Annotated in this window: 89 protein-coding genes and 9 pseudogenes (1 of these 98 running past the window's edge); 55 read left to right on the top strand and 43 right to left on the bottom strand. The window is 72.7% G+C overall.

Annotation, left to right across the window (positions count from 1 at the left end; genetic code table 11):
• Positions 1-391, bottom strand: the 5' portion of a protein-coding gene (locus ACZ6A9_RS25705) for a hypothetical protein (RefSeq protein ID WP_468989551.1). It extends 68 nt beyond the left edge of the window; the window shows 391 of its 459 coding nt (coding positions 1-391); the start codon lies at positions 389-391; its stop codon lies beyond the left edge, outside the window.
• A gap of 220 nt (positions 392-611) precedes the next feature.
• Entirely contained in the window at positions 612-1,007 is a 396-nt protein-coding gene (locus ACZ6A9_RS25700) for a DUF302 domain-containing protein (protein WP_468989549.1), read from the bottom strand.
• Positions 1,008-1,198: 191 nt separating this feature from the next.
• Here ACZ6A9_RS25700 and ACZ6A9_RS25695 point away from each other — a divergent pair.
• The 3 genes and pseudogenes from ACZ6A9_RS25695 to ACZ6A9_RS25685 all read left to right on the top strand — a co-directional run.
• Positions 1,199-1,405, top strand: a pseudogene (locus tag ACZ6A9_RS25695) (MBL fold metallo-hydrolase); the annotation flags it as partial.
• Between the two features lie 61 nt (positions 1,406-1,466).
• Positions 1,467-1,826, top strand: a complete 360-nt coding sequence (locus ACZ6A9_RS25690; protein ID WP_468989547.1) for a rhodanese-like domain-containing protein — start codon at positions 1,467-1,469, stop codon at positions 1,824-1,826.
• The gene (locus ACZ6A9_RS25685) at positions 1,823-2,572 is read left to right on the top strand and encodes a sulfite exporter TauE/SafE family protein (protein WP_468989545.1); all 750 of its coding nucleotides are present in this window, start codon (positions 1,823-1,825) and stop codon (positions 2,570-2,572) included. Before ACZ6A9_RS25690 ends, ACZ6A9_RS25685 begins: the two co-directional genes overlap by 4 nt.
• Before the next feature lie 20 nt (positions 2,573-2,592).
• Here ACZ6A9_RS25685 and ACZ6A9_RS25680 read toward each other — a convergent pair whose 3' ends face one another.
• Positions 2,593-2,871, bottom strand: coding sequence for a metal-sensitive transcriptional regulator (locus ACZ6A9_RS25680; protein ID WP_228970295.1), 279 nt, complete (start codon positions 2,869-2,871; stop codon positions 2,593-2,595).
• Positions 2,872-3,155: 284 nt separating this feature from the next.
• Here ACZ6A9_RS25680 and ACZ6A9_RS25675 point away from each other — a divergent pair, with 284 nt between their 5' ends.
• Positions 3,156-4,421, top strand: a complete 1,266-nt coding sequence (locus ACZ6A9_RS25675; RefSeq protein WP_468989541.1) for an MFS transporter — start codon at positions 3,156-3,158, stop codon at positions 4,419-4,421.
• 497 nt (positions 4,422-4,918) lie between these two features.
• Here ACZ6A9_RS25675 and ACZ6A9_RS25670 read toward each other — a convergent pair whose 3' ends face one another.
• The 3 genes from ACZ6A9_RS25670 to ACZ6A9_RS25660 form a co-directional block, all read right to left on the bottom strand.
• Complete coding sequence (locus ACZ6A9_RS25670) at positions 4,919-6,577, bottom strand: TlrC/CarA/OleB/SrmB family ABC-F type ribosomal protection protein (RefSeq protein WP_468989539.1); 1,659 nt, start codon at positions 6,575-6,577, stop codon at positions 4,919-4,921.
• A 358-nt stretch (positions 6,578-6,935) separates the two neighbouring features.
• Positions 6,936-8,537, bottom strand: a complete 1,602-nt coding sequence (locus ACZ6A9_RS25665) for a serine/threonine-protein kinase (protein ID WP_468989536.1) — start codon at positions 8,535-8,537, stop codon at positions 6,936-6,938.
• A 118-nt stretch (positions 8,538-8,655) separates the two neighbouring features.
• Positions 8,656-9,102, bottom strand: coding sequence for an ATP-binding protein (locus ACZ6A9_RS25660; protein ID WP_468989534.1), 447 nt, complete (start codon positions 9,100-9,102; stop codon positions 8,656-8,658).
• A gap of 240 nt (positions 9,103-9,342) precedes the next feature.
• Between ACZ6A9_RS25660 and ACZ6A9_RS25655 the strand changes: the two genes are divergently transcribed.
• The 4 genes from ACZ6A9_RS25655 to ACZ6A9_RS25640 all read left to right on the top strand — a co-directional run bounded on the left by ACZ6A9_RS25655 (position 9,343) and on the right by ACZ6A9_RS25640 (position 14,137).
• Entirely contained in the window at positions 9,343-11,997 is a 2,655-nt protein-coding gene (locus ACZ6A9_RS25655; protein WP_468989530.1) for an ATP/GTP-binding protein, read from the top strand.
• A 5-nt stretch (positions 11,998-12,002) separates the two neighbouring features.
• Complete coding sequence (locus ACZ6A9_RS25650; RefSeq protein ID WP_468989527.1) at positions 12,003-12,962, top strand: phosphotransferase; 960 nt, start codon at positions 12,003-12,005, stop codon at positions 12,960-12,962.
• 135 nt (positions 12,963-13,097) lie between these two features.
• Positions 13,098-13,958: a helix-turn-helix domain-containing protein gene (locus tag ACZ6A9_RS25645; RefSeq protein WP_468989525.1), complete on the top strand. Its 861-nt coding sequence runs from the start codon at positions 13,098-13,100 to the stop codon at positions 13,956-13,958.
• Positions 13,955-14,137, top strand: coding sequence for a DUF397 domain-containing protein (locus ACZ6A9_RS25640; RefSeq protein ID WP_468989523.1), 183 nt, complete (start codon positions 13,955-13,957; stop codon positions 14,135-14,137). Before ACZ6A9_RS25645 ends, ACZ6A9_RS25640 begins: the two co-directional genes overlap by 4 nt.
• A 57-nt stretch (positions 14,138-14,194) precedes the next feature.
• Here ACZ6A9_RS25640 and ACZ6A9_RS25635 read toward each other — a convergent pair.
• Positions 14,195-15,355 (bottom strand): annotated as a pseudogene (locus ACZ6A9_RS25635) (type I restriction enzyme subunit R domain-containing protein); the annotation flags it as partial.
• A gap of 23 nt (positions 15,356-15,378) precedes the next feature.
• Here ACZ6A9_RS25635 and ACZ6A9_RS25630 point away from each other — a divergent pair.
• The 5 genes and pseudogenes from ACZ6A9_RS25630 (at position 15,379) to ACZ6A9_RS25610 (ending at position 19,962) form a co-directional block, all read left to right on the top strand.
• Entirely contained in the window at positions 15,379-15,705 is a 327-nt protein-coding gene (locus ACZ6A9_RS25630; protein ID WP_468989519.1) for a hypothetical protein, read from the top strand.
• A gap of 279 nt (positions 15,706-15,984) precedes the next feature.
• Positions 15,985-16,470, top strand: coding sequence for a hypothetical protein (locus ACZ6A9_RS25625; RefSeq protein WP_468989515.1), 486 nt, complete (start codon positions 15,985-15,987; stop codon positions 16,468-16,470).
• Positions 16,471-17,133: 663 nt separating this feature from the next.
• Entirely contained in the window at positions 17,134-18,789 is a 1,656-nt protein-coding gene (locus ACZ6A9_RS25620) for a multicopper oxidase family protein (RefSeq protein WP_468989513.1), read from the top strand.
• Positions 18,790-18,829: 40 nt separating this feature from the next.
• Positions 18,830-19,156 (top strand): annotated as a pseudogene (locus tag ACZ6A9_RS25615) (threonine--tRNA ligase); the annotation flags it as partial.
• 266 nt (positions 19,157-19,422) lie between these two features.
• Positions 19,423-19,962 carry a hypothetical protein gene (locus ACZ6A9_RS25610; RefSeq protein WP_468989510.1) on the top strand — a complete coding sequence of 180 codons (540 nt, stop codon included), beginning with the start codon at positions 19,423-19,425 and terminating at the stop codon, positions 19,960-19,962.
• A gap of 95 nt (positions 19,963-20,057) precedes the next feature.
• Here the strand turns inward: ACZ6A9_RS25610 and ACZ6A9_RS25605 are convergent, their stop codons facing one another.
• The 3 genes from ACZ6A9_RS25605 to ACZ6A9_RS25595 form a co-directional block, all read right to left on the bottom strand.
• Positions 20,058-20,549: a hypothetical protein gene (locus ACZ6A9_RS25605; RefSeq protein ID WP_468989508.1), complete on the bottom strand. Its 492-nt coding sequence runs from the start codon at positions 20,547-20,549 to the stop codon at positions 20,058-20,060.
• 194 nt (positions 20,550-20,743) lie between these two features.
• Positions 20,744-20,965, bottom strand: a complete 222-nt coding sequence (locus tag ACZ6A9_RS25600; RefSeq protein ID WP_468989507.1) for a hypothetical protein — start codon at positions 20,963-20,965, stop codon at positions 20,744-20,746.
• On the bottom strand, positions 20,962-21,297 hold the full coding sequence (locus ACZ6A9_RS25595) for a hypothetical protein (protein WP_468989505.1): 336 nt from the start codon (positions 21,295-21,297) through the stop codon (positions 20,962-20,964). The genes ACZ6A9_RS25600 and ACZ6A9_RS25595 overlap by 4 nt, the downstream gene beginning before the upstream one ends.
• 79 nt (positions 21,298-21,376) lie before the next feature.
• On the opposite strand from ACZ6A9_RS25595, the gene ACZ6A9_RS25590 reads away from it, so the two are divergent.
• Positions 21,377-21,817 (top strand): hypothetical protein, encoded by a 441-nt coding sequence (locus ACZ6A9_RS25590; RefSeq protein ID WP_468989503.1) that lies wholly within the window; start codon positions 21,377-21,379, stop codon positions 21,815-21,817.
• A 48-nt stretch (positions 21,818-21,865) separates the two neighbouring features.
• On the opposite strand, the gene ACZ6A9_RS25585 is transcribed toward ACZ6A9_RS25590, so the two are convergent.
• Positions 21,866-24,733, bottom strand: a complete 2,868-nt coding sequence (locus ACZ6A9_RS25585; RefSeq protein WP_468989501.1) for a type 1 periplasmic-binding domain-containing protein — start codon at positions 24,731-24,733, stop codon at positions 21,866-21,868.
• A 702-nt stretch (positions 24,734-25,435) separates the two neighbouring features.
• Between ACZ6A9_RS25585 and ACZ6A9_RS25580 the strand changes: the two genes are divergently transcribed.
• The 3 genes from ACZ6A9_RS25580 (at position 25,436) to betT (ending at position 30,774) form a co-directional block, all read left to right on the top strand.
• Positions 25,436-26,902 carry an aldehyde dehydrogenase family protein gene (locus ACZ6A9_RS25580; protein ID WP_468989499.1) on the top strand — a complete coding sequence of 489 codons (1,467 nt, stop codon included), beginning with the start codon at positions 25,436-25,438 and terminating at the stop codon, positions 26,900-26,902.
• 66 nt (positions 26,903-26,968) lie between these two features.
• On the top strand, positions 26,969-28,528 hold the full coding sequence (locus tag ACZ6A9_RS25575; RefSeq protein WP_468989496.1) for a GMC family oxidoreductase: 1,560 nt from the start codon (positions 26,969-26,971) through the stop codon (positions 28,526-28,528).
• A 119-nt stretch (positions 28,529-28,647) separates the two neighbouring features.
• Positions 28,648-30,774 (top strand): choline BCCT transporter BetT, encoded by a 2,127-nt coding sequence (gene betT, locus ACZ6A9_RS25570; RefSeq protein WP_468989493.1) that lies wholly within the window; start codon positions 28,648-28,650, stop codon positions 30,772-30,774.
• A 92-nt stretch (positions 30,775-30,866) separates the two neighbouring features.
• On the opposite strand, the pseudogene ACZ6A9_RS25565 reads toward betT, so the two are convergent.
• Both ACZ6A9_RS25565 and ACZ6A9_RS25560 read right to left on the bottom strand, forming a co-directional pair.
• Positions 30,867-31,046: pseudogene (locus ACZ6A9_RS25565) on the bottom strand (hypothetical protein); the annotation flags it as partial.
• 148 nt (positions 31,047-31,194) lie between these two features.
• Positions 31,195-31,788, bottom strand: coding sequence for an HD domain-containing protein (locus ACZ6A9_RS25560; RefSeq protein ID WP_468989490.1), 594 nt, complete (start codon positions 31,786-31,788; stop codon positions 31,195-31,197).
• 198 nt (positions 31,789-31,986) lie between these two features.
• Between ACZ6A9_RS25560 and ACZ6A9_RS25555 the strand changes: the two genes are divergently transcribed.
• Entirely contained in the window at positions 31,987-32,529 is a 543-nt protein-coding gene (locus ACZ6A9_RS25555; RefSeq protein ID WP_468989488.1) for a hypothetical protein, read from the top strand.
• Positions 32,530-32,585: 56 nt separating this feature from the next.
• Here ACZ6A9_RS25555 and ACZ6A9_RS25550 read toward each other — a convergent pair.
• Positions 32,586-32,723, bottom strand: a pseudogene (locus tag ACZ6A9_RS25550) (ATP-binding protein); the annotation flags it as partial.
• Between the two features lie 69 nt (positions 32,724-32,792).
• Between ACZ6A9_RS25550 and ACZ6A9_RS25545 the strand changes: the two are divergent.
• Complete coding sequence (locus tag ACZ6A9_RS25545) at positions 32,793-33,284, top strand: DUF5959 family protein (protein WP_468989485.1); 492 nt, start codon at positions 32,793-32,795, stop codon at positions 33,282-33,284.
• A 106-nt stretch (positions 33,285-33,390) separates the two neighbouring features.
• On the opposite strand, the gene ACZ6A9_RS25540 is transcribed toward ACZ6A9_RS25545, so the two are convergent.
• A complete protein-coding gene (locus ACZ6A9_RS25540) occupies positions 33,391-34,161 on the bottom strand; it encodes a CDP-alcohol phosphatidyltransferase family protein (RefSeq protein ID WP_468989483.1) in 771 nt (256 codons plus the stop codon).
• Between the two features lie 109 nt (positions 34,162-34,270).
• Between ACZ6A9_RS25540 and ACZ6A9_RS25535 the strand changes: the two genes are divergently transcribed.
• From ACZ6A9_RS25535 to ACZ6A9_RS25515, 5 genes and pseudogenes are all read left to right on the top strand, one after another.
• A complete protein-coding gene (locus tag ACZ6A9_RS25535; RefSeq protein WP_468989481.1) occupies positions 34,271-35,266 on the top strand; it encodes a zinc-dependent alcohol dehydrogenase in 996 nt (331 codons plus the stop codon).
• A gap of 114 nt (positions 35,267-35,380) precedes the next feature.
• Positions 35,381-35,779, top strand: coding sequence for a 6-pyruvoyl trahydropterin synthase family protein (locus ACZ6A9_RS25530; RefSeq protein WP_468989478.1), 399 nt, complete (start codon positions 35,381-35,383; stop codon positions 35,777-35,779).
• The gene (locus ACZ6A9_RS25525) at positions 35,776-36,993 is read left to right on the top strand and encodes a glycosyltransferase family 4 protein (RefSeq protein WP_468989476.1); all 1,218 of its coding nucleotides are present in this window, start codon (positions 35,776-35,778) and stop codon (positions 36,991-36,993) included. Before ACZ6A9_RS25530 ends, ACZ6A9_RS25525 begins: the two co-directional genes overlap by 4 nt.
• Positions 36,990-38,039 (top strand): class I SAM-dependent methyltransferase, encoded by a 1,050-nt coding sequence (locus ACZ6A9_RS25520; protein ID WP_468989474.1) that lies wholly within the window; start codon positions 36,990-36,992, stop codon positions 38,037-38,039. The genes ACZ6A9_RS25525 and ACZ6A9_RS25520 overlap by 4 nt, the downstream gene beginning before the upstream one ends.
• Positions 38,036-38,980: pseudogene (locus tag ACZ6A9_RS25515) on the top strand (lysylphosphatidylglycerol synthase transmembrane domain-containing protein); the annotation flags it as partial. The gene ACZ6A9_RS25520 and the pseudogene ACZ6A9_RS25515, both read left to right, overlap by 4 nt.
• A gap of 299 nt (positions 38,981-39,279) precedes the next feature.
• On the opposite strand, the gene ACZ6A9_RS25510 reads toward ACZ6A9_RS25515, so the two are convergent.
• A complete protein-coding gene (locus tag ACZ6A9_RS25510) occupies positions 39,280-40,047 on the bottom strand; it encodes a creatininase family protein (protein WP_468989471.1) in 768 nt (255 codons plus the stop codon).
• Between the two features lie 41 nt (positions 40,048-40,088).
• On the opposite strand from ACZ6A9_RS25510, the gene ribA reads away from it, so the two are divergent.
• Complete coding sequence (gene ribA / locus ACZ6A9_RS25505) at positions 40,089-40,748, top strand: GTP cyclohydrolase II (RefSeq protein WP_468989469.1); 660 nt, start codon at positions 40,089-40,091, stop codon at positions 40,746-40,748.
• 1 nt (position 40,749) lies between these two features.
• On the opposite strand, the gene ACZ6A9_RS25500 is transcribed toward ribA, so the two are convergent.
• On the bottom strand, positions 40,750-41,979 hold the full coding sequence (locus tag ACZ6A9_RS25500; RefSeq protein ID WP_468989466.1) for a serine hydrolase domain-containing protein: 1,230 nt from the start codon (positions 41,977-41,979) through the stop codon (positions 40,750-40,752).
• Between the two features lie 48 nt (positions 41,980-42,027).
• On the opposite strand from ACZ6A9_RS25500, the gene ACZ6A9_RS25495 reads away from it, so the two are divergent.
• Complete coding sequence (locus tag ACZ6A9_RS25495; protein WP_468989464.1) at positions 42,028-42,474, top strand: PPOX class F420-dependent oxidoreductase; 447 nt, start codon at positions 42,028-42,030, stop codon at positions 42,472-42,474.
• Between the two features lie 28 nt (positions 42,475-42,502).
• Here the strand turns inward: ACZ6A9_RS25495 and ACZ6A9_RS25490 are convergent, their stop codons facing one another.
• From ACZ6A9_RS25490 to ACZ6A9_RS25450, 9 genes and pseudogenes are all read right to left on the bottom strand, one after another.
• On the bottom strand, positions 42,503-44,899 hold the full coding sequence (locus ACZ6A9_RS25490; RefSeq protein ID WP_468989462.1) for an ATP-binding cassette domain-containing protein: 2,397 nt from the start codon (positions 44,897-44,899) through the stop codon (positions 42,503-42,505).
• A 526-nt stretch (positions 44,900-45,425) separates the two neighbouring features.
• Positions 45,426-46,010 carry a histidine phosphatase family protein gene (locus ACZ6A9_RS25485; RefSeq protein ID WP_468989459.1) on the bottom strand — a complete coding sequence of 195 codons (585 nt, stop codon included), beginning with the start codon at positions 46,008-46,010 and terminating at the stop codon, positions 45,426-45,428.
• A 4-nt stretch (positions 46,011-46,014) separates the two neighbouring features.
• On the bottom strand, positions 46,015-46,899 hold the full coding sequence (gene gnd, locus ACZ6A9_RS25480; protein ID WP_468989456.1) for a phosphogluconate dehydrogenase (NAD(+)-dependent, decarboxylating): 885 nt from the start codon (positions 46,897-46,899) through the stop codon (positions 46,015-46,017).
• 121 nt (positions 46,900-47,020) lie between these two features.
• The gene (gene opcA, locus ACZ6A9_RS25475) at positions 47,021-47,956 is read right to left on the bottom strand and encodes a glucose-6-phosphate dehydrogenase assembly protein OpcA (RefSeq protein ID WP_468989454.1); all 936 of its coding nucleotides are present in this window, start codon (positions 47,954-47,956) and stop codon (positions 47,021-47,023) included.
• Entirely contained in the window at positions 47,953-49,650 is a 1,698-nt protein-coding gene (gene zwf / locus ACZ6A9_RS25470; protein WP_468989453.1) for a glucose-6-phosphate dehydrogenase, read from the bottom strand. The genes opcA and zwf overlap by 4 nt, the downstream gene beginning before the upstream one ends.
• Positions 49,647-49,763: pseudogene (locus tag ACZ6A9_RS25465) on the bottom strand (transaldolase); the annotation flags it as partial. The pseudogene ACZ6A9_RS25465 and the gene zwf, both read right to left, overlap by 4 nt.
• A gap of 627 nt (positions 49,764-50,390) precedes the next feature.
• On the bottom strand, positions 50,391-52,499 hold the full coding sequence (locus ACZ6A9_RS25460) for an MMPL family transporter (protein ID WP_468989450.1): 2,109 nt from the start codon (positions 52,497-52,499) through the stop codon (positions 50,391-50,393).
• A 131-nt stretch (positions 52,500-52,630) separates the two neighbouring features.
• Complete coding sequence (locus ACZ6A9_RS25455) at positions 52,631-53,305, bottom strand: response regulator (protein WP_468989448.1); 675 nt, start codon at positions 53,303-53,305, stop codon at positions 52,631-52,633.
• Complete coding sequence (locus tag ACZ6A9_RS25450; RefSeq protein ID WP_468989445.1) at positions 53,302-54,498, bottom strand: sensor histidine kinase; 1,197 nt, start codon at positions 54,496-54,498, stop codon at positions 53,302-53,304. Before ACZ6A9_RS25450 ends, ACZ6A9_RS25455 begins: the two co-directional genes overlap by 4 nt.
• 247 nt (positions 54,499-54,745) lie before the next feature.
• Between ACZ6A9_RS25450 and ACZ6A9_RS25445 the strand changes: the two genes are divergently transcribed.
• Positions 54,746-56,083, top strand: a complete 1,338-nt coding sequence (locus ACZ6A9_RS25445) for a 6-phospho-beta-glucosidase (protein WP_468989443.1) — start codon at positions 54,746-54,748, stop codon at positions 56,081-56,083.
• A 160-nt stretch (positions 56,084-56,243) separates the two neighbouring features.
• On the opposite strand, the gene ACZ6A9_RS25440 is transcribed toward ACZ6A9_RS25445, so the two are convergent.
• Positions 56,244-57,398, bottom strand: a complete 1,155-nt coding sequence (locus tag ACZ6A9_RS25440) for an ATP-grasp domain-containing protein (protein WP_468989442.1) — start codon at positions 57,396-57,398, stop codon at positions 56,244-56,246.
• 237 nt (positions 57,399-57,635) lie between these two features.
• Between ACZ6A9_RS25440 and ACZ6A9_RS25435 the strand changes: the two genes are divergently transcribed.
• Complete coding sequence (locus tag ACZ6A9_RS25435) at positions 57,636-58,502, top strand: metallophosphoesterase family protein (RefSeq protein ID WP_468989439.1); 867 nt, start codon at positions 57,636-57,638, stop codon at positions 58,500-58,502.
• Positions 58,499-59,176, top strand: a complete 678-nt coding sequence (locus ACZ6A9_RS25430) for a 4'-phosphopantetheinyl transferase family protein (protein WP_468989437.1) — start codon at positions 58,499-58,501, stop codon at positions 59,174-59,176. Before ACZ6A9_RS25435 ends, ACZ6A9_RS25430 begins: the two co-directional genes overlap by 4 nt.
• A gap of 214 nt (positions 59,177-59,390) precedes the next feature.
• Here ACZ6A9_RS25430 and ACZ6A9_RS25425 read toward each other — a convergent pair whose 3' ends face one another.
• From ACZ6A9_RS25425 to ACZ6A9_RS25415, 3 genes are all read right to left on the bottom strand, one after another.
• On the bottom strand, positions 59,391-59,627 hold the full coding sequence (locus ACZ6A9_RS25425; RefSeq protein ID WP_468989435.1) for a hypothetical protein: 237 nt from the start codon (positions 59,625-59,627) through the stop codon (positions 59,391-59,393).
• Between the two features lie 153 nt (positions 59,628-59,780).
• Positions 59,781-60,320: a toxin-antitoxin system, toxin component gene (locus ACZ6A9_RS25420; RefSeq protein ID WP_468989977.1), complete on the bottom strand. Its 540-nt coding sequence runs from the start codon at positions 60,318-60,320 to the stop codon at positions 59,781-59,783.
• A gap of 30 nt (positions 60,321-60,350) precedes the next feature.
• Complete coding sequence (locus ACZ6A9_RS25415) at positions 60,351-61,007, bottom strand: helix-turn-helix domain-containing protein (RefSeq protein ID WP_468989432.1); 657 nt, start codon at positions 61,005-61,007, stop codon at positions 60,351-60,353.
• Positions 61,008-61,229: 222 nt separating this feature from the next.
• Here ACZ6A9_RS25415 and ACZ6A9_RS25410 point away from each other — a divergent pair, with 222 nt between their 5' ends.
• From ACZ6A9_RS25410 to ACZ6A9_RS25390, 5 genes are all read left to right on the top strand, one after another.
• Entirely contained in the window at positions 61,230-61,889 is a 660-nt protein-coding gene (locus ACZ6A9_RS25410; RefSeq protein ID WP_468989430.1) for an MmyB family transcriptional regulator, read from the top strand.
• Positions 61,890-62,265: 376 nt separating this feature from the next.
• Positions 62,266-64,926: a class III lanthionine synthetase LanKC gene (gene lanKC, locus ACZ6A9_RS25405; protein WP_468989427.1), complete on the top strand. Its 2,661-nt coding sequence runs from the start codon at positions 62,266-62,268 to the stop codon at positions 64,924-64,926.
• Positions 64,923-65,051, top strand: coding sequence for a mycelium formation morphogenetic lantipeptide SapB (ramS, locus tag ACZ6A9_RS25400; protein WP_040905584.1), 129 nt, complete (start codon positions 64,923-64,925; stop codon positions 65,049-65,051). Before lanKC ends, ramS begins: the two co-directional genes overlap by 4 nt.
• A gap of 163 nt (positions 65,052-65,214) precedes the next feature.
• Positions 65,215-67,005, top strand: coding sequence for an ABC transporter ATP-binding protein (locus ACZ6A9_RS25395; RefSeq protein WP_468989424.1), 1,791 nt, complete (start codon positions 65,215-65,217; stop codon positions 67,003-67,005).
• Entirely contained in the window at positions 67,002-68,972 is a 1,971-nt protein-coding gene (locus ACZ6A9_RS25390) for an ATP-binding cassette domain-containing protein (RefSeq protein ID WP_468989421.1), read from the top strand. Before ACZ6A9_RS25395 ends, ACZ6A9_RS25390 begins: the two co-directional genes overlap by 4 nt.
• A gap of 36 nt (positions 68,973-69,008) precedes the next feature.
• On the opposite strand, the gene ACZ6A9_RS25385 is transcribed toward ACZ6A9_RS25390, so the two are convergent.
• Positions 69,009-69,605 (bottom strand): LuxR C-terminal-related transcriptional regulator, encoded by a 597-nt coding sequence (locus tag ACZ6A9_RS25385; protein WP_468989418.1) that lies wholly within the window; start codon positions 69,603-69,605, stop codon positions 69,009-69,011.
• Between the two features lie 560 nt (positions 69,606-70,165).
• Here ACZ6A9_RS25385 and ACZ6A9_RS25380 point away from each other — a divergent pair.
• The 5 genes from ACZ6A9_RS25380 to ACZ6A9_RS25360 all read left to right on the top strand — a co-directional run bounded on the left by ACZ6A9_RS25380 (position 70,166) and on the right by ACZ6A9_RS25360 (position 82,841).
• Positions 70,166-71,047 (top strand): DUF4132 domain-containing protein, encoded by an 882-nt coding sequence (locus ACZ6A9_RS25380; protein WP_468989416.1) that lies wholly within the window; start codon positions 70,166-70,168, stop codon positions 71,045-71,047.
• Between the two features lie 40 nt (positions 71,048-71,087).
• Positions 71,088-76,097 (top strand): DNA-binding protein, encoded by a 5,010-nt coding sequence (locus ACZ6A9_RS25375; protein ID WP_468989413.1) that lies wholly within the window; start codon positions 71,088-71,090, stop codon positions 76,095-76,097.
• A 119-nt stretch (positions 76,098-76,216) separates the two neighbouring features.
• Positions 76,217-79,801 carry a DUF5682 family protein gene (locus ACZ6A9_RS25370; RefSeq protein ID WP_468989411.1) on the top strand — a complete coding sequence of 1,195 codons (3,585 nt, stop codon included), beginning with the start codon at positions 76,217-76,219 and terminating at the stop codon, positions 79,799-79,801.
• Entirely contained in the window at positions 79,801-81,657 is a 1,857-nt protein-coding gene (locus ACZ6A9_RS25365; protein ID WP_468989409.1) for a hypothetical protein, read from the top strand. Before ACZ6A9_RS25370 ends, ACZ6A9_RS25365 begins: the two co-directional genes overlap by 1 nt.
• A gap of 569 nt (positions 81,658-82,226) precedes the next feature.
• Positions 82,227-82,841: a TetR/AcrR family transcriptional regulator gene (locus ACZ6A9_RS25360; RefSeq protein WP_468989406.1), complete on the top strand. Its 615-nt coding sequence runs from the start codon at positions 82,227-82,229 to the stop codon at positions 82,839-82,841.
• 141 nt (positions 82,842-82,982) lie between these two features.
• Here the strand turns inward: ACZ6A9_RS25360 and ACZ6A9_RS25355 are convergent, their stop codons facing one another.
• A complete protein-coding gene (locus ACZ6A9_RS25355) occupies positions 82,983-83,936 on the bottom strand; it encodes a DUF2510 domain-containing protein (RefSeq protein ID WP_468989403.1) in 954 nt (317 codons plus the stop codon).
• Positions 83,937-84,398: 462 nt separating this feature from the next.
• On the opposite strand from ACZ6A9_RS25355, the gene ACZ6A9_RS25350 reads away from it, so the two are divergent.
• Positions 84,399-87,074, top strand: coding sequence for an ATP-binding protein (locus ACZ6A9_RS25350; protein WP_468989401.1), 2,676 nt, complete (start codon positions 84,399-84,401; stop codon positions 87,072-87,074).
• Between the two features lie 94 nt (positions 87,075-87,168).
• Here ACZ6A9_RS25350 and ACZ6A9_RS25345 read toward each other — a convergent pair whose 3' ends face one another.
• A complete protein-coding gene (locus ACZ6A9_RS25345; protein WP_468989398.1) occupies positions 87,169-87,975 on the bottom strand; it encodes a hypothetical protein in 807 nt (268 codons plus the stop codon).
• A 44-nt stretch (positions 87,976-88,019) separates the two neighbouring features.
• Positions 88,020-88,955 carry a DUF3048 domain-containing protein gene (locus ACZ6A9_RS25340; RefSeq protein ID WP_468989395.1) on the bottom strand — a complete coding sequence of 312 codons (936 nt, stop codon included), beginning with the start codon at positions 88,953-88,955 and terminating at the stop codon, positions 88,020-88,022.
• Between the two features lie 255 nt (positions 88,956-89,210).
• Here ACZ6A9_RS25340 and ACZ6A9_RS25335 point away from each other — a divergent pair, with 255 nt between their 5' ends.
• Positions 89,211-90,401 (top strand): zinc-dependent alcohol dehydrogenase, encoded by a 1,191-nt coding sequence (locus ACZ6A9_RS25335; RefSeq protein WP_468989393.1) that lies wholly within the window; start codon positions 89,211-89,213, stop codon positions 90,399-90,401.
• A gap of 36 nt (positions 90,402-90,437) precedes the next feature.
• Here the strand turns inward: ACZ6A9_RS25335 and ACZ6A9_RS25330 are convergent, their stop codons facing one another.
• A complete protein-coding gene (locus tag ACZ6A9_RS25330) occupies positions 90,438-91,505 on the bottom strand; it encodes an ATP-dependent DNA ligase (protein ID WP_468989390.1) in 1,068 nt (355 codons plus the stop codon).
• A gap of 74 nt (positions 91,506-91,579) precedes the next feature.
• On the opposite strand from ACZ6A9_RS25330, the gene ligD reads away from it, so the two are divergent.
• On the top strand, positions 91,580-92,605 hold the full coding sequence (gene ligD, locus ACZ6A9_RS25325) for a non-homologous end-joining DNA ligase (protein WP_468989388.1): 1,026 nt from the start codon (positions 91,580-91,582) through the stop codon (positions 92,603-92,605).
• Between the two features lie 29 nt (positions 92,606-92,634).
• On the opposite strand, the gene ACZ6A9_RS25320 is transcribed toward ligD, so the two are convergent.
• Complete coding sequence (locus ACZ6A9_RS25320) at positions 92,635-94,854, bottom strand: OmpL47-type beta-barrel domain-containing protein (protein ID WP_468989385.1); 2,220 nt, start codon at positions 94,852-94,854, stop codon at positions 92,635-92,637.
• On the bottom strand, positions 94,851-97,361 hold the full coding sequence (locus ACZ6A9_RS25315) for a ThuA domain-containing protein (protein WP_468989383.1): 2,511 nt from the start codon (positions 97,359-97,361) through the stop codon (positions 94,851-94,853). The genes ACZ6A9_RS25320 and ACZ6A9_RS25315 overlap by 4 nt, the downstream gene beginning before the upstream one ends.
• Before the next feature lie 202 nt (positions 97,362-97,563).
• Here ACZ6A9_RS25315 and ACZ6A9_RS25310 point away from each other — a divergent pair, with 202 nt between their 5' ends.
• The 4 genes from ACZ6A9_RS25310 to ACZ6A9_RS25295 all read left to right on the top strand — a co-directional run bounded on the left by ACZ6A9_RS25310 (position 97,564) and on the right by ACZ6A9_RS25295 (position 101,066).
• A complete protein-coding gene (locus tag ACZ6A9_RS25310; protein ID WP_468989380.1) occupies positions 97,564-98,568 on the top strand; it encodes a multicopper oxidase domain-containing protein in 1,005 nt (334 codons plus the stop codon).
• Between the two features lie 85 nt (positions 98,569-98,653).
• Positions 98,654-99,694: a LacI family DNA-binding transcriptional regulator gene (locus tag ACZ6A9_RS25305; protein WP_468989379.1), complete on the top strand. Its 1,041-nt coding sequence runs from the start codon at positions 98,654-98,656 to the stop codon at positions 99,692-99,694.
• Between the two features lie 190 nt (positions 99,695-99,884).
• Positions 99,885-100,679 carry a VOC family protein gene (locus ACZ6A9_RS25300; RefSeq protein WP_468989374.1) on the top strand — a complete coding sequence of 265 codons (795 nt, stop codon included), beginning with the start codon at positions 99,885-99,887 and terminating at the stop codon, positions 100,677-100,679.
• A gap of 141 nt (positions 100,680-100,820) precedes the next feature.
• A complete protein-coding gene (locus tag ACZ6A9_RS25295) occupies positions 100,821-101,066 on the top strand; it encodes a WhiB family transcriptional regulator (RefSeq protein WP_468989370.1) in 246 nt (81 codons plus the stop codon).
• A gap of 386 nt (positions 101,067-101,452) precedes the next feature.
• Here ACZ6A9_RS25295 and ACZ6A9_RS25290 read toward each other — a convergent pair whose 3' ends face one another.
• The 4 genes from ACZ6A9_RS25290 to ACZ6A9_RS25275 all read right to left on the bottom strand — a co-directional run bounded on the left by ACZ6A9_RS25290 (position 101,453) and on the right by ACZ6A9_RS25275 (position 107,472).
• Positions 101,453-102,427, bottom strand: a complete 975-nt coding sequence (locus tag ACZ6A9_RS25290; protein ID WP_468989368.1) for an acyl-ACP desaturase — start codon at positions 102,425-102,427, stop codon at positions 101,453-101,455.
• Between the two features lie 212 nt (positions 102,428-102,639).
• Positions 102,640-103,416 carry a dimethylargininase gene (gene ddaH, locus ACZ6A9_RS25285; RefSeq protein ID WP_468989365.1) on the bottom strand — a complete coding sequence of 259 codons (777 nt, stop codon included), beginning with the start codon at positions 103,414-103,416 and terminating at the stop codon, positions 102,640-102,642.
• A gap of 155 nt (positions 103,417-103,571) precedes the next feature.
• Positions 103,572-105,836, bottom strand: coding sequence for an ATP-binding cassette domain-containing protein (locus ACZ6A9_RS25280; protein ID WP_468989360.1), 2,265 nt, complete (start codon positions 105,834-105,836; stop codon positions 103,572-103,574).
• 10 nt (positions 105,837-105,846) lie between these two features.
• Entirely contained in the window at positions 105,847-107,472 is a 1,626-nt protein-coding gene (locus ACZ6A9_RS25275; protein ID WP_468989357.1) for an ABC-F family ATP-binding cassette domain-containing protein, read from the bottom strand.
• A 314-nt stretch (positions 107,473-107,786) separates the two neighbouring features.
• Here ACZ6A9_RS25275 and ACZ6A9_RS25270 point away from each other — a divergent pair, with 314 nt between their 5' ends.
• A complete protein-coding gene (locus tag ACZ6A9_RS25270; RefSeq protein ID WP_468989354.1) occupies positions 107,787-108,431 on the top strand; it encodes a GOLPH3/VPS74 family protein in 645 nt (214 codons plus the stop codon).
• Positions 108,432-108,485: 54 nt separating this feature from the next.
• Positions 108,486-108,988 (top strand): annotated as a pseudogene (locus ACZ6A9_RS25265) (isocitrate lyase/phosphoenolpyruvate mutase family protein); the annotation flags it as partial.
• Positions 108,989-108,995: 7 nt separating this feature from the next.
• Here the strand turns inward: ACZ6A9_RS25265 and ssgD are convergent.
• A complete protein-coding gene (gene ssgD, locus ACZ6A9_RS25260) occupies positions 108,996-109,409 on the bottom strand; it encodes a spore wall synthesis regulator SsgD (protein WP_468989351.1) in 414 nt (137 codons plus the stop codon).
• 348 nt (positions 109,410-109,757) lie between these two features.
• Between ssgD and ACZ6A9_RS25255 the strand changes: the two are divergent.
• The 4 genes and pseudogenes from ACZ6A9_RS25255 to mmpA form a co-directional block, all read left to right on the top strand.
• Positions 109,758-109,907, top strand: a pseudogene (locus ACZ6A9_RS25255) (oxidoreductase); the annotation flags it as partial.
• A 71-nt stretch (positions 109,908-109,978) separates the two neighbouring features.
• Positions 109,979-110,302, top strand: coding sequence for a plasmid stabilization protein (locus ACZ6A9_RS25250; protein WP_468989348.1), 324 nt, complete (start codon positions 109,979-109,981; stop codon positions 110,300-110,302).
• 81 nt (positions 110,303-110,383) lie between these two features.
• Positions 110,384-111,157, top strand: coding sequence for an endonuclease V (locus ACZ6A9_RS25245; protein ID WP_468989346.1), 774 nt, complete (start codon positions 110,384-110,386; stop codon positions 111,155-111,157).
• Between the two features lie 48 nt (positions 111,158-111,205).
• A complete protein-coding gene (gene mmpA, locus ACZ6A9_RS25240; protein WP_468989344.1) occupies positions 111,206-111,352 on the top strand; it encodes a morphogenic membrane protein MmpA in 147 nt (48 codons plus the stop codon).
• A gap of 21 nt (positions 111,353-111,373) precedes the next feature.
• On the opposite strand, the gene ACZ6A9_RS25235 is transcribed toward mmpA, so the two are convergent.
• Positions 111,374-112,549: a saccharopine dehydrogenase family protein gene (locus ACZ6A9_RS25235; RefSeq protein WP_468989342.1), complete on the bottom strand. Its 1,176-nt coding sequence runs from the start codon at positions 112,547-112,549 to the stop codon at positions 111,374-111,376.
• Between the two features lie 90 nt (positions 112,550-112,639).
• Between ACZ6A9_RS25235 and ACZ6A9_RS25230 the strand changes: the two genes are divergently transcribed.
• The 3 genes from ACZ6A9_RS25230 to ACZ6A9_RS25220 all read left to right on the top strand — a co-directional run.
• On the top strand, positions 112,640-113,020 hold the full coding sequence (locus ACZ6A9_RS25230) for an MmcQ/YjbR family DNA-binding protein (protein ID WP_468989338.1): 381 nt from the start codon (positions 112,640-112,642) through the stop codon (positions 113,018-113,020).
• A gap of 126 nt (positions 113,021-113,146) precedes the next feature.
• The gene (locus ACZ6A9_RS25225) at positions 113,147-114,328 is read left to right on the top strand and encodes a CaiB/BaiF CoA transferase family protein (protein WP_468989333.1); all 1,182 of its coding nucleotides are present in this window, start codon (positions 113,147-113,149) and stop codon (positions 114,326-114,328) included.
• The coding region (locus ACZ6A9_RS25220; protein WP_468989330.1) for a thiolase family protein at positions 114,325-114,857 on the top strand (533 nt) is incomplete at its 3' end. The genes ACZ6A9_RS25225 and ACZ6A9_RS25220, both read left to right, overlap by 4 nt.

Below are 114,857 nucleotides of genomic sequence, written 5' to 3'. Positions count from 1 at the left end.
CGGGAACCGGGCCTGCCGACGGGGCCGGGGTGCGGTGCTCTTCGCGTTCCGCCGTCGGCAGCGGCGCGGACGGACGGGAGCCGTCGAGGGTGGAGGCGATGTCGGGGCCGGAATGTTTGTCGCAGCGCCCGGTGTCCGACGACGAGGGGCCGGCCACCTCGACGAGGGCAACGGCTTCCCGGACGTCGACGCTGCCCTGCTCCGCAGCGGCTTCGCCGACGAGGGGTCCTGCTGCGGGCCGTACACCGGCTGTGGCGGAGGCCGGTTCACCGCGGACGGATTCCGCCGCGGACTGCCCGGCCGCACACAGGGACGAGACCAGCACGGCGACCAGCACCACAAGGCAGCGCAGCACGGAACCCGCTCTGTGGTGCGAAGAGGGCACTGTCATCGTGTGGGCTCCGTGAGGCGATACCGCATGCGGGAGCCACGATAGGGCATACGGGTAGGGGTATGCACCCATGGGTCGTGAAGACGTCGCCGGCGCCCATGTCGCGGAGGTGAACCGCCGCCATGACCTCCGCGGCACCCCGGTCACCCCCGCCGTCGATCCCCTGGCCCTGTCTGGAGACCGGGACGGTCGCGGCCGGGTGGCGGCCGTCAGGGGTGGGTCAGGTGGCGGACAGGGTCCGCAGGGCGGCGTCCAGGCGGGCGGTGGCCTCCTCGGCGACGGGCTTGAGGGTGTCGAGGCCGGTGAGGGTGACCATGGTGCCCGGGTCGAGGGCCTGGACGAGCGTGTGGTCGCCGTCGCGGCGGACGACGACGTTGCACGGCAGGAGCAGGCCGATGGAGCGGTCGGCCTCCAGGGCCCGGTGGGCCAGGGGCGGGTTGCAGGCGCCCAGGATCAGGTAGTCCTCCATGTCGTGGTCGAGCTTGGCCTTCAGGGTGGCCGTCACGTCGATCTCGGTGAGGACGCCGAATCCCTGGTCGGCGAGGGCCTGGCGGACGGCGGTGACGGCGGCGTCGAAGTCGGTGGTGGCCAGGCGGACGGTGCGGTCGTAGGACACGGTTCGCTGCTCCCTCGGTACGGAATGCCTGATTCCCTTGATACCCCGCCGGGTACCCGACGCGGTGGAAGCGATGCCGGCCGAGTCGTCCGGGCAGGGGGCGGGCGAAATACCCCCCTGGGTATCTTTGTTAGAGTGAGTGGGCCGGATACCCCCCGAGGTACACAGTCTCTTGTGGAGGAGCCGTAGCCGTGTTCTTCGCCGACACCCTGGAACTCGAGGGTGCGGGCAACCGCAGCCATCTGGTGGGCGGCGCCCGACGTGCGGTCGCCGTCGACCCGCCGCGCGACATCGGCCAGGTCGTCGCCGCCGCGGTGAGGTGCGGGGCGCGCATCGCGTACGTGGCGGAGGCTCATGTGCACGAGGCTCTGGTCCTGCGCGCGACGCCGCCGGCGAGGCGGGCCTGACCTGACCCGCCACTGATCACCCCATCCGCTCACCCGACCCAAGGGCACCACCATGTTCCTCTTCCGACGCGGCACGGACCGCCTCACCCCCGAGCAGGCCCGCACCCGCACCGGCGACGGCACCGCCGTGCTGCTCGACGTGCGCGAGGTGCCGGAGTGGAGGGCCGGGCACGCGCCCGACGCCGTCCACCTGCCCCTGACCCGGTTGCTGGCCGGAGCCGCGCTCCCGCCGGAGGTGCGGGACCGGCCGGTGGTGGCGATCTGCCGCTCCGGGCACCGTTCGCAGCAGGCAGCCAAGCTCCTGGTCTCCCGCGGTGTCGACGCCGTCGACGTCACCGGCGGCATGAACGCCTGGGCGAAGGCCGGGCTGCCGGTCGTCGGCGAGCGCGGGCAGGGCGGCCGGATCGCGTGAGCGCCCTGGTCCTGGCCCTGATCGCGGGGGCCGTGGTCGGCCTGGCGCTCGGCGCGCTCGGCGGCGGCGGCAGCGTCCTGGCCGTTCCCGCCCTGATCTACCTGCTCGGCTTCACCCCTGCCGCGGCGACCACCGGCAGCCTCGTCATCGTCACCGTGACCTCCCTGACCGCGCTGTACGCTCACGCCCGCGCGGGAAACGTACGGTGGAGAGCCGGCGCGGCGTTCGCCGCGGCGGGCCTGCTGCCGGCCGCCCTGGCGGGAGCCGCCGCCGCCCGCCTGCCGCAGGCCGTCCTCACCCTCGCCTTCGCGGGGGTCGCGGCCGTCGCCGCGCTGCGGATGCTCCGCCCCGCCGCCCCGGCCGGCGGGGGGACCCGCCCGGTACGGCCGGGCAGGGCCGCCGGTGCGGGGGCGGGACTGGGTGCGCTGACCGGACTGCTGGGCGTGGGCGGCGGCTTCCTCGCCGTCCCCGCCCTGGTCACCGTCCTGGCCTTCGAGATGCAGGCCGCCGTCGGCACCAGCCTGCTGGTCATCACGGCCAACTCCCTGGCCTCGCTCGCCACCCGCTCGGGCGCCGCGGTCTCCCTCGACTGGGCGGTGATCGGCCCTTTCATCGCGGCCGCCGTCCTGGGCGCGTGGGACGGCAAACGCCTCGCCGCGAGGGTCTCAGGACCCCGGCTGCAGCGCGTCTTCGCGGTGGTCCTGCTGGCCGTGGCCGCCTTCATGCTCGCCGACGCGGTGACGTGAGACGAGGTCCGGGCCGGGGCTCAGGCCAGCGACAGGAACAGCTTCTCCAGCCGGGCGCGCATCCGGTCCCGGTCACCGTCCACCTGTCCGCCCTCGGCCATGCAGTGCTGCAGCCCCGTCGCGATGATCGCGAAACCGGCCCGGTCCAGGGCCCGGGAGACCGCGGCGAGCTGCGTGATCACGTCCTCGCAGTCCCGGCCTTCCTCGATCATCCGGATGATCCCCGCGATCTGCCCCTGCGCCCGGCGCAGCCGGTTGAGCACGCTCTTCAGCTCGTCGGCCGCCATGTCCAGTTCCACGCATCCTCCTTCATTGATACCCCTTGGGGTATTCTAGTCCGTTCGGTGCCTCTCCCGGACGAAAAGACGGAAAGCGACCTCACGCCCATGAGCACCCTCCGTGGTCATCGATTCCGTCCAGGCCGCCGAGCGCTTGAAAACCTACGCCGTCCGTGCGCCGTGGCCGCCGCCGGTCTCGGAGAACGGACCGGTCACCCCGCTGTCACGGTCCTCGGCGGCGTGCCGACCGACTACGTGGGCGCCCGCCGACAGCGGCCCACCCGAGACTCGGAGGACACCCCCTCGTGAGCGCCACGCCCACCGCGACCGGGCGGCCCGTCCGGCTCGGGCTGCGGGAGAACCGGCTGCAGTTCACCCTGCTGGTCATCGTCAACGTATGCGTCGGAGGCCTGGTCGGCCTGGAACGCACCACCGTCCCGCTCATCGGCTCCGAGACCTTCGGCCTGACCAGCGACCTGGCCGTCTTCTCCTTCATCATCGCCTTCGGCCTCACCAAGGCGCTCACCAACCTCGCCGCCGGGGCGCTCACCTCCCGTTTCCGCCGCAAGCAGTTGCTGGTGACCGGCTGGCTGCTCGGCATCCCCGTCCCCTTCGCCCTCGCCTGGGCACCCTCGTGGGGCTGGATCGTCGCCGCCAACATCCTGCTCGGCCTGAACCAGGGCCTGACCTGGTCCATGACCGTCAACATGAAGATCGACCTCGTCGGCCCCGCCCGCCGAGGACTTGCCACCGGCCTGAACGAAGCCGCCGGCTACACCGCCGTCGGTGTCACCGCCCTGCTCACCGGCTACCTCGCCACCAGCTACGGCCTGCGCCCCGTCCCCGAACTCATCGGCGTCGTCTTCGTCGCCGCCGGCCTCGCCCTGGCCCTCGCCGTCCGCGACACCGCCGCCCACGTCGCCCTGGAAATGGCCAACCACACCAAGCCATTGCCGACGGATGAGGACACCGGCCTGAAGGCCACCTTCACCCGCACCTCCTGGCACAACCGCTCGCTGCGCGGCGCCAGCCAGGCCGGACTGATCAACAACCTCAACGACGGCCTCACCTGGGGCGTCTTCCCCCTGCTCTTCACCGACCACGGCCTCGGCCTCGCCGCCGTCGGCCTGATCAAAGGGCTCTACCCCATCCTGTGGGGACTGGGGCAGATCCCCACCGGCCACCTCGCCGACCGCATCGGCCGCAAACCCCTCATCGTCCACGGCATGCTCGTCCAGGCCATCGGCTTCGTCCTCGCCCTCGCCCTCCTCGACCAGCCGCTGCTCGCGGGCATCCTGTCCGCGGTCTTCCTCGGCCTGGGCACCGCCATGGTCTACCCGGCCCTCATCGCCTCCATCTCCGACCACGCCCACCCCGCCTGGCGCGCCAACGCCCTGGGCACCTACCGTTTCTGGCGCGACATCGGCTATGCGGCAGGCGCCCTCGTCGCCGGCATCCTCGCCGACACCCTCGGCCTCAACGCCACCGTGATCGCCGCCGCCGTCCTCACCGCCGCCTCCGGACTACTCGCCGCCCGCTGGATCACCGAGCACCGCCCCGCCCCCCGCTGAACGGCCAACCTGCCCCGCCGCTGTCGGGGCAGGCTCCGGGTGCTCTGCGTGCTCTGCCCGCGAAGCGTCCCCCGCGCGGCGGACGGCACCGGCTCGCCCTTCCGCCCGGAACAGTGCGACGACGCGGACAGGCCGGCCGCTCAAGGGGCGTACCGGGTGCGCAAGGAGAGCCTGACTACGGAAGCGGTGGCCACCATGCCTGGCTGGGGGCCACCGATGGCGAGCGCGTCTTCGCCCTGTACGGCGCCGAGCTGCACGCGCTCCCGCAGATCTGCCGAGATGAAGACGAAGTCGATCAGCTTGCCGAGCAGCCCCTGGCCCCGGCGAAGAAGCCGATGTCGAAGGCGAGTCGCGGCATGCCCGGATCCTAGCGGCGATCTCCCGGGGCGGTCCGCGGTCGAAGGTGACCGTCCGGCGTCCCGTTCCGCGTCCGACGCCGGGCGGACAGCGGGCCCGCCCGGCGTCGGGCTGTCCCGCCCGGACAGTGACGCGTCACGTCATGTCACGTCCGCCCGGGCGATGCGCCCGTCGTCCATGGTGAGCCCGGCACCGCTGAACCGGGCTCGCATGCGGCGGTCGTGAGTGACCACGACCACGGCCCCCCGGTAGTCCGCCAGCGCCTGCTCCAGTTCCTCGACCAGCACCGGAGTGAGGTGGTTGGTGGGCTCGTCCAGCAACAGGAGATCCACCGGGTCGCTCACCAGCCGGGCGATCTCGATCCGGCGCCGCTGTCCGTACGAGAGATCCGCCACCCGCCGCCGCAGGTCCGGCGGACTGAACAGGCCCAGGGAGAGCAGCTTCGCCGCATGGTCCTCCAGGTAGCCGTCCCGGCCGTGGGTGAAGGCCCCCAGCACGGTCGTCCCGGGCGGCCAGGGCACTTCGTCCTGCCGCAGGTGACCGACCCGACCGTTGAGGCTCACCGAGCCGCAGCTCGGAGTCAGTTCCCCAGCGAGCACCCGCAACAGGGTGGTCTTCCCCGCACCATTGGGCCCGGTGACCAGCAGCCGTTCACCGCGGCGGACACTCAGTGTGGTGACGGCGAGCCGGCCCGCGATGCGCACGTCGGTCAGCACGGCCACCGGCTTCCCGGCCTCGGTCTCCGGTGTCGTGGTGTCGACGCGGGCGGTGAAGGACAGCGGGTCCGCGGGGGCCGGGGCGGGGTTCTCGGTCAGCTGTGCCACGCGTTGCTTGGCATTGCGGATCCGTACCATGGCGCCGTGGTCGCGTCCCCGCCTGCGGAACGCACCATGACCGAACCCGTCGAGGGGCAGCTTGCGCGGAATGCCCTCCAGGCGCACGGCGGTGGACGCGATCAGGCGGTGATTCCGGTCGAGTTCGGCACGCCACTCCTCGTACTCCCGCAGCCGCCGCTCCCGTTCCACGGCCTTGGCCGTCAGATAGCCCTCGTAGCCGTCGCCGTAGCGGGTGACGCGGCCGGAGTCGATCTCGAGGATCGTGGTGGTGAGCCGGTCGAGGAACACCCGGTCGTGCGTGACCGCGACGACGGTGCCGCGGTGGCTCCGCAGGTGCTCCTCCAGCCACTCCGTCGCCCGGTCGTCGAGGTCGTTGGTCGGCTCGTCGAGCAGCAGCAACTCCGGCGCGGAGGCCAGGGTCGCCGCGAGGGCGAGGCGGGACCGCTCCCCGCCGGACAGCGTCCCGAGCCTGCGGTCACGGTCCAGGTGCGGCAGTCCGAGGCCGTGCAGCGCGACCTCCACGCGCACGTCGGCCTCGTAACCGCCACGGGCCTGGTACCGCTCGACGAGTCCGGCATAGCGGCGCAGGGCGGCTGACAGCGCGGTGTCGCCGCCGTCCGTGTCGTGCTCGCCCAGCTCCGCCTCGGCCCGGCGCATCGCGGCTTCGAGCTCGCGCAGGTCGGACAGGGCCAGGTCGACGGCGTCCTGGACGGTGGCGTCGAGCGGAAGTTCCAGTGTCTGGGCCAGATAGCCGGTGCCGCCCGGGGCGACCACGGTGACCGTCCCGTTGTCGGGCCGTTCCCGCCCGGCGAGGACTTTGAGCAGCGTGGACTTGCCGGACCCGTTGTCTCCGATCACGCCGACCTTCTCGCCCGGCCGGATACTGAAGCCGACCCGGTCAAGCACGAGGCAGTCGTCGTAGTGCTTGGTGATGTCATGCAGGGCGCATAGGGCGATCGACACGCGTGTGTCTCCTGATCTCCGTTAGAGGATGAGGGGATGCGTGAGCGCGCTCGACGAAACAGCCGGTGAAGACGACAGGGGCACCGTCACCGCGGACGGTCCCGGTTCAGTGGCAGATCACGAGCACGCTGCCGGATGCGTCGGCGGAGTCCGACTCAACGCCGCGCATCCTCATCCCTCACAGAGATCCCATACGCAGAACCATAGGGGCCCACTGGGCACACGGCAAAGGCAATTCGACGCCGCCCGGCCCGAAGCGGGCGGGTGAAGGGTGCCGTCCTGCGGGCGTGTGCGCCGCCCCGGCGGTCGGGCCTCCGCCCTGGTACCCGAGGGAGGTGGAAAGGGACCAAGAGGCGCCTCAGGGTGAGCCAGGGGCGTCACCGTCGAGATCGAGGCGGATCACGGCCAGGGTCTCGGCGACCTCGGCGGTCAGCTCGTCGTCCGGGCCCAGCACCACGCACAGGTCCGTGTGCAGCGGCTCCAGGACGTCGTACGCCTCCGCCGCACGCTGCTGCGCCAGCAGCATCATGCCGATGTCGCGGCGCAGCTCCACCGCGTTCTCGCTCACGTCCCCGTCGACCGCCCGCACGGCGTCCAGGACGCCGTTCAGGCCGGCCAGCGCCTCGGTCACCCGGCCGAGCTCACCACGGCAGCGGGCCGCCTGGGCACGGCAGTACAGGGCCTCCTCGCCACCCGGGCCGCTCACCCGGGCGTAGGCGTCGGCGAGCGACTCGAACTCGGGCAGCGCGGCCCGGTGGTCACCGGCCAGCTGGCGGCTGTCCGCGCGGCGCCTGCGCAGTCTGAGCACGGCTTTGTTGTCCGGGCCGAGCACCCGCGCCACCGGCTCGATCATCTCGCCCACCACCTCGGCGGCCTGCGCGTACCGCTCTTCCTCCAGCAGAGCGCGGTAGTGCGCGTCGACTTCACGGAGCTGCTCCCGCAGCGCCTCCTTCTCGGCCGCGGGGAGGGCGGGCGGGGTGTCCGGCGCTGTGGCGGGCAGGGTGCCCGAGGTACCGGCTCGCGTACGGGGCGCGTAGGGGCGGCGGAAGATCCCGGTCGGATCGGGCGCTCCGGAAGGCCCCGCCTCGCCCGGTGCGGACTCCTCGCCGGGCGCCGGCAGGAACGGCCGCAGCCGCTCGTACACCTCCTGCACATCCGCCGGACGCGCCTCGGGCGCCTTGCGGAGCAGGTGCAGGACGAGCGCTTCCAGGGCTTCCGGTACGTCGGCACGCAGCTGCCGCAGCGGCGTCGGAGCCGCGTTGACGTGCTGCATCATCAGCTGCCACTCGCCGTCCCCGGCGAACAGGGGCCGCCCGCAGAGCAGTTCGTGCAGCACACAGCCGAGCGCGTACAGGTCCGTGCGCGGAGTGACCCGGGCGCCGCGCACCTGCTCCGGTGCCATGTACTGGTACGTCCCGACCGGGCTGCCCGTCGCGGTCAGCTTGGTGACGTCGGTGCGCAGGATCGCCGCGATGCCGAAGTCCAGCACCTTCACCGTGCCGTCCCGGGCGATCAGGATGTTGCCCGGCTTCAGGTCACGGTGGACGACGGGCACGTCGTGCGCGTACGACAGCACGGTCGCGACCTGCGCCGCCACGGCCGCCGCCCAGCTGACGGGCAGCGGCGGCTGCTGGTCTCGACCCACGTACGCGGTCAGCGGTACGCCGTCGACCAGCTCCATGACGAGGAACAGCTGCTCGTACGACTCGTCCAGGACCGCGTCGTACACCTGCGGGACGCCCGGGTGCTGGATCCGTGCGGTGACGCGTGCCTCGCGCCGGAAGCGTTTCTCGAACTCCTCCGCCAGGTCCGGAGACGTCACCGCCTGCGGCCGGATCAGCTTCACGGCCACCGGCCGGTCCAGTACGGCGTCGTAGCCGCGCCAGACGTCCCCCATGCCGCCGTGGCCGAACTGGTCCAGCAGTTCGTAGCGTTCCGCGATCCGTCGTACGTCCGGCACCAGGTCCCGCCCCCGCTCGCGTGGAGTGCCCGAAGAGGTCTGCGCTGTGATCGGGGAGCAGTCTTCCGGGCGAGGGCGTGTGCGTCCAACCGGTGCGGGCGGTGGTTACGTGATCAGGTCAGACCGGGTAGGCGGAGCACTCCGCCCAAACGGTCTTGCCCGGCCCGCCCCCGGTACGGGGTGAGCAGCCCCAGCGGTCGGCGAGTGCGGCGACGAGCAGCAGGCCGCGTCCGCTCTCGCCGTCCTCCGGTGGTGGTGCGGTGGGCAGTTGGGGGAGGCGTTCGTCCCGGGTGTCGGTGACCTCGATCCGTACGGTGCGGGTGGCCGGGTCCGCGGTCAGGCGTACGTGGAAGTCCCGGCCGGCGACGTGTCCGTGCCGTACGGCGTTGGCGCACAGCTCCGCCGCCACGAGGGTGACGACGTCGTGCCCGTCGCTGTCGTACGGCACGCCCCACGCGTCCAGACAGTGCTCACACATGCGCCGGGCGAGGCGCGCGCCGCGCGGAGTGGAGCTGAAGCGCATCGAGAACTGGTGTGCCGTAGGGGCTGATTGTGTTGCGGTCATGGACTCACGGTGGCCTTCGATGGCCTGGCGCGACCAGTGGTGACGCGCCGCTTCGACGGTTCCGTACGCAGTGGCCGGGGGTGCTGTACGGAGTGGTACTCGACGACACCGTGACGGTGTGCGCTCCCCGACCCGGCGGGAATCAGCTCCGGAAGCTCCTGCCCCTTCCACAGTGGACTTGACGGTATTTCAGGCCTGCTGCTCTGCTGTCACCGTTGTCGATGACGCAGAGGGGTACTGGTGGGCCAGTCGGACCTGAGGGCGCTGTTCCGTTCGAACGATCGCGATGTCACAGCGGTCGACTACTTCGCGGACAGGCGTGACGAGTGGGACTCGGTGGCGCAGAGCCTCACCCACCTCGTGCGCACCGTCCGTGCCACCGGTTTCGACGTGCAGGACCTCGAGGCCCCCCGTCGAAATGTGCTCACGTTCTACGGTGTCGGCGGTATCGGCAAGTCCACACTGTCCCGGTCGGTGGCCCGGCACTTATCGGGTGGGTTCCCCGCCGATGGCCACTGGCCGTCCCTGGCGGAGGGGGTCGGCCCTGTCGTACCGGTGCGGGTCGATCTGGCGCGCGATTCAGGTGCCGATTTCGAGTCGCTGATCCTGGCCGTGCGACTGGCCGCGGCGGAGATCGGACAGCCGATGCCGACGTTCGATCTGGCCCTGCAGCGGTACTGGGAGCACAACCATCCCGGTGAACCCCTCGACGAGTACGTCCGGCGCCGTACCCGGCTGAGCGCCCTGCCCGGCGCTCGGAACTTGTCCGGACAGGTGCAGTCGGCGCTGGCCGACGTGGCGCAGGCGGTCGCTCTTCCGGGCACCATGGGTCAAGTGGTCGGCCAGGGCCTGCGGACCGTCGTGCGCGCGTTGCGTGAAAGGCATCACCGGGTCAGGGCGCTCGCCGCGTGCAGCCGCTTCGCCGACCTCCTCGAGGCCGCTCCCGACCAGGACGCGCTCAGCTACTACCCGCATCTCCTCGCCTGGGACCTGGCGAACCTTCCCCCCAAGCACCGGGCGACCCTGGTGGTGCTGCTGGACACGTTCGAGGACGTGGGGGACCGGGTGCACCGTGACCTGGAGCGCCTTGTCCAACGGGTGGTGTGGCTGATGCCGAACGTCCTGTTCGTCATCACGGGACGCAATCGTCTCCAGTGGGACGACCCGCAGCTCGAGGGGCAGCTGGACTGGGCCGGCCCGGCATGCTGGCCGCAGCTCGTCGGCGGCGCGACGCAGGAGCCCCGGCAGCACACGGTCGGCTACCTGTCGGCCGGTGACTGCGAGACGTACCTGTCCCAACGTCTGACGCGCGCTGGCCGGCCGATGATGGACGCCGCGACCCGTCATCTCGTCACGGCCAACTCGTACGGACTGCCGTTGTACCTCGACCTCGCGGTGATGCGGTTCCTCGATCTGTACCGCCGGTCGGGCAACGTTCCTTCGGTGCACGACTTCAACTTCGACTTCCCCGCTCTGGTCGCCAGGACCTTCCGTGACCTGCCCCCGGAGGCGCGACGCGTCGTGCGGTCCGTCAGCCTCCTGGCGAGCTTCTCCGTACCTCTCGCCTCCGCCGCCGCGGGCTTCGACCACGACGCTCCGGCTCAGAGCCTGGTGGACCGGCCGTTCGTCGAGCACGACCCCGGGGCTCCGTGGCCCTACCGCCTGCACGCCCTGATCCGGGACGCGGTGCGGGAGGCGGACTCGACCAGCGACGACCGGTGGACGAGAGCCGACTGGCAGCGTGCCGCGCGACGAGCTTTCGACGCTCTCGGCCGCGAGGACACCTCCCAGCGTGCGCGCCTGGTATCGGCCCTTCACCAAGGTCTGTCCCTGTCACACCAGTTCGGCCTGCCGCTCGGGTGGCTCGAGGACGCCGCCTACCAGTACGTGGACGATTTCGTCTGGGAGCCCATCGAGCCGCCTGCGGGAGTATGGGACGAGGCCACTCCCTCTACTCCGGCCCAGGCACTTGCCACGGCCCTCTCGGCTATCGCCCAACGACAGCGTCAACACCGTACTGGTACCGCGCGGCAGCTCCGGCGCGTCTTGGAGGCCGGCGTCCTTCCACCGAGTCTGGAGGAACTGCCGCTCTACTTCCTGGCCGAGTGCGACCGTGACCTGGGGAACTTCCAGGAGTCTCTGAGCGGTATGCGGCGCGTGGCGGATCTGGGAGGCCGTCTCGCTGCGACGGCCCGACGGGGACTGATTCACTTGGCCCGCCGGATCGGCGCTTTCCCACGGGCCAGGGAAGCGGCACTTCATCTGGGAGCGGAGGGCCGTCAGGACCGAGTCCTCGGCGACTTGTGGTGGCCACAGGGGTCCATGGCGCTGGCGTGCTCCGCCTACGCGGCCGGTCGCGACCAGGCTCTGGCCGACGGGAAGGTCGGCGAAGCCGCCCTGTCGCAGGCATGCCTGGCCTTCGCTGCTGCCTTCCAGGACCGGCCACGGGCGGCCGAGCAGATCGCCCGTGCCGAGGAACTCCTGGCGGGCGTCTCGATCCGGTGGGCTGAGACCCAGACGCGTATCGCGACCCTGGTGAGGGACGCAGGCATCGCCCCCGACCTGCCGCAGCGTGCCGAGGCCCTGGCGAGGCAAGCCGTGGAGGCGGGACAGACGTCGTCCGTCGCGTACGTCCGCTTCGCCGAGTGCCTGCACGCTCTCGTCGCGGGCACCCCGGAGGCGCTCGCTCGCGCCCGGGAGCGCCTGATGGAGGACTGCGTCAACGGGATGGAGTTCGCGTACCTCGCCGAACTCACCTACCTGATGGCCGACGAGGAGCCTCCCGCCGGTCTCGCTCGCGCCGAATGGCTGGACGACGTGCCTCAGGTACGGGCACGCTGGGCCGGTCTCGTCGAGGACCGCCGGCGGGAGTCGGCAGCACACCAAGGAGCATGAAGCACGTGGCGCACTACACCACAGCCGAACAGATCGACCTTGCGGCCGTTGCCGAGAGGTACGGGCTCACAGGCGAGGCCGTCAGCCCGCTCTCGGGTGGTGCCGCGAACTCCAGTTTCCGGCTCAGCTCCGACCAGGGTGAGTATGTGCTGACCTCGCTCGACAATCATGACGAGGACACCGCGGCCACGCTGGCCCGTCACACGCGAGCCCTCCGCCGGCTCGGCCTGCCCACCAGCGAGATCGTTCCGGCCGTGGACGGCTCACTCATCTCCCCGATCGGGTGTCGCCTCTTCCTGCTGAAGAAGTGGATCGCCGGCGCCGTTCAGCAGTCGTTGCCGCTCGCTCTGCTCACGGACGCCGGTGGCCTCCTCGCCCGTTTGCACAGTCTCGAGCCCGGCGCTGAAGGCCTTGAGGACGTCCCTGTGGGCACCCGCCGTCTTTCACCGGAGCATCTCGCCGCGATTCCCGGCTTCGCCGATCGGGAGTTCGCCCAGTGGCTGGCCGCCCGCCTCGACCGCGTCCGCGCCGCCGAGGTGGGCAGCCTCCGCGCTCCCTGCCTGATTCACGGCGACCTCTTCGACGACAATGTCATCGTCCGCGACGACGGCGGACTCTCCGTCCTGGACTGGGAGACGATCTCCCTCGACGACCCTCTGCTCGACCTCGGGATGGCAGCCGTCGGCCTTGCCCAGGACGAAGCCGGCCTTCTCTCCGCTGACCGCCTTGACGCTCTCCTCGCCGGCTACGAGAAAAGCCGCCCCCTCACCACGGCGGATCGCGCGCTGCTCCCTCTCGAGATCGAGCACGCCGCGCTGATCATCGCCTTCCACCGCTTCTACCGTCACAACGTCCGCTTCCCGAACCCGGAGAGGGCGACATACCACCGGGGGATGGTTCGGTTCACGGAGTCGGTCGCCGCCGCGTGTGACAGTGACGAGCAGGGTCAGCTCCCGCAGGGGTGATTGTTCGGGGAGTGTGTACGCACGGTGGCGTTCTGTGGCCTAGCGTGACCAGTGGTGACGCGCCGTTTACGGGTCTTGGTACGGGAGCGGGCGCGGGCACCGTACGGAGCGGCAGGCGGGGAGAGGCGGCAGGCGGTGACCGAGGTGCGGGACGAGGAGACGACGGTACGGCAGCAGCAGCGGCGGCCGGAGGACGAGCCCGGGACGGGTGTGGTGACCGCGTTCGGGCGGCAGTTGAAGCTGCTGCGGACGCGGGCGGGGATGGAGCGGGTCGAGTTCGGGAAGCGGGTGGGGTACTCGGCGGACTCGGTGGCTTCGATCGAGCAGGGGAGGCGGATTCCGCAGCCTCAGTTCATCGAACAGGCGGATGAGGTGTTGGGGGCGGGTGGGGTTCTTACGGCGCTGAAGGAGGAGGTGGGGAAAGCTCAGTACCCATCCTTCTTCCGGGATGCGGCGCGGCTGGAAGCAGACGCCCAGGAACTCTTCCTTTACGCCGTCCAGGCGGTACCAGGGCTCCTCCAGACCGAGGAATACACGCGAGCCCTGCTCGCGATGCGGCGACCGTTGCTCGATGAGGACACGATCGAGCAGCGCGTCTCGGCACGACTGACGCGTCAGGAGACCTTCGCTCGCTGGCCCGCACCGCTGGTGAGCTTCGTCATCGAAGAGGCCGTACTGCGCAAGCCGTTCGGCGGCAGGGACGTGCTGCGAGGAGTGCTTGAGAACATCCTGTCCATCGGGCGCCGACGCAACGTCGAGATCCAGGTCATGTCGAACGATCAGGAGGACAACGCCGGAGTCGATGGCCCGTTCACGCTGATCACACCCAAGAAGGGAGATCAGATCGCGTACTTGGAGGTACAAGGTCGCAGCATCCTGGTCACTGACCGGAACGAGGTGCGGTCCATCTCAGCGCGCTATGGGATCATCCGAAGCCAGGCTCTCACTCCGCGAGAGTCCCTGAGATTCGTAGAGAAGGTGCTGAGAGAGCTATGAACACGGGCGAGGCGTGGCGCAAGAGTAGCTACAGCGGTGCGGAGGGTGGCGAGTGCATCGAGGTGGCCGAGACCAGCGATGCCGTATGGGTGCGTGACTCCAAGAGGCCCTCAGAGGCCAGGTTGTCCTTCGGGACGGAGGCGTGGGCTGGCTTTGTTCGGATGGCCGCAGGCCGCTGAACGAGCGCGTACGACGAGCGGGGTCCGGTACGCACGTGGTACCGGACCCCGAACGCATCAGAAGTCGTCCAGCCCTTCCTCCCGGCGGATCATCCGCCAGGCCGCGCGGCGGGCGCTGCGGTCCAGGTTGGACTTGAAGTCCCGGTCGGTGCCGAAGTACCGCTTGCCGAGGGTGTCGATCGTGGAGACATGATCCATCATGTTCTCCTCGAACTTCTTGTCGAAGACGATCCCGAAGTTCTCCTCGTCGTTGACGACGGCCGCGGCCCGGACCTTGGGATCCTTCTTCGTCGCATTGAAGGCCGGGAGGACATCCTCCTCGGTGAACTCCGTGCCGAACTTGGAGTTGAACTTCTCGATCAGCTCGGACAGCAGTGACTTGTCCGCGTCCTTCGCACCGCCCGCGCCGTCACCGAAGCCCTGGAGCTCGGCGGGGCCCTCGGGGGTGAGGGACACGTCGTACTCGCCGGTCTTCTCGACGCGCAGGTGACTCAGATCGACCTCGCCTATGTCGACTCCACCGTCCGCGAGGCGGGGGAGGCGGTTGAGCAGGTGGCGCCCGTAGAGGTGCAGGCGCTCCAACTCGGCATCGCTGTACGGAACGATCTGCGCGAGGAAGCCGTACTTGCGGACGTAGTCGCTGAGGTCGGCGCGGAACTCCTCCGCCGTCTCGACGTCGTCCTCCTCCTCGCTCTCCAGCAGGGCGGTGAAGCGGGCCACGGCGGGGGAGAGGAGCCGGTACAACTCGGCGTGCAGCTTCTCCCACTTGGACTGGACGCCGCCCGCCTTCTTCTCCGCTTCCAGATACGCGGCGACGAACTCGTCCATGTCCTGCTCCGAGATGATCGGCGCGGACATGACGCGACTCTGGGCCGTGTAGAGGAGGTTCGGGTCGGAGGGCAGGGTGTGCGCCTCCTCGAAGTACGGGCGGAAGGCTTCTTGGATGTCCTCGGCCTCGTTGACGAAGTCCAGGACGGCGAGGTCGGCCTGCGACTTGCGTTCGGCGGTGCGGTTGAGGCGCGAGAGGGTCTGCACGGCGGCGATGCCGGTCAGGGTCTTGTTGACGTACATGGTGGTGAGGAGCGGCTGGTCGAAGCCCGTCTGGTACTTCTCCGCGACGACCAGGATCCGGTACTCCTGCTGCCCCTTGCCGCCGGCCTTCGCGGCCTTGTCGTCGGCGCGGGTGTAGCCGAAGGCCTTCGGCAGCGCGGCTTCGGAGCTCGATCTCCGGGGGGAGACCCATGCGTCTGACCATGCCGACCGGCGTCGTCGAAGGCACCCAGCTCACGGTGATGCCGTTCCGCGCCGACGCCGTCGTCGGAACGATGTCCGTACCGACGCTCGTCCAGCTCGTACCGTCGCCCCGCGCCGAGGAGGACCCGCGCAAGCTGAAGGCGGCGTCCGGCCTGGTGCGGCGGCACGCCGAACTGCGGGCCACCGTGCAGCGCACGCTGAAGTCGTCCCAGAAGGGCAAGAAGGTCGCCCCGTACGCCGAGTACATCGCCGCCGGGCTGAAGGGCGAGCTCGGCGCCTGCATCGCACGGCATGACGCCACCGGTCCCGAGTAGTGCTGCCACCGTCAACGAGGGCCTGAACCCCGACTGTCGACCTGGTGCGCACACTGCTGTCGCCTCTCTTCGCGGCGCGCCGGGGGCTGACGGGTCTGCTGCACCGTGCGTGCCGCCGGGGCGAGGACGATGTCTGTGCGTGCCCCCAGGTGGAGGCCCGGGCCGGCGCTTCACCAGCAGCGACGCCCGTACGGGAGGGGCCTGTGCACGAGGCCGGGCCGAGCGCGTGCGGAGGACGCGGTCAGCGGCCGGGCCGGTCCAGCGTGGCAGCATGCGGCGATGGTCTATCAACACCCCGACGGCGACTACGTGATCACTGCGATGTATTCCGTGCCCGATGACGCCTGGCATCTGGAACTGGATCTCGGGGCCGGGCAACGGACCCTCGTGACCGCGATCGTCCCCGACGAGGATCCGGCACGGGAGCCGACGGTGCGCTTCAACCCGCACGCAGGGCACGCCGGCGTCCCGTACGAGGTCATGCGCTGGTTCATGCACCAGGTCGATGAGCAGATCCGTACCTCCCGTGCCTGGATGCGGCTGCGACCGGAGCTCGTCGGGACCATCCACCGACTTCGCCAGGAGCACATGGGCGTCATCGACGATGACGACTTTCCCCAGGTTCTGGCGGGCGTGCGCACCACGGTCCCCGAGGAAGACCTGCCCGCCGTTCTGGAGGCCGCCTTCGGGCGGAATCCTGACGGCACCACCATGGACCACCCGCAGACGCACCCGCCTGTGGACGGTCCGGGAGGCAGGGCCTAGCCGGAGCCATCCGCGTCCTCGCCGGTCCGGCACGCTGGCTGTGGGGGACCCGTCGTCGATGCCCGGGCATGGTCCGTGATCCGTGCGCGGCGGTAACCCACGCCGGCATCGACGACTGCGACTGTGGCCGCGCTCCGCCGCCGGGCGGGGACGGCGAGACGTCCGGGTGCTTCCCGGACATCGGCTGTCGGGGCGCCGACCGTCCCTCTGGGCCTGGTGGGCGCCCTCTAGGCGGCGCCGAGGCGCACGGCGCCGCCGCCGCATTCCGGCCCGGCCTGCCGCCCTGTTCCCAGGGGCGGGCTGATCGCATGACCGTGTCGATGCCGCTCATATGTCCCGAATGTATACCCGGCGGGGGTAGTGTGCTCATATGGCGACTGATCCGAAGGTCGGATGCGGGCGCGGCCTGCGCGGACGGCGGGTGCCGTCCGGTGCTCTGCCGCGCGGGATATCCGCACGGCCGCACTGAGCTGCGTTCCGGACACCGGCGAGGGGCGCTCGCCGATCTCCGCAACAGTCGGTTCCGCCGCCCACCGGATGCGCTCACCGCCCCGTCGGTGCCCCTTGAGGAAGAGCGACTCCGGCCGTCTGGTCCCGTCCGGGCGGTGGTGGCAGACCCATGCCTTCACCTGCCTTCTTCCGACCAGCGAGGAACACCCAGTCATGCGCACGGACCGCACCAGTCAGACCTCCCCCACACGTCGCGCCGTGCTCGGCGCCGGTATCGCGGCCGCGGGTTCCGGGCTGCTCGCCGCCTGCTCCCCTGCCGGCTCGCGCGACGGCGGCCACCCGGGCGCGCCCGCGCCGGCCGGATCCGCTCCGAACGGCAGAGAAGCCGGCGGGGCGCATCCGACCCCCGCCGAACCGCTCCGTAAGCACACCTTGAAGGCCACCCCGTCGCCGGTCGAGTTGGGCGCCGGACGTACCTTCAGCTCGTGGACGTACGAGGGGTTGCTGCCGGGCCGGGAGGTGCGGGTCACCGCAGGTGACACCGTGGCGCTGACGCTGGCCAACCACCTGCCGGAGGCGACGACCGTGCACTGGCACGGTATTGCGCTGCGCAACGACATGGACGGTGTGCCCGGTGTGACGCAGCAGCCGGTCGAACCCGGTGAGACGTTCGACTACCGCTTCACCGCGACGCATCCCGGCACCTACTGGTTCCACCCTCACATGGGGGTGCAGGTCGACCGAGGCCTGTACGCGCCGCTCATCGTCGACGACCCGAAGGAACCACTCGCGTACGACCACGAGTGGATCGTCGTGCTGGACGACTGGATCGACGGAGTGGACGGGTCGACCCCCGACGACGTTCTCTACCAGCTCCGCAAGGGCAAGCCCCCGGTGGGCCACGGCAACAGGCCGGCGGGACCCGTGGGGGCCGGGGGCGGGGCGTTGGCGGACGCCGCGTCCGGGGGAGCGGACGACGGGAAGGGCTCCGGACCGGCGCCCTCGCCGTCGCCGTACCGGCGAAGAGGGCCCAAGCGACTGATGGCGGGAGCCACCAGCAAGCTGCTCGGCGGTCACGCGGGCCACATCGCCTACCCCTACTACCTGATCAACGGGCGCACGGCGGACGACCCCACGCAGTTCACGGCCAAGCCCGGCGACCGGATCAGGCTGCGCATCATCAACGCCGGCGGGGAGTCGCCCTTCCGGGTGGCGCTCGGGGGACACCGGATGACCATTACCCACAGCGACGGCTTTCCCGTGCAGCCGTACACGACGGACGCGCTGGTCATCGGTATGGCCGAGCGGTACGACGTGCTGATCACCGCGCAGTCGGGGGTCTTCCCGCTGGTCGCGCTCGCCGAGGGGAAGGGGGGCCGGGCCATGGCCGTCCTGCGTACGGGCGCCGGAGCGCTCCCCAAGCCGTCCGCGCACCCCGCGGAGCTGGACCGTGAGGTGCTGGTGTCCGCCCGCCGGCTCGGGCCGGACGAGTCGGTGGCGATGCCCCGCCGTGGGTGCGACCGGCTGATCCGGGTCAAGCTGACCGGTGGCATGAAGGAGTACGACTGGGGAATCGACCACGAGCCCTACAACCCGGACACGCTCCACAAGGTCGAACGGGGCGAGCGGGTGCGGCTGGAGGTCATCAACGCCACCCACATGTGGCACCCCGTGCATCTGCACGGCCACACGTTCTCCCTCGCCGGCGTGGACTCCAGCGGTGCCCGCAAGGACACGTCGATCGTGCTCCCGCACAGCAAACTGGTGGCGGACTTCGACGCGGACAACCCCGGACTGTGGATGCTGCATTGCCACAACATCTACCACTCGGAGTCCGGGATGATGACGACCCTTGCCTACCACGGGTAAGGCACGTCCCTGCTCGAGCGAGGAGACCGCGATGACCCCCGTGCGGGACCACCGCAAGCTCGGCCGTGAACCGGGCCTGTTCGACACCGATCCGCTGATCGGCGCCGGCCTGCCGTACTGGCTGCTCGACGGCGCGACCGTGAGGCACACCCTGGAGGAGTACATCCGCGCCGCCGAGCGGAAGGAGGGCCATCAGCACGTGTACTCACCGGTCCTCGGCGAGCGGGAGCTGTACGACATCTCGGGGCACTGGGCGCACTACAGCGACGACATGTTCCCCCCGATGGACCTCGGCGGTGAGCAGGTCGTCCTGCGGCCGAGCCTGTGCCCGCACCACGCGGTGGTCTACCGCTCCCGCTCTCGCTCCCAGGCCCTGGGCGGGATGCCTGGGCGTCACCCGGTGGCGGCGTGCAGGGCGTCCGCGTCGGCTGCGGTGCGTGCGGCCGAGGAGCCGAGTGCCCGGTGTCAACTGAGCCGGGCGGGAACGTCCCACCCCTGACCAACGGGCGCGGGGCAGCCCTTGGGTTCTGTCCGGCGGATCATGGCGGCGTCGCGGGATTAGAGTCATCGGCGCCGTATCGACGTGATCGCCGGAAGGGACCGCTTGACGTGTGGCCGGACTCATGGGCTGTGGTGGCCGAATCCGACCGAGAGCAATGGGACTGCGCGCCGCTGGAGCGCGTCGGCCCACTGCGGTTCGGTATGAGCGTGGAGGAGGCAGCCGGCGCGATGCTGACGCGCGGCTTCACGTCCGACGCCGTTGAAGAGTGCGGCACGTTCGGCTCGTTCAAGCAGTTGCGCACGAGATTCCGCGCGGCGGATGCCCCGTTCCACCGCGCGGACGTGGTGACCTACTACGTCGGCCCGATGGGATTGACCTGCATCGCGGTCGATGCCCTGACCGGTCCCCAGGTCACGTTGGAGGGGATACAACTGGTCGGCCGGCCGCCGTCCGAGCTCTCGGATGAGCTCACCGCTTACCTGGCGAGCACTGACAGGACCGTCGAGATCACACCCGGCGGCGACATCGGCTCACAGGACCTGGGCATCATGCCGCGCGCCCAGCGAGCCGGAGATGTGCTGCTGACACGGCTGGTCTTCGGCAGGCCCAACGACTGGGCCAACACCATGAGCGATTGCGTTCCGGCCGACGAAATGCTCGGGCACTACTGAGTACTCAGGGCCTGTGCCCACCGTCCGCATCGGCCGGAACGGCCCTCGTCGACGAGAGCGCCCGTCTCTCTCTCGCAACCGGCCAGACAGCCACATCACGGGGTCGGTGTCGTGGCCGGGGGACGTGCCGTGCAGGTCTCGTCGGGGAGCTGCCGCACGGAAACGCGCGGGGCCCCGCGGGCGGGAGAGGGGAGGTGGAAGGCGTAACAGCCCTTCACCGTCGTCGCGTGGACGAAGACGAACGTCCTCGACGGTCCCTGTCCGAGCAGCTCCGCGACGACGGTGGTCGAGCCCGCGTGCCAGCGGACATCGATCAATCCGTCGGCCGGTTTCGCGGCAGGGAACAGCCGGGCGATCTCCGCGTCCCGCGGCACCCCGTCGGCCGCGGCCCGGCTGAGGCGCTGCTGGTGCGCCTCCACGGTGGCCCGCAGGTCCGCGCGGGCCTCGGCCTCGTCGCGCTCCGGTCGTGACGACACCCACATCCAGGCACTGGTGAAGATCACGAGGAAGAGCACCGACAGGGTGATGCACCCGTTGAGCAGACAACCGCCGGTGGTGCCCGACTCGACCTGTGGTCTTCTCGCCATGGGAAGAGCCTCCGGCACGAGCCCATCCCCGTGGGGCGCGCTGCCGAATCGTGACGGCAACGAGCCGTCGGCTACACGCCACCACCGTCGAGCACACGGTGCGAGGGGCCGGCGCGCGACCGGACCACCCCGCCACCCGGTCGCAGTGGTGGCGGTGAGATTGACTCCGACACCGTCCAGCTCACCGACGACGGTCAGTCCGCCGGCTCCGCTCTGTAGCGGACCGGCCGGTCCTCCACCTTCACCAGCAGGCCCGCGCTCGCGAGATCGCGGAGGATCTGGCGGGTGTGCTTGTCCTGCGGGTCGTGCCCCGCGTCGCGCAGCGCGCGCAGGCCTCGTTCGGTGTCCCACAGACCGCCGTACGTGCGCACGGCCCGCTCGAGGTCGGCGCGCTGGCTTCCAGCCGGTTCGGTCAACGCTCCGCCCCCTGAGCCTGTTCACCGGTCACGGGGGCGTGCGCCTTCTTCGTGTGGTGGGCGATGCTCGCCGGAGCGCCGACGTAGTCGCAGGCGGGGCACGTCAGCCACACGCCCTCGGACACGGCACGCGTGCTCACCGAGTGGCCGGGCCCGTACCCGTGTCCATGGAGCAACTGGGCGACGGAGGAGCCGTATTCGACCGCGAGCAGTGCCGCCTCCGCCACCTTGTCGTGACCGGGGGCGAAGAACGATCCGGTGCCGACCTTCTTCGCGCAGCCGCACCAGCAGGTACCGGTCGGAGTGAGACTGGGGAGAGACTTCTTCGTCATGCCGTCACCGTAGGCCAACGAGCCCGGCGCCACGCGGGCTTTGCGCTGTCCGGTGCCCCTCGCCCGTAGCATGCCGACCGTGGCCGACATCTACGAACTCCAGCTCGCACTCCACCTTCCGGGCTCCCTGGCCCCCGACGACCTCGCCCTGCTGCGATGGCACTTGGGGCTGGACGGCGGCCGGCAGAGCGACGGTCACGAGTATCCCCTGTGGGAGGCTCGGGGAGCGGCGCTGCGGATCGGGGGCGCACTGGTCGGGGAGTTGCACTCCACAGATGCGCAATGGGCGCTGACCGTGCGGCAGGAGACGCATCCCGACGAGTTCGACGACCTGCGCGGGATCGTGCAGTGGCTCGGTGCCCGCACGACGACCATCGGCACGGTCGGATACCTGCGCTTCTGCGAAGCGGTGCTCCCCGACGTGCTGGTCGCGGAGGGCGGAGCCGTACGCCGCGAGGTCCTGCGTGCCGACACGACCGTCCGGGCGGCGGACCAGGTGATTCCCGGTCTCCACGCCTGAGCGGCGGTCGTCGCCGCGTCTCCTCCCGCTCCGGGGCCCGGCACCCCCTTACGTGATCGAGCACTCCTTGATGCCGAGCGGTTCGGTGACGCCCGCCGGTCTGCTGCACAGGACCTCCGCCTTCGACACGCCCTCCGGGGTTCTGCGGACCCGTGCGAGGACGATGCTGTGGCCGTGCCGTTCGCCGTACAGGGGGGCGTCGGTGAAGTCGATCGTGCCGGTGGCCATGCCGTCGAGCTTGACGCCCCTGAGGTTGATCCAGGTCGCGGCGCGGCTCTGGCGTACGTCTCCGAGGCTGGCCGCCCAGTACAGCGCGCGCGTGGCGTCGTGGGAGAGGGCCGTCTGGCCGCTGGCGAAGTCGGGGGCGTCGTACGTGGCCTCGCCCTCGTCGAGCCAGGGGAGGTGTTCGGCGGCGTCCTGGTAGAAGGCGGTCTGGGCCGCCGCTTCCCGCAGCTCGGCCAGGGCCGCGTGATACAGCGTGATCCGCGGGGCGACACCGTCGCGGCCGCCCGTGCCGGAGAACTTGGCCTTGCTCAGGTCGTCACCGGTGAGGATGGAGATCTCCCGGTTCGCGCAGCCGGGTTCGACGCCCAGCTGGGTCATCAGCGGCCCGATGTCCTCGACCCGTCCGGCGAAGTAGATCACCGAGGGGACGTTCTCCCCGCGGCAGATGCTCTCCGCGTGCAACCGCAGTTCGGGCTTGCCGTTCGCCACCCGGTAGGTCCGCGCGGGCAGCAGCCGGAAACCCTCACGGCTCAGCATCTCCCCGCCGTAGAGGGCCTGCTCGCTGGTGTAACGGTCCTGCGAATCCACCGTGTCGCGGGCCAGGACCAGGGCGTGCGGGGCCCGGTTCCGGCCGCGCAGCTGCCGGGCGACGAGACCGAGCGCCTCCGCCTGGTGCTCGTCGGGAGCGGCGAGGCTGAACCAGTTGGAGAACTCCTTCGGCAGGTAGGTCGCCGAGTTGGTGCCGGAGACGATGGGAAGCCCCGCCGAGTGGAGCCGCCGCGTCACGTCCGGGCTGCTCTGCAGGTCACGGCCGAAGCCGACGACGCCGACGACGGTCGGGTCGCGGTCGGCGTACTCGGCGATCGCGTCGGCGGTGACGCGCTGGTGCCCCATGTCCGCGCCGCCGTTGGCGAGCAGCACCCGCATCTTCACCCGGTAGTTCTCGTTGACGACGCGCTGGGCGAGGTAGACGCCGGCCAGCTCCTCGGCACCCTTGACCAGCGACGGGTCCACCGCGGCCGAGCTCAGCGGTCCCGCGTACACCACCGTGACGTAGGCGCGGGGATGGTCGCGCAGCACCGTGTCGTTCTCGGCGTGCACCAGCTTCTCCAGCTCGCGCAGCTTCCCGCCCTCCTCGTCGGCCCCGCCGGAGAGGTGAGCGCCGAACCGCACGTCTGCGGCCGCTATGCCGACGCACTCCGTGCCGCCCCCGGGCGCGGGACGCAGCTCGGTGTCGCGGTCGGCGGTCAGCAGACCCGCCGAGCAGTACGTTCGGTGCAGTTCGCGGGCGTGTACGACGCCGGCGGTGGCGGCGAGGGCGAGGACCAGGGCCAGGCTGTACGCCGACCACACGACCCGGGCCACGGGCGGCCGCTGCCGGGCCTTCACGCACCGCCAGTCCGTCTGGCGCAGCTGGACGAGCTCGTCACGGGGCAGCGGGATCCGCAGCACCCAGGGCAGGGCGTTGGTCCGGCTCGGTGACTGGTCGGCCCGCAGGTTTCCGGCCCATTCGTCGTACCAGTGCCGCAGCCGTTGCTGCAGGCGCGAGGGTCCGCGCAGGAGCTGACGCTCGGGCGGCTCCGGTCGGTTGGCCGGCGCGCTCGCGTCCGTGCCCCGGTCGAGCAGGACCGCGTCGTCCGCCGCCACACCGGCCACGATCAGCAGCGGGTCCAGTTCACTGCGCCGGCTGCGGACGTCACTGACCGCCCTGATCAGCTCGATGCCCCCGTTCTCCCGGCCCACCCTGCGCAGGAACAGCACCGGCGGCCGGGTCCGCTTCAGGCCTCGCAGGTCCCAGCTGACGCGCCGGTGGTTGTCCCGCAAATCCTCGAAGAGCGCCAGTACGTACAGCTGGAGGGGGAACGGGCCGCCCTCGCGCATTGTCTCGGCCACGTCGTAGGCGCGGGCCGCGATGGCCCGCCACGAGCGGACGGGCCGCAGGAGCCGCACGCTGGTCGACTGCCGGCGGGCGGCGGACTGGAGGAACGTCGTGGTCAGGAACCACCGGCTCTCCCTGCGCAGCCACAGGAAGAGGGGCGCGCGTCCGGGGACGTGGTTCAGAGCGGCGAGCAGGATCATCAGCCCGATGCCCGCCAGGACGGCGACGTACCACTCGGGACGGGTGAGGAGCGAGGTGAACGCCCCCAGGACACCCATGGGGAGGAACTGCTGCACGTCGTTGAGCAGCACCTGACGGTTGCGGCGGGAAGGCCTGCGGGGGCGCCAGCGCTGCCGGGCCAGGGTGCGCAGGAGCTGCGTCTGGGCCTGCTCCCGCTGGGCGTTGCCGTCCGGGGTCCCCGGCGGGGCGGTCGGCCAGTGCTCGCGCATCTCCGGATCGTCGGTGGCGTCCTGAAGAGCCCGTACGAGGCCCAGGCGGGGAAAGGAGTAGGGCCGGTAGGCGGCGGAACGGTCGCCCCACTTCCGGCTGTCGCCGAGGTCGCGCAGGAGTCGTACGGCCTGGGCGGTGGGGTCGAGGCCCCCCGGCTGGGGCTCGGTCGGGGCGACGGCCAGGCGCGTACCGTGGCGCTGCTGCCCTTCGCGCAGCTCGTCGACGAGCTCCGTGACGCGGTCGTCGTCGGCGGCGTCCTCCGCGTGCAGCACGATCACCGGCATCGGGGGGTCACCGGCCCGGAAGTCCTGGATCAGCGACTCCAGTTGTCGCTGGACGTCGATCCCCGCCCCGGTCGACATGCCCGGGTGACCTCCCGGGCAGTCCTGAGGGAAGAACTGGTCGCGGCCGTGCATGGACACCCCCCGTGGTCGTAAGACACATGTGTCACAAGCGCCTTGTGAGGATAACGCTTGCCCCTGACAACTGCTGGCGGTCCGCGGGCTGTTCAGCGCGGTGGTGGCGGCCCCGGGGGGCGGGCGTCGCGCTGATCGGCCCCGGTCCGGGGCGGGCCGGTGAGTGCGGGCGCGCCGCGGTGAGCCCGACAGCGGGCACACGGCGGCCCTCAGCGGAAGCGGTGCGTGCCCGTGAGCGGAGGTGCCGTGGGGCACCGGGCGGCCCGCGGGAGGTGCCGTGCGGCGGGAGCGGCGAGGTACGGGCGAGGTTCCCCCCCCGCGGGGTGCCCGTCGGGCGGTGCGCGCGGCGTACGTGCCGCGCCGGAAGCGCGGCCGGGAGGGCGGCTCGGCGGCGCAGGCCGTCTCGTGCGGTAGGGCGACCGGGCCGGCCACCGCGTCCCGGCACACGGTGCGGCGCCGACCGGGGGAGTCGGGCGAGGGCGGGTCCCGGCTTCCCCTCCCCGTCCGGGTCACGCGTTAACCCGCCCGGACCACCCCGCCACCCGGTCGCGACGGTGGCCGTGCGCCCCACCGCCACCACCCGCACGATGGGCCGTGATGCCGACCGGCAGGCCGATCGGTACCGGTCGGATGCGAAGGAGTCCCGGGATGGGCGAGCTGTACATCGACGGTGAATGGACGAGCGCGGCGGCCGGCGGGCGCCGGGACGTGATCAACCCGTACGACGCCTCCGTCGTCACCACCGTCGACGAGGCCGACGCCACCGACGTGGACCGCGCGGTGCGCGCCGCCCGGCGCGCCTTCGTCGAGGAGGACTGGGCGAACGCCCCCACCCGCCGCCGCGCCGACGTGCTGCTGCGCGTCCGCGACCTGCTGCTGCGCGACATCGACGAGATCGCCCGCACCGAGACCCTCGACACCGGCAAGACACTGGCCGAGTCCCGCTTCGACGTGGAGGACGTGGCCAACGCCTTCCGCTACTTCGGGGAACTCGCCGGCAAGGACGGCGGCCGCGTCGTGGACGTCGGCCCCGACGTCCTCAGCCGCGTCGTCTACCAGCCCGTCGGCGTGTGCGCCCTCATCGCCCCCTGGAACTACCCGCTGCTCCAGGCCTCGTGGAAGGTCGCGCCCGCGCTGGCCGCGGGCAACACCTTCGTCCTCAAACCGAGCGAGACCACCCCGCTCACCACGATCGCCATGATCCGCCTCATCGAGGAGGCCGGCGCCCCGCGCGGCGTCGCCAACCTGGTGCTCGGCTCCGGAGCGACCGTCGGCGCGGCCATGACCTCCCACCCCGAGGTCGACCTGGTGTCCTTCACCGGCGGCCTCGCCACCGGACGCGCCATCATGGCCGCCGCCGCCGAAGGACCCAAGAACATCGCCCTGGAACTGGGCGGCAAGAACCCCAACATCGTCTTCGAGGACGCCGACTTCGACGCCGCCGTCGACTACGGACTCGACGCCGCCTTCCTGCACGCCGGGCAGGTCTGCTCCGCCGGCTCGCGCCTGCTCGTCCAGGACTCCCTGCACGACCGGTTCGTCGACGCCCTCGCCGAACGGGCCAGGGCGATCCGCCTCGGCAACGGCATGGACGAGGGCACCGAGAGCGGCCCGCTCAGCTCCGCCGAACACCGCGACAAGGTCGAACGCCACATCGCCGCCGCCCGCGAGGAGGGCGCCCGGCTCGTCACCGGCGGCACCCGCCCCGACGACCCCGCGCTCGGCCGCGGCTTCTTCCTGCTGCCGACGATCTTCGCCGACTGCGACAAGTCCATGAGCATCGTGCAGGAGGAGGTCTTCGGCCCCGTGGTCACCGTCGAGCGGTTCCGCACCGAGGACGAGGCCGTGGAACTGGCCAACGACACCCGCTACGGCCTGGCCGGCGGCGTGTGGACGTCCGACGCGAGCCGCGCCCAGCGCGTCGCCCAGCGGCTGCGGCACGGCACCGTGTGGATCAACGACTTCCACCCTTACGTACCGCAGGCCGAATGGGGCGGCTTCGGCCGCTCCGGCGTCGGACGCGAACTCGGCCCCACCGGCCTGCGCGAGTACCAGGAAGCCAAGCACATCTACCAGAACCTCACCCCGGGGCCGTCCGGCTGGTTCAAGGGCTGAGCACGAGCGCGCGCCCCCGACGGACCGACGGACCGACGGATCGACGGCTTCGAAGAAGGGCACCCCATGGCCTCCACCACCCCGCACGGCGCCGAGTCCTCCTACGACTACGTCATCGTCGGTGGCGGCACCGCCGGCTGCGTCCTCGCCGCACGGCTGAGCGAGGACCCCGACGTCCGGGTCTGCGTCGTCGAGGGCGGGCCCAGCGACGTCGGCGACGAACGCATCCTGCGCCTGCGCAACTGGATCAACCTGCTCGGCACCGAGTTCGACTACGGATACACCACCGTCGAACAGCCGCGCGGCAACTCCCACATCCTGCACTCACGGGCCCGCGTGCTCGGCGGCTGCTCCTCCCACAACACGCTCATCAGCTTCCTGCCGCTGCCCCAGGACCTCGACGACTGGGTGGCCCACGGCTGTCAGGGCTGGGACCCGGCGACGATCCTGCCCTACCGCGACCGGCTGCAGACCAAGATCGTCCCGGTGGCGGAGGCCGACCGCAACCCCATCGCCAAGGACTTCGTCACCGCTGCCTCCCGCGCCACCGGCGTCCCCGTCGTCGACGACTTCAACGCCGAACCCTTCGCCGACGGCACCGGCTTCTTCTCCCTGGCCTACGAACCGGAGGGCAATTTGCGCTCCTCCGCCTCCGTCGCCTACCTCCACCCCGTCCTGGACCGCCCCAACCTCACGCTCCTCCTGGAGACCTGGGCCCACCGGCTGCTCACCGACGAGTCGGGCAGGCTGACCCGCGTCGCCGTTTGGGGCGCCGACGGCGAGCCGGCCACCGTACGCGCCGAACGCGAACTCCTGCTGTGCGCCGGGGCGATCGACACCCCGCGCCTGCTGCTGCTCTCCGGCATCGGCCCGGCCGACGACCTGCGCCGCGTCGGCATCGACGTCCACCTCGACCTGCCCGGCGTGGGGGAGAACCTGCTGGACCACCCCGAGTCCGTGATGGTCTGGGAGACCGACGGCCCGCTGCCGCCCAACTCCGCGATGGACTCCGACGCCGGCCTGTTCCTGCGCAGGGAGAAGGGACAGCCGCGCCCCGACCTGATGTTCCACTTCTACCAGGTGCCGTTCACCGTCAACACCGAACGTCTCGGCTACCCCGTTCCCGAGCACGGGGTGTGCATGACGCCGAACGTGCCCCGGGCCCGCTCCACCGGCCGCATGTGGCTGCGCAGTTCCAACCCGGCCGAGCATCCCGCCCTGGACTTCCGGTACTTCACCGACCCCGAGGGTCACGACGAGCGCACCATCGTCGAAGGGCTCAAGGTGGCCCGGGAGATCGCCGCCACCGACCCGCTGAAGGGCTGGCTGCGGCGCGAGGTCGCGCCCGGCCCTGACGTCACCTCCGACGCCGACCTCTCCGAGTACGGGCGCCGCGTCGCCCACACCGTCTACCACCCGGCGGGCACCTGCCGCATGGGCGCGGCGGACGACCCGATGGCCGTCTGCGACCCCGAGCTCGGACTGCGGGGCGCGGAGGGCGTGCGCATCGTCGACGCCTCGATCTTCCCGACCATGCCCACCATCAACCCCATGGTGACCGTCCTGCTCGCCGCCGAACGCGCCGCCGACCTGCTCACCGGCCGTTCCGGACCCGCCGGCCGATAGCCGCACGGCGACCGGCTCCGCCGTCCCCGCACCGCGGACCGCGGCGCCGACCGGGCGCCCCAAGTGCACCGGGAGCTCCGGCAGACGGCAGCCGGCCTCGGCGAGAGAGGAACACGACTGTGTCGACCGCTGGAGAGAAGGACCCCGGCATGGCGCCGGAGGACATGACCGCGCACGAGGAGGTGACCGGCCCGGTCCGGCTCAAACCCGTCGTCTTCTTCGGGGCCGCCCTGCTCGTCCTCGCCGTCTCGCTCTGGGCGATCGTCACCCCGGACGGGGCGGAGGACGTCATCGGAGTGGCGGTCGGCAAGATCTCCGGCTGGTTCGGCTGGTACTACTTCGTCGCCGCCACCCTGTACCTGCTGTTCGTCGTGTTCATCGCCCTGTCCAAGTACGGCACCGTCAAGCTGGGCCCCAAACACTCCAAACCCGACTACGGGGTCTTCACCTGGGGGGCGATGCTGTTCGCGGCGGGCATCGGCATCGACCTGATGTTCTTCTCGGTCTCCGGGCCCGTCAGCCACTACCTCGCCCCGCCCCAGGGCGACCCGGAGACCCTCGAAGCAGCCCGTCAGGCCGTCGTGTGGACCCTGTTCCACTACGGCATCACCGGCTGGGGCATGTACGCCCTGATGGGCATGGCCCTCGGCTACTTCTCCTTCCGTTACCGGCTGCCCCTGGCGATCCGCTCCGCGCTCTACCCGATCATCGGCCGCCGCATCCACGGACGGATCGGCGACACCGTCGACCTGGCGGCCATCATCGGCACGGTGTTCGGCATCGGCGTGACGCTCGGCATCGGCGTGGTGCAGCTGAACTACGGACTGAAGGTCCTCTTCGACGTGCCGGAAGGGCTCGCCGCGCAGATCGCCCTGATCGTCGTCGCGGTGGCGATGGCCACCTTCTCCGCCGCGTCCGGCGTCGACAAGGGCATCCGCAGGCTGTCCCAGCTGAACATCCTCCTCGCCGCCCTGCTGATGTTCTACATCCTGGTCGTCGGCGAACCGTTCCGCGTGCTCAACGCCGTGGTGCAGAACGTCGGGGACTACGTCAGCCGCTTCCCCTCGATGACCCTGAACACCTTCGCCTACGACCAGCCCACCGAATGGCTGGACGCGTGGACGCTCTTCTTCTGGGCCTGGTGGATCGCCTGGGCGCCTTTCGTCGGGCTCTTCCTGGCCCGCATCTCCCGCGGCCGCACCCTGCGCGAGTTCATCGCGGCGACACTGATCATCCCGTTCCTCTTCACCGGTCTCTTCCTGGCGATCTTCGGCAACAGCGCCCTGCTCCTGGTGCGGGACGGCAACACCGAATTCGGCGAAACCGCCATGAACGTCCCCGAACAGGGCTTCTACAGCCTGCTGGAGCAATACCCGGGATTCCTCTTCAGCGCCGGACTCGCCACCTTCGTCGGGCTGTTGCTGTACGTCACCTCCGCCGACTCCGGGGCCCTGGTCATGGGCAACCTCAGCGCCGACCTGCCCACCCCGGTGACCGACGCTCCCACCTGGCTGCGCATCTTCTGGGCCCTGGCGACGGGACTGCTCACCCTCGCCATGCTGATCGTGGGCGGCGTGGAGGCGCTCACCAACGCCACCATCATCATGGGGCTCCCCTTCTCCTTCGTGATGTTCCTGATCATGGCCGGCCTCTATCTGGCCCTGCGCACCGAGCGCATGAAGGCCGAGGCCAAGATCACCACCCTGCCCGGCTCGCTGTCCGGACGCATCGCCCACCACGGTCTGCCGGGAGCACCGACCTGGCAGCACCGGCTGGCCCGGGCGATGGCGTTCCCGGGCAGGCGGGCCGCCGCGAGGTTCGTCGACCAGGTGTGCCGTCCCGCCTTCCTCGAGGTCGCGGGAGAACTGCGGGAGGCCGGCGCGGACGCGGAGGTCCTGGAAGGCACCGTGGAGGAGAACGGCCTCCCTCATGTCGGCCTGCGCGTGCCGATCGGCACCAGCGACGAATTCCTCTACGAGGTCTGGCCCGTCGAGATGCCGACCCCCGGCTTCGCCACCCGGTCGGTCAGCCGGCACGACTCCTACGTGCGCTTCGAGGTCCGGCTCGCCGAGGGCAACCAGGACTACGACGTCATGGGCTACAGCAAGGACCAGCTCATCGCCGACAGCCTCGACCAGTACGAGCGGCACCTGGAGTACCTCCGGGTCCGCGACGAGGCGACCTCCCGCTCCAGCCTCCCCGTCCACCGCCCGGACGAACCGGACGCACACCTGCCGGAGGGGTAGGCCGCGTGCGCGCCCCGCACTGCCGAGGACACTGTGACCTGCGGCCACCGACCGATCTTCTGTCTTCACACACTGACGATCACCGGTGGCCGTGTGATCTCCGCGCGGTGAGGGTCTCCCTCTGGAGCCGGATGCACCTGACCCGTGAAGTCACCATCGATGATCGCGTGAGCGACCGCCTCAGCGCGCAGGAGCGCCGGAACCTCCCACCCCACCGTCGTCTTGCCGACACCGGCTCGCCCTCCGATGAGCAGTACTTCCGCGTGATCCATGGAGGCAGCGTGCCGGCGGGCGACCACCTCACGCGATCCGATATCGATCCGGTCCCCTGATCCCGGGAACGAGGCCACGGCCGGCCGTGTCGTGACCTGCCCGCACCGCATGGGGCCCGCCACCGCTCCGGCGCTGCCGCACCTGCGCTCACACCTCGGCGTACGGCACCGGGCGGGTGAGGTCCGGGTCACCGAACTCCGCGCGCAGGGCCTCGAAGGCGGTCACCTTGTCGTCGCCGAAGCGGCGGACGTGGGTGGCGTACTCGTCGGGGGTGAGGAACGCCGACGGCCTGGACTTGGTGTGGAACTTGTCCGCGTACATCACCAGACGCTCCTCCCGCGTCACCGCGAGGTAGTCGGCGGGCGGGAGGGGCAGGGCCTGGTCGATGACGTCGCGACGGGTGAGGCCCACCCCGGTGTGGTGGGAGCAGAAGCGGCGCAGGGGCTCGGGGAAGCCCTCCGCTTCGAGGATCTCGTGGCCGAGGAGTCCGTGGCGGATGTAGTTCCGGTGGTCGAGGCGTCCGTCGTCGTCGTAGAGGCGGTAGACGCCTATGTCGTGGAGCAGGCAGCCCGCACGGACCAGGTCGGTGTCGAGTGGGGTGAGGCCCGGGGTGGAGGAGAGGAGCTGTTCGGCGACGCTCCAGACGATCTCGCAGTGCGTGTGGACGAGGGTGAACGCCTCGGGGGTGGGCGCGTACTTCTCGTGCAGCGCACGGATCTCTTCGGGGGCCGGAATCCTCATCGGGGGAGCCTAACAACCGCCGGTCGACGTCGGGTGGGGTCGGGTGGAGCCGGGCGGGGAGTTCCCGCCGAGGCGTGAGTTCACGCGATGAGGTGATGCTGCGCGGCGGGGGCACGTGGGGGCCTCGCGGGCCGTTCGAGCTGGTGACGGGACACTCCGTCCCCTTCACAGTTCACATCTCGGTACCGGGGGCACACCATGGGGCTGCACTTCCACCGCAACGCCGACGGCACGACGACCGGGCGCAACGACGCCAACGGCTTCACCGTGACCCATGCCGACGCCGAGGAGGTGAAGCGGCAGCTGTACGAGGACGCCGGGTGGGAGTACACGCCCCCACCGCCTCCGGTGCCGCCGGGGTTCCACCGGTTCTCGTTGGCGCACGAGGAGTGCCGGGCCTCCGGGTTCGGGGACGAGCGGTACGCGGGAGTGCGGGCGCGGCCGCCGGAGGGCTGCGTGCCCGTCGACCGGGGCCGCTTCACCCTGGAGTGCGAACGGCCGGGGAGGACGCTGATGGACGCGGTCGCCGGTACGGTCGCGGAGATCCGGCGCGAGCACGGACTCGTGATGAACAGTCTGGGTGTCGAAGAGCCCCAGGAGTGGTTCGACGCCGACACCCCGACCGGGCACGGGGACGTGGCCGTCGCGCATCTCGTGCTGATGGCCGCGCACCGTGCCCGGCTGCTCGGGTACGGGCGCAAGGACATGGCCCGGCTGCTCGACGCCGCGGGGGTCGAGTAGCCGGGCTGGGCGAAGCGGGTCAGCAGTCCGGCGGGAGGTCGAGGGGGTGGTGCGGGTCAGGCGAGGGCGGCCGGGCCGGGGACGAAGCCGGGGTCGACCTGGGCGGCCAGGGACTCGCCCGTGCGTGAGTCCGCCCACGCGCGGGCGTTGCGCAGGGGGAACTCGACGGCGTGACGGTGGAGGCGGTCCCATTCCCCGGCCGTGTCCGTCCGGTGCTCACCCGATCGACGGGCCGACGCCAGGGGAACCGCTGGTGATAAGCAGTGGCGGACGGCCTCCGGGCGGACGAGGATCTCCCGGCACCCACCGACGAAAGGGCAGCCATGGGCGACGGTCCGCCGAGGGAACTCATCTCCTTCGCCGACGACGAGGGGAACAGCGTCACGGTCACCGTTCTGGGGTGTGACCCCCGATGGACGGCCGGGCTCGAGGCCGAGATCGTCGTCAGGACGCCCTTCGTGTCCGGCCGGGTCGACCTGGCTTTGTGGGCCTCCAGACTGGAGAGCTGGGCCGATGCGCTGGACCGGCTGGACGCCGGGGAGGACATCGCCTGGATGGAGATGAGCAGCGGGCCGTCGGTCTTCGTCCACCTCACCGGTGACCGTGACTGCCCGGAGGTGGTCGTCGAGGACGAGTCCGGGTCCATGGTCACGGTGCGGGTGCCGTTCGTCCCGCCGGACGACTGGATCGCCGACCACCGGCAGCGCCTGCGCCAGGTGCGGGACCACTGGGTTCCGATGCTGTCCGCGTCGTGAGGCGGATCACCCGTGGCCGAGTCCCCGACCGTCGGTGCGGACGGGGCCGCGGCCGCCCCTCGCCGGGCGGGCGGGCCGGAGCCGGCCCCTGGGTACCGGGTGGGTGTCAGCTCGCGACCAGTTCACGCCGTACCTCGTGCGCGGACGGGGCCGCGGTCGCCGCCGGCCGCGACGTCCGCCACAGCCACAGCACATCGCGGCCGAACGACCACACCAGGAGACCCAGCGCGAGTGCCACCGCCGCGACGTTGACCGCGTGCGGCAGCAGGGCCGAGCCCGCCACCAGCAGCAGCACACCCTGGAGCGCGGCCACCGTCTTGCGGGCGGTGCTCGGCGGGAGCGGGGCGGTCAGCCAGGGCCAGAGACGTGCGGCGGCCACGAAGACGTACCGCATGCCGCCGATCAGCAGCACCCACGGACCTACCGCCATCGACACGTACACGCTCAGCACCAGGATCAGGAAGGCGTCCACCTCCATGTCGAAGCGGGCACCCAGCGGGGTCGACGTACCGGTCCTGCGGGCCACCTTGCCGTCGACCCCGTCGAGGATCAGCGCCACGGCGGTCAGACCGACGAACAGGGAGACGGGCGGTGAGTCCTGGAAGGAGTCGGCGACCAGCGCGGTGACCCCGCCGACCAGCGTGGCCCGGCCGAGGGTGACCCGGTTCGCCGCGCCGAAGGAGCGCAGCCGCGACCGGTACAGGGCCCGGGAGAGCACCGCCCAGGTGGCGATCGCGAACGCGAGGCCGGTCAGCCAGCCCGCGGGGCCCATGCCGATCGCCGTACCGATCAGGGCCAGCAACAGGATCTGTACGCCCGCCCCCACGGCGGTCTCCTGCTGCACGAACCTCGCGTCGTAACTGTTGTTCAGGGCCACCGAGCATTCCTCCGGCCGTGTGACAGAGTCGATCAAGGCCGCTACCTTGTGCGCGGCCTGCGCACCACTCGGTACGCGTGCAGCTTCCCGATCGTTCAGGAGGACTTCGATGAACCGCACCGCCCGTGCGTTCTGGCTCGACTCACCTGGCCGAGGGGAGATCCGAGAGTTCACCCTGCCGGAGCCGGGCGAGGACCAGGTGCTGGTGCGCTCCCTCTACTCGGGCGTGAGCCGCGGCACCGAGACGCTCGTCTTCCGCGGGGGGGTGCCCGGGAGTCAGCACTCCGCGATGCGGGCACCGTTCCAGGAGGGCGACTTCCCGGGGCCGGTGAAGTACGGCTACCTCAACGTCGGCGTGGTGGAGGAGGGCCCCGCGGCCCTCACCGGGCGCACCGTCTTCTGCCTCTACCCGCACCAGACGCGGTACGTCGTGCCCGCGCACGCCGTCACGCCCGTGCCCGACGGCGTGCCCGCCGGGCGGGCCGTGCTGGCCGGCACCGTGGAGACCGCCGTCAACGCCCTGTGGGACGCGGCGCCGCTGGTCGGTGACCGTATCGCCGTGGTCGGCGCAGGGATGGTCGGCTGCTCGGTGGCCGCCCTGCTGGCACGCTTCCCCGGCGTGCGCGTCCAGCTCGTCGACGCCGACCCCGCGCGGGCCAGGACCGCCGACGCCCTCGGTGCCGGGTTCGCGCTCCCCGCGGACGCCCTCGGCGACTGCGACCTGGTCGTCCACGCCAGCGCCACCGAACAGGGCCTCGGCAGGGCACTCGAGCTGCTCCGCCCCGAGGGCACCGTCGTCGAGCTGAGCTGGTACGGCGACCGGAAGGTGAGCCTCCCGCTGGGCGAGGCGTTCCACTCCCGTCGCCTCACCGTCCGCGGCAGTCAGGTGGGTACCGTCTCCCCGGCCCGCGCGCACCGCGGCTACGCCGACCGGCTCGCCCTCGCCCTCGACCTGCTCGCCGACCCCGCTCTCGACGCCCTGATCACCGGCGAATCCGCCTTCGAGGACCTGCCCGACGTCATGACCCGCCTCGCCTCCGGCGACCTCCCCGCCCTGTGCCACCGCGTGCGCTACGCCGACCCGGACCGCACCACACACGCCTGACCTCAGAAAAGAGGTAGCCAACGCTGAACAGGGGAAGGCAGTCAGCCGTACTACACGGCATCCCCGCCGGAGATCGGCCGGGGAACAGACGCGCCGCACCTGGAGGGTCGTCCGTTGTTCAGCATCACCGTCCGCGATCACATCATGATCGCCCACAGCTTCCGCGGCGAGGTCTTCGGACCGGCCCAGCGCCTCCACGGGGCCACGTTCCTCGTGGACGCCACGTTCCGGCGCGAACAGCTGGACGAGGACAACATCGTCGTCGACATCGGCCTCGCCACAAGGGAACTCGGCTCAGTCGTCGGCGAGTTGAACTACCGCAATCTCGACAACGAACCGGACTTCGCGGGAATCAACACCTCCACGGAGTACCTGGCCAAGGTCATCGCCGACCGGCTCGCCGAGCGCATCCACAAGGGTGCCCTGGGTGAGGGCGCCAAGGGCATCGCCAAGGTCGCCGTCACCCTGCACGAGTCGCACATCGCCTGGGCGAGTTACGAGCGTGCGCTGTGACCGACACGACCATCCACAGGGCCGACGCGCCGGCCGACCGGGCCGGGACCGCCCGCCTGGACTACGTTCCCCAGCAGGCGTCCTTCCCGAGGAACGGTGGAATCATCCCCATGTCCCTGCGCTCCGTGCACTTCGTGATGCCGGCCGGCGTCGACGACCCGGCCGCGCCGAGCGGCGGCAACGCCTACGACCGCCGCGCCTGCCTGGACCTGCCCGGCTTCGGCTGGCAGGTGCACCGGCACGCGGTGCCCGGTGACTGGCCCGGCCCCGACGCCGCCGCCCGGGCGGAACTGGCCCGCACCCTGCGGGGACTGCCGGACGGCAGCGTCGTCCTGCTCGATGGGATCGTCGCGTGCGCCGTACCCGAGATCATGGTCCCGGAGGCGCAGGCAGGCCGGCTGCGCATGGCCGTACTCGTCCATCTCCCGCTCGGTGACGAAACCGGGCTCGACCCGGCCGCCGCCGCCGAACTGGACAGGCGTGAACGCGCGGTACTGCGGGCGGTCCCCGCCGTCATCGCCACCAGCGACTGGGCCGTCCGCCGTCTCGTCGCCCACCACGGTCTCGCTCCCGACCGCGTCCACGTCGCCGCCCCCGGCGCCGACATCGGGCCCCTCGCACCCGGCACCGACGGCGTGTCACGGCTGCTGTGCGTGGCCTCCGTGACACCCCGCAAGGGCCAGCACCGGCTGGTGGAGGCCCTTGCGGCCGTGGCCGACCTGCCGTGGAGCTGCTCCCTCGTGGGAGGGCTCGGATACGACCCCGCCTACGTCACGCACGTGCGCGGCCTCATCCGCGAACACGGCCTGGAGGACCGGCTCGAACTGACCGGGCCGCGCACCGGGGCCGCACGCGACGCGAGCTACGCCGCCGCCGACCTGATGGTGCTCACCTCGCACGCGGAGACGTACGGCATGGCCGTCACCGAGGCTCTGGCGCGCGGCATCCCGGTGCTGGCGACCGACGTCGGCGGAGTGTCCGAGGCGGTCGGCCGCGCGCCCGACGGGGAAGTGCCCGGCATCCTCGTCCCGCCGGAGAACCCCGCCGCCGTCGCGGCCGAGCTGCGCCGCTGGTTCGGCGAGGCGGACGTACGACGCCGGCTGAAGGCGGCCGCCCGCAGCCGGCGGGCCGCACTCGGCGGTTGGGCGAGCACCGCGCAGAGCCTGGCCGCCGTACTGCGCCGGCTCCCGACCGAACCCCGGAGGGCGGCATGACCGAACCGGCGACCACCACCCAGGACGGCGGTACGATCCCGGCCCGGCCCGGCCCCCGGGACGTCACGGACGCGCTGCCCGGCCGGCCAGGAGGCACCGTGGAACCCGAGAGCACCGTCGTCACGGCAACGTCCGTCATCCCCGGCGCCGGCCCGTCCGCGTCCCGCCCGGGGGACGGGGCCACCCTGCGGCTGAGGGACGGCGACGACGGCGAACCCGCCCGCTTCGCGCCCGAGTGGCTCCAGTTGCGCGAACCGGCCGACGCCGCCGCCCGCTCGTACGACCTGCTCGACCCGCTGCGCATCCGGCTCGCCAACCTGCCGGGCCGGGCGGACGGTCTCGTCATCCACGACATCGGCTGCGGCACCGGTTCGATGGGCCGCTGGCTCGCCCCCCACCTCGACGGCGCCCAGCACTGGGTCCTGCACGACCGTGACCCCTACCTGCTGCACTTCGCCGCCGTCGCCTCGCCGCGCTCCGCCGCCGACGGCAGCCACGTCACCGTCGAGACCCGGCGCGGCGACGTCGCCCGGCTCACCCCGGACGCGCTGGCCGGTGCCTCCCTCGTGACGGCGTCGGCGCTGCTCGACGTCCTCACCCGGGAGGAGATCGGTGCCCTCGCCGCCGCCTGCGCCGGGGCCGGCTGCCCGGCCCTGCTGACGCTGTCGGTGGCGGGACGGGTGGAGCTGACCGCGCCGCACCCGATGGACCAGGAGATCACCGAGGCGTTCAACGCCCACCAGCGGCGCGACGCTCTGCTCGGGCCGGACGCGGTCACGGCCGCCGCCGAGGCGTTCGCCGAGCACGGGGCGACCGTGAAGCTGAACCCGAGCCCCTGGCGTCTCGGGCCGGGGCAGGCCGCGCTGACCGAGCAGTGGCTGCGGGGATGGGTCGGCGCGGCGGTGGAGGAGCGGCCGGAGCTCGCCTCGCGAGCCGAAACGTATCTGGCCGAGCGGCTGGAGGCGTGTGCGGCGGGGGAGTTGCGGGTGATCGTCCAGCACACCGACCTGCTCGCTCTGTGCCGGCCGGTGGGCGGGGCCGGATGAGTTCGCAGACGGCGGGAGCCACGGCGGCTGCCGGCGGGGGTGGCTTCCGTGGTCTGCTCGCGCGGGCCGGCGCCCCTGCCGTGCGCACGCGTCTGTGCACCCTCGCCGGTGTGGCGATCCTGGCGGTGCTGTTCTGGCGGCTGGGCACCGGGGCCTTCGTGGACGGCGTCCGGCGCATCGACGGGACCACGTTGCTCGCGGCGCTCGCGATCGGACTGGTGACGACCGTGTTCAGCGCCTGGCGCTGGGCGCTGGTGGCGCGCGGGATCGGGATCCGGCTGCCGCTGGGGGCGGCCGTCGCGGACTACTACCGTTCGCTGTTCCTCAACGCCGCTCTTCCCGGGGGAGTCCTGGGGGATGTGCACCGGGCCGTGCAGCACGGGAAGGACGCCGGCGACCTGGGGCGGGGAGTGCGGGCGGTGGTGCTGGAACGGACGGCCGGTCAGCTCGCGCTGTTCGTCGCCGGAGGTGTGGTGCTGGTGACCATGCCGTCGCCGGTGTCGGCAGAGGTGCGGCAGGCGCTCCCCGTCGTGGGGCTCGGGGTGTTGGGGGCCGGGGCGGTGGTGCTCGCGCTGCGGATGAACCGGGCGCCGGGGGCCCGGCCGGGGCGAGGGCGCGGGTGGGGGGTGCGGATGCTGGGCGAGGCCCGGGTGGGGCTGTGCTCCCGGCGGAGCGCGCCCGGTGTCCTCGTCTCCTCCGTGGTGGTGCTGGCCGGGTACGCGGGCATGTTCGTGCTGGCCGCCGAGGTCGCCGGAGTGGCGGCGTCGGTGGGGGAGTTGTTGCCGCTTGCTGTGTTGGCGCTGCTGGCGATGGGGCTGCCGCTGAACGTGGGAGGGTGGGGGCCGCGTGAGGGGGTCACCGCCTGGGCGTTCGGGGCGGCGGGGCTCGGGGCGGGGGCGGGGTTGACCGTCGCGGTGGTGTACGGGGTGTTCAGTCTGGTGGCGAGTCTTCCAGGGGCGGTGGTGTTGGTGGTGCGGTGGTACGGCGGTGTGCGGCGCGGTGGTGACCGTCGTTCCTTCGCCCCCGCCGCCCCTTCCCTCCCCCACTCTCGGCTCCGCTCGAGCGGGGGGACCCCCATCGTCCCCCGGGGCGCCACCCCCGGACCCCCGGTCGGCCTACGGCCTCGTCCTCGAACGCCGGACGGGCTGGGAGCCGGGCATCAGCCGGGTTCTCAGGCGTCGGAGGGGTCGGGGGTCGGGGGTCGGGCTGCGGACGCCGGGGGTTTTCCCCGGCCCCGTTCTCAGGCGTCGGAGGTCAGCAGTGAGAAATACGTGCCGAAGGAATCCGTCAGGCTTGCCAGGAGGCGCTCGCCCTTTTCCGCCGAGGCCAGGGAAGGGCGGCCGATGACGCCGGAATCGGTGTAAGCGGGCATGCCGAGGGTCAGCAGATGACGGCGGTCGTCGGCCACGTGGTCGGTGGTCTCATAACCGGGGCGGAGCAATTCGGGATGAGTGTGCAGAAGGATGGATGCCTCGATTTCTCCCGCGTGCATGTCGGTGAGCAACGAGGTGACCACGCCGGCGTGTTCGCGTGCCGTCTCCCAGTCCTCAGGGGCCGGGTACAGCGCCATCCGTTCGCCGCGGGCGGAGGCCTCCTGGACGGCGTTGCCCAGTACGTAGTTCCCGCCGTGGCCGTTGACCAGGACCAGGGTGTCCACGCCCGAGCGGCGGAGCGAGTCGGCGATGTCCCTGATCACCGCGTGCAGCGTCGTGGAGGACAGGGAGACGGTCCCCGGCCAGGCCGCGTGCTCGTGCGAGCAGGAGATCGTCACCGGAGGGAGGAGGTGCACCGGGTAGGTGTCGGCGATCCGCCCCGCGACGGCGCAGGCGACCAGCGTGTCGGTCGCCAGCGGAAGATACGGACCGTGCTGCTCGAAACTCCCCACCGGAAGTACCGCTATCTGCTGTGAGACGCCGGCTCCCCGCATCCGTACATCCTCTGTAGTGTCCGCCGGCAACAGGCCGTGCACCGGGCCGTATGCCGCCGACCGCTTGTGTGAACCACTCATATCGTCACGGCCTTTCGTCTCTGCTTAGGAACTCGAGAATCATGACAGAAAAAGTAGGCGTCCTCGGCAAGAAGCCCCTGCGGCGGACCGGCGTGGAACGCGTCGTGAATGCGCCGCTGCCCACCGTGTACGGCAAGTTCCAGGCGGTCGGATATCTCGACCACGACCGCGGCGACGAACAAGTCGCCCTGGTGTACGGCGATCTCGGCCGGGACCGGGTCCTGACCCGGCTGCACTCGGAGTGCCTGACCGGTGACGCCTTCGGCTCCCAGCACTGCGAGTGCGGTGACCAGCTGGCGGCGGCACTGCGCGCGGTCGTCGCCGAAGGGGCGGGCGTGGTCGTCTACTTGAGGGGCCACGAGGGACGCGGTATCGGCCTGCTCGCGAAGCTGCGGGCGATGGCGCTCCAGGCGGAGGGACTCGACACCGTCGAGGCGAACCTCGCGCTCGGCCTGCCGGTGGACGCCCGCGACTACGCCGTCGCCGCCGGCATGCTCCAGGACCTCGGCGTACGGTCGGTGCGGCTGATGTCCAACAACCCGCGCAAACGCGAGGCGTTGGTGCGGCACGGCGTCCAGGTCGCCGAGCAGGTGCCGCTGCTGATACCGCCGTGCGAGAGCAACATCACCTATCTGCGCACCAAGCGGGAGCGCCTCGACCACCACCTGCCCCACCTGGACGCGGTCGCCCACCTGTCCTGAGTCAGCCGCTCACCGCCTCGTGCACCAGCCGCTTGAGGTCCCCGAAGACGGTGTGGGAGGACCTGGGCCGCACCTGCGTGAAGAACTGCACGGTCAGGTCGCGGCCCGGGTCGACCCAGAAGGTGGTGGTGGCCACCCCGCTCCAGCCGTAGCTGCCGGGACCCGACGGGGACTGCGTGCGCGACGGGTCGATGACCACGCTGACGCCGAGGCCGAACCCGACACCGTCGTTGCCGGGTACGTCGTGCGCGGGCCGGCTGCCGAAGGCACGCAGATCGGCGTCGCCCGGCAGGTGGTTGCGGGTCATCAGGTCCACGGTGTCCTGGGCGAGCAGCCGCACACCGTCCAGTTCGCCGCGTCGGCGCAGCAGTTCCATGAACCGGTGCACGTCGTGGGCGGAGGCCACCATGCCGCCGCTGCCGGACAGGAAACGGGGCCGGCCGCGCAGCGGCAGGCCCGGGACCGGCTCGATGCCGCCGTCCTCCGACTCCCCGTACAGCTCCGCCAGGCGCGCCACCCTGTTGTCAGTGACCTGGAAGCCGGCGTCGCTCATGCCCAGCGGGCGGAAGACCCGCTCGGCGAGGTACTCGTCCAGCGGGCGGCCGGACACCACCTCGATGATCCGGCCCAGTACGTTCGACGCCACCGAGTAGTTCCACTGGGTCCCCGGGTCGAACTGCAGCGGCAGGCTCGCGTACACGTCGGTCGTCCCCGCCAGGTCCTCGCCCGGTGCCACCGACGACTGCAGACCGGCCTCCCGGTACAGCGCGTCGACGGGGTGGGTGCGGTAGAACGCGAACGTCAGCCCGGCCGTGTGCGTCATCAGATGGCGTACCAGGAGGGGGCCGGCGGCCGGGCGGGTGCGCACCCGGTCACCGGAGCCGCTCTCGTACACACGCGGTTCCGCGAAGGCGGGAAGGTGGCGGCCGACCGGGTCGTCCAGCGACAGCAGCCCCTCCTCCACCAGCATCAGCGCGCCCACCGTGGTCACCGGCTTGGTCATGGAGTAGATCCGCCACAGCGTGTCGCTCGCCACGGGCAGCCCGGCCGCCACGTCCCGCGCCCCGTACACCGTCAGGTGGGCGACGCGTCCTCCCCGGGCGACGGCGACGAGGAACCCGGGCAGTCTCCCCTCGTCGACCAGGCGGGCGAAGTGCCCGTCCAGACGCTCCAGCGCCCGCGCGTCCAGCCCGGCCTCCTCGGGGCCGGCCTCCTGCCGCAGTACTCCCATCGCACTCCTCAGGGGAACGCCGGCCCGGCGCGGACCGTTGATCGAGTCATGACCCAGGACGCCGAACAGAACGCATTGCTCGCCCTGCTCTCCGAGGGGAGCGGCGGAGTACTCGTCACACTGAAACGCGACGGGCGGCCCCAGCTGTCCAACGTCACGCATGCTTACTACCCCGATGAGGGAGTCATCCGCGTGTCGCTCACGGACGACCGGGCGAAGACCCGCAACCTGCGGCGCGACCCCCGGGCCTCCTACCACGTCACCACCCCCGACCGGTGGGCCTACACGGTGGTCGAGGGCACCGCCGACCTGTCACCCGTCGCCGGTGATCCGTACGACGAGACGGTGGAGGAACTCGTCCGGCTGTACCGCGACGTGAGCGGCGAGCACCCCGACTGGGAGGACTACCGTGCGGCGATGGTCCGCGACCGGCGGCTGGTGCTGCGCCTGCGGGTGGAACGGGCGTACGGCATCCCGCGCGCCGCCGGGACGTAGCCGGTCCCGGCGGCGCGCGGGAGGCGCCTCAGGCGCCGACGTACTCCGCGAGGTGTTCACCCGTGAGGGTGGAGCGGGCGGCGACCAGGTCGGCGGGCGTGCCCTCGAAGACGATCCGGCCGCCGTCGTGACCGGCGCCGGGACCGAGGTCGATGATCCAGTCGGCGTGCGCCATGACCGCCTGGTGGTGCTCGATCACGATGACCGACTTGCCGGAGTCGACCAGCCGGTCCAGCAGACCGAGCAACTGCTCCACATCGGCCAGGTGCAGGCCGGTGGTCGGCTCGTCGAGGACGTAGACACCGCCCTTGTCGCCCATGTGCGTGGCCAGCTTCAGCCGCTGCCGCTCGCCGCCGGACAGCGTGGTGAGCGGCTGGCCCAGGGTGAGGTAGCCGAGACCGACGTCCGCCATCCGCTCGACGATTCTGTGCGCGGCGGGGATGCGCGCCTCGCCCTCGCGGAAGAACTCCTCCGCCTCGGCCACCGACATCGCGAGCACCTCGCTGATGTCACGGCCGCCGAAGCGGTACTCGAGGACCGACGCGTCGAACCGCTTGCCGCCGCAGTCCTCGCAGGTGGTGGAGACTCCGGCCATCATCCCCAGGTCGGTGTAGATGACACCGGCGCCGTTGCAGGTGGGGCAGGCGCCCTCGGAGTTGGCGCTGAACAACGCCGGCTTCACCCCGTTGGCCTTGGCGAACGCCTTGCGGATCGGGTCGAGCAGTCCGGTGTAGGTGGCCGGGTTGCTGCGCCGGGAACCGCGGATCGGCGTCTGGTCGACCGCGATCACGCCCTCTTCGGCGGGGATCGAGCCGTGTACCAGGGAGCTCTTGCCGGAGCCGGCCACGCCGGTGACGACGGTGAGCACGCCGAGCGGGATGTCGACGTCGACCTTCCGCAGGTTGTTCGCCTTCGCGCCCCGGATCTCGAGGGTGCCGGTGGCCTTGCGCACCGTGTCCTTCACGCGGGCCCGGTCGTCGAGGTGGCGGCCGGTGACCGTGTCGCTGGCGCGCAGGCCCTCCACGGTGCCCTCGAAGCAGACGGTGCCGCCCGCCGTGCCGGCGCCGGGACCGAGGTCGACCACATGGTCGGCGATGGCGATCGCCTCCGGCTTGTGCTCCACCACCAGCACCGTGTTGCCCTTGTCCCGCAGGCGCAGCAGCAGGTTGTTCATCCGCTGGATGTCGTGCGGGTGCAGGCCGGTGGTGGGCTCGTCGAAGACGTACGTGACGTCGGTGAGGGAGGAGCCCAGGTGCCGGATCATCTTCACGCGCTGCGCCTCGCCGCCCGACAGGGTGCCCGACGCCCGGTCCAGCGAGAGGTAGCCCAGACCGATCTCGACGAACGAGTCGAGGGTGTGCTGGAGCGCGGTCAGCAGCGGCGCCACCGACCGCTCGTCGATGTCGCGGACCCACTCGGCCAGGTCCCTGATCTCCATCGCGCAGGCGTCGGCGATGTTGATCTTGTTGATCTTCGACGACCTGGCCCCCTCCGTGAGCCGGGTGCCGTCGCACGCGGGGCAGGTGGCGAAGGTGACCGCCCGGTCGACGAACGCCCGGATGTGCGGCTGCATCGACTCCCGGTCCTTGCTGAGGATCGACTTCTGCAGCTTGGGGATCAGCCCTTCATAGGTGAGGTTGATCCCGTTGATCTTGACCTTGGTCGGCTCCCGGTACAGGAAGTCGTGCCGCTCCTTCTCGGTGTACTCGCGGATCGGCTTGGCCGGGTCGAAGAAGCCCGACTCGGCGATGACCCGCACCACCCAGCCGCCCCCGGTGTACGTGGGGATCATGAAGGGGTCCTGCGAGAGCGACTTGGAGTCGTCGTAGAGCTGGGCGATGTCGATGTCGGAGACCGTGCCCCGCCCCTCGCAGTGCGTGCACATGCCGCCGGTGCGGCTGAAGGACACCTTCTCGGTCTTGGTCTTCTCGGCACCGCGGTCGACCGTGAAGCCGCCACTCGCCTGGACCGAGGCGACGTTGAAGGAGAACGCGCCGGGCGGGCCGAAGTACGGCTCGCCGAGCCGGCTGAAGAGGATGCGCAGCATGGCGTTGGCGTCGGTGGCCGTGCCGACCGTGGAGCGGGGGTCGGAGCCCATCCGCTGCTGGTCGACGGTGATCGCGGTGGTCAACCCCTCGAGCACGTCGACCTCGGGCCGCGCCAGCGTCGGCATGAACCCCTGGAGGAAGGCGCTGTACGTCTCGTTGATCATCCGCTGGGACTCGGCGGCGATCGTGTCGAAGACGAGTGAGCTCTTGCCGGATCCGGACACGCCGGTGAACACGGTCAGACGGCGCTTGGGAAGTTCGACGCTGACGTCCTTGAGGTTGTTCTCGCGCGCGCCGTGCACGCGGATCAGATCGTGGCTGTCGGCGGCGTGCGGTGCGGCCGGCTGCCGGTCCGTCCTCGTCGTGGCCTTGCTCATCGTCCTCCATCCGTCGGGCGGGGCCGTCGTCGCGGGCTCCGCCGCCGTTTCCCGGTTCGGTCCGGCCGGCGGGGGGCGGGTGCGTCCGGTCGCTGTTCGCCGACGCGGTCACGGCTGCGCTCCGCCGTCCGTGCGACGGCTGTCCCCCGGCCGGGCCTCGGTGCCAAGGCTAGGCTAGGCGCGCCGCGATCACCTGCGCTTCTCCATTCCTGACCGACCCGGGCCCCGTCGCGTCACCGGAGTCCGTCGCTCCCCTTTTCGCCCCGGCCGGCGTGCGCGGACGCGCCGGGGGCGAGGGTGCGCACGCGAGGCCAGGGATGCGGGCAGTCCTTGCCCGCCGGGTCAGGGGCGCCGGTGCCAGGACGGTCCGCGGCTCGCGGGGGCACCGGGACGCCCGGCGCTCGCGGGCGATCGGCGGGAGCGGACGAGGCGGCTGCCGTACCCGCGGACGGCCGGGGAAAGCGGAACACGACCGGGCACCTGGCATGCCGATGGAGCGGGATGCCGGCGCGTGCCGGGCGGTGCGCTACGGGCGGGTGTTCCACTCCGCGACGACGGGACCGCCGTGTTCCAGGGACAGGCGGCACAGGGTGCCCGTCTCCGGGCGGAACAGGCGTCCGCCGGCCGGGGGCAGGCCCAGCCGGCGGGCCGTGAGGACGCGCAGCAGATGGCCGTGGGCCACCAGCAGGACGTCCGCGTCGTCCAGTGCCCCGGCCACCCGGGACAGCACCCGGTCCGCGCGCTCGCCGACCTGCTCCGGCGTCTCGCCGGGGAACTCCCGGCCGGGCGGTACCCCGTCCGTCCACAGGTCCCAGCCGGGCCGGGTGCGGCGGATGTCCGCCGTGGTGACGCCCTCGTAGCCGCCGTAGTCCCACTCCCGTAGGTCGGGCTCCGGCACGGCGCCGGTCAGGCCCGCCAGCTCCGCGGTGCGCCGGGCGCGGACCAGCGGACTGGTGAGCACCAGCCCGAAGGTCCGGCCCGCCAGCAGCGGGGCGAGCGACCCGGCCTGCGCCTCACCTTCGACAGTCATCGGCAGATCGGTGCGGCCGGTGTGCCGGCCCGCTCTGCTCCACTCCGTCTCGCCGTGCCGTGCCAGCAGCAGATCGCCCACGCCGTCAGGGCTTCTTCACCGACTCGACGGCGTGCCCGCCGAACTGCGCGCGCAGCGCCGCGACCATCTTCATCTGCGGCGAGTCCTCCTGCCGGGAGGCGAACCGGGAGAACAGGGAGGCGGTGATCGCGGGCAGCGGCACCGCGTGGTCGATCGCCGCCTCCACCGTCCAGCGGCCCTCGCCCGAGTCGTCGGCGTAGCCCCGCAGCCGCTCCAGGTGCTCGTCGTCGTCGAGGGCGTGCACCGCGAGGTCCAGCAGCCAGGAGCGGATGACGGTGCCCTCCTGCCAGGAGCGGAACACCTCCCGCACGTTGTCCACCGAGTCGACCTTCTCGAGCAGCTCCCAGCCCTCGGCGTAGGCCTGCATCATGGCGTACTCGATGCCGTTGTGGACCATCTTCGCGAAGTGCCCGGCGCCGACCTTGCCGGCGTGGACGTAACCGTAGGGACCGTCCGGCTTGAGCGCGTGGAAGATCGGCTTCAGCCGCTCCACGTGCTCCTCGTCGCCGCCGACCATCAGGGCGTAGCCGTTCTTCAGGCCCCACACGCCGCCCGAGACACCCGCGTCGACGAAGCCGATGCCCCGCGCGCCCAGCTCCCTGGCGTGCTTCTCGTCGTCCGTCCAGCGGGAGTTGCCGCCGTCCACGACGACGTCGCCGGGTTTGAGCAGGCTCGCCAGCTGGTCGATGACGTTCTGGGTGACGGTGCCCGCCGGGACCATCACCCACACCGCGCGCGGACCGTCGAGCCGGTCCACGAGGTCGGACAGGTGGGCGACGTCGGAGCGGTCGGGATCGGTGTCGTACCCGATGACGGTGTGGCCGGCGTTGCGGAGGCGCTCGCGCATGTTGCCGCCCATTTTGCCGAGACCAACAAGACCGATCTGCATGTCAGTTCACTCCCAATCTTCGCGGTGGGCGGCCGCCGGCGCGGCCGTGGACGGGTCGGGGACGCGGACGGAGCCGCCGGCCGGGGCGGCCCGCCCGGGGCACCGGGCCGGCCCGGGGGAGTCAGGCATGAGCGGGCACCTCCTCGGTGGCCTCGCCGCGCAGCGCCACGGCGTACATCTCGTCCGCGTCGAGGCGCCGCAGTTCCTCGGCGATGAGTTCGGAGGTGGGGCGGACCTTCAGCGCCAGCCGGCGCGCCGGCTGCCCGGGCAGGGTCAGGGTGGCCAGCGGGCCCTCGGGGCGGTCGATGACGACCTCACCGTCCGCGGTGCCCAGCCGGACCGCCGTGACGACCGGTCCCGCGGTCACCACCCGGTCGACGGTGACCCGCAGCCGTGCCTCCAGCCAGCGCGCCAGCAGCTCGGCGGCCGGGTTGTCGGCCTCGGCCTCCACGGCCGCCGACGTCACCGTCGCCCGCGCCTGGTCCAGGGCCGCGGCCAGCATGGACCGCCACAGCGTCAGCCTGGTCCAGGCGAGGTCGGTGTCGCCGGGCGCGTAGCTGCGCCGCCGGGCCCGGAGCACCTCCATGGGGTTCTCGACCGCGTACAGGTCGGTGATCCTGCGCTGGCCCAGCGCGCCCAGCGGGTCCCGCGCCGGGTTCTCCGGCGCGTCCCCCGGCCACCACACCACCACCGGCGCGTCCGGCAGCAGCAGCGGCAGCACCACCGAGTCGGCGTGGTCGGACACCTCGCCGTAGGTCCGCAGCACCACCGTCTCCCCGGTGCCGGCCTCGGAGCCGACCCGGACCTCGGCGTCCAGCCGGGAGTGCGTGCGCTCGCGCGGGTTGCGTGCGTGCCGCTTGATGACGACCAGGGTGCGGGACGGGTGCTCGTGCGAGGCCTCCTCCGCCGCCTTGATCGAGTCGTAGGCGTTCTCCTCGTCCGTGACGATCACCATCGTCAGGACCATGCCCACGGCCGGTGTGCCGATGGCGCGGCGGCCCTGCACCAGCGCCTTGTTGACCTTGCTTGCCGTGGTGTCGGTCAGGTCGATCTTCATGGCCTGCGCCAGCTCCGTCCGTCTCGTGCGAGCATCTCGTCGGCTTCCGCGGGCCCCCAGCTGCCCGACGCGTACCGGGCCGGCCCGCCGTGCGACGCCCAGTACTCCTCGACCGGGTCGAGGATCCTCCAGGACTCCTCCACCTCCTGATGCCGGGGGAAGAGGTTGGCGTCCCCCAGCAGCACGTCCAGGATGAGCCGCTCGTACGCCTCCGGGCTGGACTCGGTGAACGACTCACCGTAGGCGAAGTCCATGGTCACGTCCCGCAGCTCCATCGAGGTGCCCGGCACCTTGGAGCCGAACCGGACCGTCATGCCCTCGTCCGGCTGGACCCGGATCACCACGGCGTTCTCGCCCAGTTCCTCGGTGGCGCCGGCGTCGAAGGGGGAGTGCGGGGCCCGCTGGAAGACGACGGCGATCTCGGTGACCCTGCGGCCCAGCCGCTTGCCGGTGCGCAGGTAGAAGGGGACGCCCGCCCAGCGGCGGTTGTCGATGCCGAGGCGGATCGCCGCGTAGGTGTCGGTGGTGGAGCCCGGGTCGATGCCCTCCTCCTCCAGGTAGCCCCGCACCTTGGCGCCGCCCTGCCAGGCGCCCGCGTACTGTCCGCGCACCGTGTGCCGGCCGAGGTCGTCCGGGAGCCGCACGGCCCGGAACACCTTCAGCTTCTCCGTCAGCAGCGATGCGGCGTCGAAGGAGGCCGGTTCCTCCATCGCGGTGAGCGCCATCAGCTGCAGGAGGTGGTTCTGGATGACGTCGCGGGCGGCGCCGATGCCGTCGTAGTAGCCGGCCCGGCCGCCGATGCCGATGTCCTCGGCCATGGTGATCTGCACGTGGTCCACGAAGGACCGGTTCCAGGTCGGTTCGAACATCGTGTTGGCGAAGCGCAGCGCCAGGATGTTCTGGACGGTCTCCTTGCCCAGGTAGTGGTCGATCCGGAACACCTGCTCGGGGTCGAACACCTCGTGCACGATCGCGTTCAGCTCCTGGGCGGACTTCAGGTCGTGCTCGAACGGCTTCTCGATCACCGCGCGCCGCCAGGAGCCCTCCGGGGCGTCGGTCAGCCCGTGCTTCTTCAGCTGCTGCACCACCTTGGGGAAGAACTTCGGCGGTACGGAGAGGTAGAAGGCGTGGTTGCCGCTGGTGCCCCGGGAGGCGTCGAGCTCGTCGACGGCCTTGCGCAGCTGTTCGAACGCCTGGTCGTCGTCGAAGTCGCCCGGGACGAACCGCATGCCCTCGGAGAGCTGTTGCCACACCTCCTCGCGGAACGGGGTCCGCGCGTGCTCCTTGACCGCGTCGTGCACCACCTCGGCGAAGTCCTGGTTCTCCCAGTCGCGGCGGGCGAACCCGACCAGCGAGAAACCCGGCGGCAGCAGCCCCCGGTTCGCGAGGTCGTACACGGCCGGCATCAGTTTGCGGCGGGACAGGTCGCCCGTCACCCCGAAGATGACCAGGCCGGAGGATCCGGCCACCCGGGGCAGCCGGCGGTCCCGCGGATCGCGCAGCGGGTTGGGCCAGTCGGCCGGGGGCGCGGGCAGGGCGGTACGGGTCTGCGCCGGATCCTCGGCCCGGCCCTCCGCTCCGTCCTGGGCCGGCTGCTCCTCCGGCGTGGCCGCCGCGGTGGCCGCGTCCTCCGCCGCGGCCCCGGCCGCCCCCTGCGGGGTGTCGGTACCCGGCTCGGTCGTCCCGTCGGTCATTCCGCGTCAACTCCCTTGCTGTCGAGCGACTTCGTCACCACGTCCAGCAGCTCCTGCCAGGCGTCGTCGCATTCCGCCACACCCTCGTCCTGCGGCTGCCGCACCACCTCGTCTCCTCGGCGTGGCCCCGGACACCGTGATGCCGGTGCCGGGCGGGACCAGCCCTTCCCCTACAGGGTGTCCCGGTATGCGCGGTCCTTCACCCGGTGAGTTCCCCCAAGGGGTGTCGCGTGCCGCTCCGGGGCCGCGGCCGCTCCGCTCCGCTCGGTGATCATCTTCTTCCCGCGAGGGCGTCAACCGCGGACGACGGCAGGTGATTCCCGGCGTGGCCGCACCGGCGGGCGCAGGGAGCACTCGCGTGAGCCGGTACCGCGTCAGCCCTCCGGACGTGCGACGGGCAGGGCGCTCGGGCCGGCCGGCCGCGACGGGGGAGCGGTGCCCCGTTCGAGGCCGGACGGACCGGCTGCACCGTTCGAAGCGGCGTACACCTCCAAAGAGAACCGGCGCCCCCTCCCAAAAGTATGACCTTTCTGCCCGGGTGGGCCCGGTCCTGCGCCCCTTCGCACCTCGACGGGTACCGCGGAACCACCCCGGCCATGCGGTCGTCTCCCCCAGGGCACGGTGCCGGACGTGCGGCAGAGGGCCCCACAGGCGCGTGGAGCCCTCTGCCGCTGCCGCAGGCCGGGGCGGCGGGTGAAAGTAGCGGCCGGACGAAGGCGAACCGGCCGACGCCTGGTCCCTCACACGCCCGTCGGAACCCGGGGCCGGGGCTCCTCCTCCGCCTCCTCGCGGAGCCCGAAGCGGTCGTGCACCCGGCGCAGCGGGGCCGGAGCCCACCAGGCCCGGCGGCCGAGCACGGCCATGGTGGCCGGGACCAGGAGCATCCGCACGACGGTCGCGTCGATGAGGACGGCCAGCGTCAGCCCGAGGCCGATCTGCAGGATGGGCGAGAACCCTCCCGTCATGAAGGCGGCGAACACCACCGCGAGCAGCAGCGCCGCGCAGGTCACCACCCGGCCGGAGCGGCGCAGCCCGGTCACCACGGCCTCCCGGTCGTCGCCGGTGCGCTGCCGTGCCTCGCGCATCCGGGCCAGGATGAACAGCTCGTAGTCCATGGCGAGCCCGAAGGCGACCGCCACGATCAGCGGTGGCGCGGTCAGGCTGAGCGCGCCCAGGCCCTCCGCGCCCAGCAGCCCGGCCAGATGCCCGTCCTGGAAGACCCACACCACCACACCCAGCGCGGCACCCAGACTGAGCAGGGTGGTGGCGATGGTGCGCAGCGGCAGCAGCACGGAACCGGTGAACGCGAACAGCAGCAGGAAGGTGCCGGCCAGCACGGTCAGCGCCGCCCACGGCCCCCGTTCCGCGAGCATCTCGCGGAAGTCGACCAGTTGGGCCGCCGTGCCGGTGACCTCGACCGGTTCGTCGCCGCGCGCCTCCCGTACCCGCTCGACCAGCGCGGTCGCCTCCTCACCGTCGGACGCGCCCGGCGGCGGGATCTCGATCACCGCGGCGCCGCCCGGCAGTTCACGCGTCTCGGCGTTCGGGGACAGGGCCCGGATCCGGTCGGCGGTCGCCGGGTCGGTGCCGGGCCGGACGACGACGGTGACCGGCGAGACGCCGGTGCCCGGGGGGAAGTGCGCGCTGACGGTGTCGTGCAACTGCCGGGCCTCGGTGTCCGCGGGGAGCTGCCGCGCGTCCCCCACGGCGATGCTCATGCCGGCCACCGGCACGGCCAGGACCAGCAACGCGGGGACGACCACGGCCAGTACGGCGGCCTTCCGCCGGTCCGCGAAGCGGGCGACGCGGGCGAAGAACCGGCCCTCCTCGCCGCTCTTCGGTGTCTTCGCCGGCGGGATCCGTGCGCCGAACCGCGCGAGCAGCGCGGGCAGCAGGGTGAGCGCGGCCAGCATGTCGATGACGACCACGGCGGCGACCGCGAGACCCATGCTGCGCAGGAACACGCTGGGGAACACCAGCAGCCCGGTCAGACTGACGGCGACCGTGAGCCCGGAGAACAGCACCGTCCGCCCGGCCGCCGCGACCGTACGGTGCACCGCCTCGACCACGTCCCCGGTGTGCCGGCGCTCCTCCCGGAACCGCACCAGCAGCAACAGGGCGTAGTCCACGGCGAGTCCCAGCCCCAGCATGGTCGTCAACTGGATCGCGTACACGGAGATGTCGGTGACCCCGCTGAACGCGAACAGCGCCAGGAAGGCTCCCGCGATGCCGCTGACCGCGACGATCAGTGGCAGCAGCGCCGTGCGCAGCCCCCCGAACACCACCAGCAGCAGGACCAGGACCACCGGCAGGGAGATCAACTCCGCGTTCTGCACGTCCTCCTGGGCCCGCTCGGCGATCTGCAGTCCCAGCAGTGGGCCTCCGCTCACCTGGACGTCGGGCGCGTCGATCTCCCGGATGCGGTCGGCCGCCGCGTCGAGGGTGCGCTTCTCGGCGTCGTCGTCCAGTCCGCTCTCGAGCCGGACGGGGACGATCAGTGCCCGTCCGTCCTCGGCGGTCAGACCGGGTGTGGTGTACGGGTCGGGGACGGCGGCGACCCCGGCGACCTCACGGACGTCGGCCACGGCCCGTTCGACCTCGGCGCGCAGTACGGGGTCCGAGACGGCGGTGCCGGAGACCACGCCGGTGATCGACTCGCCCGCCGGGTCGACCCGGTTCAGGTACTGGGCGGCCGACTCCGACTCGGTTCCGGGCACGTCGGGCACGTTGTCGGAGAGCCGCGCGAAGACGCCCGTGCCGAGTCCGAAGCCCAGCAGCAGAAAGAGCCCCCACAGGAGCATCACGGTCAAGGGGCGGCGGGTGGCCGCCCGGGCGAGTGTGGAAAGCACGGTCCCTCCCGGCGAGTGATGGTTCGTCGACACGCCCTCAGACTCCCGCCGTGGAGGGGGTCGGCGGATCGCCGGTGGGAGCGGGATACGGGCCTCGCCCGTACGGGGGAGAAGGCCCTCTCCCTCACTCCTCAGGGGGAGCCGGGAGTGATCAGTCCCGTCTCGTACGCGCAGATCACCGCCTGCACCCGGTCCCGGAGAGCCAGTTTGCCCAGCACGTTGCTCACATGGGTCTTGACGGTGTGTTCACTGACGAACAGGGTCGTGGCGATCTCCGCGTTGGACAATCCCCTGGCCAGCAGCCGCAGGGTCTCCACCTCGCGTGCGGTGAGTGCGTCCAGGCGCTGCGGTGCCGCCTCGGTGTCCGTGGCGGCCTCCTCCCGGCGGCGCCGCACGACGTCCGCGACCAGCCGCCGTGTCACCGCCGGGGCGAGCAGCGAGTCACCGGCCGCCACCACCCGCACCGCGTGCACGAGGTCGTCCCGGCGGACGTCCTTGAGCAGGAAGCCGCTGGCGCCCGCGTACAGCGCCTCGTACACGTACTCGTCCAGGTCGAAGGTGGTCAGCATGACCACCTTGCAGCCCGACTCCGCGCACACCCGGCGGGCCGCCTCCAGGCCGTCCATCACCGGCATGCGGATGTCGAGCAGCACCACGTCCGCGGTGTGCCGGCGCACCGCCTCGACGGCCTCCGCGCCGTCACCGGCCTCGGCGACCACCTCGATGTCGTCCTGGGCGTCGAGGATCATGCCGAAGCCGGCCCTGACCAGCTCCTGGTCGTCGGCGACGACCACGCGGATGCTCACCCGAGGGCCCCCTCGCGGTCGGCGGCCACGGGCAGCCGCACGACGACCCGGAAGCCGCCGTCCGGACCGGCGCCGGTCTCCGCGCTGCCCCCGCAGGCCGCGGCCCGCTCCCGGATACCGATCAGCCCGTGTCCGCCCGACGGCGCGGACGGTCCCCGCCCGTCGTCCGTCACGGTCACGGTCACCCGCTCCCGCGCCCAGTCCAGCTCGACCACCGCGAAGGAGGCACGGGCGTGCTTCACGGTGTTGGTGAGCGCCTCCTGGACCACACGGTAGGCCGCGACCTCGGTGTCCGAGGACAGCGGGCGGGGCACGCCCGTGGTGCGCAGCTCGGCGCGCAACCCCGTGGACTCCCGCACCCGGTCCACCAGGGCGGGCAGGGCCGTCACGCTCGGCTGCGGCAGCCGTGGCACGTCCTCGCCTTCGGGCCGTTCCTCCTTCAACACACCCAGGATCTTACGCAGTTGGGTCATCGCGTCGCGGCCCGTCGCCGCGATGGTGTCGAACGTGGCCTCGGCACGCTCGGGGTCCTTGCGCACCACCACCGGGCCGGCCTCCGCCTGCACCACCATCAGGCTCACGGCGTGCGCCAGGATGTCGTGCATGTCCCGGGCGATGCGGGAGCGTTCCTCGGCCCTCGCCCGGGCGGTGTCCGCGGCCCGCTCCCGCTCCAGCCGGCGGGCCCGGTCCTCGAGTGCGGTGGTGTAGGCGCGCTGGACGCGGGAGACCACGCCCAGGGCGTAGCCGCAGACGAGACCCATCAGGTGGAAGGCGTACTCGAACGGCTCCTTCTCCGCTTGGTGCTGCATCGTCGCGACGACCCCGATCACCCACCCCGCGAGCATCATCCGGCGCTGCCAGGGCCTGCCCACGGCGGCCAGGGTGTACAGGACGACCATCCCGCCGTACATCACGTCGGGCGGGGGAGCGTGGTACAGCGCCTGCGCGGGGGTGGCGACCGACACGGCCCACGCGGTCGTGCAGGGCGCCCGCCGCCGCCAGATCAGTGGCACTGCGGTGGCCGCTCCCAGCAGCCATCCCTGCCACGTCAGCGGGTCGTCCCCCTCGTCGGGGAAGATCCACTGCAGCGAGACGGCGAACAGCACGAGCGCGGCGAGCGCGGAGTCGAGGGCGTACGGATTCGCCGTGCGCCAGCGGGCGACGACCGGCGTGAGGGCGGAGCGGAGTAACATGGCGGGCTCCTCGGGGCGGGGCGTCCCAGTATCACGAGGGACCGGAAGCCTGTCCTCACCGGTGAGAGGGATTTCCGTACCGGCTGCCGCCCGCCGGTGTCCGTACGGGCCGCGAGGGAAAGGCCGTGCGCGGCGGCAGTTCTCCCGAAAGGCCGTGCAGGCCGTGGTGCCGCGTGGCGCGGCCCGCCGTGCCGCTCGCGCCGCGAGTAGGGTCGTTCCCGTTCGTCGTGGTGGGAAGGGTGCGGACGTGAGGCTGACGATTCTGGGCGGCGGAGGCTTCCGCGTGCCGCTGGTGTACGGCGCGCTGCTCGGGGACCATGCCGAGGGGCGGGTGACCCGGGTCGTGCTGCACGACGTGGACGCCGCCCGGCTGCGCGCGATCGCCCGGGTGCTGGCCGAACAGGCCGCCGGTGCGCCCGACGCCCCCGAGGTGACCTGGACGACCGACCTCGACGAGGCGGTGCGCGGCGCCGACTTCGTCTTCTCCGCGATCCGCGTCGGCGGCCTGGAGGGCAGGGCCGACGACGAACGGGTCGCCCTCGCCGAGGGCGTGCTCGGCCAGGAGACCGTCGGCGCGGGCGGCATCGCCTACGGCCTGCGCACCGTTCCCGTCGCCGTGGACATCGCCCGCCGGGTCGCGCGCCTCGCCCCCGACGCCTGGGTCATCAACTTCACCAACCCGGCAGGACTGGTCACCGAGGCCATGGCGCGGCACCTCGGCGACCGCGTCATCGGAATCTGCGACTCACCGGTCGGCCTCGGCCGCCGTATCGCCCGGGTGCTCGGCGCGGACCCGCGCGAGGCGTGGATCGACTACGTCGGCCTCAACCACCTCGGCTGGGTGCGCGGTCTGCGCATCGCAGGGCGGGACCACCTCCCGCGCCTGCTCGAGGACCCCGCGCTGCTGGGCTCCTTCGAAGAGGGCAGGCTCTTCGGCGCCGACTGGCTGCGATCCCTCGGCGCGGTCCCCAACGAGTACCTGCACTACTACTACTTCAACCGGGAGGCGGTGGACGCCTACCGGCAGGCCGAACGGACCCGGGGCGCGTTCCTGCACGACCAGCAGGCCCGCTTCTACGCCGGGACCCGCGACCCCGAGGTGTCCGCCCTCACCCTGTGGGACCACACCCGCGCCGAACGCGAGGCCACCTACATGGCCGAGAACAGGGAGGCCGCCGGCGCGGGCGAACGCGAGGCCGACGACCTGTCCGGCGGCTACGAGAAGGTGGCGCTCGCCCTGATGCGGGCGATCGCCCGCGACGAACGCACCACCCTGATCCTCAACGTCCCCAACCGCGGCACCCTGTCACCGCTGGACGCGGAGGCGGTGATCGAAGTGCCCTGCCTGGTGGACGCCAACGGCGCGCACCCCGTCGCCGTCGACCCGCTGCCCCATCACGCCACCGGTCTGGTCTGTGCCGTCAAGGCCGTGGAACGCGAGGTGCTGGCCGCCGCCCGGTCGGGCTCCCGCGCCGGTGCGGTCAAGGCCTTCGCCCTGCATCCGCTCGTCGACTCCGTGAGCGTCGCCCGTCGTCTCGTCGACGGATACACCGCCGTCCACCCCGGCCTCGCCTACCTCGGATAGCTTCGGGCCGGCCGGTCGCCCCCCGTGACAGCGACCGCCCGACCCGAGCCCCCCGTTCCCCCGTGCTTCCCCCCGGCGGCTTCCCCAAGTCGCCGACACCATCAAGAGCACGCAACCCGGCCCCTGATACACCCCCGGCGGGAATTTCCCGGAAAAAGTTCTACGGGCGCGCCCCGGTCGCCGTCCTCGCCGCCACGGGCACCGCCGGAGCGGGGACGGCACCGAGCGCCGACCGTGCGGGTTCGGCACCGAGCGCCGACGCGGGTACCTCGCCCCGCTGCTGCGGCAGCACCACCGGCAGCAGCGGGCGCGGACCGGACACCACGGAGTAGTCCGGCCCCAGGAACGGCGGCGTCATCCCGCCCGGGTCGTCGCCCAGCGCCAGCCGTACCGCGGCCCACGGGGCGTTCACCCCGCACAGGGACAGCTGGTGCAGCCCGCCCGCCGGGCGGGTGTTGACGTCCATGAGGACGGGCCGGTCACCGAACATCCGGAACTGGATGTTCGACAGGTGGTGCAGACCGAAACCCTCCGCGATCCGCCGGGCAGGCTCCAGCCACTGCTCGTGCAGGGTGAAACCCCGGCGCCGTCCGTTCTTGGTGCGTCCCACGGCCAGCCGGATCCGGTTGTCGGGCCCGGTCAGACAGTCCACGGACACCTCGGGCTGCTCCAGGCGCGGCATCACCAGCCAGTCGACCGGCTCCCCGGCCTCCCGTACCGCGTCCAGCGCCAGGCCGAGCGGCACGTACGGGCTGGGGAAGCCGCTCAGCTGTGCGAGGGAGAAGGGATCACGCGTGAGCACACGGAAGCCCACCCCGCCCGCACCGGACGCGGGCTTGAAGCACGCACGGTGTCCGTTGCCTTCCAACTCCTCGACCGCAGCCAGGAGTTCGTCCGCGCTCCGCACCCGCCACCACGGCGGCACGGGCACCCCGATCGCCTGGACCGCCTCATAGGCGACCACCTTGTCCAGGAACACCGCCACCGCCTCCGGCGGCGGCGCCAGCAGCGCCGTACCCACGGCCTCGAAGTCGGCGCGGTGCCTCACGATCGCCGACTGGTGCAGCCGGGGCACGAAGACGTCGATGCCGCGCCGCTCGCACTGGGTGAGCGCGTACTCGACGTACGCCGCCGGGGTCAGCCCCTCGGGCTCCGGCTCGGCGGTGTCGGCGGCGGCCAGCACCGGGGAGTCGGGGTCACCGTGCGTGGCGTGGATCTCGACGGGACGGCCGGCGGGATTCCGCCTCAGCTGATCCATGAAGAACACGTTCTCCGCGTACGTGCGGTTGAGCCAGACGCGTACGCGAGAGACCATGCGGGCCGCCTTTCACGGTTCGCGGGCAGGGCGCAGCGGCCCGTTGCCCGGGCAAGACGTTGGAAGGGTCACCAAACCGCCCTGTGCGAAGGGCGCTTCACAGCGGTGGTGTCGGGGCGATCATAGGGCTTCGGCGGATGCACCCGATACCGGGCCCGGCAGCGGGGTGTTGCTTGTCCGGGCGCCACGGATGTGATCTCGTGGGGACGTTCGGTGACGGCTGAAGGGACGGCGGGGATGTCGGGGACGCACGGCGGCGGACAGCTCTGGGCCATCAGCGACCTGCACATCGGCTATGCCGAGAACCGTGCCCTGGTCGAAGCGATGCGGCCCGCGTCGGACGAGGACTGGCTGCTGGTCGCCGGTGACGTGGCGGAGACCGTCGAGGACATCCGCTGGGCGCTCAAGACCCTCGCCGGCCGGTTCGCGAAGGTCGTCTGGGTACCCGGCAACCACGAACTGTGGACCCACCCGAGCGACGCGGTCACGCTGCGTGGCGTCGCCCGCTACGACCACCTGGTCGAGCAGTGCCGCGACCTCGGAGTGGTCACGCCCGAGGACCCCTACCCGGTCTGGGAGGGACCCGGCGGCCCGGCGGCCGTGGCGCCCCTCTTCCTGCTGTACGACTACTCGTTCCTGCCGTCCGGCTGCGCCACCAAGGACGAAGGGCTGGCGTACGCGCACGGCACCGGCATCGTCTGCACCGACGAGCACCTGCTGCACCCCGACCCGTACCCGACCCGTGAGGACTGGTGCCGGGCCCGGGTCGCCGAGACGGAGCGCCGGCTCGCCGAGGTGCCGGACGGCCTGCCGCTGGTCCTCGTCAACCACTACCCGCTGCACCGCCATCCCACGGACGTGCTCTGGCACCCCGAGTTCGCCATGTGGTGCGGCACCGTACTCACCGACGACTGGCACCGCAGGTTCCCCGTCCGCACCATGGTCTACGGCCATCTGCACATCCCCAGGACCACCTGGCAGGACGGGGTCCGCTTCGAGGAGGTGTCGGTGGGCTACCCGCGCGAGTGGCGCAAGCGGGACCGGCCGCCGGGACAGCTCCGGCGGATCCTGCCCGCGGAGCCCGGAGGGGAGGACGGGCGGTGATCGGGGAGCTGCTGCCGCAGACGGTCGTCACCGTGGAGGCCTACGGCGACGAGGGCGCCGACGCCCCGCTGTATCCCGAGGAGGAGACGCTGATCCGGCGGGCCGTCCTCAAACGCCGCCGGGAGTTCACCGCCGTACGGTCCTGCGCCCGCCTCGCGATGGAGAAACTCGGTGTGCCGCCGCGGGCCGTGCTGCCCGGTGAGCGCGGAGCCCCGGTCTGGCCGGAGGGCCTGGCCGGCAGCATGACCCACTGCCAGGGCTACTGCGCCGCCGCCCTGGTACGCGCCGGGGACCTCGCCTCCGTAGGTATCGACGCCGAGCTGCACGGGCCGCTGCCCGAGGGCGTGCTGCCCGCCGTGGCACTGCCCCAGGAGGCCGCGCGGATCGCCGCGCTGGCCGGCGAACTGCCCGCGGTGCACTGGGACCGGTTGCTGTTCAGCGCCAAGGAGGCGGTCTACAAGGCGTGGTTCCCGCTCACCGGGAAGTGGCTGGACTTCGAGGAGGCCGACATCGACCTCTTCCCCGACGACGCCGAACACACCCGGGGCGGCTTCCGCGCCACCCTCCTCGTCCCCGGCCCGCTGGTGGGCGGGCGCCGCATCGGCCACTTCACCGGCCGCTGGACCGCCGGGGACGGTCTGATCGCGACGGCGATCGCGGTGCCGCACGGGTGAAACGCGGCTCCGCCGGCCGCGAAGGGGTGAGCGGCGCAAGCGCCGCCGGCGCCCTCAGCGCCGCTGGGGTGGCGGGGCGGCTGCGGCTGGGTGGGGGCCGAGCGCGCGGTTCCCCGCGCGCCCGGGGGTGTTCGGGGTGGCGTCGGTTCCGGGCTTGGCGTGCGGGACGGCCGTGTCACGCCCTCCCGCACGCCTGTCGCCCGGTCCGGCAGGGTTACGGCTCGGGGTGCCAGTCCCGGACCATGCGGAAGAACTGCTCCTCGTTGCCCGTCAGACCTGCCCGGGCCAGAGCGGCCTCCGCCTCGGCGAGGACGGAGGGCGGAACGAGCGGCGGTCCGGGTGGGCCGGCCGGGCCGGACCGCGTGTCGAAGGCGGCGCGCACGGTGTGCAGCAGCCGTAGATAGGCCTGGACGGCGGTGCGCTCGCGGTCGGTCAGTACGGCGGTGGGCATCGCTCGGCTCTCCCCGTGTCGAGGTCGTCGGTACCACGCCCCCGCACACGGAGGGGGCGCACGCCTCCAGCTTGCCGCCCACCACTGACAATCGGGTTGCCCCCGGGGCCGGTTCGCCCGGCCGGCGGGGCTCGCACGCCGGGGCGCGCCCGTTCAGCTGCGGGGACCCAGGTACCCCAGCGACGCTCCGATCCGGCCCGCCAGATGATCCCGCTGCACCGGCCCTCGCAGCGCCGAACCGGCCAGCAATGTCCGGCACTTGCTGGCCAGCAGCAGGCCGAACGCCTCGGCCTCCTTCTCCTCTGCGAGGTCGAAACGGGTGCGTGCGGCGACCCTCAGGACGGTCGCCCGCAACGCCTCCTCGTCCGGCACCGCACCCAGTAACCGCGTGGCGACCTCGGCTCCCGCGACGTGACTGCCGCAGTGGCCCGCCTTCATGTGCCACAGCTCATGGCCCAGGATCACCAACTGGTGGTCCGGCGCCGTGCGTTCCTCGATCACCACGAGGTCCTGCTCCGCCATGTCGAGCCACAGCCCGCTCGCCGTCTCCGGCGGGAAGGCGGCCGTGCGGAACAGCACGGGACGGCCCCGGCGCCGGCTCATCCCCTCGCACAGGGCGGCGTACAGGTCGGCGGGCCGCGCCGGGACGGGAAGCGTCAGCTCCGCGACCAGCTCGCCGCACAGGCGGCGCATTTCCCTACCGATGCCCACAGTTCTCCCCGCTCACGACTTGGGCCGCTGGACGCTCTCCAGGAGCATGTCCAGCCACTCCGCGACCTTGTCGCGGTGCTGGTCGGTGGGCAGCTGCGCGGCCCGCCAGGCGATCCCGCGCACCCCGTGGTCCTGCAGCAGCCGCTCCAGCGGGTCGTCGGCCACCGCCGCCGCCTCCCGCTCACGGTCGGCGAGCTTCTGCAACAGTTCCTGCTCCGTGTGCTGCAGGGCGCTCGTGAGGGCTTCGGGGTCCTCGGCGGTGAGGAAACCGGCGTGCACCCGGAAGAACCGCTGGATGGCGTCGCAGTGCTCCATGGTGGGCCGCCGGTCGCCGTTGATCAGTGCGCCGGCCTGCTGGCGGGACATGCCCGCACCGTCGGCGATCTCCTGTTGCGTGTACTTGCGGCCGTTCGGCTTCAGCCGGGTGCGGCGCAGCAGGTCCAGCCGCTGCAGGAACCTCGCCTGCACATCGGGCTCACCCGCGCTCCGGCCGCCCAGCAGCGCCTTGACCACGGGCTCCGGGACTCCGGAGGCGACGGACAGCCGACCGACGTCGAACACCTCGGCGTGCGCCACGTCGAGCCGGTCGGCGAGTGCGGTGACGCGGGCGACGACAGCCGGCAGCGCGGCCGTCGGCGCGGTGTCCGGACCCTCGAAGCCACCCGTCACCGAAAGATCTCCTACGTCTCTCACAGGCTTCTCACAAGCGATTGCCGTGAACTTCACGGAGACTAGCCGGTGGTTCGAACTCACATCCAGGTCTCGCCACAACTGTGGCCAATTTCGGCCGTCAACCGTCGTGGAATGCCACGATAGTTGACATGCCGCACGTCCGGGCACCAGGATCGGGACCCGCGTCAGTGCCGCACAGGCAAGAGGGGTGACCTCCCGATGGCATTTCAGGCAGAAGGGCAGCGGCCGGCACCGCAGCCCGGCCCCGGGACCCCCGAGGCCCAGGCCTACCTGCGGGACTACGCCGCTCTGCTGGAGGCGTCCCCCTTCCCCTCCCTGGTGCTGGACCGCCGCTGGGACGTGCTGCTCACCAACGGTGCTTTCCGGACGCTTTTCCAGGGCGTGGAGCCGCACCCCACGGCGTTGCCCGCGGACAACTTCCTCCGGTTCGTCCTCTTCCACCCGGACGCCGCCACGGTCCTCGGCGACCACGAGTCGAGCTGGTGCCTGCCGATGCTGGCCCACTTCGCCGACACGGTCGAGCGCCACGGCCACGACCACGGCCTGCAGGCCATCCGCCGCGACATCGCCCAGGACCCGATCATGGAGGCCGCCTACCGGCACGGACTGCCGCACTGGCGGCGCAGCGTCGGCGCACGGGCCGCCGAACACGACGGCTCCGTACGCCCCCTGCTGCACCCCGACCCCCGCTGGGGCGCCACGGACTGCCGCATCGTCGTCGAGACGACCGGCACCCTCCAGGACATGGGCTGCACCCGGCTGACCCTGGTCCTGCGCGAGACACACCGTGCCCCGGCCCGGCGCCGCGGGGCCCACCGCGCCGCCTCCCACCTGCGCGTGGTCCACGCCGCCGACTGAACGGCCCTCCGCCGGCCCCGTGCGCAGCGACCGGGTCACCGACGGCACTCGCGTCGTGGTGGAGTTCGCCCAGGCCATCAAGTACCCCACGGACCTCGCCGGCCGCCACGGCGGCCCACTCGGCGCCCGGGCTCGCCGCCCCCTTCGGCTCCGACCGGCAGCTCGACGAGTACACCCACGTCCGGTCGACAGTGCGGCAGGGGCCGGGAGCGCCCACTGGAGCGCCACCGCCCCGGAGTCGACCTTCTTCGAATGCAACGCCCATGAGTTACCCGTGAGTTCCGCACATCCAGGTGATGACAGCGGTGACTGTGCGGGACGGTACGGCCCGTGACAGCGTCATTCCCGTCAGCGACCGGGCGGGGAGGGAGACGGCGTGAACAAGGGCTATGCCGTGTACTGCGACGCGGACCCGTACTTCTACGACGCTCCGCACCGCACCGCCTCCCCGGCGGGCGCCGGCCGTACCCGGTACGCCGCAGCCTCGTGGCCCGTCCCGGAGGGATGGCAGCGCAACGAGAGCGGGGACTGGCTCGCCCTGCGTCCCATCGACGCCGAACTGCCCGACCAGGGATGGAAGATCCACGTCTCGGCGTGTCTCGACAACGCCGAGTCCGTGCTCGAGCGGGTGTGGCGCCACTGCGTCGCCGGCGGCACGGCCTTCAAGTTCGTGCCCAGCCGCTACCTGCTGCACCAGCGCAACGCCAAGTACGCGGACCGCGCCGGCAGCGGCAAGTTCATCACCGTCTACCCGGCGGACGAGGAGCGGTTCGAACGGCTCACCGGCGAACTGGAGCGGCTGCTGGCCGGCGAACCCGGACCGCACATCCTGAGCGACCTGCGGCTCGGAGAGGGGCCCGTCCACGTCCGGTACGGCGGATTCACCCGGCGCAACTGCTACGACGCGCAAGGAGAGCTGCGGCCGGCCGTGACCGGTCCCGACGGAGTGCTGGTGCCCGACCTGCGCGGCCCCGTCTTCCGCGTACCGGACTGGGTGGAACCGCCGGCCTTCCTGCGTCCGCACCTTCAGGCGCGCGACGCGCTGACCGTGGCCGGTCTGCCCTACGCCATCGAGTCCGCGCTGCACTTCTCCAACGGCGGCGGCGTCTACCTCGCCCGCGACTCCCGTACCGGACGGAAGGTCGTCCTCAAGGAGGCCCGTCCGCACGCCGGCCTGGCGGCCGACGGCGCGGACGCCGTCACCCGGCTGCACCGCGAACGCCGGGCGCTGGAGCGTCTGTCCGGTCTCGACTGCACACCCGAGGTGCTCGACCACCTGACCGTCGGAGAGCACCACTTCCTGGTGCTGGAGCACATCGACGGCAAGCCCCTCAACACCTTCTTCGCGCGCCGCCACCCGCTCATCGAGGCAGACCCCGGCAAGGAGCGGCTGGCCGAGTACACGGCCTGGGCCCTCGACGTGTACGCCCGGGTGGAACGCGCCGTCGAGAGCGTCCACGCCCGGGGCGTGGTCTTCAACGACCTGCACCTGTTCAACATCATGATCCGTGAGGACGACAGCGTCGCCCTGCTGGACTTCGAGGCGGCGCACCAGGTCGGCGAAGCCGGCCGGCAGACCGTCGCCAACCCGGGGTTCGTGGCACCGTCCGACCGCAGGGGCGTCTCGGTGGACCGGTACGCGCTGGCCTGTCTGCGCCTCGCGCTGTTCCTCCCGCTCACGAGTCTGCTGGCGCTGGACCGGCGCAAGGCGGCCCACCTCGCCGACGTGGTGGCCGGACAGTTCCCCGTGGACCGGGCGTTCCTGGACGCGGCGGTCGCCGAGATCACCCGCGGCGCCACCGAGCCCGCAGGCACCCCGGCGGCATCAGGGGCGGACGGACCGGTGGTCCCGGTCCGACCCGGCGACTGGCCCCGCAGCCGGGACTCGATGGCCGAGGCCGTCCGCGCCTCGGCGACACCGTCCCGCACCGACCGCCTCTTCCCCGGCGACATCGCCCAGTTCGGCACGGCCGGCGGCGGACTGGCCTTCGGCCACGGCGCGGCGGGAGTGCTGTACGCGCTGGCCGAGAGCGGGGCGGGCCGGTACGAGGACGGCGAACAGTGGCTCCTGGAGCGGACCAAGCAGCCGCCGTCGGGCATGCCGCCGGGATTCCACGACGGCCTCGCCGGTGTCGCCTGGACGCTGGAGTACCTCGGCCACCGTGACCGCGCCCTCGACCTCGCCGAGGTGCTCCTCGACCAGCCCTTCGACGACCTGGCCCCGGACCTGCACAGCGGCACCGCCGGACTGGGCCTGGCCCTGGACTCGCTGGCCGCGGCCACCGGGGAGAACGCCCTGCGGACGGCCGCGCGGCGCTGCGCCGAGCTGACCGCCCGGGGCGGGCCCGCCGGGGACGTGAGCGCCGGCCGGGTCCGTGCGGGACTGCTGCACGGCGCCGCCGGGCGCGCCCTGCTCTTCCTGCGGCTGTACGAAGCCGACCGGGACCCCGCTCTGCTCGACCTCGCACGGGACGAACTGCGCCGGGACCTCGCCCGGTGCGTCCGCGGCGCGGGCGGCGCGCTCCAGGTCGACGAGGGCTGGCGCACCATGCCCTACCTGGGCGCGGGCAGCGTGGGCATCGGCATGGTGCTCGACGACTACCTGGCCCACCGGGAGGACGAGGAGTTCGAGCGGGCGCGAGGCGAGATCGTGGCGGCCGCGCAGGCCATGTTCTACGCCCAGCCCGGCCTGTACCGAGGGGTGTCCGGGATGGTGCTGTACCTCGGCCGCACCACGGCCGGCACACCCGGCACCGGCCCCGAGGCCGTCCGGCGGCAGCTCGACGCGCTGTCCTGGCACGCGATGTCCTACCGCGGCCGGCTCGCCTTCCCCGGCGAGCAGATGATGCGCCTGTCCATGGACCTGTCCACGGGCACGGCCGGATGCCTGCTGGCCGTCGCCTCCGTCCGCGGCACCCCGCCCGCCGCCCTGCCGTTCCTCCCGCCGCCGCACACCCGGCGGCCCCAGAACTCGGCCCCTCACGGGGTCGTGATGAAAGAACACAACCTGTTGCCGTACGAAGGGAAGACGTCATGAACCTGTTCGACCTGCAGTCGATGGAGACCCCCAAGGAAGAGGCCATGGGGGACGTCGAGTCCGGCAGCCGCGCGAGCCTGCTGCTCTGCGGCGACAGCAGCCTGAGCATCACGACCTGTAACTGACGCACGGGCCGGCCGCCGCGGTGACGCGGTGAGCCTCAGCCGCCCGGTACCGGCGCCCCGGGTTCCCGCCCGGGGCGCCGGTACCGGCATGCGCGGACACCTCGGCCGGCCGGTCGTGCGGCCGGTGTCCCGACACGGTGGACGGACGGAAGGAGGCCGGCGGGTGCCGACGAGCGGGTTCCGGGCGCGAAGGACGGGCGGGGCACGCGGCGCGGCCGGCGGCGCGACACCGGGCCGCGGGCCCGAAGCGCTGGTGCTGCTGTGCTCGGCCGGATCCGCCGCGGTGACCGTGGCCCAGCCCTACGCCCTCGGCCGCACACTCGACCTGCTCCTGCGCGACGGCGGTGCCGACGGGGCCGCGGGACGCTGGCTGCTGCTGAGCGCCGCGCTCCTCGTGGGCGAACTGCTGCTCGACAGCCTCACCTCCCTGTTCACCGGCCGCTGCAACGCCGCCTGGACGGCGTCCGTCCGGTCCCGTGCCTTCGACGGCCTCCTGAGCGCCGTACCGGAACGCGCACGGCCCTTCACACCCGGGGACGTCGGGACGCGGCTGACCCTGAACGCCGCCGACGCCGGAGGAGCCCCGGCGGCCCGGGCGGCGCTCGCGGCCTCCGTGGTCACGCCCCTGGGCGCGCTCGCGGCCCTGGCCGTCGTCGACCTGTGGGTGGCCGCCTGCGTGCTGGCCGGGCTGCCCGCCCTCGCGCTGGTGCTGCGGACCTTCGCCCGGGACACCGGTGCCTCCGTCGCCGCCTACCAGAAGACGCAGTCGGAGATCGCCTCCCGGCTGCTGGAGGCCATGGAGGGCGCGGCGACGATCACCGCGGCGGGAACCGGAGCCCGCGAACGGGCCCGCGTGCTCGCGCCGCTGGACCGGCTCACCGCCCAGGGACGGCACATGTGGGAGCTGCACGGACGCGCCCTGGCCCGCAGCGGTGTCCTGGTCCCCCTGCTCACCCTCGCCGCCACGGCCGTCGGCGGCCTGCGCCTCTCCTCCGGCGCCCTGAGCGTCGGTGAACTGCTCGCCGTGATCCGCTACGCGCAGCTGACCGCCGGCATCGGTGGCGCCGCGTCCCTGCTGGGCGCGGTGGTGCGCGGCCGGGAGGCACGGAAGCGGACCCTGGCACTCGCCGGCATCCCCGCGCTCACCCACGGGACCCACCGGCTGCCGCCGGCCGGGCGGGGAGATCTCGCACTGCGCGGTGTGCGGGTGGTGCGTGACGGCAGGCAGGTGCTGCACGCGGACGGCGTGCGGGTACCGGGCGGCGCCACGGCCGCGGTGGTCGGCCGCAGCGGAGCGGGGAAGTCCGTCCTGGCCGCCGTGGCGGGACGGCTGGTCGACCCCGACGAGGGGCAGGTGCTGCTGGACGGCGTCCGCCTCGACCGGCTGACCCGGGACGCCCTGCGCACCGAGGTCGGCTACGCCTTCGAGCGCCCCGCCCCGGCCACGGGCACGGTCGCCGAGATGGTCGCCACCGGACCCCGGCAGGTGACGCCCGAGCAGGTGCGGGAAGCCTGCCGGGCCGCGGGAGCCGACGGGTTCGTGCGCCGGCTGCCCCACGGCTACGACACCCCGCTGCCCGCGGCGCCCCTCTCCGGCGGCGAGCAGCAACGCCTCGGCCTGGCGCGGGCGTTCGCGCACGCCGGACGGCTGCTGATCCTGGACGACGCGACGTCCGGCCTGGACACCGCCACCGAACACGAGGTGGACCGGGCGCTGCGCCGCTCGGTGCGTCCGGGGACCAGGCTGGTCGTCGCGCACCGCCCGTCGGTGGCGGCCCGCGCGGACCTGGTGATCTGGCTGGAGGACGGGGAGGTGCGGGCCGTCGCGCCCCACGGCGAGCTGTGGGAACTGCCCGGCTACCGGGCGGTCTTCGCCGCCGACACGGCCGAGGAGCGGGAAGCACCGGACCGGAGCGCCACCCACCGGCCCGCACCCGAGGGGGCACGCTCGTGACCCGCGCCGCGGACGCGCGGGGAACGGGCGACGGGTCGGTGCGGCGCCTCGCGCCGCACGCCCGCCGGTTCCTCGCCCGCCGCACCGGGGTCCTGGTGCGGCTCGCCCTCTGGTCGCTGGCCGAGACCGGGCAGGCGTTCCTCGTGGGCTACGGCGTCGCCCGCGCCGTCGACCAGGGGTTCCTCGCCGGTGACACGCGCCTGGGGCTGGTGTGGCTCACGGTCGCGCTGGTGGCCGTGCTGCTCGGCGCCCCCGTCATCCGGGGCGTGTTCGCCCAGCTGGCCGGCCTGACGGAGCCGCTGCGCGACGGTCTGGTGCGGCACGCGGTCGACCGGTCCCTGGCCCGCGCCGCCATGGGCGGGTCCGGCGGGACGGACCGGGCGGCCGTCTCGCGGCTGACGAACCAGGTCGAGATCGCCCGGGACAGCTTCGCCGGTCTCGTGCTGACCCTGCGCTCGTTCGTCTTCACCGCCGCCGGAGCGCTGCTGGGGCTGCTGTCGCTGCATCCCTCCCTCCTCGTGGTCGTGCTGCCTCCGCTGTCGGCGGGTCTGGGGCTGTTCCTGGTGACGCTGCGACCGATGGCGGCGGCGCAGCGACGCGCCCTGGCGGCGGACGAGGCACTGGGCGACCACGCGGCCCGGTCGCGGGCGGCGCTGCGGGACCTGACCGCCTGCGGAACCGGGCCCGGGGCGGCACGGCGCGGCGCCGAACTGATCGAGGGCGCCGCGGCGGCGGCCCGGGTCCTGGCCGGCTGGGCGGCGGTGCGCACGGCGGCGCTCGGGGTCGCGGGTCACCTGCCGCTCCTGGCGCTGCTGCTGGCCGTACCGTGGCTCCGCGGGAAAGGGGTGACGGCGGGCGCGCTGCTCGGTGCCTTCACCTATCTCGTCCAGTCGCTGCTGCCCGCCCTGCACACGCTGATGACCGCGCTCGGTGCGGCCGGGTCCAGGCTGCTGGTCGTCCTCGACCGTATCGTCGGCCCGCGGCAGCCGGAGCCGGACCCGGAACGGGAGCTGCCCCGGACGGCGGAGCCGGCACGGGCCGGGGGGCCGGACGGCTCGCGGGCGCCGGTGTCGGCGGTCCCCCGTCCGGCGCGGCCGGAGCCCGCGCGCCCGGCGGCGCACCGTCCGGCCCCCGGCGACGCGGGCCGCTGGGCCGTCACCGCCCGGACGGCCGCCGGCCTCCCCGGCACCGGCGACGACGCACCGGACCCGTGCGGACGCCCTGCGGAGGGCGGCCGGACCGCGGCCGTGGAGCTGCGGTCCGTGACCCTGTCCTACGGCGTCCGCGCCGAACCGGTCCTCGACTCGCTCGACCTGCGCGTCGCCCCGGGCGAGCACCTCGCCGTCGTCGGCCCCAGCGGCATCGGCAAGTCGACGCTCACCCGACTGGTCGCGGGCACGCTCGCGCCCAGTGGCGGCGAGGTCAGGGTGGCCGGCCGGGAGGTGACGGGCCGTCCACCCGCCGAACTCGCCGCGCTGCGCGTCCTGGTGCCCCAGGAGGCGTACGTCTTCTCCGGCACCCTCGCCGACAACCTCACCTATCTCCGGCCGGACGCGGGCCGCGCGGACCTCGACGCCGTCGTCGGCGCCCTCGGCCTGCGGCCCCTGGCGGAACGCCTGGGCGGCGTCGACGCGCCGGTGCGGCCCGCCGAACTCTCCCACGGCGAGCGGCAGCTCGTCGCGCTGGCCCGCGCCTGTCTGTCCCCCGCCCCCCTGCTGCTGCTCGACGAGGCCACCTGCCATCTCGACCCCGCTTCCGAGGCGCGCGCGGAGGAGGCCCTCGCACGGCGGCCGGGGACGCTGCTGACGGTGGCGCACCGCCTGTCGTCCGCCGTCCGCGCCGACCGGGTGCTGGTCCTGGACGGGAGGGACGCCGTGTGCGGCACGCACGACGAGGTGCTGGACCGCTCGCCGCTGTACCGGGACCTGACGGGCCACTGGCACGGCGGACCGGCCCGCCGGCGCTGACCGGGGCGGGCCGTCCGCAGCGCGGACCACCGCCCCCTACGTCCAGCCGGCGCTCTGCAGTATGCGTATCGCGTCGACCCGGTTGCGGGCGCCCACCTTCCGTATCGCCGTCGCCATGTAGTTGCGGACGGTCCCCCGGGAGAGATGCAGACGGGCCGCGATCTCGGTCAGGGGCGCCCCTTGTGAGGCGAGGGACAGCACGCTCAGTTCCCGGGTCGTCAGCGGCATCTCGGCGCCCTCCAGCAGGGCGACGGTGAGCGTCTCGTCGAGGAAGCGTTCACCCTTCGCGACCGTGTGCACCGCCGTGATCAGCCGTCGGGCCGGAGCGTTCTTGTCGACCAGCCCGAGAGCACCGCCGTCGAACGCCCGGCGGAGTATGCCCGGACGTCTGGCCGTCGCCAGGACGACGAGCCGGTCCCCCTGCCGCGCCTGGAAGGGCGCGTCGTGCGTCTGCCCGGGGCCCCGCAGGCAGTCGCCGTCCACGACCCACACATCGGTCGGCAGTACGTCACGATCCGGCAGATCGGCGCCGGGTGACATGGACGAGACCTCCAGCGCGGCATCGGACCGCAGCAGTTGCACCAATGCCGATCGCAGCAGTTCCTCGTCGTGCACCACGACAGTACGAACCATGTCCCCCACCTCTGGTCAGCGGCTGCGCCCGGGGCAGCCGTCATCACACGCTCCTCCCGGGCCAGGGGCCATGTGCCCTGATCCGCCCGGGGAGAACACTGCGCGTACGCACGAGCGAACCGCACCGGACGCAATCCGCCGCACCCCGAGCCCCTGGAGATGCCCGGCGAATGTGCCCGCCCGGCCGAAAACGATGGAGGCACGCGCCCTCCCGCGGGCCGTGCCGGCCCGCTTGACACGCGGCAGCCGGTCCTCACCCCCCGCGGCGGCGGGCCCCGGCCCCTGGCCACAGCGGTGCGTCGCCGTCCGGGGCCCCGGTTCTGCGTGGAAGCGGGCGGCCGGCGCGACGCGCGCACTCCGCTCGCCGCACGGCTGGAAACAGCGGCCCCGCAATCTGGCGCGAATCCCACGGCCCGTACCCGCCGCGGGCACGGGACGGCCACGGGCCCGGGTTGTCGGTGGCACCCCCTAGTCTTCCGATCAACGACACCGCGGGGCGGGCCAGTTGGGTCCGCCGGACGCGCCGTGCCGGCATCCGGTGGTGGAGAGGTGAAGAACGCATGGGTTGGCTGGCAGTGGGCGACACACACGAAGTCGCTCTGGTGGACGGCCGGGTGGTGGCCCGGCCCGCGTCGGGGGAGTCCCCGCCCGGACGGGAGCGCGCACAGGAGGGAACGCTGCCCGCGGGGATACGGGACCGTCCGGAAGTGCTCGAACTCCAGCGGTTCGCCGAGTGGCTGGACCGGCACGCCGCCGAGTGCGCGGCACAGGTGACCACCTGGATGGTGTCCTCCCTGCCGGTGCCGACCGGTCTGCTGGCCCGGGTCTGGCCCGACGAGGCGTGGCAGGCGGCGCTGCGGGACGTCGTCGTGGCCGGTGACAGCCCCGACGAGACCGGCTTCCTGCGTGACGCCGACGAGTCGGGCGCTCTGCGGGTGGTGAACCTGGACGGCGAGACCGTCCGCCTGACTCCCCGCACGGTGACCCTGCCCCACCCGGTCCTCCTGCCCGACCTGGACGAACTGCGAACGTTCGCAGCGGAGTCGGGAATGGTCCAGGGTGTCGAGCAGATCCATCGCGCCACCTGGCACAAACCCGCCGGCCTTGAAGGGACCGCCGACGCGGTCCGGGAATTCGCCGGCGCCGAGTACCGCTCCTGGTTCCACCTTGCCGCCCGTGCCACGTCCCTCGGCTACACGGTCTCCGGCATCAGCGTCATGGACCGGATCCGGGACGCCGGACGCATTTTCACCGCCTCGGTCGGCATGAGCGACCCCTACGCCGAGGAGAAGGCCTGGACCGGCGGCCTCACCTGGAGCGACGAGGACGGATACCGGACCCTTCCGCTGACCGAGGTCGGCCCCGTCGCCTGGTCCGAAGGCATGCGCATGGCCGCGGCCCTGCACGCCGGCCGCACCGTCCCCGCGGACGGCGACCGGTGAACGGCACGGCGGAACGTACATCCACGAAAGGCACGCGATCATGAGCGACGGGACGACGCGGGACCGGGCGACGGCAGACGTGGAGGAACTGCTGCGCGCCGGTGCGGTACTGCCTCCGGGCACCACCGGCGGCGGCGAGCGGGCCGTGCCCATGTATGCCCAGGCCTACCGCCATCCGGGCCTGGACGGCCGGATCGTCGTCCGCCTGACCGCGGAGGAGGGGACAGGTGACCCGGGCTCCGGCTTCCTCGGACTGCGCCCCGACGGCGAACCGGTGGAGATCGGGGTCGGGCAGCACCGGGCCCTGGGCTTCCCCGATTGGGTGCTCGCCCGCCACCCCTCGGACGGGCACCTGGCGATGTCCCTGGTCGAGGAGATGGACAAGGTCGCCCGGACGGTGAGATCCCGGCCGAAGAGGGCCCGCGCCACCTACGAGTCGATCGGCGAACGGCTCGCCGGCTCCGTACCGCACTTCCTGCCGACCTTCTACGAGCAGGCGGGCCGCGTCTTCCTGGCGGCCGGCGAGCGGGCCTACGCCTCCATGATGTTCGTCAACGCGCGCAAGGCGGAGACCGCGCACGCGCTGCCGTTCGACGAGGCCCGCATGGACGCGGTCTTCCTGGAGTTCGCGCTGGCCGACGCCGTACCGACGAAGGTCCTCTCCAGCTACGCCAAGGGACTGTCCTCCCGGGTCCCCGCGGCGACGGCGTTCCGGCATCTGCGCGCGCTCTTCGTCCGGCTGGCCACTCACGGACTGCCCCCGTCGAGCCCGGGGGCGGGCGAGCTGCGCAAACTGGCGAAGGCGGCCGCGGGCAAGAACGCGCAGGCGGAGGAGATGGCCTACCTGCGCGAGATGCTGGCACTGCCCGGCACGGTCAAGGCGCCGCCCGGCTGGTGGAAGGCGCACCGTCAGGCCCTGGTCGAGCTGGCCCGAAGGGAACCCGCCGTCCGCGGCACCCTGCTGGGACTGCTGCCCGCGGAGTGGGAACGGGAGGAACTGACCCAGTGGCTGGACCTGTTGGAGAAGTCCGGGGCCACCGCCGGGCTGTGTGACCGTGACCTGCCCGCCGACGTGCGTTCCCCCGACGGAGCCACCGGATGGCTGCGCAGATTCGTCAAGCTGAGCGGAGCCGACGGCCGCCACACGGCACCGCGGGAGCTGTACCCCCTCGTGGACCGTATGGCCGGTGTGCTGCGGGCCGAACTCGAAGCGGCCGCCGGCATGCTGCCGCCCCCGGTCGGCGACGTGGACCTGCTCGACCAGCTCCTGGCACTGGGCATACCGGTCGCGGAACCGCAGGGCCGTGCGGCGCTCGCCCTCAATGCCTGGGCGGCCCGCGAGCAGCGGCGTGACCTGCTGGCACTCGCCGCCGACAGCCGCTTCCACGCGGCGTTCCGGCGCGGCTGCCCCGACGACGACTGGGGGACCGCCGAGCAGACCGTCCTCACCCTCGCCGAGTCCTCCGGTGGACGGCCCATGCTCGCCGTATGGGTGGGCTCGGTCTGCCGGCGGTACGTCACCAGTGAACTCCCCGGACTTCCCGGCTCCTCCGGCGCCCTCAGGACACCTTCCTGGCTGCCGGGCAAGGTGCTGGCCGTCGCCGAGGAGGAGGTACGCCAGGCACTGGCCACCGGCGTCGCACCCGCCCTCGCCCGCACCCTGCGCACCGGCATCCTCGACGAACTGGGCTGGCCGGCCTGGGAGAAGGCCGTCGAGGCCGTCGCGCCGCGGGAGGCCGCCAAAAGCGTCCGTGTCGCCGACGCCTGGCCCCATCTCGTCGTCCTGGCCGCCGGACAGGCCCGGGTGATCGGCGCGGAGGGCACGGTCCTCACCCACGAACTGCGCCTTCCGGACGAGGTGGAGAGCAGTCTCCGGCAGGTCGACTGCCATTATGTGGACGGCGAGTTGCTCATCGGCTGGGACACGTACCAGACCGGGTCCCAGGGCTACTGGCACCACACCGCGGACGCACCGCCGCTCGCCCTCGCTCTCCACGGTTCCTACCTCACCACGGTGGACGGGAGCGGGACGCACGACAACGACATGGCCCCCGTCACCCTCCCGCTGCCGGGCGGCGGCCGTACCACCGGTGGCGGCGTGCTACGCCGGGGGGACGCCCGCGTTCCGGGGCGGGGGAAGATCGCGAGCGACGGGACGTCGTACTGGGTGCACGTCTGGGACAGCGACACCCGGGCTGTGACGTGGTGCCCCTACGACCCGGGCAGTGACACGACCGGCGCACCCGGAGCACCGGAATGGCTCGCCACGGCGCTGTCGGACGCGCCGGAGGGCAGCGAGTTGAGCGCCGCCTGGATGCGGCACGCCCCGTCCGCGGCGGACGGTCCGGTGTGCGCCCCGGTGGACGGGGTGCTCGGCTGGCGCGTGGTGAAACGGCCCGACGGCTCCTACCGGGGCGAGGACCTGGCCGGGCGCTCGGTCGTCGTGCCGTCCGGCGTGGACAGGGTTCCGCGCCACGCGCTGCGGTTCCCCGGCGGCGACCGGCTCCTCGCGGTCGTCCGGGCGTGGGACGGCGTCGAGTTGCTCGACCCGGACGGCAGGACGGTCGCCCGGATCCCGAAGGAGCACGGCTCCGGCCCCTTCACCGCGGGCACCGCGCTGCTGCCGCCCCTGCGCTACTGGCATCAGCTCCAGCCCCGCGACCCCCAGGGCTCACAGGCGCTCCGCCGGATCGACGACGACACCGCGGCGGCACTTCTGGCCGCGGCGACGGAAGAGGGACCGCCGAACACCGGGGACGGGGACGAGCAGGCGGAACACGGCGCGGACCTGGTGCCGGCACTGCTCCGCACCCTGCTGCCGCAGGTCGGGCACGAGGCACTGCGCGCGGGTGTCACCGGGGTGGTCCGGTTCGCCGCCGAACAGCAGCGCACTCTGGACGCGGCGCTCGCCCGGCTCGACGAGGCGATCATCGGAGTCGTCCGGCGGACGCCACGGCCCAGGCCGGGCGACGACTTGCTCGCGGCGGCGCTGAACGGCGTCGGCCTGACCGGTCATGGCTGGCGCACCGCGTACTACGACTTCTACCACCACCTCTTTGACCTGCCCGGCCTGCTCGGCCGTTCGATGCGCGGCCTGGCCGAGCCGGTCCCCGCCGGCCGGACCCACCTCGATCTCGAAAAGTCGGAGTCGCTGGACACCCTGGACGCCGTGGCGCTGCCCCTCCTGCCGGCCGCACTGGCGCTGCGGGCCGGTTCGCAGGCCACGGTGGCGGAACACCGGGAGGCGCTGGGCGCGTTCCTGGAGGAGTTCGACGAGCAGAACCTCACCGACCTCGACCCCGGCCACTGGCGTTGTGTCCGGCTGCGGCTGGACCCGAGCCTGTTCGAAGGGCCTGACGGGATCAAGGGATACGGGGACGTCACCGTGCTCGACCTCGGCGGCGGCGCGTTCCTGCTCTTTCCCCGCCGACACCGCTTCCTCGACGACTGGGACGTGGACGAGCCCACGGGCAGGCACTACGGAGCCATCTTCCACGACCCGTCCGGCCGGTTCGAGGCCCCCGCGCCCTACACCCTGCTGGCCACGCGGCCGTTCGTGCCGGAACCGGCCCGGCCGGCCGGCTGGGCCGCGGCGTTCCGCGCCGAGCTCGCCGAGCGCGGCCCGGCACCCTGGTTCCCGGCGGCCGCGGAGGATTTCGCGCGGCTCACCGGCGTCACCCCGACCATGGCCCGGCTGGTCGTCGCGGGTCTGCCCAGGATCGACGACAAGCGGGAGCCGGTCCCCTCCGCGACGCTGAAGACGATCGGGGTGAAGGCGGCCGACGCACGCGTGGCCAAGGACCAGCTGAAGTCCCTCGACGCGGGCGCCCGGCAGGCCGTCGTGGCGGCGCTGCTCCCCGACGACACGTCCCGGCTGTGGACCCACGGTCCCGACGCCGCCCGCGCCGCCGGGGTCTGGAACGAGCGGCTGGGCCGCCGCACCCCCGTCCCCGAGGAGGTGCTCCACGAAGCGGTCCGCACCGTGGTCTCGCCGGGATGGGCACCGGACGCGGCGCTGCAGGGCTTCGTCGACAGGGCCACCGAGCCCCGGCTGAACGCGGACCTGACCTGGGGTTTCGGCCCCTACTCCCTCGAGACCGCCGAGAGGACACGCGGGTTCGACAACGAGGTCCTCAAGGGATCGGTGACCCTGGCCGCATGGCTGGCCCACCGGCTCCCGTCGGGTGACCCGGTCCGTGCCGCGCTGCCCGGCGTACTGACCGCGCTGCGCGACCGGCTGGCCCACCCCGGCCTGCTGATCCGTCTCGACAGACGGAACGACTGGGAGGCGTACCGGCGGGCCGCAGGTGACCCCACGGAGACCGGCGACGGCTTCGTGCGCTACGGCGCGGTCGTCCTGAGCACCGGGGGGCGGTGCGACCCCGCCATCCGGCCCGCGCTGCTGGACGCCTCAGGGAGGGACCCCCATCTGACGGCGCTGTTCACCGGTGAACGGCCCAACGCCCAGGAGACCGCGCTGCGTCTGGTGCACGACCGGCCGTTCGCCGAACTCCTCGCCGACCCGGGCAACCCGGTGGCGGGCGAGCGCGACGCGGACGGCCTGTGGTGGCCGCAGGACCCCGCCCGGTCCGTACCCGACCTGGTCACGGAAGCGGCCAGGCAGTACGGCATCAGTGAGGACGCCGCCGCCCTCTACCTGATGCTCCTCGCCATGCCGGACCCCACCGACCACCACACCGCCCGCTGGACCGGCTGGGGCGCCCAGCGCGGCGGAACGGCCAGACTGCGGGCCGCCCGCGCCGAACTCGCCGCCACCGACCTCGTCATCGAGGGCAACCGCTCCAAGGCCGGACGCTCCATGTTCCTGCCCGGCGGCTGGACCCAACTCACCAACCCGCACCTCCCACTGGAGCGGTGGAAGCTGCCGATGTACGAGCTGGTCGAGGGCGAGGAGCCCGTGCTGGGCGTCGTCGTGCCGCTCCGGCCCGTCGCTGGTCTCTACCGTCAGGCCTGGCAGCGGGTCCAGGACGGGGACGGACCGCAGCTGGAGGAACTGGAGGTACCGCGGCCGCGGAAGGGCCGCCGCTGAGCTCCGCCGGAAAGGCCGGGCTCCGCCGGCGGACCGGGGACCCGGTCCGCCGGCCCGACCGGGAAGAAGGGGACGGCCGTCGCGTACGGCCGTCCCCGCCGAACCGCCTGCTGGGACCCATGAGCGCACCTGACGAGACGACCGCACCCGCGGCCCGCACCCGGCCGTACCTCATCGGCGTACGGCACCACAGCCCCGCCCTGGCCCTCGCCGTACCCCGGCTGCTGGACGCCGCGGACGCCGAGGTCGTCTGCGTTGAACTGCCGGCCGACTTCCAGCCGTGGCTGCCGTACCTCTCCGATCCGCGCACCACCGCGCCGGTGGCGCTGACGGGCGCCGCCGACGACGGGCAGTTGCGTTTCTACCCCCTCGCCGACTTCTCACCGGAACTCGCGGCGATCCGCTGGGCCCGGGAGCGAGGTGCGGAGGTGATCTGCTGCGATCTGCCCCTTACGGACCCGGGGTGGACGGCGGGCCCGGTGACGGACGCGGCGTCGGGTGCGGCAACCGGTGCGGACGGGGCGGGAGTCGACGTGGAAGCGCTGTGGGAGCGCACGGTGGAGGCGCTGGCCCCCGGCAGCACCCCGGAGGCCGTGCGCCGGGCCGCTCTCGGCTTCGGCCGGCTCCTGCGCGAGGACGTACGGGACCGGGGCGGGCTCACGGCCGTCGACCTCGCCCGCGAGGCACACATGCGCCGGGTCGTCGCCTCCTTCGGGAAACTCCGGGTGGCCGCGGTGACCGGCGCCTTCCACACGCCCGCCCTGGCCGACGAGGGGGAGCGGGACATCACCGCCGCGCCCGCCGGGGCCCGCGGGCCGGGGCCGGCGGTCGTCACCTCGCTCGTGCCGTACGCCGTCGCCCTGCTGGACCCACGCTCCGGCTACCCGGCCGGCGTCCGTGACCCCCGCTGGCAGCAGGCGGTGCTCGAGGCCGGGGGCGACCCCGCCCGGATACGCGACACCGCCGCCCGTCTCGTCACCGAGGTCTGCCGGGAGATCCGCGCGTCCGGCCACACCGCGGGAACCGGTGAGGCGATCGAGACCCTGCGGCTCGCCTGCGACCTGGGCAGTCTGCGCGGCCTCCCCGCACCGGGCCGCAGTGAACTGCGCGAAGCGGTGACATCCGTACTGGGCCGGGGCGCACCCCTCGACCACGCCCTGGAACCGGTGCTGGTCGGCACCGGGCGGGGCCGGCTTGCCCCCGGCACACCACGGTCCGGACTCGGACCGTGGGTGGAGGCGGAACTCGCCTCCCTGCGGCTGCCCGGGCCGCACAGCCCCGCCCGCCGGGAGCTCCGGCTCTCGCCGCTGCGCTCCTCCCTCGACGCCCGGCGCGAGATCCTGCTTCAGCGGCTCAGGGCGTGCGGAGTGGGCTACGCGGAACCGGCCCCGGTGTCCGCCGCGGGGGACGGGAGCGCGCTCACCACACGCTGGCAGGCCGCCTGGACCCCGGCGGTCGCCGCCCGGCTCGACCTGGTGGGCCTCAGAGGCGTCACCGCCGCTCAGGTGGCCGACGGCACCCTCCGCGAGAACCACCGCCGGGCGTGCGACGCGGGCGGAACCACCGCCGCCCGGGTCATCGGCCTCCTGGGCGCCGCGGCCCGGTGCGCGCTGCCCGCCCTGACCGGCAAGGCCCTCACGGAGGCCGCCCGGGTCCTGCCCGGCGCGGCCACCCTTCCCGAGCTCCTCGAAACCCTCGACCTGTCGGAGTCGATACGCCGGGAACACCTGCCCGGCACCACCCCGCGGACACGCGTCAGGGCGGCCGCGCTCTCCGACACCGTGCTGGAAGCCGCCGTCCGTGCCCTGCCCGGGCTGGCCGGCAGTGACGAGAAGGAGGACGCGGTCGCCGTCGTGACCCTGGCCGTCAGAAGCGGGGAGGACCGTCTCGGCCTGCGCCTGGACAGTGAGCTGTCCGCGCTGTCCCGCACCGGTTCGCCACTCGTGCAGGGAGCGGCCCTCGCCGCCCGGGTGCTGCTCGACCTCGACAGCTCGGACCTGCTGGGCAGCAGGTCGGCCGGCTGGGTCGACTCGGCGACGACACCGGACGGCCGGCACCGGCTGGAGCGCCGGCTGACCGGTCTGCTCGTCGCCGCCGGGCCGCTGGTCGAGTCCGTACCCACGGCCCTCGACCCGCTGCTGGAGCGGATCGAGACGATGAGCGACCGGCACTTCCTGGACCGGCTCCCCGCCCTGCGCGGAGGCTTCCGGGCGCTGACCCCCGAAGGCCGGGGCCGGTTGCTGACGGCGGTGACCGGCCGCCTCGGTGACCGGCCCGACCTCCGGCTCGGCGCGCCCGCCGAACTGGTCGGCCGGTGGGCCGCGGCCGACCACACGGGGTTCGCGCTGCTGAGCGAGACGGGACTGGCGGAGCTGGTGGGTCCCGCGCTCACGGATGCCGTGGGTCCCGGGCGCACGGGTACGGCGGGTTCCGGGCGCATGGCAGCCGCGAGTCCCGGCACATCCGTCGCGGCACCGCCCACGGCGAAGGGGCCGGTGTCCGGCAGCGGCGGCACGGAACGCGGGCCACGGCTCGGCCCCACCGACCGCTGGCGACTGCTGCTCGGCCGTGAGCGGGCCGAACTCGCACCGGAGTTGCTGTCCTACGCCCAGGCGCTCGACGAGCTGTTCGGGCAGGACGGGACGGACGGGCGGGCGGGCGAGGGGGAGTCGGCGGACGGCCGCGCGGAAGAGGCGGGGGAGGGGAGCGGGACCGGCGGCAACGACACGGACGAGCTCACCGGCGGCCAGGGCGGCCCCGGTTACCCGAGCGTCCGGCACTGGGCCGAGCAGCTCGAAGCCCTCTTCGGCCCGGACATCCGGGAGGAGGTCCTGGGACGCGCCGTCGCGAACGGCCGTACGGACGTGATCGCCCACCTCGATCCGGCGTCGGTCCGTCCGTCCGTGGAACTGCTCTCCGCCGTGCTCACCCTCGCCCAGGGCATGCCCGAGCAGCGGATCGCGCATCTCCGTCCGCTGGTCCGACGGCTCATCGAGGAACTCACCCGCGAACTCGCCACCCGGCTGCGCCCCACGCTGACCGGACTCAGCACGCCGCGCCCCACCCGGCGTCCCGGCGGCCGGCTCGATCTGGCCCGTACCCTGCGGGAGAACCTCGTCCACAGTCGCCGGCGGGCGGACGGCAGGGTCGACGTCCTGCCCGTACGACCGGTGTTCAGGACACTCACCGCCCGGCAGAACGACTGGCGGCTGATCCTTGTCGTCGATGTGTCGGGGTCGATGGAGGCCGCGGTGATCTGGTCGGCGCTGACCGCCGCCGTACTGGGCGGCGCGCCCATGCTCTCCACGCACTTCCTCACCTTCAGCACACAGGTCGTCGACCTCACCGACCGGGTGGACGACCCGCTCTCCCTGCTGCTGGAGGTCAAGGTCGGCGGCGGCACCCACATCGCGGCGGGCCTCGCGCACGCCCGCACGCTGGTGAAGGTGCCGAACCGCACGCTGATGGTGGTCGTCAGCGACTTCGAGGAAGGATTCGGGGTCGACGGCCTGCTGACCGAGGTCGAGTCCCTGGTCGGCTCCGGCGTCCAGCTGCTGGGCTGCGCCGCCCTGGACGACGAAGGGGTTCCCCGCTACTCGGTGCCGGTCGCCCGGCAACTCGTCGCCGCCGGGATGCCGGTGGCCGCCCTCAGCCCTCTCTCGCTCGCCCGCTGGGTGGGCGAACGCGTCCGCGGAGCAGCCTGATGAACCCTTCCCTCCCTCTCCCGCCGGCCGCACCGGAGGTGGTCGCCCTCGCGGTGGAGGCCCTGACCACCCGCCTGCGGGGCCGGCTGGACGCGGCCGTCGGGGCCCTGGCCGGCGCGGCGGTCACCGCCGGAGCCGGAACCCTGCGCGTGCGCTGCGGCGAGGACACCTGGGTCACCCTCACCCCCGGCCCGTCCGGCACGCTCACGGAGGCCGGACAGGTCGGCTGCACCTGCCTGTTGGCCCCGCGCTGCCTGCACCGCGCGGCCGTGCTGACGTCCTGCCCGGTCGCCGACGCGGACCACCGCGCCCCGGTACCGGCCCGGCCCACCGATCAGGCGCCGGCCACCGCCCCGGCCGCCGTACCCACCGCCCCGGCCGTCGTACCCACCGGCCCTTCCGCCGAGCAGGTCCGGGCCGCCACCGGGCTGTGGTCGGCGGCCGCGAGCGTACTGTCCGCCGGAACCGGCGGCGCGGGAGCGGTCCTGCGGGCCGAACTGCTCCGCGCCGCCCACACGGCTCGCCTCGCGGGACTCCACCGGGCGGAGGCCGCGGCGCTGGAGGTGGTGCGGCACGTGCGGGACGAGCGCGACCCGCACCGACCGCGCAGCCTCGCCGCGTCGGTCACCGCACTCCGTGAACTCCTCCTCGTCACATACCGGTTGAAGGCATCCGACACCGACCCGGCACTGATCGGCACCGTCCGCCGGCGCCTCCGCCCCGAGAGACCGCTGCGGCTGTACGGCGTCTGCCGTGAACCGGTGATCGGTCCCGACGGCCTCGGCGGGGTGGTCACCCACCTCGTCGACGACGATGGCCACTGGTACACGCTCCCCGACGTCAAGCACGGCGGGCCGGCCCGTGCCCGCCGCGCCGGGAGCGCCCACGTCGCCATCCGGACCTTCCTGAGCGACCACTTCCGGCTCTCCCGCGGCGGCCTCGTCCTCACCGGCGCGGCCGTCGCCCCGGGCGGCCGGCTGCTGCCGGAACCCGGCGTGCGTGCCACCTTCGCCGCCGGACGGCCCTGGACGGTGACCCCGCCGGTGACGCCGGCCGACGGCGAGGGGTTCCCGGCACCCCCCGCGGCCGACTCCGACGGTGCCGGGCACACCGGACCCCTCACCGTCTGCGACATCGAGGTCGTCGGCACGGACGGCGAGGACCTGCTGGCCCGGGTCCTCCCGGAGCGTGACGCCGTGGCCCTCTCCGAGCGTGACGGCGCACTCGTCCGGCTCACCCCCGCCCACCGTCATCCCGGCCTCGCCCACACGGCCAACCTCCGGCGGCTCGGCGCCCGTCCCGGGCTGCGGGTCCGGGTCGCCGGCCGGCTCGAGACGGGCCACCTGTCGACCCTCCGCCCGCTCGCTGTCGCCCCGGTGCCGGGCACGGGGGCGACCCTGCGCCTCCCGCACGACTGGCAGGGACGCGCCGATCTCGGCTACGACCCCCTCCACGACGACCACTTCCCGCCGGACCTGCCCGTTCCGTGCGGTCCCGCCGCCGGTACCGGCGCTCCCGCGGGCGACCCACCGCTCTGGCGCGTGCGCCGGCTGGTCGAACTGGCCGTCGCTGGCGGACGCCGGGCCGCCGCCGAACCCGCACGCGACGACGATCGCCGCGAGCACGTCGCCGCGCTGCACCGCGGCGGTTTCGTCAACGGCGCGCGCCTGGTCGACGCCCTCGGCGCGGTGGCCGCGCACCGTACCCGTGACGCCTTCGGCCGCCTCGACGACGGCGGACCCGACCGGTACGCGGCCCAGTGGCTCGCCACCGCCGTCTACCTCGCCGGTACCGAGGCCGCGCTGCGCCGGGCGAGTTGGCACGGGCACACGGCGCCGGAACCCGACGCCTACTAGGCTGCGCAGGAGCTCGTACGCCTGGCCAGCCGCCCGGGGAAGGAAGCGCCGGACGGGTTCGTTCCGCTCGCGTTGCGTCCCTGTTCGCTGCTGCTCCCGTGTGGGCCGTCGCCATCGCCGTCGTCAGACCGCTGTCCGTGGTCACGCCGGGACGGCACCCCCACCGGGTGTGCGGCTGCCGCGCCGGGGCACGGGCACGGCGGCGGCCGCCGCGGTCATGCTCGCGGTGACGGCGCTCGGCGCCGTCGGGCTGTCCGGCCACGAGTCCCGGTCGGAAACGAGCTCCTCCCCGGCGCCCGCCTGCCGCGACGCTGCGCCCCACCTCGTGGAGCACCTTGTCGGTCACCGCGTCACGTATCCGCATCCCGCATTCGACCGCGTCCTCGACGACGGGACGACGTATCCCGCGACCGGGGGCTGCGTCGGCCGGGCCGGCCCGGGCGGGGGCGGGATGCCGATCGTCATCGATACACCAGCGCACCGATACGCCGGTGTATCGATACGCTCGCGTACCGGTAAGCTGGCGGACCGGCAGACGCCGGACCCACCCCGGAAAAGGAGGAGAGCCGATGACGTCGCAGGACGTGGACCGACCCGCACCGGTCGGCACCGCGCGGCGCTCCAAGATCACGCCGGAGCGCGAGCGGGAGTTCTTCGACGCCGTGCTGGACCAGATCCGGGAACGCGGCTACGACGCCGTGACCATGGAGGGCGTCGCCGCCAGCACGCGGTGCAGCAAGTCGACGCTCTACCGGCAGTGGCGGACCAAACCCCGGTTCGTCGCCGCGGCCCTGCGATCCAGCCGGCAGGCGCGGACCGCCCGTATCGACACCGGCACCCTCGCCGGGGACCTGCGGGAGGCTGCCCGGTGTGCGGCGGAGTGGTCGCCGAAGGACACCGCACTGCTCCAGGCGCTCGGACACGCGGTCACCCGGGACAGGGAACTGGCGCGGGCACTGCGTGAGGCACTGGTCGACCCGGAGCTCGCCGCGCTGGACCGGATCCTGCGGCGCGGGGTCGAACGCGGCGAGGCCGACGCGGAGAACCCGGCGCTGGAGTACGTCCCGGCACAGATTTTCGGCGTGCTGCGGGTCCGGCCCCTGCTGGAGGAGCGCAACGCCGACCCGGACTATCTGGTCCGCTTCGTGGAGGCCGCCGTACTGCCGGCACTCGGCCTCGAATGAGACTCGGGCCGCCGCTCCCGGCACGACCGGACGGCGGCCCGGCCGCGCCGCACCGTGGGGACGGGGGCGGCGCGCAGCCCGGCCGGGTGGGGCACCCTCTTGAGCGGAGGGGTGCTCCACCCGGTCGTGAGACGCCGGGCGTCAGACGTCCTGCCCGTTGCCCCCGCGACCCGAGGCCACCTCGATCCCCTCGGTGATCTCGTCGAGGACGGCCTGCGTCTGGTCGGTGTCGACCCCGAAGCGCACCACGACGATCTGCTTCGCCTGCGCGGGGGAGGGGAAGGCGAGCGACTGGACGAACCCGTCGGAGCCCTTGCTGGTGACCGCCTTCCAGCGGACCAGATAGCCCTTCTGCCCGGCCACGGTCACCGCCTTGGACGCCAGCACGTCGTGCGAGGTGATCTTCCCGTAGGCGTCCCCGCCGTAGCTCTCCTCGGCGTTCTCGGCGATGTCCGCCTTGGCGACCTCCTCGGCGGTGGAGCCGCGGCTGCCCAGCGCCGGCGCGGGCGCCGAGTACGCACCGCCCTTGGTGCAGCTCTTGGAGGTGTTGCCGGGGCAGTCGTAGGAGTCCTTCGACGTGACCGCGGCGCCCACCTGGAGCTCCTGGCCGTACCAGCCGTCGGGGACGGGCAGACTGATGCCGCTCAGCGCGTCCGTCACCGACCCGCTCTCCACCCGCGGCGGCTCGGACGTGTCCGGCCCGGACTCCCCGCCCCCGCCGCCGCCCGGGCCGCCGTCCGGCCCACCGTCCCGGCCGCCGGACGACTGCGAGGTCGCGGCGTCCCCGCCGCCGTCGTCCGTCAGCGCGTACACCCCCGCACCGATGCTCGCCAGGACGGCGACGGCCACCGCGACGGCTATGCCGTTGCGCACCTTGTGGCCCCGTCCGGGCGGCGGCGCGGCGGGATACACCGGGTAGGCGGGATACGCCGGCCCCGCCGCCGTGTCCGGCGCGGGCGGACCCCACGCGGCGGCCGACCCCGTCGGCCGGACCTGCTCCGTCCAGGCCGCGCCGTCCCACCAGCGCTCGGTGGCCGGTCCGTCATTCGTCTGCCCGGGGTCGGGGTACCACCCGGGAGGAGTCACCTGCGTCATGCCCCCACCGTATGAGGCGACGGTGAAAGCCGTATGAGAGAGCCCCACCCCGACGGCCCCGGCACCCGGGGCGCGCCCGAACGGGAGCGCGAGGCCGCACCGGGGGCTGCGCGCCCCGCCAGGCACGGGGAGCCGCGTGCCGCCGCCTGCGGAACCGGGGCTCAGGGTGACCGGTGCCCGGGCCCGGTGGTGCGGTGGCGCGTCGGTGTCCGCCCCCCGGTGGCGCCTGCGCCCCGTCACTTCCCCTGGCCGGGCGCGACCCCCGTCCCGGGGGCCTCATCCCCCCATCCCTTGACGGCTGTTGACCATGAGGACCTGCTGATGGGACATGAGGGGCGTCGACCCGTCGTGATCCTTGTCACCCGTCACGGCAACACCTGTGCCGAGCGGGCACCGCTCGGGCGGACGGAGGACTACGCTCGAGACCTGTACGTCATTCGGGCGACTCGGGGAGGTAGCGGGATGACGGAGGTACGGCCCCCGGCCGCTTCCTCGGCTTCCCTCTGGGAACGTGACGAGGAAGTCGCCGCCCTCACGGAGGCCGTCGACATCCTGTGCGCCGACCGTTCCTCGCCGGGCGGTCTGCTGGTGCTCCGGGGCGAGGCGGGGCTCGGCAAGACCGCGCTGCTGGCGGAGACCCGGCGCATCGCCGAACGGCGCGGCTGCACCGTCTGGTCCGCCCGCGGCGGCGAGACCCTGCGCTCGGTCCCCTTCAACGTCCTGCGCCAACTCCTCCAGCCCGCCCTGGTGTCCATGCTGCCGGAGGAGGCCCGCGAGTACCTCGGCGACTGGTACGACATCGCCGGCCCCGCCCTCGGCATAGCCGACCCCGGCGACCGGCACGCCGACCCGCAGGGAGTGTGCGAGGGACTCGTGGCCGCCGTGCGCCGACTGGCCCGCCGGGACTGGCCGCTGGTGCTGCTGATCGACGACGCCCACTGGGCCGACCAGGAAACCCTGTACTGGCTCGCCGCGTTCGCGCAACGCCTCACCGACCTGTCCGTCCTCGTCGTCGTGGCCCGCCGGCCCGGCGAGATCTCCGGCACCGGCGCCCGGTACCTGGACGCCGTCGCCGCGGCGGCCGGCCGCCCCGTCACCACCCTCAGCGCCCTCACCCCCGACGCCGCGGCCGGACTGACCCGGGCCACCCTCGGCGAGAGTGCCGACGCCGCGTTCTGCCGCGAGGTGTGGGCCGTCACCGCCGGCAACCCTTACGAGACCGTGGAGCTCCTCGCCAAGGTCCAGGACAGCGAACTCGAACCCGTCGAGGCACACGCCGGCGCACTGCGCGACCTCAACCGCTCGGCCCGCGGCGGCGGCCTCGTCGCCCGTCTGGAAGAACTCGGCATCGACGCCACCCGGTTCGCCTGGGCCGCCGCCATCCTCGGTACCGGCATCACCGTCGACCTGGTCGCCGAACTCGCCACCCTCGGCCCCGACGACGCCGCCCGCTGCGCCGAACGCCTGCGCACCGCCCGCATACTCACCGCCCCCGACCCGGCCGCCACGCACAGCACCGGACCCGGCGACCTCGAGTTCGTCCACCCCCTCATCGCCACCGCCGTCTACAACTCCATCCCCGACGCCCTGCGCCGCGCCATGCACGGCATCGCCGCCCGGATCGTCACCGACTCCGGACGCGGCGCCGCGGCGGCCGCCCGCCACCTCCTCGAAGTGCACCCGGACGACGACGAGGAACTCGTCTGGCAACTGCGCGAGGCCGCCCGCGAACACCTCGCCGTCGGCGCCCCGGACGCCGCCCGCCGCTGCCTGGAACGCGCGCTGGAGGAACCACCCCGCCCCGAGGTCCACGCGCACGTCCTGTACGAACTGGGCAGCGCCACCTTCCTCACCGCGCCCGCCCGCACCATCGGCCATCTGCGCACCGCGCTCGGCATGCCCGGCCTCGACGGCAGCCGCCGCGTCGACGCCGTCATCCGCCTCTCCCAGGCCCTGCTGCACAACGACCAGATGGAGGAGGCCGTCCGCACGGTCGAGGCGGAAGCCGCCCGGCTCGAACCCGGTCCCGCCCGCATGCGGCTCCAGGCGGTGCGGTTCATGTGGGAGGGCATCCACGCCGGCGAGACCCCCACCCCCGGCCGCTCCGAGCGCCTCGCCCGGCTCGCCGCCACCTGCACGGGCCGCGACAACTCCGAACGGGCGCTGCTGATCCTGCGTGGCTTCGACGCGATGATGCGCGGCGAGAACGCCGAGGAGGTCGTCGAGGTCTGCGACCGAGCCCTCGTCAACGGCCGCCTCGCGCCAGGGCTCGGCTGGACCGACACCGAGTGGGGTGTCGAACTCCTGCTGATGCTGGCGACCTCCTACGCCTACACCGACCGTCTCGACCGCGCCGAGAGCCTCTACAGCGAGGCCCTGCACGCCTACGACACGGCAGGCTGGAGCGGCGGCCACCTGGTCCTGGCGCACGCCTACGTCGGTCTCGCGCACCGCAGGCGGGGCCGGCTGGAAGAGGCGGAGGCCTCCCTGCGGGAATCCCTGCGCCACGCCGAGCGCGTCGGCCGCGGACTCCCCCTCTACTGGACGGCCACCTGCAACCTCGTCGACACCCTGCTCGCCCGCGGTCACGTCGACGAGGCCTGGGCGATGGCCGAACGGCACGGCTTCACCCCGCCCTACCCGTCCACCATCGTGCTGCCCGACCCGCGCTCGGTACGCGGGCGGCTGCTGCTCGCCGCCGGACACACCAAGGAAGGCATCAACGAACTGGAGGCGGCGGAGAAGGCGGCGGCCGTCCGCGGACACCACCACCCCGTGCACGTCTTCGCCGCATCCGACCTCGCCCGCGCCCTCGCCACCGAGGATCCCGCCCGCGCCGCCCGGCTCGCCGTCGACGTCCGCCGGCACGCCGAACGCCTCGGCACGGACACCGCCATAGGCGAGGCGCTGCGACTCGCCGCCGCACTCGAGACCGGCCAGCGCGCGGTCCGCCTCGCCGCTCAGGCGGTCACCTACCTGGAGGCCTCGCCCTGCCAGTACGAACACGCCGTGGCCCGCGTCGAGTACGGCATCCTCGCCCGCTCCGTGCCCGACCTCGAACGCGGCCTGGCCCTGGCCCGCTCCTGCGGTGCGGACGGCCTGGCGGAGCGGGCCAGGACCGAACTGGCGGCGGAGTGACCTGAGTCGAGCCCGGGCGTGGGTGGATGTCCTGCGAGAGCACCGCCCGGACGGGTAGGAGGCTCTTCTGGCCCGGAGCGTTCCGGACCTTGGGTCAGAACGGTGGGTCTTCGCTGTAGCCGCGGCCTGTCCGGTTGCCGTCCCGGGAAGCGCGTGCGGCTCTCAGGCGGGCATAGTGCTCGCGGGCTGCGATGTCGGACGCGTTCTCCCATCCGCAGGTGCCGTGACCCCATGCCTTCAGCGCGTCCAGGACGCGGTCGCGATGGCGCCGGTGAGTACTGGTGGCCAGGAGACGCCGTGCGTGGCCGGCCAGATCAGCCTGGTGCTGGGCGAGAAGGGGGTGCTCTGTGAGGGGAATGGCAGCGATCAGAGCGGCATGGCGCACGTCCGCGTCGTCATGGCCGAGGAGTGCTTCAACAGCGGAGAAGATCGCCGGCCGTGCGTCCCTGAACGCACGCATCGCCGTGGACTCCTCGGGACATCCCTTCCCGTACTGGCGTTCGTCCATGGCAACGCACTCGTCGTCGGCGTCGTAGGCGGTGTCGCCGAGCCAGCCGAGGAGCCGCACGAGGGTCGGGTGGGTCGGGGGTGCCGTGGCGTCGTGGCTGGAGTCGCCTGCCGTGATGGCCGGGTGGTCGAGGATCGCCGCGACGAAGAGCGCCACGGGCACGGTGGCCTCGTAGATGCTGTTCTGGTGAGTTACGGGGCCCAGCGCGTCCTGGAGTGCGGACTCCCTGATGTCCGGGTCCGAGCTGGTCAGGAGTGACAGCGCCGCCGGCAGGGATTCACCCGTGCCGCAGGCTGTGGCGAGCGATGCCCAGTCCGTGCTGTCCAGCAGTGTCTGGCAGGGAGTGAGTTCGGCGGGGCGAGGCTGCTCGGCCTGTCTGCGGCTGCGGGTCACAGGCTGAGGCTAGCCGGTTGCGGACCCGTGCGCCGTGGCGTGACTCAGGGCGCCTGCGCGTACACCACCCACACCTGGCCGCGCGCGAAGTTCAGCGGCTCGCCGGATTCGGTGGTGAACGACGTGCCGTCCTCGGCGGCCGGCCGCTTCCAGTCCGCCTCCCAGGCGCGCCCGTCGCGCAGCACGGTGGCCTCCCCGGAGCCCACCGTCTCGGTGTACGGGGTGTTGTTGCCGAGGAAGTCGCGGAAGCCGGACGGGCGCACGGTCACGTACTGCACGACGACCGTCGCGGGTGCCAGCCGTTCGCCCTCCGCGGTGAGTGCCGGGGAGCCGTCCATCGACACCAGCCAGCGGTCCTGGGCGCCGGACCAGGTGAAGGTGAAGCGGGCCGCCGGATAGCGCACCGTGAGGTCGTCGCGGGGCTCGCCGTCCGCGGGGGCGGGGCCGAAGCGGAAGCCGGTGGTCAGGGCGGTGTCGCCGGGTGGGTCGTCCATGAGCCGCTGCGGACGCAGATACAGGTTGTGGGGCGCGGTCCTGCCGGGGTCCCGGGTGTAGGCCTCGGGTTCCGACTCGGGTGTCACCGTCTCCAGTGGCGCCTGCTCGATCAGCGGCTCCAGTTTGCTCTGCGCACCGGAGAAGGCCAGCAGCGGCCGGTCGAACTGGCGCAGCAGCTCCAGGTCCGACTCCCGGGCACTGCGCACCGGTCCGACGGACTCCGGCAGTTCGGTGGCGTACACGGCGATCAGCCTGCTGCTGCCGCCCTCGACCTGCTCGGTGTACACCACGTCGGCGCTGTCCAGGCCGGTCTGCGGCCGGGCGGCGGGGGCGTTGTCGATCTTCACCGCGAGCGGTGGCGGGCTGTCCTGCTCCCCGGGCTGTGCGGTCGATTCGCGGGTCGTTCCCCGTCCGTCGTCGCGTGGGTTGTCCGACGTCGTGCAGCTCGCGGCCAGGCCGGCCGTCAGCACGGCGGTGAGCAGCATCCCCGCCGCCGTACCGCGTCGTCGGCGTGCTCCTCGTACCGTGCCCACCGTCGTCACCGCGCCCGCCTCATGTCATCCGCTGTCTCGATTGTGCGCTTTACCGATTGTCTCTGGCCAGCGCGGAGCGGACGCGGACCCGCGCGGCGGCCTCCGCCGATCGGCCCAGCACACCCCGGGTTCGGCGGAGGTCAGTCGGGTACCCGGACGCCCACCGCACGAGCGACGGACCGGCCACGACGGAGGGAGCGGGCGGCCATGAGGGCACTGACCTGGCAGGGAAAGCGGGACGTACGGGTGGAGACCGTGCCCGACCCACGGATCGAGGAGCCGACGGACGCGATCATCCGCGTCACCTCCAGCGGACTGTGCGGATCCGATCTGCACCTGTACGAGGTACTGACCCCGTTCATGACACCGGGAGACATCCTCGGGCACGAACCGATGGGAATCGTGGAGGAGGTCGGCGCGGCCGTACCGGACCTCCAGGCCGGAGACCGGGTCGTGGTCCCCTTCCAGATCGCCTGCGGCAACTGCTGGATGTGCCTGACCGGACTCCCCACCCAGTGCGAGACCACTCAGGTCAGCGCCGAGGGCATGGGCGCTGCGCTGTTCGGCTACACCCGGCTGTACGGCGCGGTCCCGGGCGCCCAGGCCGAGTACCTGCGCGTCCCGCAGGCCCAGTACGGACCGATCAAGGTCCCCGAGGGGCCCTCCGACGACCGGTTCCTCTACCTCTCCGACGTCCTGCCCACCGCCTGGCAGGCGGTCGCCTACGCCGGTGTCCCGAAGGGCGGCAGCGTCGCCGTGCTCGGGCTCGGCCCCATCGGCGACATGGCCTGCCGGATCGCCCGGGTCCAGGGTGCCGGACGGGTGTTCGGCGTGGACCTGGTCCCGGAGCGGCTGCGCCGGGCCAAGGAGCGGGGCGTGGAGACCTTCGACCTGCGCTCCTTCGACGACGAGAAGGAACTCGTCGCCGCGATCCGCGACCAGACCGACGGCCGCGGACCCGACGCCGTGATCGACGCGGTGGGCACCGAGGCGCACGGCAGCGCGGCGGCCCGCATGGTGCAGAACGCCTCGGCCCTGCTGCCCCGCAAACTGAGCGGGCCGATGGCGGAACGCTTCAGCGTCGACCGGCTCGCCGCGCTCTACACGGCCATCGATCTGGTGCGCCGCGGCGGCACCATCTCGATCAGCGGCGTCTACGGCGGCATGGCCGACCCGATGCCCCTGCTCACCCTGTTCGACAAGCAGATCCAGATGCGCATGGGCCAGGCGAACGTACGCCGCTGGAGCGACGAGATCATCCCCTACCTCACCGACGAGGATCCCCTCGGCGTCGACGACTTCGCCACCCACCACCTTCCGCTGAGCGAGGCACCGCACGCCTACGAGATGTTCCAGAAGAAGCAGGACGGCGCGGTCAAGGTGGTGCTGAAGCCCTGACCCGGCCGCGGCCCCCGACCCGGCCGCGGCCCTGACTCAGGGGCCGCCGAGGATCTCGGCGAGGTCGTAGCGGACCGGCTCCTCCAGCTGCGCGAAGGTGCAGCTCTCGGGAGTCCGGTCCGGGCGCCAGCGACGGAAGCGGGCGGTGTGCCGGAAGCGCCGCCCGTTCTCCATGTGGTCGTAGGCCACCTCGGCCACCAGCTCGGGCCTCAGCGGCACCCAGGACAGGTCCTTCTTCCCCGTCCAGCGGCTCGGCGCGCCGGGCAGCCGCGCCGTCTCGTGCGCCGCCTCCTCCGCCCAGGCCGCCCACGGATGGCCCGCCACCTCGTCCATCCTGAGCGGTGCCAGCTCCTCGATCAGCTCCGCGCGCCGCTTCATGGAGAAGGCGGCGGACACGCCCACGTGCTGGAGCGCACCCCTCTCGTCGTACAGGCCCAGCAGCAGCGAACCCACCACCGGGCCGCTCTTGTGGAGCCGGTACCCGGCGACCACCGCGTCCGCCGTGCGCTCGTGCTTGATCTTGAACATGGCTCGCTCGTCCTGCCGGTAACGCGAGTCCAGCGGTTTGGCGATCACCCCGTCCAGACCTGCCCCCTCGTACTGCTCGAACCACCCGCGCGCCACTTCGACGTCCCGCGTCGCCGGGGCCACGTGCACGGGCGGGGTGACCCCCTCCAGCGCCCGCACCAGCAGCTCCCGCCGGTCCGACAGCGGCACGTCCAGCAGCGACTCGTCCCCCAGCGCCAGCACGTCGAAGGCCACGAGGGAGGCCGGGGTCCGCTCGGCGAGCGTCCGCACCCGCGAGTCCGCCGGATGGATCCGCTCGGTGAGCGCGTCGAAGTCCAGATGCCCCTCCCGCGCGACGACGATCTCCCCGTCCATCACGCACCGCTTCGGCAACCGCTCCCGCACCGCCGCCACCACCTCGGGAAAGTACCTGGTCAGCGGCTTGCCGGTACGGCTGCCGAGCTCGACCTCGTCCCCGTCGCGGAACACGATGGCCCGGAACCCGTCCCACTTGGCCTCGTACTGCATGTCCGGCGGGATCCTCGCCACCGACTTGGCGAGCATCGGCTTCACGGGCGGCATGACGGGAAGATCCATGCTCCGATTCTGCGCGCACACGCCCGCAGTCGCCCGGTGTGCGAGGCAGGTGCGCTACGCCTACCGTGGCTCGCATGGGTGACGCGGTGGAACTCGAGGTGGCCGGCCGGACCGTACGCCTGTCCAGTCCGGACAAGGTCTTCTTCCCGGAGCGCGGCTACACCAAGCTGGACGTCGCCCGCTACTACCAGGCCGTCGCCCCCGCCATCCTGCGTGCCCTGCGCGACAGACCCACCACCCTGCAGCGCTACCCGGACGGGATCACCGGCGAGTGGTTCTACCAGAAGCGGGCGCCCAAGGGCATGCCCGACTGGATCCCCACCGCGCACATCACCTTCCCCAGCGGCCGCAGTGCCGACGAGATGTGCCCCACCGAGGAGGCGGCCGTCGTGTGGGCGGCCCAGTACGGCACGCTGGTCTTCCACCCCTGGCCGGTGCGCCGCGCCGACGTCGACCACCCCGACGAACTCCGCATCGACCTCGACCCCCAGCCCGGCACCGACTACGACGACGCCGCCCGCGCCGCCCACGAACTACGGTCCGTGCTGGAGGAGTTCGGCGGACTGCGCGGCTGGCCCAAGACCTCCGGCGGACGCGGCATCCACGTCTTCGTGCCCATCGAAGCGCGTTGGACGTTCACCCAGGTCCGCCGCGCGGCCATCGCCGTGGGCCGGGAACTGGAACGCCGGATGCCGGAGCGGGTGACCATCAAGTGGTGGAAGGAGGAGCGCGGCGAACGCATCTTCGTCGACTACAACCAGACCGCCCGCGACCGCACCATCGCCTCCGCCTACTCCGTGCGCCCCCGGCCGCACGCGCCCGTCTCGGCGCCCCTGCGCTGGGAGGAGGTCGGCGTCGCCCACCCGCAGGACTTCGACCTCACGACCATGCCCGCGCGCTTCGCCGAACTCGGCGACGTGCACGCGGACATGGACGATCACGCGTTCTCCCTGGAGCCCCTGCTCGAACTCGCCCGCCGCGACGAACACGATCACGGCCTCGGCGACCTGCCGTACCCGCCCGAGTATCCGAAGATGCCGGGGGAGCCCAGCCGGGTGCAGCCGAGCCGGGCCAGGAAGCCGAAACCGTCGGCCTCCTGACCCGGTGCCTCACCCGGAGCGGCGCGGGACTACAGGTCCTTGATCCGCACGTCCCGGTAGGAGACGACGTCCGACGTGCCGTGCACCTGCAGTCCGATGTAGCCGGCGGCGTACCGCCTGCCGTCCGTGCCCGGGTCGTCCGAGCGCGGCGGGGAGAAGTCCTGACCGCCGGTGTTGTCGAACTCGTTGATCAGCACTCCGTTGCGGTAGACCGCGTAGTGCTGGTCCACCACCCGGATCTCGTAGTCGTTCCAGGTGCCCTTCTGCGTCACGCCGGCACCGGCCAGGCCCACCCGGTCGAAGCCGTACACCGAGCCCGTCTTGTACATGTCGCCGGTGGGCGAGTCGAACACCTGCACCTCGTGCCCGTACGTGATGGCGACCCACTCCGGCCGCGACTCCTCCGGGTGGTCGTGGACCTGGGGGAACCGCACGAACACACCGGAGTTGGCGTTGCCGGTGCCCGGGGCGTCGTCGCGCCACTGGAGCTTCAGGGAGAAGTCGCCGTACGTGCGCTCGGGGAACCACAGCATGCCGAGGCCGCCCCTGGTGGTGCCGGAGGTGATGGACCCGTCCGGGTTGAGCGCGAACGAACCCCCGCCCACATGGCTCCACTCGGCGAACGACGCCGGGCTGCCGTCGAGGATCGTGCGGTAGCCGTCGGTCTGGCCGGGCGTGCCGATGCCGGACTGCCTGGCCGCCTGGTTGATGGCCTTGCGCTCCCGCTGGTCGATGACCCCTTCCTTCTTCAGCGCGTCCAGGACGCCGGTGACGTGCTTCAGGAACAGTGCCTGCGAGGTCCACTGCTTCTCGTCCTCGACCAGCTCGCCGATCCGGCACCGGTTGTTGGTGACCCGGTTCGGCACACCCGAGTCGACCGTGCCGACGATCACCGTCAACCGCTCGTCGTGCTCCGGGCAGTCGGGCGCGGGCACCCCGCCGCCGGCCACCACCGTGAAGCTCGCCGTGAGCGCCGCGGAGGTGTTGCCGGCCCGGTCGCTCGCCCGGTAGGCCACGGTGTGCCGGCCCGCCCGGTCGACGACCACGGGCACGGTGTACGCCAGGTACGGCCCGCCGTCGAGCGAGTACTCGATGCCGGCCACGCCGGAACCGTCGTGTCCGTCGGAGGCGCTGACGGTCACCGTGGCGTCCCCGACGTACGCGCCGTCGGAGTTCCTGACGCCGGTGACGGTCACGCCCGTCACCGGCGGGGTGGTGTCCTGCGGGGGAGCGGCGACGACGGTGAACTCCACGCTCTTCGCCGTCGCCGCGTTGCCCGCCTTGTCGGTCGCGCGGTAGCGCACGGTGTGCGTTCCGGCTTGGTGCACCATCACCGGACCGGTGTACGCCTGCCAGGCGCCGTCCGCCCCGATCGCGTACTCGATGGTGTTGACGCCGGATCCGGTGTCCGACGCGGTGACGGTGACCGTCGCCATGTCGATGTAGTGGCCGTCGGCGTTCCTCTCGCCGTCCACCGTCGCCGAGGTCTCCGGCGGGGTGGTGTCGTCCGTGGGCGGCGCGACGACGGCGAACCGCACGCTCTTGTCCGCCGAGACGTTGCCCGCCTTGTCCAGGGCGCGGTAGCGCACCGTGTGGGTGCCGACCTGGTCGATCACCACCGGGGCGGTGTACGGCTGCCAGGCGCCGTCGGCCCCGACGGCGTACTCGATCCGGTCCACGCCCGAGCCGGAGTCGGTGGCCTCGACGCTCACGCTCGCCGAACCCACGTAGGCCCCTTCGGAGTTCCGCGTGCCGGTCACCTTCGCCGAGGCCTCGGGCGCGGTGGTGTCCTCACCGCCTCCCCCGGTCACCGTCAGGATGCCCTGCATCTCGCCGTGGCCGGGGATGGTGCAGTGGTAGAAGTACCGGCCCGGGGTGAGGGTCACCTCCGCGGTGTGCCGGCCGCCCTGGGCGTCACCGGGGTTGGCCAGGATGTTCAGCTGGACGTCGTTGTTGAACTCCGGGTCGGAGGTGACGAACGTCAGCGTGTGCGGCATGCCGGTGGTGTTGCCGGTGGCCGCGCTGTTCTCGAAGACGATGGTCGCCGGTCCGGCCACCGCGGTCGCCGGCGCGGACGTGTACGCGCTGATGCTGTCGCCGGCGGTCCAGGTCAGCACCTGCTCCGCGGCCCCGGCGGCCGCGGTGGACCCGGAGTCTCCGGCCGCGGACGTCGCCTGCAGACCGAGCGTCATCAGCAGGGCGGCCAGCAGGCCGGCCCAGACTCTTCGCTGCCGTGTCACTGGTTTCATCCGGCCTTCCTCGCCAACTGACCGGCGGCCGGGGTGGGACCGCCGCCCGTGTAGGTGACCCGCCACAGCGCGGACTTGCTGTCGGAGGTGAAGAAGCCGCGGCCGTAGTCGAGGACGTACAGCGCGCCGTCCGGGCCGAACTCCCAGCCCATCAGGTTCTTGATGCCGTCGTTGCCGACCGGCACGATCTTCTTCAGGGACTCCGAGTGCACCGGGAGACCGCCGTCCCCTTGCGTCTTCGGGTCCATCAGCACCGCGTTGCGCGGCTGGTCGGCGTCGTAGAAGTCACCGACGAACCACTTGCCGTCCCAGTACCGCGGCCACTTGACCGTACTGGCGCTGTCGCCGTCGTAGCGGTAGACCGGCCCGTTCATCGCGGCCTGGCCGCCGCCCTTCAGCCAGGGCAGCCGGTAGGTCGCCTCGTCCTGCACGTACGACGGAACGCCGTTCGCGTCGCGCGGGTAGTCCGGGGCGCCGCCCTGCGGCGAGTACCAGATGTTGTTGGCGGTGACCGGCGGCAGGTTGACCAGACCGTCGTTGTTCGGCGACTCGTTCTTCGGGGCGTCGCAGTCGTACCAGCCCAGCGGCTCGGACGGGTCGGGCAGGTTGCGGTCCCGGTAGGGCTGGTTGTTGCCCATGCAGTACGGCCAGCCACGGTTGGACGCCTTCGTGATCACGGCGAAGGTGTCGTACTTCGCCGGTCCCCAGGTGGTCGACGGGGAGCCCGCGTCCGGGCCGACCCAGCCCGCGTGGAGCACGTCGGTCTTCGGGTCGACGGAGATCCGCGCGGGATTGCGCACACCCATCACGTAGATCTCGCCACGCGTCTTCCCGCCGCCCTCGGCGGTCTCCTCACCGGTGAACAGGTTGCCCTCGGGAAGGGTGTAGGTGCCGTCCGGTTCCGGGTGGATGCGCAGGATCTTGCCGTTGAGGTTGTTGGTGTTGCCGGCGGTGCGGCGCGCGTCCGCGAAGGACACGCCCTTGTAGTGGGGCTCCGGGTTGTTGCCCGAGTAACCGCCGCTGAAGCCACTGGAGTTGTTGTCACCGGTGGCGATGTAGAGGTTGCCCTTGGAGTCCCAGGCCATCCCGCCGCCCGCGTGGCAGCAACTGTGGATCTGTACGGGCCACTCCAGCAGCACCTTCTCGCTGGAGAGGTCCAGCTTGTCGGTGGCGTGGTCGAGCGTGAAGCGGGAGACCCGGCGGTCGGCCATGCGGGTGTCCCGGTCGATCTCCGAGTGCGGCGTGTAGTGCAGGTAGACCCATCCGTTCCGCTCGAACCCCGGGTCGAGCTCGATGCCGAGCAGCCCCTCCTCCACCTTCCGCAGTTCGTCGCCGCCGCCCTTGTTGCCGAAGACGGTGAGTGCCCCCGCGAGGGTGACCTTCCCGGTCTCCGGGTCGTAGACGTGGATCTCGCCCTCGCCCTTGCCGATGTCCGGGTCGTTCCAGTCGGTGACGACCGGCTGGGACGCGTCCGCTCCGCCCCGGCCGATGAAGAACACGCGTCCGTCGGGTGCCGTGACCAGCCCGTGAGGTTCGCCGATCTGGTCGTTCTGCCCTGGCTGGTTCGGCTGCGTGAGCCGCTCCGCCTCGTAGTTCCCGGTGATCGTCGCCTTGCAGTCGGCCCGCACGAGACGGTTGGTCCACAGCAGGGCGCCGCGCAGGTGTTCGCGGAAGTCGGTCTCGTCGTACGACGACACCGTGCCGCCCATCCCGGTGTAGAAGGAGCGGCCGCCGTCGTAGTCGCGGCACCAGCTGACGGGGTGGTCCCAGCCGTTGGCGCCCGAGCCGGGTGCGTACGTCGACTCGCGCACCCTGGCGACCGTGTGCACGTCGCCGGAGGGGTTCTTCACCCAGTTAAGCCACTTGTCGGGCCGCTTCCACTGCGTGGGCAGGCCCTTGGTCGCCGGGTGGGCGCGGTCGCCGACCTCGACGGTCGCCCGCTGCACCGTGCCGGGGCTCGAGGCGGCGGGCCGGGCGCCGATCAGACCGGTGAACCAGTCCGAGTACGGCTCCGCGCGGGCCGCGTCGTGCAGCCCGACGAAGCCGCCGCCGGCCTCCATGTACGCCTCCAGGCCCGCCTCCTGGTCCGGGTCGAGGACGTCCCCGCCGCCGGTCAGGAAGACGACGGTGTTGAAGCGGCCCAGTCTCTCGGCGTTGGTGAAGACGGACGCGTTGCCGGTGGCGGTGACCGAGAACCGCTGGTTCTCCGGGCCGGTCAGGCCGATCCTCTCGATCGCCGCGATACCGGAGTTCACCAGCGGTGACTCCTCACCGCCGGCGGCCGACCCGTGGAACAGCAGCACGCGTACGTCGGCGCCGCCCGGGGGCGACTTGATGGACATCGTTGTCGGGGATGGATCCGGGGCCGGACGCGCGCTGGCGGCGGGACCCGACAGCAGTCCGGCGGTGACGGCACCGGCGGTCACGGTGGCCGCCCACAGGCGCCGCCTGGTTCTCGTCCTTCGCGCGCTCGCGGCGCCTGACGTGCTCAACCCGCGTAAGCGCATGGGTTCTTGATGCGATGTGGACCGCACGTGGCCACCCACCCCTCCTCGGTCGCAGCGACAGCGTCAAGGAAGCTAGACCCCTTTGCGTCACACGCCAATACCTATGGCCGCAATGAACAGAACTTTGTCCTGAGTGTGGATAAACAGGAGGAGGGCCGCTACGGTTTCACAGGTTCATGACAGCCACCTTGGGGAGTCCGGCATGGACAGACGCGGTTTCAACCGGCGGGTACTGCTGGGCGGCGTGGCCGCCGCGACATCGTTGTCCGTCGCGCCGGAGGCCGTGAGCGCGCCCGGATCCGCGAGCGCCGCAGCGCCGGCGAGGACGGCGCCCGCCGGGGGAGAGGTGCGGCGCGTCACGCTGTACGCCGAGCGGCTGGCCGGCGGGCAGATGGGCTACGGCCTGGAGAAGGGCAAGGCGTCGATCCCCGGCCCGCTGATCGAGCTCAACGAGGGCGACACGCTGCATGTCGAGTTCGAGAACACCATGGACGTACCGGTGAGCCTGCACGTCCACGGCCTGGACTACGAGATCTCCAGCGACGGCACCGAACAGAACAAGAGCCATGTCGAACCCGGCGGCACCCGCACCTACACCTGGCGCACCCACAGACCCGGCCGGCGCGCCGACGGCACCTGGCGGGCGGGCAGCGCGGGCTACTGGCACTACCACGACCACGTCGTCGGCACGGAGCACGGCACCGGCGGCATCCGCAACGGCCTGTACGGGCCGGTGATCGTGCGCCGTAAGGGCGACGTCCTGCCCGACGCCACCCACACCATCGTCTTCAACGACATGACGATCAACAACAGGCCCGCCCACACCGGCCCGAACTTCGAGGCCACCGTGGGCGACCGCGTGGAGATCGTCATGATCACGCACGGCGAGTACTACCACACCTTCCACATGCACGGGCACCGCTGGGCCGACAACCGCACCGGCATGCTCACCGGCCCCGACGACCCCAGCCAGGTCGTCGACAACAAGATCTGCGGACCGGCCGACTCCTTCGGCTTCCAGATCATCGCGGGGGAGGGGGTCGGCGCCGGTGCCTGGATGTACCACTGCCACGTCCAGAGCCACTCCGACATGGGCATGGTCGGTCTGTTCCTGGTGAAGAAGCCGGACGGCACGATCCCCGGGTACGACCCGCACGAGCACGCCCACGGGCAGACCCCGGAGCAGCGGCCGGAGCACGGGCACTGACGCGCCGGACCTGATCCGAGAGCGCTCTCCCGCCCGGGCGGGCCGGGGCTATCCTTTCCCGCAGCCGCAGGTGAGGAGCGCCCAAGTGACCGAGACAGTGCCGCGTCCCACGCTGGAGGCCGTGGCCGCGCGCGCCGGGGTCTCCCGGGCCACGGTCTCCCGCGTGGTCAACGGCTCCGACGGGGTACGCGAACCCCTGGCCGAACGGGTGAGGCGGGCGGTGGACGAACTCGGGTACGTGCCGAACCAGGCGGCCCGCAGCCTGGTGACCAGGCGGCACGACGCCATCGCCGTCATCGTCGCCGAACCGGAGACCCGGGTCTTCGCCGACCCGTTCTTCGCCCGGCAACTGCGCGGCATCAGCAAGGAACTGACCGCGCACGACAACCAGCTCGTCCTGCTGCTCACCGAGGACCGCGACGACCACGCCCGCGTCGGCCGCTACCTGGCCGGCGGACACGTGGACGGCGCGCTGGTCTTCTCGCTCCACATCGACGATCCACTGCCCGAACTGATCCGGAAGGCGGGACTGCCGACGGTGTTCGGCGGCCGGCCCGACTCCGGCGGCGGCCCGGACGGCGTCGCCTACGTCGACAGCGACAACCGGGGCGGCGCCCGCGACGCCGTCCGGCACCTGCTCGGCCTCGGGCGCGGCCGCATCGCCCACATCACCGGCGCGCTCGACCAGACCTCGGCGGTGGACCGGCTCGACGGCTTCCGGGACGTCCGGGTGGACACCGATCCCGGGCTGGTCGTGGAGGGCGACTTCACCGCGGCCAGCGGTGAGCGGGCGATGCGGGAACTCCTCGGCCGCCGTCCCGACCTGGACGCGGTGTTCGCCGCCAACGACCTGACGGCGGCGGGCGCCCTGCGCGTGCTGCGCGAGCACGGGCGGCGGGTGCCGGACGACGTGGCCGTGGTCGGCTTCGACGACATGCAGCCGATCGCCGAACAGACCGAGCCGCCGCTCACCACGGTCCGCCAGGACATCGAGGGGATGGGCCGCCTCATGGCCCGTCTCCTGCTCCGCGACCTCGACCACCCCGCCACCACGGACGAGGACGCCGGCGTCGTCCCCTCCAGCGTGGTCCTCCCGACGACCCTGGTCCGCCGCGCCTCGGCCTGAGCGGGCGCCCCGGCCCGTGGCTCGCGAGCGCCGGACCTCGCGCTCCGTGCCGCGACAGGCGGGGGGTGTGGCCTTCCGCGGCACCGGGCCCGGGTCCGGGACACACCCGTCCGGGTGCTCTCGCGGTGACGGCCGGCGGGCGGTGGAAGACTCGGCACGGCAGGCGACGGGAACTCCCGGAGGAGGCACCATGCTCACCACCCGCTTCGTCGACGGCGCCCCGAGCTGGATCGACGTCGGCACCACCGACATCGAGGGCGCCGCGTCCTTCTACGGCGGCCTGTTCGGCTGGACGTTCCGCTCGGCGGGACCCGACGCCGGCGGCTACGGCTTCTTCGAGCTGGCCGGGCGGATCGTCGCCGGAGGCATGCGCGTCACACCGGAGCAGGGATCGCCCGCGTGGACCGTCTACTTCCAGAGCCCCGACGCGGACGCCACCGCGAGGGCGGCGGCGCACGCCGGGGGCAGCGTGCCCATGCCTCCGGCGGACGTGAGCGAGCAGGGCAGAGCGGCGGTCCTCGCCGACCACGCGGGCGCCCCCTTCGGCATCTGGCAGCCGGCGGGGCGCAAGGGCATCGAAGCGGCCGGTGAAGCCGGCGCCCTGTGCTGGGTCGAGCTGCACACCCCGGACATCGCCCGCGCCGCGGCCTTCTACCGCTCGGCCCTCGGCTGGGAGACCTCGGCGGTGCACTTCCCGGGTGGGGTCTACACCTCCCTCAACCCCGCCGGTACGGGCGAGGAGGGCATGTTCGGCGGGATGGTCCCCCCGGCCGACGACCCCGTCGAGGCGGAGACCGGACCCCCCTTCTGGCTGCCGTACATCGGAGTGGAGGACACGGACGCCGTCGTCGCCAGGGCCGTCGAGCTGGGCGGCACGGTGCGGATGCCCGCCACGTCCCTCGCCGGTGTCGGCCGGCTCGCCCGACTGGAGGACCCGTACGGAGCGCGGTTCGCCGTCCTGAAGGGCGATCCGCGACAGACCTGACCTCCGGCGCGCCGCCGTGTGCGGCGGAGTCCTTCAGGCCATCATCGTGCCGTCGCCAGGCCGGGCGGCCCGGCCCGGCGTCGATCCCGCGTTGATGCGGCGTTGATCGAACGTTTTTCACCGTCGGGCACGCTTCCGGCCATGCACACCGACACATTCCCGTCGCCCGACCTCACCTGGCAGGACGAGGCGTTGTGCGCCCAGACGGGTGGGGACTTCTTCTTCCCCGAGCCCGGCAGTTCGGTCCGTGAGGCCAAGCGCATCTGCGGTCTCTGTCCGATACGCGCCACCTGCCTCGAGTACGCCCTCTCCCACGACATGCGCTTCGGCGTCTGGGGTGGCCTGTCGGAGAAGGAACGTCTGGACCTCCGGCGCACGGCACGGTAGTTCCCGCTGGGCGAGCAACTGGACGAAACCGGTACGGCCGAGTGGACCTGCTGGTGAGGATCTGTCCGCGGCCGGACGTGACGCACAGTCGGACGCACCCCTTGCTCCTGCGGAATGCCGGTTCGCACCCGGTCGTCCGGGCCGCACGGGGGTCGACAGCGCGACGCAGCCCAGCTGCAGGCGCGCCTCCACGAGCACGGGGCACGCCGGTCCGTGTCCGGGCGAGGCGGCGTGGTGACCCGGTCCGGCCGTCGTGACGGGTGAGACCCGGCAGCGGGCCGGTGCGCTGAGCCCCGAGGGCGGGGCCGTGGCGCAGAGGCCGACGCGCCGGGTCGCCACAACCGGGAGCACGCTGGCTCGAATCCAGCCGCCCGTCCTCGTCGGCCTCAGTGTGCGGCGCGGGCCGCCATCCGGGCCTTGCGGGCCGCCAGCTTCTCGTCGAACTTGGCCGCCTCCGCGTCCAGGCCGCCCATGAACGCACCCAGTTCCTCCTGGGCCTTGAGGCCCTCCGGGCCCAGCCCGTCGATCTCCAGGACCTTCAGGAAGCGGAGCACCGGCTGCAGCACGTCGTCGTGGTGGATGCGCAGGTTGTACACCTCACCGATGGCCATCTGCGCCGCCGCCCGCTCGAAGCCGGGGATGCCGTGGCCGGGCATCCGGAAGTTCACCACGACGTCGCGCACCGCCTGCATCGTGAGGTCGGGGGCCAGCTCGAAGGCCGACTTCAGCAGGTTGCGGTAGAACACCATGTGCAGGTTCTCGTCGGTCGCGATGCGGGCCAGCATGCGGTCGCAGACCGGGTCACCCGACTGGTGGCCGGTGTTGCGGTGCGAGATGCGGGTGGCCAGCTCCTGGAAGGCGACGTAGGCGATGGAGTGGAGCATCGAGTGCCGGTTGTCCGACTCGAAGCCCTCGCTCATGTGCGACATGCGGAACTGCTCCAGCTTGTCCGGGTCCACCGCCCGCGAGGCGAGCAGGTAGTCCCGCATCACGATGCCGTGCCGGCCCTCCTCGGCCGTCCAGCGGTGCACCCAGGTGCCCCAGGCGCCCTCCCGGCCGAACAGCGTGGCGATCTCGTGGTGGTAGCTGGGCAGGTTGTCCTCGGTCAGCAGGTTCACCACCAGGGCGATCCGGCCGACCTCGGTGACCTTCGACTGCTCCTTGTCCCAGGCCTCGCCGTCCTCGAAGAAGCCCGGGAAGTTGCGGCCGTCGCTCCACGGCACGTACTCGTGCGGCATCCAGTCCTTGGTGACCTTCAGATGCCGGTTGAGCTCCTTCTCGACCACTTCCTCCAGTGCGTACAACAGTCGGGCGTCGGTCCAGACGGAAGGGCTGCCCAGGTGGGGAGAAGTGAGCGACACGGGTGACTCCAGGGGGACGGTGACACGGGGAGGTCCGGCGAGCGGTGCCGGGAACCTACGGAATCGTAGGCTACGTAGCCGTAGGTTACGTAGCCGTAGGTTAAGACTGCCGTAAAGACCGCTGATCAGCGGGGGTCCTTATGGGTGAGCGTGGCGCCGCTGGGCGCCCCCAGCCGCAGGTGGTTGCGCCGTACGGGTGATGAGGGTGCCGGTCAGGCGTGCAGCTCCCGCAGGCGTACCGAAAGGCACGTCACACAGCCCTCGAGCTTCTCGAACTCACCGATGTCCACCGGGACCGGCTCGTAGCCGAGATCCGCGAACAGCTCCGCCGTCTTCGGCGCGCTCGCCGCCATCAGCAGCCTGTTCCCGCCGAGCAGCACCACGTGCGCCCCGGACCCCTCCGGGACGGGCAGGAAGCGCGGGAACAGCGAGGGCGCGTCCATGTGCGGGACGTGCCCCACGACCGTCCCGTCCGGCAGCGCCGTGACCGCCGACTTCAGATGCAGCACCCGGGCGACGGGCACCGCGACCACCCGCGCCCCCAGCGGCTCGAACGCGGCCCGCACCTGCCGCACCCCGGCCGCGTTGGTCCGCCCGCCACGGCCCACGTACACCGTGTCGCCGACCTTCAGCACGTCGCCGCCGTCCAGCGTGCCCGGCTCCCAGACCCAGTTGACCGAGCAGCCCAGCGCGGCCACGGCCTCCTCGACCCCGGAGGTCTCCCCGCGCCGGGACTCCGCACCGGAGCGGGCGATCAGCGCCACGTTCCGGTACATCACCACCGTGTCCTCCACGAACACCGAGTCCGGGCAGTCGTCGGCGGGGTCCACCTCGATCGTCTCCCAGCCGTGGGTGCGCAGCGCCTCCGTGTACGCCTCCCACTGCTCCACCGCGCGGTCGACGTCGACGCCCTCCCGTTCGATGTGCGTCACCACCCCTTCGGCCAGACGGGGTGAGGGACGGCGGACGAGGGCCTTCTTGCTGGGCACGGGTGCGCCTTTCGGACGGGACGGGCAGGGCTCGGCCGTGACCGGGGAGTCCGGGGAACGGCCGGCCTCCCACGGGTGTCGGCGCAGCCATCATGCAGGGCGAATCCGGACAGGACCACCCCGGACCGCGATGAGATGTACCACCGGTAACCGCCTCAGCGGCCGGCCCGCCGCAGATGCTCCCCCGTGAAGGACCCCCTGGCGTGGAGCAACTCGGCCGGCGTGCCCTCGAACACCACCCGGCCGCCGTCCCTCCCCCCGTCCGGACCGAGGTCGATCACCCAGTCCGCGCGGGCGACGACGTCAAGGTGGTGCTCGACCACGATCACGGTGTTGCCCGCGTCCACCAGCCGGTCCAGCAGGCCGACGAGCCCGTCCACGTCCGCCATGTGCAGCCCGGTCGTCGGCTCGTCGAGCACGTACACCGCGCCCTTGCGGTGCAGCCGGGTGGCCAGCTTGATCCGCTGGCGTTCGCCGCCCGACAGCGTGGACAGCGGCTGTCCCAGGGCGAGGTAGGTGAGCCCCACGTCCCGCAGGGCGCGCAGCCGGCGCCGTACGCCCGTGTCGTGGAAGAAGTCCAGCGCCTCCGCGGCGGTCATCCCGAGCACATCGGCGACGGAGCGGCCGCCCACCGTCAGCCCCAGCACCTCGTCCTTGAACCGGCGCCCCTCGCAGGCGGGGCAGGTCGTGGTCACCGGGTCCATGAACGCCAGGTCGGTGTACAGGATCCCGCGGCCCTCGCAGGTCCCGCAGGCGCCGTCGGAGTTGAAGCTGAACAGCCCCGGCTCTGCCCCCGTCTCCCGCGCGAAGATCTTGCGGACCGTGTCCATGATCCCGAGGTAGGTCGCCGGGGTGGACCGCGCCGAGATGCCGATCGAGGACTGGTCGACCACCACGGTGTCCCGGTGCACGGCGGTGAACTCGGCGACCAGGGTGCTCTTGCCCGAACCGGCCACCCCGGTCACGGCGGTCAGCACCCCGGCCGGGAAGCGCACGGTGACCTCGCGCAGGTTGTGCCGGTCGGCCCCCTTCACCCACAGCTCGCCCGTCGCCTCCCGCACCGCCTCCTTGACGGCGGTGCGCCGTCCGAGGCACCGCCCCGTCAGGGTGCCGGAGGCGGCCAGTTCCCGCGGGGTCCCCTCGAACACCACCCGGCCGCCCCCGGTGCCCGCCCCCGGACCCATGTCGACCACGTGGTCGGCGAGCGCGATGACGTCCGGGTCGTGCTCGACGACCAGCACGGTGTTGCCCTTGTCCCGCAGCCGCAGCAGCAGTTCGCCGAGGCGGTGCACGTCGCGCGGGTGCAGTCCGGCGCTGGGCTCGTCGAAGACGTACGTCATCCCGGTCAGGCTCGAGCCGAGGTGCCGCACGGTCTTCAGCCGCTGCCCCTCGCCTCCCGAGAGGGTGCTCGTCTCCCGGTCCAGGCTCAGGTAGCCGAGTCCGATCGCCTCGATCCGTTCCAGCGCGGCGACCGCGGCCCCGGCGACCGCCCCGGCCACCGGATCGTCGACCTCCCGCAGTACCGTGATGAGGTCGGTGACCTGCAGGGCGGCACAGTCCGCGATGGACCGGCCGCCGATCCGGGTGGCCAGCGCCGCCTCGTTCAGCCGCGCGCCCCCGCAGGCCGGACAGACGCCCTCGGCCAGGAACTCCCGCACCGTGTCACGGGTCTTCTGGCTCATCCCCGTCAGGTCCCGCTTCAGGTAGAGCCGTTCGAAGCGGTCGGCGAGCCCTTCGTACCCGGTGGTCCAGGTGCCGCCCGTGCCCTTCACGGTGACCTTGCTGCCGGGGCGCCCGCGCATCAGGAACTCCCGCTCGGCCGCGGTGAAGTCACGCACCGGCTTGTGCGGGTCCAGTTCGTCGCTGTTGGTGTACGCCTGACCCTGCCAGGTCCCCGCGGCGAACGGTGGGAAGCGGACCGCCCCCTCGGCGAGGGAGCGGTCCGCGTCCAGGATGCGGTCCCAGTCCGGCCGAACGGTCCGGCCCAGTCCGTCGCACGTGCGGCACATGCCCGACGGGTCGTTGAACGAGTACGCGGTCGCCGGTCCGGCGCTCGGTGCGCCGTGCCGGGAGAACAGCACTCGCAGCACCGCGTACACGTCCGTCATCGTGCCGACCGTCGAACGCGAGTGGCCGCCGACCGGCCGCTGGTCGACGACGATCACCGGCGTCAGGTCCTCCATGGCCTCCGCGTGCGGCCGCTCGTACTTCGGCAGCCGGTTGCGGACGAACCAGGTGAACGTCTCGCTCAGCTGCCGCTGCGACTCGACGGCGATCGTCTCGAAGACGACCGACGACTTCCCCGACCCCGAAACGCCGGTGAACACGGTCAGCCGGCCCTTCGGGATGCGGAGCGTGACGTCCTTGAGGTTGTTCTCCCGGGCCCCGGTGAGGGTGATGAACTCGCTGGACTGGCTCATACGGCCGACGCTAGGCGGAATACCCGACAGGTTCTGTCCCGATTTCCTTCAGCTCTCCCTCCTCCATCAGCACCCACCGGGTGATGCCGACCGACTCCAGGAACGGCAGATCGTGGCTGGCCACGATCAGGGCTCCCTCGTACGACTCCAGGGCCGTGGTCAGCTGCCGGACGCTCGCCATGTCGAGGTTGTTCGTCGGCTCGTCCAGCATCAGCAGCTGCGGAGCGGGCTCCGCCAGCATCAGCGCGGCCAGCGCCGCCCGGAACCGCTCACCGCCGGAGAGCGTCTCCGCCTTCTGGTCGGCGCGGGCGCCCCGGAACAGGAACCGGGCGAGCCGGGCCCTGACCCGGTTGTTGGTGGCGCCGGGGGCGAACCGGGCCACGTTCTCGGCGACGGTCAGCTCCGGGTCGAGGACGTCGAGGCGCTGCGGCAGGAACCGCAGGGGCACCTGCACCTTCGCCTCGCCCGACACCGGCTCCAGCTCCCCGGCGATCGTCCGCAGCAGCGTCGTCTTGCCCGCGCCGTTGCGTCCGATCAGCGCCACCCGCTCCGGGCCGCGCAGATCGAAGCCGCCGCGCACCCGGGAGCCGTGCGCGAGCTCCAGGTCCATGAGCGAGAGCACGCCACGGCCCGGCGGGACGGCCGTGTACGGCAGGTCGACGCGGATCTCGTCGTCGTCCCGCACGGCCTCCACCGCGTCGTCGAGGCGTCCCCTGGCCTCGGCCAGCTTCTCCTCGTGCATGATGCGGTGCTTGCCCGCGGACTCCTGCGCCGCGCGCTTGCGCGCCCCCATGACGATCTTCGGCTCGCGCTTCTGCTCGAACATCTTCTGCCCGTACCGCTTGCGGCGGGCCAACTTGACCTGTGCGTCGACCAGTTCGCGCTTCTGCTTGCGCAGGTCCGCCTCGGCGACGCGCACCATGCGCTCGGCGGCCTCCTGTTCGACGGTCAGGGCATCCTCGTACGCCGAGTAGTTGCCGCCGTACCAGGTGATCTCACCGGCGCGCAGATCGGCGATCTGGTCGACCAGTTCCAGCAGTTCGCGGTCATGGCTGACCACGATCATGACGCCCGGCCAGTCCGCGACGGCCGCGTACAGCCGTCTGCGGGCGTACAGGTCGAGGTTGTTGGTGGGCTCGTCGAGCAGCAGGACGTCCGGGCGCCGCAGCAGCAGTGCCGCGAGCCGCAGCAGCACCGACTCGCCGCCCGACACCTCTCCGACCGTGCGGTCCAGGCCGATGTGTCCGAGGCCGAGCTCGCCGAGCGTGGCCAGGGCGCGTTCCTCGACGTCCCAGTCGTCGCCGACGGTCTCGAAGTGCTCCTCGGCCACGTCGCCCGCCTCGATGGCGTGCAGCGCGGCCCGGCGGGCGGCGATACCGAGCGCCTCGTCGACCCGCAGCGCGGTGTCGAGCGTCACGTTCTGCGGGAGGTAGCCCACCTCTCCCGCGACCCGGACGGCGCCGTCGGTCGGGGTGAGCTCACCGGCGATCAGTTTCAGCAGGGTGGACTTGCCCGACCCGTTGACGCCGACGAGCCCGGTGCGGCCGGGGCCGAAGGCGACGTCGAGGCCCTCGAAGACGGCGGTGCCGTCGGGCCAGGAGAAGGCGAGAGAGGTACAGGTGAGGGATGGTGACATACGGGCCTCCGCGGTTGCTCGGGGCGATCAGGGGCACACGCGTATCGAGACACCGCGGGACGACGACCGGCAGCCGGAGGGAGAACGTGGGCAGAAGAAGAGCCCTGTTCCGAAGGGACCGCAAGGACGGCTCGAACGCCGAGGTCGCACGCAGCGCACACACCTGACCGGTGTGACGCGGTGTCTCAGAACCTCAGACGAGCAACGTCCTTCTCCATTCGACGGCAACAGAACCGACGCAAACGCTACGAGCGGCCGAATGCGCTGTCAACGCCATTTCCGGACCGCGACGTCACCGCCCCCGAGGAGGCCCCGTGCCCAACGGCCCGCTGTCCCTGCCGGCCCGTCTCTGTCTGGCGGCCTGGGACACCGACCCGCAACGGCTGGCCCCCCTGGTGCGGGCCGGCGCCCTCGCCGAACTCGCCCGGCGCGGTCTGCTGACCGACGACGACGGGATCGTCACTCCGCTCGACCTGGACTCCCGCACCGGGGACCCGGTCCTCGACGGCCTCCTGGAACTGGTCAGCGAATCCCTCCCGCACCGCTGGCGCGCCTGGGTGACCCTGTACGCGCGGCACACCCTGGACGCGGTCCGGGAGCAGCTGGTGGCCGACGGTTCCCTGCGCGCCGAGAAACACCGGGTGCTCGGGGTGTTCCCGTCGGTGGACCACGTCCTGGCCGACACCGCCCGCGCGGACGGCCTGCACCGTGAGGCCCGGCAGATCCTCACCGGGCCGGCACCGGCCGAACAGGTTCCCCAGCCGATCGCGACAGCCCTCGCCCTGGCGACCGCGGCGGGTCTGCCGCCCGCACCGCACGGCTCCTTCGACGACGCCCGCGCCGAGGCCCTGACCCGTCGCGCCGCGGCGTCCGCCCCCGGATTCGACGCCGTCCTCCGCGACCTGCGCACCGGCCTCACCGAGGCGGCACCGCTGTCGGCACTGACCAGAGGCCGCTGACCCGCCCGGACGACACCGTCGCCCGGCCGCTGTGTCGCGTCGCGCGGTCGGGGTGACATCGAGGACGCCGCCCCGCACGGCACCGGCCCGCACGGCACCGCGCCGCTGCGTCCGGCCGGGGAACAGGCCGAGCGGATCGCCGCCGCCCGCGCGGCCTCCGACGCGAGGGGCGTCCCGCTGTTCGTCAACGCCCGCGTCGACACCTTCCTGCGCGGCGCCGGGGAGTGGACGACACCCTGGACCGCGCCGCCGCCTGCCTCGCCGCGGGCGCCGACGGGATCTTCGTCCCCGGTGCCGTCGAGCCGGGGACCGTGAAGGAACTCGCCGACGGGATCCACGCCCCGCTCAACGCGCCAGCGGGCCCCGGCGCCCCGCCCGTCGGTGAACCGGCCGCCCTGGGCGCGGCCCGCATCAGCGTCGGGTCCGGTATCGCCGAGGCGGCGTACGGTCTGGTCCGCCGCGCCGCGCGGGAGCTGCTCGGGACCGGGACGTACGACGCGCAGACCGGCGGCCTGGCGTACGGAACGCTCAGCGAGCTGATGGCACAGGTCGGCTGACTCCCTGTCAGGCCTCGCGCATCAGTTCCGCGAGGCGGTGGTCCAGGTCGAGCTGGAGGTGCTCCAGGCCGGCCGGCACCAGGTCGCTGGTGGCCTCGAGGAACCGGCGCACCTCACCCGAGCGGACGTGCACCACGGCGGTCCCCTCGGGCGCGTGGAACTCCAGCACGGTGCGGTCGTACCCGTACGGGCGCACCCGTACGTCGCCGTACCCCTCGGGTCCCCGCAGTCCCGCGGCGAGCAGCTCCCGGGCGAAGGTCCAGCAGACCTCGACGCCCTCCAGGGTGGCGGGCGCGGGGAAGGTCATGCGGACGGCGAACGGGTCGTCGCGGTCGTAGTGCAGCGTGGCGGGGATGTTCGGCATCCGCGGCGCGGCGGCGACCAGACGGGCCTCTACGGGCTGCTCGATGACGGTGGACAACGCCTTGCTCCCTCGTGACGGCTGGACGGGCTTCCGGGCGGATCCGTGCGACTACTGCATGAGACGACGGAATCCGCCAATCCGTGCACACGAACAGCGAGTGACCTCTGTCACCGCCTTCATGCACCCGAGTGACATGCTTCTCCCCGAGCCTCCCCATCACACCCGCGCCGCCCGGAGGCCCTCCGGACGGTGCCCTCGCCGTGGACCGGCTTCGCCCGCCATGAGGCGCTCGGGGGCCAGGCGAGGGACGCGACGGACGCGACACACGCGACGGACGCGACGGACGCGACGTAGGGAAGAACGGCCTGGGGGGCCGCCGTCAGCCGCGGGACGGCCTGGGTGGCCGGAAGCCGGGGCACCGTCCTGCGCACCACCGACGCCGGCCGCACCTGGCGGACCGTCGGCACCGGCTCGTACGACACCGTCGACTGCGCCCGCGACGACGGCTGCTGGGCTGCGGGGGAGAAGGGGCGGGTTGCCCGCCTGGAGCGCTGACGCATGCGACGGGCCATCGTCACCGACAACCTGGGTACCCGTTCGCCGTACGCGAGAGGAAGTGAGCGGACATGCCACGCGGTTCCAGCCCCAAGCGGGAGCGTCAGTACGAGCACATCAAGGAGAGCGCCGAGGACCGGGGCGAGAGCACCGGACGCGCCAAGGAGATCGCCGCCCGGACGGTGAACAAGGAGCGTGCCCGGGCAGGCGAGTCCAGGACCGCCAGCCGCACCTCCACCCAGGACATGTCGTCCGGCAAGCGCGGCGGCCGGCGTTCCGGCCAGGGCTCCCAGGGCCCCACCCGCGACCAGCTGTACGAAGAGGCCAGGAAGCGGAACGTGGAGGGCCGTTCGAGCATGAACAAGAGCCAGCTCCAGCGCGCGCTCGGCAAGTGAGACCGCCCCCCGCGCGCAGGCCCCCGGCCCGGGGACATCCTCCGCGCGGGGGCGCGCCCGCCGCGTAGGCTCGGGCACACCATGACGACCGTACCCACACCCGCCGGCTGGCCCGTCAACGAACCAGAGGCCCGCGCGGTCCAGGACGCGCTCCGCACGAGGGTGGTGCTCGACGAGACGGGCCCGCCGCCCGGGACGGGCCGGGTCACCGGGGTGGACGTGGCGTACGACGACGAGCGGGACCTGGTCGCCGCCGCGGCCGTCGTCCTGGACCCGGCGACCCTGGACGTCGTCGCCGAGTCCACGGCCGTCGGCCGGATCTCCTTCCCGTACGTCCCCGGACTGCTCGCCTTCCGCGAGATCCCCACCGTGCTCGCCGCCCTGGAGGCCCTGCCGTGCCCGCCCGGCCTGGTGGTCTGCGACGGCTACGGCCTCGCCCACCCGCGCCGCTTCGGGCTGGCCTCCCACCTCGGCGTCCTCACCGGCCTGCCGACGATCGGCGTGGCCAAGAACCCCTTCACCTTCACGCACGACGAGCCCGGCACCCCGCGCGGCAGCACCTCGCCGCTGCTCGCCGGCCGTGAGGAGGTCGGCAGGGCCCTGCGGACCCGGGACGCCGTCAAGCCGGTCTTCGTCTCCGTCGGCCACCGGGTGAGCCTCGACAACGCCTGCGCCCACACCCTCGCCCTGACCCCCGCCTACCGCCTCCCCGAGACCACCCGCAGAGCGGACGCCCTGTGCCGCCGCGCGCTGGCGGAGATCACCCCCGCCGCTCAGGAGACACCCCGCTCGGGCGGACACCCGAGTCGTGGGCGGCCGCCACGGGCCGACCGCGCGGTACCCGGGGCGAACTGAGTACGCGTACGGATGTTCGTCCCCCGCCCGCCCCGGCAGGCTGGCCGCATGACAACGCACCGTGCAGCCAGGCCCGTTGCCGTCGACGGACGGCCCGTCGGGCGGACCGTGACCGTCGGGCTCGCCCTCGCCGTACTGACCGGGGTGGGCTGGATCGCCGGAATGATCTACACCCTGGTGGCGTGGCCGATGTGACCCTCCCGGCCGGCCGCGTCCTCAGCGGGTCGCGGCGACCCGGAAGCGGATGCCCGCCGTCCGCAGCCGGTCGATCAGCGCGTCGCCCATCGCCACCGCCGTCGTGACCTGCCCCGCCGTCGGCGGCAGGTCGTCGAAGGCCAGACTGAGGGCGCCCTCCGCCAGCATCTTCGCCGTCTCGTCGTAGCCGGGGTCGCCGCCCGACACCTCCGTGTACACCCGCCGGCCACCGCCCTCACCGACGAAGCGGACGGAGAACCGGCTCCGGGCGCGCTTCTCCGGTCCCGGCCCCTCACCGGGCTTGAGGCGGTCGGAGAGCCGTCGCCGCAACGACGGGATTTGGGCGGCCGCGACCAGCGCCCCCACGGCGGCCACCCCGCCCACCGCCACGGGGAGACGGCGCACCGCCGCGTAGTGCCGGTAGCGGAAGTCCGGTCCGTACCGGTCGAGCGCCTTCGCCGAGCGGCGCACGACCTGCCCGTCGATCGTCGGCAGCGGCAGGGCCCAGGCGCCGACCTCCGGCGCGTAGCGCGGCGCTCCCAGGGGCGCCGAGGCCCGGCGGTCCACCAGCCGCGGTTCGTGGTGCCTGCGCTCGCGGGCCGCCGCGCGCAGACCGCGGTGCCGGGCGAACTGGTTCAGCGCCGAGGCGAACGTCCCGCCCGAGAAGGCCGCGTCGGCGGTGACGAACCCGTCCACGGTCAGCGGCACCCCCTCAGGCAACTGCCGCACGGTGAAGTACGCGCCCAGGTCGTGGGGCACCGAGTCGAAGCCGCACGCGTGCACCAGCCGCGCCCCCGTCTCCCGCGCCCGTGCGTCATGACGGACGTACGTCAGGTCCACGAACTCGGGTTCACCCGTGAGGTCCACGTAGTCGGCCCCCGTGTCCGCGCAGGCGGCGACGAGTTCCTCGCCGTACTCCACGTAGGGGCCCACGGTCGTGGCGACCACCCGCGCCTGCTCGGCGAGGGCCCGCAGGGAGGCCGGGGCGGACGCGTCCGCCCGCAGCACTCCGATCCCCGCGCCGCCGGGCAGCCGCTCGCGCAGCCGCTCCAGCCTGCCGCCGTCGCGGCCGGCGATCGCCCAGCGCAGTCCGTCGGGGGCATGGGCGGCGAGGTACTCCGCGGTCAGTGTCCCGACGAAGCCGGTCGCTCCGAAGAGCACGATGTCGTACGGACGGTCTGTGTTCAGCCTGCTCATGACACCCCTTGGTCGTGCAGCCGCGCCGCTGTCGGTGGCCGAGGCTAGCGTGAGGGGTGCGGAGCCCGACGACGAGCCCGGAGGAAGCCGATGGCCGTGTCCCCGAACGCCCTGAAGAAGTGGGAAAAAGTGCGCGACCACGCCCTGGGTCTGCCCGGAGCCGCCGAGGAACACCCCTGGGGCGAGAGCGTCGCCAAGGTCAACAAGAAGGTGTTCGTCTTCCTCGGCGTCCACGACGGCAGCTACCCCCTGGGGGTGACGGTGAAGCTCACGGACGAGACGGCGCACGCCCACGCCCTGGCCTGCCCCGGTGCCGAGCCCGCCGGCTACGGCCTGGGCAGGGCCGGCTGGGTGAGGATCCCGCTGGAGGCCAAGGGCGCTCCGCGGGCGGACCTGCTGTGCGACTGGGTGGAGGAGAGCTACCGCACCGTCGCCCCCAAGCGGCTGGCCGCGCAGCTCGACGCCCACTGACCGGCCCGGCGGACGCACCGCCCCGTACAGTGGCCAAGCGCTTGCTCGCCCGGCCTTGTGCCGGGTGGACCGCGTTCCTAACATCACAGGTGTTACACCAGTAGTGTCACAGCCGATGGGGGCTCGATGACGGAGGCGAAGACGCCGGGGCACGGCCCGCTCGCCGGCGTGCGCGTGGTGGAACTGGCCGGGATCGGGCCGGGTCCGTTCGCCGCCATGCTCCTGGCCGACCTGGGCGCCGACGTCGTCCGCGTGGACCGCCCGGGCGGCCCCGGCCTGGGCATCGACCCGGCCCGCGACGTCACCAACCGCAGCAAGCGCTCCGTGATCATCGACCTCAAGGCCCCCGACGGCCCCGCACGCGTCCTGGACCTCGCCGAACGCGCCGACGTCCTCATCGAGGGCTACCGCCCGGGCGTCGCCGAGCGGCTCGGCATCGGCCCCGCCGACTGCCACGCCCGCAACCCCCGTCTGGTCTACGGACGCATGACCGGCTGGGGCCAGCAGGGGCCCCTCGCCGACCGCGCCGGACACGACATCGCCTACATCGCCCTCACCGGCACCCTCGGCATGATCGGCGACCCGGACCGGCCCCCGGCCGTCCCCGCCAACCTGCTCGGCGACTACGCGGGCGGCTCCCTCTACCTCGTCGTCGGTGTGCTCGCCGCCCTGCATCACGCGCGCGCCAAGGGCACCGGACAGGTCGTCGACGCCGCCATCGTGGACGGCACGGCCCACCTCTCCGCCATGATCCACGGCATGCTCGCCGCCGGTGCCTGGCAGGACCGGCGCGGCGCCAACCTCCTCGACGGTGGCTGCCCCTACTACGGCACCTACGCGACGGCCGACGGACGGCACATGGCGGTCGGCGCCCTGGAACCGCGGTTCTACGCCGAGTTCCTGCGCCTGCTCGGCCTCGACGACCTGGCCGGGGCCCACAGCGACGTCACCCGATGGCCGGAGCTGCGCGAGCGGGTCACCGCCCGGTTCAAGGCCCGCACCCGCGACGCGTGGACGGCCGTCTTCGAGGACTCCGACGCCTGCGTGGCGCCCGTGCTGTCCCTCGGCGAGGCCCCGCATCACCCGCACCTCGCCGCCCGCGGCACCTTCACCGACCACGGCGGCCTCACCCAGCCCGCACCGGCCCCGCGGTTCTCCGCGACCCCGGCCGGCATCCGCTCCGGACCCGCCCTGCCGGGCGCCGGCGCCGACGACGTGGCCCGCGACTGGGACCTGCCCCGACCGCCGGACCCGGCCCCCTCGCACTCCTCCGAGCCCTCCCCCTCCCAGCGAAAGGCCTCCTCGTGAGCACCGAAGCGTACGTGTACGACGCGATCCGCACCCCGCGCGGGCGCGGCAAGGCGAGCGGCGCCCTGCACGGGACCAAGCCCATCGACCTGGTGGTCGGGCTGATCCGCGAGATCCGTGACCGTTTCCCGGGTCTGGATCCGGCGGCCGTGGACGACATCGTCCTCGGTGTGGTCGGGCCGGTCGGTGACCAGGGCTCCGACATCGCCCGTATCGCCGCCATCGCGGCCGGGCTGCCCGACACTGTGGCGGGCGTCCAGGAGAACCGCTTTTGCGCCTCCGGTCTGGAGGCCGTCAACCTGGCCGCCGCCAAGGTGCGTTCCGGCTGGGAGGACCTGATCCTCGCGGGCGGTGTGGAGTCCATGTCCCGCGTCCCGATGGCCTCCGACGGCGGCGCCTGGTTCAACGACCCGATGACCAACCTCGCCGTCAACTTCGTGCCGCAGGGGATCGGGGCGGATCTGATCGCGACGATCGAGGGGTTCTCCCGGCGGGACGTGGACGAGTACGCGGCCCTGTCGCAGGAACG

Source organism: Streptomyces sp. NPDC041124 (assembly GCF_055592385.1).
The sequence above is the reverse complement of the archived record's forward strand: the minus strand, read 5'-3'. Positions and strand labels throughout refer to the sequence as shown.

What these genes read in the sequence shown, in the direction of transcription:
- ACZ6A9_RS25660 (WP_468989534.1), bottom strand. Translation starts at nt 9,102, where the DNA reads ATGACCGCAACACAATCAGCCCCTACGGCACACCAGTTCTCGATGCGC.
- ACZ6A9_RS25410 (WP_468989430.1), top strand. Translation starts at nt 61,230, where the DNA reads ATGGCATTTCAGGCAGAAGGGCAGCGGCCGGCACCGCAGCCCGGCCCC.
- ACZ6A9_RS25690 (WP_468989547.1), top strand. Translation starts at nt 1,467, where the DNA reads ATGTTCCTCTTCCGACGCGGCACGGACCGCCTCACCCCCGAGCAGGCC.
- gnd (WP_468989456.1), bottom strand. Translation starts at nt 46,899, where the DNA reads ATGCAGATCGGTCTTGTTGGTCTCGGCAAAATGGGCGGCAACATGCGC.
- ACZ6A9_RS25315 (WP_468989383.1), bottom strand. Translation starts at nt 97,361, where the DNA reads ATGCGCTTACGCGGGTTGAGCACGTCAGGCGCCGCGAGCGCGCGAAGG.
- ACZ6A9_RS25250 (WP_468989348.1), top strand. Translation starts at nt 109,979, where the DNA reads ATGCCACGCGGTTCCAGCCCCAAGCGGGAGCGTCAGTACGAGCACATC.
- ACZ6A9_RS25435 (WP_468989439.1), top strand. Translation starts at nt 57,636, where the DNA reads ATGTCGGGGACGCACGGCGGCGGACAGCTCTGGGCCATCAGCGACCTG.
- ACZ6A9_RS25365 (WP_468989409.1), top strand. Translation starts at nt 79,801, where the DNA reads ATGAACCCTTCCCTCCCTCTCCCGCCGGCCGCACCGGAGGTGGTCGCC.
- ACZ6A9_RS25585 (WP_468989501.1), bottom strand. Translation starts at nt 24,733, where the DNA reads ATGTCGACCGGGGCGGGGATCGACGTCCAGCGACAACTGGAGTCGCTG.
- ACZ6A9_RS25310 (WP_468989380.1), top strand. Translation starts at nt 97,564, where the DNA reads ATGGACAGACGCGGTTTCAACCGGCGGGTACTGCTGGGCGGCGTGGCC.
- ACZ6A9_RS25380 (WP_468989416.1), top strand. Translation starts at nt 70,166, where the DNA reads ATGGGTTGGCTGGCAGTGGGCGACACACACGAAGTCGCTCTGGTGGAC.
- ACZ6A9_RS25330 (WP_468989390.1), bottom strand. Translation starts at nt 91,505, where the DNA reads ATGGATCTTCCCGTCATGCCGCCCGTGAAGCCGATGCTCGCCAAGTCG.
- ACZ6A9_RS25490 (WP_468989462.1), bottom strand. Translation starts at nt 44,899, where the DNA reads ATGAGCAAGGCCACGACGAGGACGGACCGGCAGCCGGCCGCACCGCAC.
- ACZ6A9_RS25420 (WP_468989977.1), bottom strand. Translation starts at nt 60,320, where the DNA reads ATGCGCCGCCTGTGCGGCGAGCTGGTCGCGGAGCTGACGCTTCCCGTC.
- opcA (WP_468989454.1), bottom strand. Translation starts at nt 47,956, where the DNA reads ATGAAGATCGACCTGACCGACACCACGGCAAGCAAGGTCAACAAGGCG.
- ACZ6A9_RS25595 (WP_468989505.1), bottom strand. Translation starts at nt 21,297, where the DNA reads ATGACGAAGAAGTCTCTCCCCAGTCTCACTCCGACCGGTACCTGCTGG.
- ramS (WP_040905584.1), top strand. Translation starts at nt 64,923, where the DNA reads ATGAACCTGTTCGACCTGCAGTCGATGGAGACCCCCAAGGAAGAGGCC.
- ACZ6A9_RS25510 (WP_468989471.1), bottom strand. Translation starts at nt 40,047, where the DNA reads ATGAGTGGTTCACACAAGCGGTCGGCGGCATACGGCCCGGTGCACGGC.
- ACZ6A9_RS25335 (WP_468989393.1), top strand. Translation starts at nt 89,211, where the DNA reads ATGAGGGCACTGACCTGGCAGGGAAAGCGGGACGTACGGGTGGAGACC.
- ACZ6A9_RS25575 (WP_468989496.1), top strand. Translation starts at nt 26,969, where the DNA reads ATGGCCTCCACCACCCCGCACGGCGCCGAGTCCTCCTACGACTACGTC.
- ACZ6A9_RS25630 (WP_468989519.1), top strand. Translation starts at nt 15,379, where the DNA reads ATGCGTCTGACCATGCCGACCGGCGTCGTCGAAGGCACCCAGCTCACG.
- ACZ6A9_RS25230 (WP_468989338.1), top strand. Translation starts at nt 112,640, where the DNA reads ATGGCCGTGTCCCCGAACGCCCTGAAGAAGTGGGAAAAAGTGCGCGAC.
- ACZ6A9_RS25605 (WP_468989508.1), bottom strand. Translation starts at nt 20,549, where the DNA reads ATGGCGAGAAGACCACAGGTCGAGTCGGGCACCACCGGCGGTTGTCTG.
- ACZ6A9_RS25580 (WP_468989499.1), top strand. Translation starts at nt 25,436, where the DNA reads ATGGGCGAGCTGTACATCGACGGTGAATGGACGAGCGCGGCGGCCGGC.
- ACZ6A9_RS25280 (WP_468989360.1), bottom strand. Translation starts at nt 105,836, where the DNA reads ATGAGCCAGTCCAGCGAGTTCATCACCCTCACCGGGGCCCGGGAGAAC.
- ACZ6A9_RS25350 (WP_468989401.1), top strand. Translation starts at nt 84,399, where the DNA reads ATGACGGAGGTACGGCCCCCGGCCGCTTCCTCGGCTTCCCTCTGGGAA.
- ACZ6A9_RS25440 (WP_468989442.1), bottom strand. Translation starts at nt 57,398, where the DNA reads ATGGTCTCTCGCGTACGCGTCTGGCTCAACCGCACGTACGCGGAGAAC.
- ACZ6A9_RS25235 (WP_468989342.1), bottom strand. Translation starts at nt 112,549, where the DNA reads ATGAGCAGGCTGAACACAGACCGTCCGTACGACATCGTGCTCTTCGGA.
- ACZ6A9_RS25555 (WP_468989488.1), top strand. Translation starts at nt 31,987, where the DNA reads ATGGGGCTGCACTTCCACCGCAACGCCGACGGCACGACGACCGGGCGC.
- ACZ6A9_RS25295 (WP_468989370.1), top strand. Translation starts at nt 100,821, where the DNA reads ATGCACACCGACACATTCCCGTCGCCCGACCTCACCTGGCAGGACGAG.
- ACZ6A9_RS25520 (WP_468989474.1), top strand. Translation starts at nt 36,990, where the DNA reads ATGACCGAACCGGCGACCACCACCCAGGACGGCGGTACGATCCCGGCC.
- ACZ6A9_RS25300 (WP_468989374.1), top strand. Translation starts at nt 99,885, where the DNA reads ATGCTCACCACCCGCTTCGTCGACGGCGCCCCGAGCTGGATCGACGTC.
- ligD (WP_468989388.1), top strand. Translation starts at nt 91,580, where the DNA reads ATGGGTGACGCGGTGGAACTCGAGGTGGCCGGCCGGACCGTACGCCTG.
- ACZ6A9_RS25500 (WP_468989466.1), bottom strand. Translation starts at nt 41,979, where the DNA reads ATGGGAGTACTGCGGCAGGAGGCCGGCCCCGAGGAGGCCGGGCTGGAC.
- ribA (WP_468989469.1), top strand. Translation starts at nt 40,089, where the DNA reads ATGACAGAAAAAGTAGGCGTCCTCGGCAAGAAGCCCCTGCGGCGGACC.
- ACZ6A9_RS25535 (WP_468989481.1), top strand. Translation starts at nt 34,271, where the DNA reads ATGAACCGCACCGCCCGTGCGTTCTGGCTCGACTCACCTGGCCGAGGG.
- ACZ6A9_RS25620 (WP_468989513.1), top strand. Translation starts at nt 17,134, where the DNA reads ATGCGCACGGACCGCACCAGTCAGACCTCCCCCACACGTCGCGCCGTG.
- ACZ6A9_RS25370 (WP_468989411.1), top strand. Translation starts at nt 76,217, where the DNA reads ATGAGCGCACCTGACGAGACGACCGCACCCGCGGCCCGCACCCGGCCG.
- ACZ6A9_RS25425 (WP_468989435.1), bottom strand. Translation starts at nt 59,627, where the DNA reads ATGCCCACCGCCGTACTGACCGACCGCGAGCGCACCGCCGTCCAGGCC.
- ACZ6A9_RS25245 (WP_468989346.1), top strand. Translation starts at nt 110,384, where the DNA reads ATGACGACCGTACCCACACCCGCCGGCTGGCCCGTCAACGAACCAGAG.
- ACZ6A9_RS25450 (WP_468989445.1), bottom strand. Translation starts at nt 54,498, where the DNA reads ATGTTACTCCGCTCCGCCCTCACGCCGGTCGTCGCCCGCTGGCGCACG.
- zwf (WP_468989453.1), bottom strand. Translation starts at nt 49,650, where the DNA reads ATGACCGACGGGACGACCGAGCCGGGTACCGACACCCCGCAGGGGGCG.
- ACZ6A9_RS25275 (WP_468989357.1), bottom strand. Translation starts at nt 107,472, where the DNA reads ATGTCACCATCCCTCACCTGTACCTCTCTCGCCTTCTCCTGGCCCGAC.
- ACZ6A9_RS25375 (WP_468989413.1), top strand. Translation starts at nt 71,088, where the DNA reads ATGAGCGACGGGACGACGCGGGACCGGGCGACGGCAGACGTGGAGGAA.
- ACZ6A9_RS25225 (WP_468989333.1), top strand. Translation starts at nt 113,147, where the DNA reads ATGACGGAGGCGAAGACGCCGGGGCACGGCCCGCTCGCCGGCGTGCGC.
- ACZ6A9_RS25385 (WP_468989418.1), bottom strand. Translation starts at nt 69,605, where the DNA reads ATGGTTCGTACTGTCGTGGTGCACGACGAGGAACTGCTGCGATCGGCA.
- ACZ6A9_RS25320 (WP_468989385.1), bottom strand. Translation starts at nt 94,854, where the DNA reads ATGAAACCAGTGACACGGCAGCGAAGAGTCTGGGCCGGCCTGCTGGCC.
- ACZ6A9_RS25360 (WP_468989406.1), top strand. Translation starts at nt 82,227, where the DNA reads ATGACGTCGCAGGACGTGGACCGACCCGCACCGGTCGGCACCGCGCGG.
- ACZ6A9_RS25640 (WP_468989523.1), top strand. Translation starts at nt 13,955, where the DNA reads ATGAACACGGGCGAGGCGTGGCGCAAGAGTAGCTACAGCGGTGCGGAG.
- ACZ6A9_RS25495 (WP_468989464.1), top strand. Translation starts at nt 42,028, where the DNA reads ATGACCCAGGACGCCGAACAGAACGCATTGCTCGCCCTGCTCTCCGAG.
- ACZ6A9_RS25625 (WP_468989515.1), top strand. Translation starts at nt 15,985, where the DNA reads ATGGTCTATCAACACCCCGACGGCGACTACGTGATCACTGCGATGTAT.
- ACZ6A9_RS25340 (WP_468989395.1), bottom strand. Translation starts at nt 88,955, where the DNA reads ATGCTGCTCACCGCCGTGCTGACGGCCGGCCTGGCCGCGAGCTGCACG.
- ACZ6A9_RS25560 (WP_468989490.1), bottom strand. Translation starts at nt 31,788, where the DNA reads ATGAGGATTCCGGCCCCCGAAGAGATCCGTGCGCTGCACGAGAAGTAC.
- ACZ6A9_RS25355 (WP_468989403.1), bottom strand. Translation starts at nt 83,936, where the DNA reads ATGACGCAGGTGACTCCTCCCGGGTGGTACCCCGACCCCGGGCAGACG.
- mmpA (WP_468989344.1), top strand. Translation starts at nt 111,206, where the DNA reads ATGACAACGCACCGTGCAGCCAGGCCCGTTGCCGTCGACGGACGGCCC.